This is a genomic window from Microcoleus sp. B3-A4, from assembly GCF_036705385.1.
GTDB lineage: Bacteria > Cyanobacteriota > Cyanobacteriia > Cyanobacteriales > Microcoleaceae > Microcoleus.
In genome coordinates this window covers 1-115,343 of sequence record NZ_JAUBUI010000005.1, presented here as the reverse complement: position 1 = coordinate 115,343, position 115,343 = coordinate 1, and the positions used below count along the sequence as shown (strand labels likewise).

Sequence of the window (115,343 nt, the reverse complement as noted above, 5' to 3'; positions counted from 1 at the left end):
TCGACTTTTTGCTATATATATGGTGGTCGGTACAGCTAGCAACCCGGCTGCAACCAACCCAATCGCCCACCGCTGCGGTTTGCGCGCGGGTTTCTTCGGAGACTGCTTTTGGGCCGTTTTTTTATCTGCAATTTTGGTCTCTGCGGCTTTGGTGTCTACAGTCTGAGTATCTTCCACCTTGACCTGAGCAGTTTCCTTTTTGGGGCTAACGATCATACCGACTCACCTAATTTAATCTCAGGATTACCTTTAAAGGTAAAATTTTTTCTGATGCTCGGCATCGTCTTTCAGACTCATCCGATCGGGTGAATTTAAAAAAGTTCCCCAACCAGCACCTGTAAGCAATTATAGCTAATCGTTGCAAATTATTAAATAATGTTAAGTTTTTTCAGCCTAAAGAGGTGGGTTCAAACTGAATCGCTGCCGGCTGCGGGCAAATAAAAATATATTTTAGCAGATAATATTGTTTTTGGGAGCTAGGCGCGCGCTTCTCACCAGCAACCAAGGCGCATTTGACAGTGGGCGATCGACCGTCACGAGGTTATTGTGGACTCGTGACGGTCGATCGCAGCGCGATCGGCCAGTGCGAATCTCGCAGCGACACAGTATGGACACATTTATTCTCATAAACCCGCTTTCACGGGTAGCAGTGCGTAAGTCCTGAATACATATCCGCCCTGTGCCCACAACAGGTTAAAATATTTTTCAAATCCGTTAAAAATGGAAAATCAAAACAATGAATCGTCCTCAAAGCGTTACAGTTCTGGCAATATTGCAGCTAATTAGCTGCATTTTCAGTCTGCTTGAGGGCTTGTTAATCTTACTTTTACCAGGCTTTTTTGGCGGTCTCGGTGCGGCTGTAGGCGGGGCGAACGTTGGCACTGTAATAGGCAGCTTCATTGCAATTTTTGCGGCGCTAAGTTTTATTTTAGGCTTCCTCTCCTTACTCTTAACTTGGGGTTTGTTTCACCTCAAAAATTGGGCTTGGACGGGAACCTTAATTGTCCATATCATCGCCACCCTCGCGCAAATTGTCAAAATGTTTGGCAGCGGCGGTACAGCAGTCAATTTTTTAACTCTGGGTTTTGCCGTGGCTAGCATTTACTACCTGCAGCAGCCGGATGTTAAACAAGCATTTCGTGTCTGATTTCCTTTTCATTAACGGTACTGAATTCTCGGATCGAAAAAAGCATAGGAAATATCAACCGCCAGATTAATCAGTACAAAAGTTACAGCCACAAAAATTACTCCTCCTTGGACAATTGGGTAATCCCGCGTCAGAATACCCGTATAAATCCAAGAACCAATTCCCGGCCACGAGAAAATCGTTTCAGTCAGAATAGCGCCACCTAAAAGAGTGCCGAACTGCAAACCGATAGTTGTGACGATCGGCAAAAACGCATTTTTCAAAGCGTGTTTCAAAATCACCCAATATTCCGGCAATCCCTTCGCCCTCGCAGTGCGGATGTAATCTTGAGAAAGCACTTCCAGCATCGCAGAACGAGTAATGCGAGCTATAATAGCCAGAGGAATAGTTCCTAAAGTCAAAGCTGGAAGGATTATATGGGCGATCGCATCCCGCAAAGCCGCCAAATCCCACCTCAGCAAAGAATCCAAAACATAAATACCCGTAATCGACTTAAAACCAAACCCCAAATCTACACTAATCCGCCCGCTGGGAGGCAGCCATTTCAGATAAACAGCAAACAAATAAATCAACATCAATCCCAACCAATACACCGGCAAAGATACGCCAATTAACGAACCACTCATCGCGAGATTGTCTAGCCAACTATTTTTCCGAACAGCAGCCAAAATCCCCGCCGGAATTCCGATAAAAAGTGCCACCAACATCGCCACCACAGACAGTTCAAAAGTAGCAGGCCAGCGACTTGTAATTTCATCAATTATCGGAATACCGCTAATAATGCTATTTCCCAAATCAAAGCGGAGCAAACTCCATAAAAAAGCCAAATATTGCAAAGGTAAAGGCTGATTCAGACCCAACCTGGCTCTCAAAACTTCTACTTGTTCGGGAGTTCCTCGTTCTCCCAAAAGCACTGTAGCTGGGTCTCCTGGTATCAAATGCAAAAATATAAATACGAGTAGAGTGATTCCGAAAAGGACTGGCAATAGTCCCAGCAAACGTTTAGCAATATATTGAAACATCAGTTGATCTCATTCACCTTGCAAATTTGCCAAAATCCGATCGACCGTTTCTTCTACCGTTAGATTGGTTGAATCCAGCCAGTAGCCAAGGCGAGGAGTTTCGGTACGGAGAATGCGATCGAAGGCATAAACCATTGTTTCGTTGGCATATCCGGTCTTCGATCTTGCTGCATCCCGTGCCGCTACAACTTCTGCCCTCGGACACAGAACGATCGCGGACAAGAGCACATCATGGAAAGTGGCAAGTACCTCAGCCAGTGCCGAACCAATGATGATGTCTTGATAAACCACCGTAAAACCAGCCTGGAGATAGTGTCGCGCTGCCATTGCTGCCAGGTGATACCGCAGTTGAAGCTGCTGATATGCCTCTGCTGACAAATTTAACGCCATTTCCGCCTGTCCGTTCACAATCATGCGACGAAAGATATCGCCGCGAAGGTGGACACTTTTGGGCAACCGTTCGGCAAGTGATTGGGCCACACTTGATTTTCCGGCAGCCATGTTCCCGGTAATCAAAATAATTTGTGGCTGATGATTTACAGGTTGCTGATTGCTCTCCATACTGTTTGTTAAGGTAAATTCATCAAAAGTATGATAACCCCGGAGAGGTGTCTCGATCTAAACTCTCAATTTTTGCTCACTTCCTCAAAAGACTCAGACCCCAAAGGACTCGGAATCCAACCTTGAATATTCTTGCGTTTCCCTAAAAGCGGCTGCGAATGTACGATCGGCAAACGCACAGCTTCCCCATGCAAAATCTCGCTAACTTCCGCATAAATTTTCGCCCTAGCTGCTTTATCCCCACTCGCCCTCCCCCGATCCAAAAGTTCCAGAACTTTCGGATTTTTCCAATTTCCCAAATCCGCCGTCGAACCCGGTCCGAAGTGAGGATAATAAAAATTGTCTGGATCGCCATAATCTCCTGTCCAACCCATCATAAAAGCTTGAAAGCCGGGAGATTTTAGCCGATCGGCTAAATAAGCAGACCAATCCTTTGTCAGCAATTTTACCCGAATCCCGATCGCGCTCAAATCCGCCGCCAAAGCCTCAGCAATCGGCTTCGGCGTGGGAAAATAGGGACGGCTAACGGGCATATACCACAAATCCAAATCAAAACCGTTTGGATAACCAGCTTTCGCTAGCATTGCTTTAGCTTGCTGCGGGTTAAATTCATAATCTTTAACTTTATCAGACGCCGCCCACTTCAGCGCCGGCGGGATAAATTGCGAATCATGTTTTCCCAGTTCTCCCCAGAAAGCTTGGACTATTGCTGGCTTGTTAATTGTTTGGGCGATCGCCCGCCTGACTTCCGGTTTTGACAAAGGTTCGTAACTCGGATTTAAGGCTAAATAACCGACATTAAAAGAAGGTCGCACAACAGCTTCTAAATTAGGATCTGCTTGAACCTCTTTCAATTGATCCGGCGTTAAATCCACCGTAAAATCAAGTTGTCCCGAACGCAACTGAGCCAGTCTCGCCGCCGGGTCGTCAACAAAACGAATTACCAATTGATTGACTTTTGGGGCGCCAGTTTTCCAATAATTCGGATTTTTCTCCAAAACAATGCGATCGCCCGATCGCCATTCCTGAAACACAAAAGGCCCCGTACCCACCGCCAGCGACCCCGGAGTGCCATACTTAGCACCCGCTTTTTTCACCGCCGCCGGACTCGCCATCCCGAAATAACCCGACCCAATCGCCGACGGAAAAGCAGCAAAAGGTTTATTTAAAACAAATTTAATTGTAGATTTATCGACAACTGCCACATTTTTTACTAAAGAATCTTTTTCTCCCTTAAACCCGCCAAAAAAGTTTTTCCAAATCGGATAATTCTTGCCCGCTTCTCGAAAACCGTTAGGATTTTTGGCATCCCACCAGCGCTCTACATTAAACTTAACAGCTTCCGCATCAAAATCCGTGCCGTCGTGAAACTTTACCCCGGAACGCAACTTAAAAGTCCAAGTTTTACCATCTTTAGAACTTGACCATTCAGTAGCCAGACTCGGTTCAAGTTCCACAGTTCCCGGCTTGAAATCAGTCAAGCGATTGTAAATTTGGTCGATAACAACCACCGAATTGCCATCAGTAATATTTCCCGGTTCCAGATTGACCGGCGGCCCGCCCGCACCGTAAACTAAAGCCCCAGCCGGAACCGCAGCAGGAGTTGTCGGAGTTGGAGAATTATTGCTAACCGTGTTTGAGGGCGTGTCGCAATTTGATAAAATTACAGCCATCCCAAAAACTAGACTTAATAAAACTAAACGCCAGGATTTTAACAATCTCATTTAAATAGCTCCGGTTTAATAAAAAATTGTACTCATATAAATTTATAATTGGCTCATTCTCCCCCCTCTCCCGCCTCTGCGTTCTCTGCGGTTCATTTAATAAATTCTATATTAAAATACAATAAAATGAACACACCAAATAAAATGTGATGATGATATCATAATCGATGGAAAAATCTCAACTTACACCTTTACATTAGGCTACGCAACCAGCAGGAAAGCCAACGTTTGTTGCCAAGCTATAGGGGTCATTCCATTGTAGATTGTAGATTTTAGATTTACTCCACAGATGAATTTGGGAGCTTGAACAAAAGTCTAAAATTTTAATCTCTCCACCACGTCGGGGGCTTGTCTCCGTTTTTGGGCGGGTCACAAATGACAAAGCGATCGATTAATTCGATTCTTTCAAATGTGATCTACCTGTGGAGCATAACCATTCCTTTTCACACCCCAAATATCTTTGAATATCTGCATATAACAACCCGATTCGGGATTCGCAAACATCAATATTTCTCTCTTTTCTCTTTGTCTGCGCCAAGAGCGCCCTCTACGGTTCGTTGAAAAAAATCTACTTTACATCAAGCAATAGGATGGCTATATGCGATCGCACCCACCCTACAAATCCAAACTCTCTTCACCAATACTTCCCAGTTCCCCGCTACCGAGAAACTCTTCCTCCTCTACTTCCTCAATCTCAGAGTCGAAACTTTCCACCACAAACGGCAAACCAGCAGCCATCAAACCCCGTTGAATCAGTTCCGGCGTTTCGTCAAACAAAACAAATAGCGGATGAACAGCCTCAGCTTCATCGCTGTAAATATGGCTGTAGCGGTACGGCATCACCCATTCGTAACCTTTATCCAGCCAAACCTGAGACTGTCGCCAGCGGCCGAGCAACTCAGAAAACTCTTCGCCCGGACGATGAATGAAAATCAAAATTTCCACTCCAATTTTAACTTTCCATTCAGGATCGCACATCAAAATGGCTAAATCGCAGGGCAAACAAACTGCCTGTCCGGGCGATATGCTAGTACCGCTGCTTCCGGCATAGGAAACCCCGTCCCGCAAGCGGGCAATTGGCAAAGGAATTGTGATTAAACTATCATGGGCGCGGCGGATACTCGGAATCATTTCCATGTAAACCCGATATTTTTTCAGCAGGGCGATCGCGGCGGAAGATTCGCTGTACTCTGCTAGTAAAGCCTCGTAATGTGATTGTTTAACAGACATTTTCAAACAAAAGAATAAGTAATTACTAATTGTTGCTAATTCCTGAGCGATCGCTTCTCGTTACCAGGAAGACCCTGGTAATTAAGATTTGGAGGCTGAGCCTCCAAATTATTTTCTCCTTTTAATCGAGGCTGTGCCTCCTCCAAAGGCATTCCCAGGCTGAGCCTGGGAACGAGTAAAATAGTCATTGGTCAGGCGTTAATTGCTACTAACTAATAACTAATAACTAATTAACCCTTTTTTACAGCTTCTGGAACACTGCGAACATCGGCAGATACATCGACAGCAAAATCGAACCCACGATACCACCGACGACCACAATCATCAGAGGTTCTAGCATACTGGTAAGTCCTTTTACTGCTTCTTCAACTTCCGTTTCGTAGAAAGCGCCAACTTTCATCAGCATCTTGTCAAGTTCCCCTGTCTCCTCGCCAATTGCCATCATTTGAATGGCCAAAGAGGGAAAAACAGCTTGTTCTTGCAAAGCAATACTGATCATGCCGCCGCTTTGAATTTCCTGTCTCGCATATTCGATCGCATTAGATATCGCCTGATTCCCCGCCACATCTCGCACAATTTCCAAAGAATTAAGAATCGGCACGCCCGATCGCGTCAGCGACCCAAATATCACGCAAAACCGAGCCACAGCAGATTTTTCAATCAAATCTCCAAAAATCGGCAATTTCATCGCAATTCTATCAATTTGTAGGCGACCTATTGGAGTTTTGTAGTACAGATCGAACGCAATTTTGAGCGCTATAATTACCCCAATAACTGTTATCTGTTGGATCGGAGGCCAAGCCGTACAAAATGCACTAATTGCCAACATAAACACCGTAAAAGCTGGCAAATCTGCACCAATATCCTTAAAGATTTTAGCGAAAGTTGGCAGCAAGAATATAGTCATTGCGAAAAAAATCACGATCGCAATAAAGAACACAGTCTTCGGATAAGACATTGCCGAATTAATTTCAGCCTCTGTCTTGTGATTTTTTTCCATCATCACCGCTAGACGGTCTAGAGTTTCATCTAGCACGCCCCCGACTTCTCCCGCCGCCACCATACTGATAAACAGTTGGTCAAAAACATCAGGAAACTTAGCCATCGCCTCTGCCAAGTTTATCCCCTCCTGCACGTCAGCATTCATGCTCCTGAGCGCTCGCTTCAGCTTAGCATTAGAACACTGCTCGTGCAGCACGGAAAGGCATCTAACGATCGCCACCCCTGCATTAAACATAGCCGCAAACTGACGAGCAAAAATAGCCATATCCTTAACAGTAAGACTGGTAAGGTTATACTCAATTTGCTCCTGAATCTTACTGAAATCAAAGCCACCTTTCGGTTTTTCGCGAATAACGTTGGTAGCCACAGCTCACCTCTGAAAATTTATTAAAAGTTATGACTCATCAGTCATTAGTCATCAGTCATTAATTCAGTCGGCAGACTCCTGACTAATGGCTGCTGACGGAATTAATGAGCTTTTACCGGGCCGCCACCAACAGGTGCAGGGCCGATCAAGCGTTCGAGTTCGTCAGCCTTAGAAGCCTTGGCCATTGCCGATTCCCAAGTGACTTTACCGCTCTTGTAAAGTTCAGCGAGGGCCATTTCCATCGTCCTCATACCCAATTTTGCCCCCATTTGGATTTGGGAGTAAATCATGGGAGTTTTGCCCTCCCGGATCAAGTTAGCCATAGCTGGAGTATTTACCATGATTTCCATAGCGCAGCAGCGGCCGCCCCCAACCTTTATTACCAAATTTTGGCTGCAAATTCCCACCAAAGAGTTAGATACTTGGGCGCGAACTTGGGGTTGTTGAATGGGTGGGAACACGTCCAAAATCCGATCGATCGTTGCAGCCGCCGAATTAGTGTGCAGCGTTCCCATCACCATGTGACCCGTTTCTGCCGCCGAAATTGCCAGACCGATCGTTTCTAAGTCCCGCATTTCCCCCACCAGAATCACATCAGGATCTTCGCGCAAAGCAGCTTTCAGCGCATTAGCAAAGCTCTTAGTATCTTCCCCCTTTTGGCGCTGGTGAAACAAACTCTTGATATTAGGAAACACATATTCGATCGGATCTTCAACTGTTAGAATATGTTCCGCCCGCGTCCGGTTGACCAGATCCAACAACGCCGCCATCGTAGTAGTTTTCCCGGAACCCGTTTGTCCCGTTACCAACAGCATACCCCTGGGTCTTTCCGTCAGATCCCGCAAAATCTGCGGCACGCCTAAAGCATCTGCGTTAGGAATCTTAGAAGCCAGAGCCCGCATACAAGCAGCCCAAGCACCCCGCTCCCGGTAGACATTGACGCGGAACCGAGCCAATCCCCGAACGCCGTAAGCGCAGTCGAGTTCCCACTCCATTTCCAACTGCTTGCGCTGCATATTGTTGAGCATTTGGAAAATTAGGATCTGCACTTCCTCAGCAGACAGAATGTCGCCGTATTGCGTCTGAGGAGTTAGTTTACCGCTGACTCGGAAGAATATAGGCGCGCCCGCTTGGATGTGTATGTCCGAACCCCCTTGCTCTACCAGGGACTCCAGTACGTCTTCAATCATCAGACCCATAGATACCTCTCCTCGATCGAATTGATAGTTATTGACCAATCTAGCTCAGTTAACAGTCAACAGTTAATAGTCAACAGTTAACTGCTGAATCAATCCACAAAGCGTGGCGTCAAGCAGTACGGACAATCCAGCATCTCCGGCTTCAATTCCGCCCGACAACTTTTGCAGGTAAGTCCCTGCTTGCGTTTGGCTTTCAGTTCAGCCTCCAGGCCCGAGTCAGTAAACGTCACCCGCTCGACTTCTTCAAAAGTAGTCGCGCCTTCCCGCACTAACTGCAAGCTGTAAGCCAACAACGTTTTCATCCCTTCTTCTACTGCTGCTTCCTTAATTTGCTCTGTGGGAGCTCCTTGAGTGATCAGAGTTTGAAGCCGCTCAGTATTTTTCAGGAACTCGTAAACCCCTACCCGTCCTTTGTAGCCTAGGCCGGCGCACTTGGTACAAAGTTGCTCGCGTTCTGCCAGTTCCTTCCTTTCCTCCACCGGTACAGTGTTGGCTTTGTAAACAGTTAGATCAATTTCTTGAGAAGCCGACAGACCGTACTTGCCGAGTTCTGCGGCAGTAGGCTGGTAAGGAATGCAGCATTTGTCGCAAACGCGCCGCATCAGACGCTGAGCCAACACGCCCAACAGAGCGGCCGAAACCATGAACGGTTCTACGCCCATTTCGGCCAAACGCGCGACTGCCCCGGCCGCGTCGTTGGTGTGCAGCGTCGTCAGGACCAAGTGTCCCGTCAAAGCAGCTTCCAGAGCCGTTTTTGCCGTTTCCTTGTCCCGCGTTTCCCCCACCAGCATCACGTCAGGGTCTTGCCGCAAAAATGCCCGCAGAATGTTGGAAAAAGTCAAGTCTTTTTCCCGAATTACTTGACATTGAGTAATTCCTGGCAAAGCATATTCGATCGGGTCTTCCGCCGTACTGATATTAACCCCCGGATCGTTCCGTTCCGCCAGAATCGAGTAGAGAGTAGTTGACTTGCCCGAACCCGTCGGCCCCGTCACCAAAATCAGTCCGAACGGACGGCTAGCACTCTCTCGCACTAAAGCCAGAGTTTCCTGGTCGGAGATTAACAAACCTAAGCCCAACTGAGTGCTGGAACTGTCCAAAATCCGCAGCACGATTTTTTCCCCGTACCGCGAAGGCAAGCTGTTCACCCGGAAATCGACCGTGCGTCCCTCAAATACCCGGCGGATGCGGCCGTCTTGAGCTTGTCGGCGTTCGGCAATATCTAGGTTGGCAATAATCTTGAAACGAGCGGTAATCGATGCGACTACCTGCTTGGGAAACCGGAAATACTCTTGCAGCACCCCGTCTTTCCGCATCCGAATCCGCATGAACTCTTCTTGAGGTTCTACGTGGATGTCAGACACCTTTTCCGACAGAGCTTTAGCCAAAATGATATTGACCGCCTTAATTACCGGAGCGGCCTCAGCATCGTCCAAGGTGTTAGCTAGGTCTTCTTGGTCGGCACTCTCCTCTTCTAGCGAGAGTTCGCCAAAATCTCCCTCCCCTAAATCCATCTTTCTCTGCTTTTCGGCTGCTGCCATTTTGGCTGCTACCTTAACTTGGTCCTCTTGATAGGCAGAAGTTATGTCCTGGTAGTCGTCTGGCGTAATCACCCGTCGCTGCAAAGCCAAGCCGTGAGGCTGTAAAATCCGCCGCAAATCTTCTATAGCGTTGAGGTTGTCGGGATCTACCATTGCCACTAAAACCGCCGCCGGCTCAGTTTCAGTCTTCGCTACGGGTAAAAACCGACCTTGGTGACAAATGTCGATCGAAATCTTCAATGCGTCGAGCATAACTCCGAGTTGCTCGTTAGACATTTCGCTCATCTCCGGGTCAAATGCTTCAACCCCGTAGACTATCTTCCGTTCAAACATCTGCTGCTTCTTGTAAAGTCGCAGCAATTCTGGGGGTAACGGCTGCCCGGTAAGTGCTTCTAATACCTCCGTCAAACGCTTGCCCGACTTCTGGCTTTCAATTTGAGCTTGCTTTACTTGCTCGCCGTTGACATAACCCGACAGAATCATCTTGGTGAGAGCCGGAGGAAATTGGCTCACAGAAACTATGGATGTGGAGGAGCGAAGCGGGGATGTGCTAGTCATAAAAAACACTCAATAGGTGGGAAACTCAGTCACAAAGAGTGCTGAGAGGAAAACCAAGGCGGGGTTTTAACCCCCATATTCTTTGCTTGTGGATCAGCTATCATTTTCTTGCTCAATCCCTATCTCTCAAGTGTAAGCTCGCAGTCCCCTCTAAGCTTCGTCCACAAATTGACGAGATGTTGGAGGGATTTGCCGGTGCTTGCAATCAAATCTTGTTCGTTGAGTGCTAAGTTGCTTACTTACCTGATTAACTTGCGGGATACTCTCGTTATAGCGTCAGGGCAGATCACTTCGGGATTCCCCCTACCGGGAGATAACAGTGTGGGGCGGGGTGTGTCCCCTTCCCACGCTGTTATATTTTCCCAAATTGTTTGGTCAAATTACAGCGCCCGTGGTGGCGCGGTTAGCTCTACTCAATTAAAGATGAGCTATGTTCTGTGATGATAGCTTTTACGAAAGCTTCTACCGCCCTTTTGAAACATATTTTGATTAATTATCTGCGATCGGTCACTGCCCGATCGTCCGCTGCATGAGCCCCCAGGGCAAATTTTGAGCAACTCTAGTTTTCGCTCACTAAATATTACTTTAATTCTACCCTGGTGTCCGAACCTTTGTGACGTAAGGTTGAGGGTTCACAAATCTTGGGAAGAGGCAAATTAGATATCAACCGTATTTACAGATGAGCACCTCAGCGAGACCAACTAATCTCTCTCATTTGGCTGGCAAAAATCCGAGACTTCAAGCGACTTCGGCGGTATTGAATCCGGAAAACCACAGCCCCAATTCGCATCAAGATTAACAACCTAGTATCTGAGTTACACAAGCACACAGCTAACTACTTAGTCACTCAATACAAATTCCTTTTTCTCCCAACTTGGGAAACTCAGCAAATGGTAAAAAATGCCAGCCTCACCTTGCGATCAAAACAGCATGACCGATGATAAATCTAAGTCACTATCGTTTTAAGTAAACCTTGAAAAATTAAGGCTCCTAGGTGGGAAATCTTGTAGTAGAGTTAACAGCAAAATATACTTATAAAAATTGTTGTAAATGCGATCGGGTTAATTAAAAATGAGGAACCAACAAACGTTGGGTTGCCGCCCTTGCTGCCATATTATACGTAAATCTCTAAACGGGCATTTGAATATTTTATGGAAAGCTTTGGGCAATGTCTCCAGAGCTGGCGATTTGTCCTATTTTCAGATTGTGCCATACACAGTCAATTCGAGTCCTCTAGATTTACCCGGTTAACTGTATCTGCTAGAATTGATAGGGTTCTGTCGCGCAGCTTTTATGATTGACGAGGAAAAACAGCAAGATCAAGATCCTAGCTCAACTGGGGAAACCACCCCAGAGGGTTCGCCAATGGCAAGCGAAAATCCGGCGGCATCAGGAAACTCGAACGGAGCGGCCGATTGGGAGCTCGAACTTGCTCGAGCTTATCAAAGTGCTCAGGGCGATCGCACCCCAGCCAACGCATCGGGGCCTACCGTCACAGGCAGTTCAACCAACAGTCCGACTGCAGACGCGGCGGAGCCTTGGAAGAAGGAACTGGCGCAGGTAACCGAGGAAAAAGACGCTTTAAAAACTCAGTTGCAAGCCGCATCCGCTCAACTAGAAGAACTGAAAAATCAAAATCTCCGCCTAGCAGCAGATTTTGAAAACTTCCGCAGGCGTACCCAAAAGGAAAAAGAAGAGCTAGATTTACAGGCAAGGTGTCTCACGATCAAACCCCTGTTGCCGGTAATTGACAATTTCGAGCGCGCTCGATCGCACATCAAGCCGCAAACCGATGGCGAAATGAACATTCACAAAAGCTACCAAAGCGTTTACAAGCAAATGGTAGACGGCCTCAAGCAAATCGGGGTTTCTCCGATGCGCCCCGAAGGCGAACAGTTTGACCCCAACCTCCACGAAGCTCTACTGAGCGAGCCAACTGACGAACACGAGGAAGGAACAATTATCCAAGAACTAGAACGCGGCTACATTCTGGGCGATCGCGTCTTGCGGCACGCCAAAGTGAAAGTTGCAGCGGCTGGGCTATCTGTGGTAGCCTCAGATGAAAATCCCGATAGTTCAGAAGGTTAATCGGGATACAAGCTACTGCATTCCTCAAAGTCACTGACCCCCGAATAGAATTCGGGGGTTCCAAGGTGGCAGACTCACCAGCTTCTTAATTAAAGATGACTAAAAGCAGGTCAGCGCTTGATCCAAAAATTCTGAAAAATGTTTTTACCAGTCTTTGATATTGCTTGAGGACATCAAGTTTATTTCCTACAAATCTAGTCTGGGAATGCTTGTTTAAACAAGCTGAGTCGTTTTTCATCTCCCAACCTGTAGTTGGAGATTTCCAAACATCCCACAAAGTTTTATGAGGCGCTATGGGAAAAATTATTGGAATTGACTTAGGCACGACTAACAGTTGCGTAGCTGTGTTAGAGGGCGGTAAACCGGTCGTGATCGCCAATTCCGAGGGCGGGCGCACAACTCCGAGTATAGTAGGATTTGGCAAGGCGGGCGATCGCTTAGTAGGTCAATTGGCCAAGCGGCAAGCTGTAACTAATGCTGTAAATACTGTCTACAGTATCAAACGATTTATCGGACGGCGGTGGGACGACACGGAAGAAGAACGAGCCCGAACTCCCTATACCTGCATAAAAGGCAAAGACGATACCGTTAACGTCCAAATTCGGAACAAGGTTCACACTCCCCAAGAAATCTCGGCAATGGTACTCCAAAAGCTCAAGCAAGATGCTGAAGCTTATTTGGGACAAACTGTTACCCAAGCCGTGATTACAGTGCCCGCCTACTTCACAGACGCCCAACGGCAAGCTACTAAAGACGCCGGTACGATCGCGGGCCTAGAAGTCCTGCGGATCGTCAACGAACCGACGGCGGCAGCCCTTTCCTACGGGCTGGACAAGCAAAATATAGAACAGAAAATCTTGGTCTTTGACCTGGGCGGCGGTACTTTCGACGTTTCGATCCTGCAACTGGGAGACGGAATTTTTGAAGTCAACGCTACCTCCGGTAACAACCATCTCGGAGGAGATGACTTTGACGACTGCATAGTCCAGTGGCTGGTAGAAGCTTTCCGCACTCAAGAAGGCAGTGACCTTTCACAAGACAAAATGGCCTTGCAGCGCCTCCGAGAAGCTGCGGAAAAAGCAAAAATCGAACTCTCCAACCGCGAATCCACCTCAATCAATTTGCCCTTCATCTCCTCTGACGAGAAAGGGCCGAAGCATTTGGAAATGGAACTCTCCAAAGCTCAGTTTGAAAAACTGGTGGCTCATTTGGTGCAAGCGACGATCGATCCGGTGACTCAAGCCCTCAAAGACGCAAGTTTGACCCCCAAAGACATAGACAGGATTATTTTAGTGGGAGGCTCAACCCGGATTCCGGCAGTTCAAAAGGCAATTAGCAAGTATTTTGGGGGCGTTTCTCCCGATAAATCCGTCAATCCCGACGAAGCTGTAGCGGTAGGCGCAGCAATTCAAGCCGGGGTGTTGGGTGGTGAAGTCAAAGACTTGCTGCTGCTAGATGTGACGCCGCTCTCCCTGGGACTCGAAACCTTGGGCGGGGTATTTACCAAAGTAATAGAGCGCAATACAACTATTCCCACCAGCCGATCGCAAATGTACAGCACGGCGGCAGACGGGCAAACCTCGGTAGAAATTCACGTCCTCCAAGGCGAGCGGGCATTGGTTAAAGACAATAAAAGTCTCGGCAAGTTCCTGCTCAAAGGCATTCCCCCAGCCCCCCGCGGCGTACCTCAAATTGAAGTTACCTTTGAAATCGATGCCAACGGGATTCTCAAAGTGGCTGCTGAAGACAAGGGAACCGGAAAAGAACAAAGCATCCAAATTTCCAATACAGGGGGATTGAGCGAAACCGAAGTCGAGCGGATGCGACAAGAAGCCGAACTTTACGCCGACGAGGACATCAAGCGCGCTCTACTCGTAGAACTCAAAAATCAAGCTGACTCCCTCGTCTATAATTGTGGTGTAACTTTAAAAACCAACGCGCAACTGCTGAGCGACGAGCTCAAGGCCGAAGCGGAAACAGCCGCAGCAGCCTTGCGGGCAGCGATGACTAACCCCGACATCACAGTCGAGGAACTCACCCCCGCAATCGAATCTTTCAAGCAACTGCTATACTCGCTGGGGACAGCAGTCTACGACCAAGCCCGCAGCGGGGTAGCCCCGTCAGGAGCTGTTGTTGAAAGCGAGATGATGTCAGAAGTAGAATCATCAGAACCAGAAGAGGTGAAAGCGGACGACGACAGTATTTTGCTGGAAGAAGAGCTGCTGGTGGCGCCCCAAGCTCCGCCGGAACCAAAGCCGGAACCAAAGCCGGAACCAAAGCCGGAACCAAGGCCGGAAGCAAAGCCGGAATCAAAGGCGGAATCAAAGCCGGAGCGACAGTCAAAACGACAGTCAAATCCACAGTCAAGTCCACAGTCAAATCCACAGTCAAAACAAAAACAGAAGGTTCCCGAACCAGAAGTTGATGATATGAATCCTTTCCTTTAAAACTGAAAAGTTAAAAATTAAAAGTTAAAAATTAACAATGAGAATTTTTGATTTTTAATCGGTAATTTCAGGAAAGGTCGCCCGTTTCTTTTTCGTACACTTTTTGTTATTTACCTCCAGGCAAGCAGCTCTATGGCCGGTGATTACTATGAAATATTAGGCGTTTCTCGCAGCGCAGACAAAGAAGAAATTAAGCGTGCTTACCGCCGCCTAGCTCGCAAGTACCATCCAGATGTCAACAAAGAACCCGGTGCCGAGGAGCGGTTTAAAGAAATTAACCGCGCCTACGAGGTACTCTCAGAACCAGAAACCCGCGCCCGTTTCGACCGGTTCGGCGAAGCAGGGGTCAGCGGTGCAGGCGCACCTGGGTTCCAAGACTTTGGTGACAGCTTTGCCGATATTTTTGAAAGCTTCTTTCAGGGCTTTCAGGGAGGCGTAGGTGGCCAACAACAGCAAGGTCGCAGGCGCAGCGGGCCGGTGCGCGGAGACGATTTGCGCCTTGATTTGCGGCTGGATTTTCGGGAAGCAGTGTTTGGTGGGGAAAAAGAACTCCGCATCAAGCATCTAGAAACCTGCGAAACTTGCACCGGGACTGGCGCGAAACCGGGAACCAGACCCCAAACTTGCTCGACTTGTACCGGCAGTGGTCAAGTCCGACGCGCTACCCGCACTCCTTTCGGCAGCTTTACTCAAGTTTCAGTTTGTCCCACCTGCAACGGCACCGGGCAAGTGATTGAGGATAAGTGCGAAACTTGCGGGGGCCGGGGTCAGAAAGAAGTGATGAAAAAGCTGAAAATCACAATTCCGGCTGGGGTTGACAACGGTACTCGCTTGCGCGTTTCCAATGAAGGGGATGCCGGCAAACTGGGCGGGCCGCCCGGGGATCTTTACGTGTTTTTGGCCGTAAATGAAGACCCGCTATTTAAGCGCGAGGGTACTAACGTTAGCTCGGAAGTTAAGATTAGTTATTTGCAAGCAATTTTAGGGTGCCGGTTGGAAGTGGAAACCGTAGACGGGCCGACGGAATTGTTGATTCCTAGCGGAACTCAGGCGAATACTGTTCTGACTTTGGAGAAAAAAGGGGTGCCTCGGTTGGGAAATCCAGTCAGTCGCGGCGATCATTTGATTACGGTGTCTATTGACATTCCGACTAAGGTGACGGCTGAAGAACGGGAATTGCTGATGCAGCTTGCTAAGCTGAAGGGCGATCGTACCGGTAAAGGCGGCTTGGAAGGGTTTCTGGGTAATTTGTTTCAGAAATAAGCAATTTTTGACACCAATTGGTGTCAAATTTTCCTGTTTGAGGATTCCCCGGGAATTTGTTTTAGTATCTGTCAAAAAATTGTGTGCAACAATTGCTCACAAAAATCTCAGGTGGGACGCTTCCTAAGCATTCGGTTTCAGCAGCGCTCAAAAAAGTGAGCGCAATTGCGCTCACTTTTTTCAGAAAGAAAAATAGTCTGTGTCCAATTGGACACAAAATTTTAGATTCTCCAGTGTCCATGCAACTTATTTAAAAAACTAAGGCTTTCAGGATTAGAGATTGCAAAAAGCATTATGAATTCAACATCGAAAATTGAAACTCCCAAATCCCCAGATGCCAAAATCGATCTGCGGGGTACCCCGTGTCCTTTGAATTTTGTTCGCACTAAACTGCGCTTGGAGCAAATGGCACCGGGTGCTGTTTTGGAAGTGTGGCTGGATGCTGGGGAGCCGATCGAACAAGTGCCCGATAGTCTCAAAATGGAAGGCTACCACATTCTGGAAACGCAATTTGTCGCGGATGAACCGGAGTCGGGCTTTTTTTCCATGAAAGTGCAGCGCCCAGAAGACAAGGAAGCAGGATGAGCCTGAATTCGTCCTCGACGATCGTCGGTACTGTAATTGCTGTTCAGGCTAACTTCTACCAAGTGAGGTTAGATCCCGAAGTCTCAATTGAGGGGGAAAATGCTCCCCTCGCTGATTCTCCGACTCTCCTGTGCACTCGTCGCACTAGACTCAAAAAAATTGGTCAACAGGTGATGGTGGGCGATCGCGTGGTGGTAGACGAACCCGACTGGACTGACCGCCGGGGTGCAATTTCTGAAGTATTCCCGCGCCAAACAGAACTCAACCGCCCGCCTGTAGCTAATGCCGATCGCATTCTCCTTGTTTTTGCCCTTGCTGAACCAGACTTAGATCCCGCATCATTAACTCGGTTTTTAGTCAAGGCCGAATCTACAGGTTTAGAAGTGAGTTTGTGTCTGAACAAATGCGATTTGGTCACGCCCTATGAGTTGGAACAGTGGCGCGATCGACTTTCAGGCTGGGGGTACGAACCAATGTTTATTAGCGTCCGCAGCGGTGCCGGAGTTCAGGAAGCCCCCGTTAACGATCCAAATGAAGTTTTTGCATCGGAGCCGCCTTTCCATGACTTAGTGGAGAAAATAGAGCCATCTAGGCTGAGTTATGAGAATAACCCCCAAGTCCCAAATTCGGTCAAGCCGTTACATCCGTTAAACCCCGTACATAGCCCGTTGCCGAACTTGCTTCTAGACCACCTGCAAGGAAAAATAACGGTAATTTGTGGCCCTTCTGGGGTTGGCAAGTCCAGCTTGATCAACCAACTGATTCCGGCGCTGAACCTACGAGTGAACGCTGTTTCCGGCAAACTCGGCCGCGGGCGCCATACGACTCGCCACGTCGAACTATTTGAACTCCCCGGCGGCGGACTTTTAGCCGATACTCCGGGCTTCAATCAGCCGGCTCTCGAATGCGATCCATCAGAGCTAGCGGAATATTTCCCAGAAGCGCGCCAGAGGCTGGCTTTGGGTAGCTGCCAGTTTAGCGACTGTTCGCACCGAGACGAGCCTAACTGTGTAGTGCGGGGCGGTTGGGAGCGCTATGAGTATTACTTGCAGTTTCTCGAAGAGGCGATCGTCCGCCAACAAGCTCTGCAAAACTCCAGCAGCGCCGAATCGAGTTTGAAGCAGCAAACCAAGTCTGATGGTACGCAGCATTACGAACCGAAGCTGCAAACTAAAAAATATCGCCGCTCTTCCCGCCGCCTTCAACACCAGTCACTCCAAGATATGTGTCAAGATTTAGACGAGTTGTGAGGAAGTCCCCGCCCATCGCCCGCAGGCACTAGAAAACAGTACCAAGACTTACCCAGAAACCCGGTTTCCTCGACGAAAATACTTCGTTGCACCCCGATGCCCATTTCCCAAAACCGGCTTTTTTTAGTCGCGAGTGGGTAAGTCCTGAGTACATTAATAGCTAAAATTAAATGGCCTTAGATTTGTTAAAAAAAGTAGAACAGAAGCAAAAGTTAGCGGGTACTGCAGGAGCAAAAATATTGTGAATATTCAAGAACTGTTTGAAAAAGGCGGCCCCGCCATGTGGCCCCTGTTGCTGTTATCGATTTTATCTTTGAGTACAATTATCGAGCGCTTGTGGTTTTGGGCAAGCCTCCTGAGCAAAGAAAAGCAGATAGTTAACCGCATTCTGGAAGCGGCTCGCAGCGATTGGGGAGCGGCTAGCGAGATGGCCAGACAAGCTAACCGACAGCCGATCGGGCGGTTTCTATCTGCACCTCTGCGCCTGTACAATCCTGAACCAGATTTATTTCGACTCGCACTCGAAGCCGCAGCCGATGAAGAGTTGGCTTCGATGCGGCGCGGCGACAAAATCTTAGAAGCTACGATCGCTCTGGCACCTTTGCTGGGCTTGCTGGGAACAGTTTTGGGCTTGATTAACTCGCTCAGTTCTATCCGTCTGGGCGACATCGGCACGTCGGCAACTACTGGCGTAACTTTGGGGATTAGCGAGGCGCTGATCACCACTGCTACTGGGATGGTAGTAGCAATTTTTAGCTTGGCGTTTTATCGGATATTCCAAGCTTTTTTGTTCAACCAGGCAAAAATATTTCGCAAAGCTGGAAATGAACTGGAATTGCTTTACAGGCAATACTGGCCGGCAGCTAATGCTAAGGGTCGAACACCAGGTGCAGAATACAGCAATTCTTCTTTTGGTGCAGATGGTTTGAACAGGCGTTCTCTCAATTCTCAAGAATCGGCAGAACGGAACCGGGAGCCGAAATTGAAAGGTTCCGATCCGGCTGAAGATTCCCCTTCTAATAATTAAAACTCCTGAGAACTGATGAAGATTAATCTAGATACTCCTGCTGAAGAGGCTCGGATTGAACTGGTGCCTTTAATTGACGTGATATTTTGCATTCTGACGTTTTTTCTGCTGGCTGCTTTGCAACTGACTCGCCAGCAAGCAATTAATGTCGATTTGCCTAAGGCGAAGACCGGACAAGTACAGATGCGAGAGATGCTGATTGTCAGCATTGACGACTTTGGGCAAACTTATCTGGATCAATTGCCTGTTAATTACCAACAGCTCGATCGAGTTTTAAAGAGTTTCCAAAGCCAAAATCCTACGGGGTTGATGGTGCTGTACGCTCCTCAAAATGCGAGATATGCCAAAGTTGTCGAGGTTTTAGACAAATTGAGAGAGGTAGGGGGCGATCGAGTTGCCCTGGCAACTCTTCCTAGTTCGGCTTCCTCCCCATTGCCCAATCCCTCGGTTCCCAATTCTGGCATTCCTACGACACCTGCGATCGGCAATTCCGGTCAACCTCTGCCGTCTCCTGTGCCTCCGGGGCAGCAACAGTTCAACCCCAATCAGTTCCAATCCCCTCTCCCGGCTCCGGGGCAGCAGCAGCTCAATCCCAATCAGTTTCAATCTCCTCTCCCCGCTCCACAGCAGCCTAGCAACTTTGGGGCAAATCAGGGCATTCCTCCTGTTTCCCCTGCACCCGCTGCTCCCAATTTCAGACCCGGAGCGGCGACTCCACCCCAGGATGGCGGGCCCTCGAATTAGTTAGAAGGAAGAAGGGAGAAGGGAGAAGGAAGAAGGGAGAACAGAGAAATAAAAATGCTCCGACTCCCCTCATCTTCCACTCTCCACATCTTCCGCTCTCCACATCTTCCGCTCTCCTCATCTCCTCATCTTCCCATCTCCCCATCTTCCACTCTCCTCATCTCCCCCTCTCGTCCTCGCAGAGAGAAGCTCAGCCCGATTTGGTATAAAGGGCTGCAATTCTTTTGGTTCGTACTGAGCCTTTTTCCTCTTGACAAGTAGATACAGTTGTATATGCCTGCAGAAGGAACTTTTGCAGACATCTCGCCATCTCTCTCCCTAGGTAAGTTATTTCCTGGGACAGATGGTAACTTTGTCAAATGATTGTTACCTTTTGTAATATAGACTAAAGCCAGATGGGCTATCGGGCATCCCGAAACCAACGGTCGAGCGCTGAAACAACTTACAAATCTGGTTAATCCAGGTGTTCACTTTTAAGTCACTTTTACTTACAGAGGAGTCAAAGTCATGAGCCAACCAGCAGAATTGTCTTTGGAACAGCAATTTAGCCTGTGTTCCTTCAAAACACAGGTAAGTGACATGAGCCGCGAACAAGCTCAAGAGTTTTTGGTCAAGCTTTACGAGCAAATGATGCTTCGGGAAACCATGTACCGCCATTTTTTGAAACACCACTGGGGTTTAGAACCTAACCCAGGCGTTGAGTAACAAAGAGTCGCAGTCGGCGACCTCCGTCTCTTACTCTCTTCCCTCAGGCGGAAAGGAGTTGGGGGTGATGGGGCGTCACTCGAAGCCAGAAGGTAGAAGACCTGTATAGAGACTTGAGGAAAATTGGACAGTTGCTTTGTGAATTTCACTCGAATTGCGGAGTCGAGCTAAGCAGTTTGTCGATCGACCACAGGAGAGCGCAAAAATAATTTATGGCGCCTAGACTCGAAAATTGAATAACTATTAATAATAAGTGTTAATTTTTTAACAAATTCAATATATTTGTCTTTAGTGGCAGCGGATGAGGTTTGACAACAATGGTGCTAGTCGGACATCTGAGCGCGACCTCCGACTAGCCAAACCTTCTATTTGCACATCAAACCCTAGAACTCGCAAATGTGGACTCTAGAAAGAGTTATTCCCCCTGACGTTCCAGAGTCGCCTCCATTGTACTCGTCAAGTAATGACCAGACATGATGCCGCTAGATTGGTAGTAGCGGTTGTCATCAACCCGGTGAAGGGTGTCAAAACCCGTCCGCCGCTGGCGTTCGTCTCCCAATACCCAATAACGCTGGACGATCGACTGGGGAGCAATCCAACCTTCGCCCTCGACGCGGCCGAGTTCGCTGTGTTGGAGTACAAAAGTATACTGCCGTTCATCACTGTTGAGGTGTCCTCGGTACTGCAAAATAATCTCTTCGCGATCGCCTCCAGGAAATACGAGCTTTGTCACCATACTGAACCAATCTGTTCGGTTCCAGCTCACTAAAGTTTTGCCTTTAACCGTAATTGGCACGCCATTGCGCTCAATCCAGCTTCCTTCGAGCGTCCATTGGCCAGATTCCATTAAAAACGTGTGAGCCACAGTGCTGTTCCTATGCTTTTCCTGCTGGCTACAATGCTGGTGCAACAACGCACAGCCGTTGTCCCTCAGACTCTATGCTATCACGCCCAACTGTGCCAACAAGAGTTAATTTCTCCTAAAAGTACCGGTGTCCGGGCACCAGTAACTTGAGGCAGATTGCCGGGAATGCCCCGAACCCGCCATGCGGCTAAAACCGCGAAAGCTATCGCCTCTTTAAAATCTACATTCAAGCCTGCCTCAGAAGTAGTCAACACTTGCACTGGATGCAATTGAGATTGCAATCGGCGCTTTAAGTAGAGATTGTGGCTGCCGCCCCCGCATAGTAAAACTCGATCGGGCATAGCCGGTAAAAAAGTTTGGTAACTGTGAACGATCGAGGCAACAGTCAGTTCTGTCAGAGTAGCCAGCACGTCAGCAGGACTGAGGTTGTAACCTTGGGCCTCGACCAAACACCTGTCAAAATAGTCTACACCAAATAACTCTCGCCCCGTTGATTTCGGCGGTGCTTGGCGGAAGAACTCTGATTCGAGCCAATGCTCGACTAAAGCTTGACAGGGAGTACCCGATGCCGCCCAAGCTCCACCTGCATCGATCGTCTTAGTGCCGCCTGAGAAGTGCTTTACTGCCAAATCTAACAGAGAATTCGCCGGGCCTGTATCCCAGCCTGATATGCCATCCCCAAGACTGAAAATCTCAGACTCGTCATTGTTTCCCTCTTTTCCTCTGGCCGGGAGATAGGTAACATTGCCAATTCCCCCCAGATTTTGGATGCAGAGGCTGATGTTGGGTTCCGCCAGCAGGCAGGCATCAACTCTTGACACTAAGGGTGCTCCTTGACCCCCAGCAGCAATGTCTGCCGATCGAAAGTTACTCACAGTAGTAATTCCAGTCAATTCCGCAATTAGCGCGCCCCGCCCAAGTTGCAAGCTGTAGCCCATTAACGCACCGGCGCTGTCTTTCTGGGCTTTCCCAGCAGGTCGGTGGTAGACGGTTTGACCGTGAGAGCCGATTAATTCGGCTTTCTCATATTCTGCTTGAATTGTCAATGCCGCCGTGGCAAATTCTTGGGCGATGGCATCATCTAATTGGGCTAGTTCAGCCATTGACAAAGCTGAGCCACCGCAAACTGACAGAATTTGCGATCGCAAATTAGCAGGATAAGGGAAAGTCTTGCCTGCCACCAATTGCACTTTCAAGTCTGTTTGGGAACCGACCACATCCACCAAAGCAGCATCAATGCCATCCACCGACGTGCCGCTGATCAAACCGATAACGCGGGTCATTCAATTTTAGATTTTAGATTTTAGATTTTAGATTTTTCGATTTTAGATAGTCGGGTGCGATCGGGCGAGCGAATATTATTTGAGGTCGATCGTCACGATCACCACAGTAATATTATCGCGTCCACCTTTATCCTTAGCTGCTTGAATTAAAGCATTTGCAGCGCCCTCGCAGGCGCGAATCGACTTCAGAGGCGAAGCTATCAAAGGATCGGAAAGTTCTTCAGTCAAGCCATCGCTGCAGAGCAGCAAGCGATCCCCAGGCTGCACCTCCACCGGCAAAATATCTATCTCCCGCAAATCATCGCGGCCCAAACACTGGGACAAAACGTGACGCCAAGGATGAGTGCGAGCCTGATCGGGAGTTAGAGCCTTTCTTTTGACAGCCTGAGCCACCCAAGTCTGGTCTTCAGTAATCTGCTCCAAACGAGAGCCGTGCAGTCGGTACAACCGAGAGTCCCCGATATTAGCGCACCAGGGTCGGCCCTCATCCCTAAACATTAGAACCACAGCCGTAGTTCCCATATCAGCACGCTCGGGGTGGTCGAGCTGATCCGTCAAAATAGCTTGATTGGCAATTAAAAAAGCCTTTTCCAACAACAGCGGAGAATCCTCAGGCCCTTCCCAATGTTCGAGCAAATAAGATTGAATCGCCTGAGTCGCAATCCGGCTGGCTTCTTGACCTCCGGCGTGTCCTCCCATTCCATCGGCCACTATGAAAAATCGCCCATCAGAGTCTATGTAGTACGAATCCTGATTTACGGAACGAACTAGCCCTGTGTCTGTCTTACCTGCGAAAGAGCGTTTCATAGATTGGGTGATTGGACTCATCGAACTTGAAAGCTTGATTTAATTGGGTGAGATGTTTTCTTCCAAAACTTAAATCCCGAACGGCAGTAGAAATTTCTGCACCCCACGATCGCGAGTTTTGGAAAAATAGCACTTCCTTGACCTCATATTGTAGATCGTATGATGGTAATCCCATCTTAAAATTTTGCTAAATCCAGTAAATTCAGCAGCACCTGCAAAACAAGACTGGATTTATACCCAAAATCCGAGGTTTGGCTGGCGAAAAATCTAGGTAGCAACTGGGTTTTCAGCCTCACAGCGCGTAAATATTGTAAATTTCAGCAATCTGTGGTCAGCCAGCAAAAACTTAACATTCGATGTCAAATTTTTGCTGGCGAGAAATCTCAAACCTGAAATTTCCCATCTCAAATTGCACAATTATGACATCCTGTCTAAACGATCGATCCGCTTGAACAAACGCAGCATAGCAAACCCTGCACCCGCCGCCAGCACTGCCACAGCCACAGCCGCCCAGACTTGATTGCTGACAAACAAAATTGTCGCCGACAAAGTAAAAGCACTCATCAGCAAAGCATAATTCGTGCCCATTTGAGCGCTGCTCATGCGGCGAAGCAAGCGCTCTGTTTCAGCAGAACGGACGCGAATCCGCAAATCTCCCTGTTCGAGTTTATCAATAGTCTCCTCAATCCGGCGGGGCAAACCCAAAGCACTCGAACTCACCTGAGCCGCCTGACGGCCGATTTCGTTAAAAATGCTGCTACTTGTATCATGGCCATTTCCATTAGTCATAAGCTGCATGGCAAAAGGTTGTGCCACCTCCATAAAGTTGAACTCGGGATCTAAACCTCGGCCCACCCCTTCGATTGTGGAAAAAGCTCGCATTACAAAAGTAAAAGTAGCTGGGAAGCGAAAAGGTTGGTTGTAGGCAATATCGTAAAGGTCGTCGGTAATCGCGCTCACCGACTGATTTTCAAAAGGCTTGTCCATGAAATTGTCCAGCATATACTGGATGCTGCGGCGCACCGGACTCATATCACCCGTAGGCACCAAAGCTCCCAAATTGATCAGAGAATCCATAATCCGCTGTCCATCCTTGGAAGCAATGCCGTAGAGCGTCTCCATCAGTCCTTCGCGGACGTTCGACTGGATTTGCCCCATCATGCCAAAATCGTAGAAAATCAGACAACCGTCAGCACTAACAGCGATGTTGCCGGGGTGTGGGTCAGCGTGGAAAAAGCCGTCGTTGAGCAACTGGCGCAAATAAGCTTTTGCGCCCAACTGAGCGATTAATTTACGATCTATACCCGCCGCTTCCAAAGCTTCATAGTGGCTGATTTTAATCCCGGGCAGGTATTCCAAAGTCAGCACTCGCGGAGCCGCGTACCGCCAATAAACCCTTGGCACCCGCACCCAGTCACAGTTGCTAAAATTGCGGCGAAAAGTATCAGCATTGCGGCCTTCATGGAGATAGTCAATTTCCAGCCACAGAATGCGACAGCATTCCTCATAAATCCCCATCCAATCTCGGCCGTGGCCCCACTTAGGATGGTTTTGAAAGTAGCGGGCAATTCCCTTAAGAATTTGCAAATCTATCTCGAACAGCTTCCGCAGTCCCGGTCGCTGCACCTTGACCACCACTTCCGGGCCCGAATGCAGTTGAGCTTTGTGTACCTGACCCAGACTTGCAGCAGCCAGGGGCACCGGGTCAAAGCTGCGGTAGAGTTCTTGAACTGTCTTGCCCAAATCTTGCTCGACAATTACCTCTAACTGCTCGTAGCTGAAAGCAGGCACTTTATCTTGCAGCTTAGAAAGTTCCTCGACAAACTCTGCCGGGAACAAATCAGCGCGGGTGGAAAATAACTGCCCAACTTTAATGAAAGTCGGCCCCAACTCCAAGAGTGTTTCTCGAACCCAGATAGCTTGAAAGCGGCGCCTGGCAACTTTCTTTTCTTCAGTCACGCCTCCCCAGTAGCTCCAATTTTTGCTGTCGAGCCAAAGGGAAGCCAGCCAGAGCAAGACAAAGGCCCAAATGTCGAAGAAGCGCCGCTTCCGGGAATATTTTTCGCGATTCCAGCGATAAGCTTTACTTTTGTAAGATTTACTAGCAGTTTTTAGCTCATCGGCTTCGCCAGTGTGCTTGGGGGAGCGCTGGCGATTAACAGAGTCATCAAGGAGAGCAGACACTTGGGTTCCCAAATTGCTTATTTTATGTTGTTGCTTTGATTGAAAGTAGGAGCGCAGGAGCGCAAAGCAATGCGCTCACGTAGTAAATAATAGTTGTGGTCGAATCGAGCGCTAGGGCAAACTGCTGCGGTAGCGCTGCAATTCCGATCGCACCAGAGCCACTTCGGCACGCAGCTCGTCAATAGTCGCTTGCAAATCAGCGGGATGGATGTCTTGAATGGTGGTGGTGCTTGTAGTCCCTGTTCGGGTCTGCATCGCCTCATCCGAAGCTCTATTTGCCCGTTCCACAACTCGATCAGTGAACTGCCGCAAGCGTTCTCTTTGTTCTGCGTCAAATTTGCCGAGTTCAGAGAAAGCGTTGGTTGCGGCGCTTTCTAATTGCTCGTACAGTGCTTCGGCAAGTGCTCTGCCTACAAAAAAAGCATGAACTGGGGGTTTACTCATAAAAAATCTCTGTGCGCTTCCGCAACAAATTATAACTTGCTTGTCCCCGATGATGCTTGCTCCCAAAGGAAGGAAGTTTGGGGGAATTGACACTCCCACCCCTTTGTCGGGGATGGGATTGTTGAGAGTTAGAATAGTCTAACGCGCCACGCCTTAGCCCAAAAGCCTCGCTTAGACTGGCTCAAATTCGATGTTGGGGTTGCTTTCTACCAAAATGTTTGCAGCTTGGCAGTATTAATACGCGACCTCACACCACCTCAGCGCCGCGTACATATTCTAACATAATTTAAATCAAAATAGGAAACCTTTCTGCATTTTTTTGCGGGCATTTGGATGGTAGAGGGAATAGGAAATAGTCGATAAACTCAGACGGCGACTGTTGAGATTTTCCGATTCGACCGAAGTTTTTGGAAGATCGTCGTTGGCTAGGTAGGGCGTTATTATCTCAACTACTGAGCAGATATTTGCTGACTCATAAAACCAAGTATTTGTCCGCACTTTGAACCAACAAAAACCATACTAATTTGTCGCAGGTTCGGGAAAAGGCATCGTGGGATCTGCTACAGGGGGTGGTGAATCAGGTGCGATCGAACTATCTGAATTGCTGCCACTGCTGCTGGGTATCGCAGGCTCAGGCGATCGCTCGATGGGCGAAGCTATTACTGGCGGCGCGGATTCCGACGGCGGCAAGGTTTCAGCGCTAGCACTCTCAGGGGCAGGCGGGGCGGGCGCGGCGGGCGGTTCTGCAGGCAGGGGCGCAACTTCTGGTACAGGTGCGGCTTCTGGTTGGGGAGCTGGCTCGATTTCGGTTTGAGGCTCTGGAATGGGGGACTCAGAAGGCTCCTCTGCGGGTTCGGGCGTCGGCGATGGCTCAGGTTCCGCTTCGGGTTCTGGGGCGGGAGTTTCCTGGCTTGGAGACTCAGAAGGTTGTGCGCTCGTTTCTGAGGGATCGTCGATCTGTTCGGGAATGTTGGTGCTGTCTAAGGAGGGTTTGGGGCGCTTGTTGAGTTCGATCGGGTAGAGAGGGCTGCTTTCGACAGACGGCTGCCCGAACATCGGCCCTGACAAATCGCGGGATTTGAGCAAATCTTCGAGAGATGGGAAGGACTCACTTTTGGGCCCATTACTGAGAGTCGTGCTGTTGTAGTGCGATGCTAGGTCAAAACCCATCCAGCCTGCAATTGCAGCCGTTACGAGAAACGCCAGAAAAGTCAACTGCGGCGGGGGAGGTGCGGGCAATCTTAGATTTTGCTTGCCTTTTCTTTTTACTGATACTCGCTCTGTTTCTTGCAGCATGGTGAGCCAATTTTCCACTGTCTGAGGGCGGTTGTGGGGGTCGATTTCGAGTCCCTGAAGGATGGCTCGCTCGATTCTTGGGTTGAGGTTGGGCTGAAATTGCCGTAACTCAGTCAAGGGAATGCGATCGCGCAGGGGTGCTGCTACGGGCGCCACGCCGGATAGTAAGTAGTAGAGGGTGGCTGCGATCGCGTAGATGTCAGTGGCCGGTGTACATTTACCGTCATAGAGGTATTGTTCGATCGGCGCGTACCCGGGGGAGAGCAAGTTAGTGTGGGTTTGTTTGGTGCCGGCGGTAAAGCCGCGGGCAATTCCGAAATCTATTAACATTACTACGTGAGAATCGGCTCGCCGGATAATATTTTCTGGATTGATATTTCCGTGCAGCAATCCGCTGTGGTGCACTGTACTTACGGCTGAGGCTATTTGCCGAATATAGTGAAGGGCCTGGGCTTCTGGCAGCGGCCGATCGGTTGCGACTATTTGGGCGAGAGTTTGGCCCGGAATGTAGTCCATTGCAATAAAAGACTGTCCGGCTTCTTCAAAAAAGTCGATTACCCTGACTATGTTGAAATGCTGACACCGCGATCGGCGTTGGGCTTCGGCAATAAACTGCTGCTGAAATTGGGCAGATTCTGGGTGTTGGCGCAGACTTTCGTTGAGGGTTTTGAGTACGACTGTTTGGTTTAAATGGGTGTGGGTAGCTCGGTAAGTGATGCCGAACCCTCCTATCCCTAAAGTCGCGTGAATTTTGTATTTGCCCTGTTGCAGGACTGTTGCTGGCGCTAAGTTCATCTTCAGTTGATGCCGTTTCCCAAACTATGCTACCGCCTTTGGGTTATTTCGCAGAGTTAGGGGTGAGGTTAGATCGGCGCCCTAGTTTGAGCTTTAGCTCTGCGCTATAGCAATCCTATATGATTTGTGAGAATTTACCATAACTATGAAGCTTGACGAAATAAAATTTCTGATAATGACTAACTAACTTAAATATATATTTGACGAGAGCAAATGTCTGATACAGATGATAGCACTCCCTAATCAATTGTTTAGCTTGTAACCAAATATTTTCAATTGGATGCTGACTTGGAGCGTAGCAGTGCGAATCTCAAACAAGTGATTTTCCAATCAGATTCATCTTGCATCATTATTCACCCCTGACAAAAAGTCTTTAACCTAGAAAAGAAGAATGATATTTAGCGCCACCCCAAATTAATGCTATCTGCTTGTCGTTACATTGACTTATCACATACTTTAAATATTGACGGGGTGACAACCCCGTCAACTATCAAGTGCTTTTCACTTAATTGTACCTCTTAACATCGGAAAGTGCTGTAAATCTTTTTTGCGAATGTTTTCTCCCCAGACCCCAGAGATGATTGACAGGCTCATAGCAGTTGCCCTTAATTTTATGAATCCGAACCATTTAAGACATTGGTTCACTCATTGCTGCTAATGTACCTCATAGAATCGCAAACTGCTGTAAATTGTGCAGAATTACCGCTCGACTACTAAAAACACAATTCCCAATTCCCCAATTTCATCGCATTTCCGCAACTCTCACAGTCTCTGTAGGCGGCATCATGGCTTCTTTAGCATTCAACTTTTGATTCAACTCACGAATCCGGCGCGACAGCAAGCGAATAATATTCACAGCAATTCCCGGCGTTTCATCAATCGCATCGTATAGCTGCATTTGAGTCAGCATCAAACACTCGGATTGTTCGAGAGTAGAAATAGAAGCCGATCGAGGTTCTGCGTCAAAAAGCGACATTTCCCCGAAACAAGCCCCCGCTTTCAACTGTGCTAAATCCCGATCGCCTATATGCACCCGCACCGTTCCCGATACCAAAATATAGAGAGACCGACCTTCTTGTCCTTCCGTAAAAATCCTGTGCTTAGAAGGAAACGAAAGTTCATCCATTACCGATGCTAGACGCACGAGAAAATCATCCCGTAGTTCCTTAAAAATCGGAACCTCCCTCACAAACAATAGGCGTTCTACGCTGGTTAACATAATGAGATGCAATGATTAATTTAAACTTAAAAAAGGGAAGAAGAAGGACAATAAAAACTGTTGACGGTTGACGGTTAACTGTTGACTGACAATAATAACTGCCAACTGACAACTGACTAATGTTACCTTTTCCCCCCAGCACCGAACTCTGCCATCATCTCTTCCACTTGAGCGGATACCAAATTATCGGGGTCATTTTGCAGCCTGGGCAACAATTCGACCAAAGCCCGCGGCGATGCTATTTTCAAATAGGCTAACACTGCTTCGCGGACAAAACCCGTCGGGTGCTGCAGACAGACGAGAGTTTGTTGAGCCGTAAGACTCCAGCGCGCTTCTCTCGCCAAGTGAAAGCAGCAGGCCAAGGCCCAATCCGAAAGGAAGTGGCGCAATTCTAGCAAGCGGCGCAAACGATCGCTAGGGGCTAGAGGTTTGTAAACCATCAATTCCGAGAGGTTGCTCAATTTTTCTCTTTCCGAGTTTTGGTCTAACAAATTGATGAGCGATCGCTTCCTAGCTATATCCACAGTATTATCGAGAATTTCCAATCCCCTAGCAACCAAAGAAGGTTGGCCGGAAGCGATGTTGAAAGCAGCGGCTTGTACCGTGTCAAGCGGATAAAGAAACTTCATCAGCAAAAAACACCGCTCCCTAGCATCAGCTTCCAACCCCGCCAGAGCACGCTGCAACAATTGAGCCGTATCGTTCCCCTGTTCCCGGGCACCCTTGGCATCTCGCTCTGAGAAATTGCCGTAGCTTGTTACCCCTGACAAATCTACCAGACCTGCATAAATTTGACCGATAAACATTAACTCCTGTTCGATAAGAGTTTCCAAGCCGCTACGGCCGATGCGGTCTAGAACCCCTTCTATCCCCGCTTCTGAAGGCATTTTCAACAGGATGCGGAGGATATTGCGCCTCGTCGTTCCCCAAGCCGTCATCAAATTGCTGACCAAAATGTCGATCGCCTCCGGAGTCCCTATTTGACCCAGAGCCGTCCAAGCTTGCAACCTGACCAAATCCGGCTTGTGGATGTCCTCAGCCAAATACACGAGCAAAGGAATGGCGTCGTTGTGAAGTTTGACTATAGCCTGCAAAGCCGCTTCCCTAGTTGATTTGTAACCAAGTCCGCGCAGCAGCGAAGGATAATATTCTTCCGAATGAGTAGACGAAATCACGTCTAACAGAGCGCAGCGCACTCGCAGAGATTCATCTTGCAACAGATTGGGGATATGCAGCCGCAGTCCTTGCAAATAATCCGCTTCTCCCAGAGCCCGCGTCCCCATAACACGTTCCCGCTCTTGCTTGTGTGTCAGCATTTGCCGCAGCGTATTAGTAGCCTCTGCCTTTTGCTGGCGATCGCCCCTTCTCATAATTAAAGCAGCCGCCGTACCCCGCACCACCGGATCGACCGTCGGCTGCAAGTAAGGCCGCAAGCTCTCAATATTCGGTTCAGCTTCCGTCAGCCAGATGTAGCGCAAAGCCAAGGCCAGAACCTCCGGTGGCAAGGATTGCTGCGAGAGTGCGCGGACAGATTCTAAATATGCGGGGTTCGGATGTTGCAGCATCGTTTCCAAGCTCTGGCGCTGCAAACCAGGGGACAGCGAATCGAGGATGGGAGCCAGAACTTCTCCGACATTTTTGGGGTCAATTTGCGTCAGGAGTTCTATACAAGAGCGCTTTTCATCTTCGCCCCCCGGCTTTTGTAGAGTTTCCACCACTGCGCGCTTGAGAGCTTTGAGGTCAACGTCTGTGACGCCCAAGCGCCCCCGCTCCGCACTTTTGACCAACAAACCGACGTATTGAGAGCGGATCATCCATACGACAAACACCCACAACAGTGCCAATATTACGATCGCGCCAATAAATATCAAGCTTTGCTGGTCGTGAAATACATTTTCGTCTTGCTGGGGGAGTATCTTGCCTGTCACCCACAGCATAATCAGGATGCCTACTCCTGTAGCTCCGCAGGACAAAGGTTCGCCCACACCGTTGACCAAAGTTTGAATTCCCGATCGAATATTGTCGGGAATCGGTTGAAATAAAACCGGGCTAACGGTTTCCAAAAGGGTGTAGTGAAGCAGTTCGTCTAAAAATCTCAGCAATATTAGCCCGATAAACACAGATACTAGCTGGCCGAGGGATGCTCCTATGGTCAGCACCCCGAGTATAGCGATGCCCGCCGGCAAAATCATTGCCGTCACGAACACACCGATTCTTTCCACCAACCTGCTCGAAGCGAACCACTGAGTCGCCACTTGAAACAGGCCTTGTATGCCTTCATAAATGCCCAGGAAGCTAGCGATCCAGCTAGCTCCGTCTTCCGGGTTTTGGTATTCTAACTGGCTGTAGAATTGGAAATCTACCAGCACGTAGACGACTTCTGCGAGGATAAAGAAACTGACTAGAGGTACGGCGTATTTTTGTAGCGGGCCTGTAACTTTGCGGGCGGTAAATTCTTCTTGGTCGTCGTCTTCGTCGTCATCCGTCCAGTGAGCCGTTTCCGGAAATGCTTGGCTGTATTTTTCCGTGAGGTAGTAGAGCAACACCGAGCCTGTCGCCACCATCAACCCCGATATGAGGGTAACGTTTTTGAGTCCAACTACGTACAGCAAAACAGGCAAAGAAAAACCGCTGACTACTCCAGCCACTAGATAGCCGCTGCTGACTAGCGGATAGGTGCGCTTGATTTCTCTAATGTTAAACAGTTGGTTGGAGGTGATGGAAGTGTTGAGGTCGTTGAGGACATAGCAAGCTTCCACCCACAGCCACATCAAAAAAATAGTAATAAAAGCGATGCTGATGCCAGCTATCTTAGTATTTTCGTAGCCGATGCCGAATCGAAACAAAAATAGCGGTACTGACATCATGCCCAGAACCACTACGACGGTGCGCCTCAGCGGCAGGATTTTTTGCAGCCACGAGTAGACAAATCCCAAGCCAGAACCGATAAATGCGCTGGCTATGTAGATAAAAGGCATTTTGTCGGCACCGTACTCGTCTAAAAACAGACCTACTGTGCTCAGTTCCAGCCAGATCAGCCCGACGGAGGTTAGAGTGTAGACGAGGAACATCAGTACGGTTCGCTCTACTTCTTCCGATCGCAGGTTGAGCGATCGCAGCACTCCTTGTCTTACTCCCGCCGAACCTCTGATTTGAAAATTTTCCATGCAGTCTTGATTTCCCTGTGTGGTAGCTTATTCCTGACTGACTAACTTCGGAAGTCATCAGCTATCAGTCACCAGTTTATGACTGATGACTGCTTACTAATGACTATCTATTTATACTTTCTTCGGCGACAGCAGCATCATCATACTGCGTCCTTCTTTTTTCGGGGCTTGCTGCACTTCTGCGATTTCCTGCAAATCTGTGGCCATGCGCTTGAGCAAGTCCTCTGCTAGGTTGCTGTGTTGGATTTCCCGACCTCTGAACATGATCGTGGCTTTTACTTTGTCCCCAGATTTGATAAAGCGGTCTGCTAGTTTGAGGCGCACTTGGTAGTCGTGTTCTTCAATTTTGTAGCGCATCTTCACTTCTTTAACATCGGCAGTGTGCTGCTTCCGCTTTGCTTCTCGCGCTTTCTTTTCCTGCTCGAATTTGTACTTCCCATAGTCCATTACCCGGCATACGGGCGGGTCAGCTTTGTCGCTGACAAGTACAAGATCCAGTTCTTTTTCTTCGGCGAGGCGCAGCGCTTCAGCAGGCGTCAATATCCCTAGTTGCGCGCCGTCGGTATCGATTACCCGGATTTTGGGGTATCGAATATTTTCGTTGATCTGGGGTAGGTTGCGATTTTGTCTTCTTTCAATCACAGGCATGAATGGTTTTACAAGCAGTAGTTTAATAGCGAAGCTTCTTGATAGTTACAGGTTTGATCGGTCAATATTTCACTTGGACGATCGAACTGTTTTATAAGGTGTTACCCTTACCGGACGTACTACCGCGCCCTGTCTCCCCTCCGCTAAAGCCTTGGGGACTATTTGGACGATCGTAAATGAATTCTTACAATACTTGCTATTCTACTCAGTCTGGCTGAGTTTCTGCCTAGTTTTATTTTAACTTCACACAGGATCGCCTGTCCCCGTGCCTGATTGATGACAAAACCGTCAAAAATTCAGGCAAAAAGGTTAAAGATGAGGTAAAACAGCTTTTCCAACCTCATCTCGCGCAGTCTGGCAAGTCCCCCAAGTCGCCGGATTTGCCTTGTAGAATAGGTATAAGCAAGTGTAAATTTATGTTGCGAGCTGAGGCAAAATTGACAAATTCTCTGCTGTGGCACCAACGGGTGGGAACTCAACGAGACTGGATGTGGCGGGGTTGGCAAACTCGCTACACTTATTTGCGGCCGACTTTCGGGCGAAATCAAGGCGCGCTCGAATCTCTCGATTCTGGGGCCCAGGTAATTGCCCCGCACGCATCGGGAACGCCGATTATTTTACTGCACGGGTTTGGAGCTTCGATCGGTCACTGGCGACAAAATCTCGCCCAACTCGCCGAAAACCAAACGGTTTACGCCTTGGATTTGTTGGGGTTTGGCGCTTCCCAAAAAGCTCCGATCGACTACTCTGTGTCTTTGTGGGTCGATCAAGTCTATGATTTTTGGCTAACTTTTATCAGAGAGCCAGTAATATTGGCAGGAAACTCGATCGGCTCGCTGATTTGTCTGGCCGTCGCCGCAGCTCACCCGGACATGGTGGCCGGCACGGTGATGATTAGTCTCCCAGACCCCTCTGTACGAGCGGAGGCGGTGCCCGGATGGCTGCTTCCGGCGATCGAAGCGGTTGAAAGTTTGTTTGTTTCTCCGATCGTACTCAGACCTTTATTTTATTTTGCCCGCAAGCCTTCCTTTGTCCGTCGCTGGGTTGGCTTTGCCTACTCCAACCCCGAAGCTGTTACCGACGAATTAGTGGAAATTCTAGCAGGGCCAGCAGGCGATCGGGGAGCAGCCCGTGCCTTCTGCGCTTTATTTAAAGCAGTAGGCAGTTCAAAATTTTGCCCCAGTGTCAAGATGGTGATGCGAAATTTAACAATTCCCATGCTGTTAATTTGGGGCAAACAAGATCGCATGATTCCCCCTCGGTTTGCCCGACCCCACCAATTTGTCGAATGTAATCCCAATTATGTAGAGCTAGTTGAATTAGACAATGCGGGCCACTGTCCCCAGGATGAATGCCCGGAACAAGTAAATCAAGCCATTTTGAACTGGATGGGCCGGAATTTTGCACCTATGGGCGAGAGCGAATTGCAGCACTGTTGATTAGACATGGGGCCGTGGATTATTAAGGGAAAAAAATCACTTACGGGTATCGATCCCGCTCAAAAATAAATTTGCCAGAACTCGATCGCACCCGGTGGTATGGTATAGGAGATGTTGAAGGCTATAGCGACGAAGCTGACTGGGTAAAAAGAAGTTCGAGGGAAGGTCCAATCGACCGCTTAGGTTTCAGATATTAAGAACGTCATAACCGTCAGGGCTGTTGCTAAATTACAAAACTTCCCTATCTTGAGAGTCAGTCGATTTGAGGTTCGATACTGGCTCGCCAGCGGCTATCTAGAGGCTTGAACTAACCTAAACCACTTGTTTGCTGTGGGCGACTCCTGCTGGAAATTAAGTCTCCGTCTTTCTGTGATGTCATGTATCTACTGTTATTGATTGCCCTTTTTTTAAAAGGTCAGAGATTGACACAATCACCAAGATAGTGTATCTTCTCTAACTGGTAGTACACATCCAAGTTATGCAGTTAGTCGAAAGGCAAGTCATTAAACCAAATCACAGGTTTTACCCAGAAGCCGATCGATTGTCTTTGCTGTCCAAAAAACTTTACAACTGCGATAACTATATCATCTACGGTCAAAACTTTTTCTCAGGTCAACAAACCAATGCTCTGGCTGTCGATCGTGCACTCAAAAAGAGTCTAAAGGACAAAGCATTGCCCGCCCAAGTAACACACAAAACTCTCCCGTTACTGATGAAAACATGGACTAGCTATCATAGTGTCAAATTGGCGGGCGCGATCGCGATCGCCCCACTAAGTTTCAAGCAGCACCGAAACTCCCTGACTAAAAAATTCAGAAAAAAAGAGAGCAGGGGCGATATGGAGTTGTATTTAACTGTGAATCTGTTAGCAAAAAATTAGCAAAAAAGATTTTTCCAAAGAATATGTCAGTTTGTCTGGGACTAACATTTGGCGCCCTTGAAAAGTTACCTAAATCTGGGAAATCCGGATAGTTCCCGAGGTAAGTTGTTAAGTTATTGAGGTAGTTTAGGAAAAGTTAGAACAAAACGCAAGTGTAAAGCGGATTATAACCCTTGCCGTAACGAGCTTCGCCAACATTAAAGAGCTATGAAACCCCTCCCTGGAAGAACGGTAAAATTCTACCTTCTAACTTGTACCTTCTAACTTCAAGAAACACCTTGTTTCTTGCTCCTAAAAATAAATACCTTCCCTTGTGCCCACAATCTTTCAGTCTGCTTATAACCGATCGCCCCCAAGTATACGGGAAAGTTCAAAAATGCCGGGATCTGGCATTTGGGAGCCTGTTAACGCATAAAAAAGTCAATTTAGCCAACAACTGACGGCCCCCGTGCCCCCGGTCTGCTGGCGGCTAACTGCTGAAAGCCGATCGGGCAAGCAGCGCCCTTCCAGCTTTTGGCAGTAACGCAAACGAGGAAAAAACTGTCGTGAAATTCCACTGGCTACTACCGAGTTTCTTAAGTGTATTTTTGCTCGCCGGAGCCGCCGAAGCAGCTAGACTGCAATCTTGGCGGTTTGATGCTTCAGAGAACCGGCTTTACATTACAACAGACGGGGGAGTACAACCCAAGGCTCAACTGATTTTCAACCCGATGCGGTTGGTAATCGACTTGCCGGGGACGAGTCTGGGTCGTCCCTCGGTCAGCAAACCGCTCTCAGGGGCGATCGAATCGGTGCGGGTAGGGCAGTTTGACAACGATACGACCAGAATTGTGGTCGAGATCAAAGACGGGTTTACTATAGACCCTCAGCAAGTCAAATTCCGGGGGATTTCTCCGAGCGAGTGGACAGTGGATTTGCCAACGCCGGTGCGGGGAGAAACTCAAAATCCGATTTCAGAGCCAGGGGGAGAAAGGTTATCGGTTGAACCCTCAGCATCCCAAGCCCAGTCGGCCGAGACAACTGTAGTTCAGAACGTTCAGGTGACGGCGGACGGTTTTTTAGTCCGCACTGCGGGCGGTCGCCCCCAAATTAATTTTCAACAAAGTCGGGCTGGGGACATCGCCACCCTCGATATAGAAGGAGCTAGTGTAGCGCCGGGCCTAAGCAGCCAACAGCCTCAAACGAACGGTCAGCACGGGGTTGAAAAGATTGAAGTCCGGCAACTGCCAACAGACCCGCCCGTTACCCGCGTGACTTTGCGGATGAAGAATTCTAATAATCAGTGGCGGGCATCTGTGAGCAATTTGGGCGGGGTTGTGCTATCGCCTGGAAGTGTAAGACAGCCCTCGGTTTCCCGCGGCCTGACTGTAGATCCTCCGGCTAGACAAGCTCAAGGAAATTTAGCGAGGGTTCAGTCAATTGATTTAGCCAGTAACGGCACGCAACTGGTGGTGAGAACTGACCGCCAAGTCTCCTATACCAGCGGGTGGGACCAGGGGTCGAGAGCTTACTGGATCAGGATCGCCTCTAGTGTCCTGACGGGAGAAATTCCTCAGCTCGATGCCAACAGTCCTGTATCGTTTAGTGCCAGTCAAGAAGATGCGGAGACTGTGGTGATTTGGGTGCAGCCGCGATCGGGGGTAGAGGTAGGCAGGGTGACGAGACCGAACCCGCAGTTGCTGTCTTTGCAGTTGCGATCGAATGCTAGCGCGCAGCAGCCTTTTACTCGCACTCCGAATTTGCAGCCTTTGCCGAGAAGGACTTTCGGAAGCGACGATTTGCCCCAAGCTTCTAACCGCCGCGCCGTAGTAGCGATCGATCCTGGTCACGGTGGCCGCGATCCTGGGGCAGTGGGGATTCAGGGCATTCAGGAGAAGGAGATTGTTTTGGATATCTCGTTTCAGGTGGCGAGGCTGCTGGAACAGCAGGGCGTGCAGGTGGTGATGACTCGGACTGACGACAGCGAAATCGACCTGGAACCGAGAGTTTCTTTGGCGGAACGGGTGAATGCTAGTTTATTTGTCAGCATTCACGCTAATGCGATTAATATGAGTCGGCCGGATATTAGCGGGGTTGAGACTTATTATTTCAATAACGGCCAAGATTTGGCGAGGGTGATTCACGCCAGTATTTTGGAGGGTACGGGGGCGACTGACCGCCGAGTGCGGCAGGCGAGATTTTACGTTTTGAGGAAGACTTCTATGCCTTCTGTTTTGCTGGAGGTAGGTTTTGTCACGGGTGCTGAAGATGCTGCTAGGCTTTCTGACCCAGCTTACCGCAGTCAAATGGCGGCTTCGATCGCTCGCGGCATTTTAGTTTATCTTCAACAAAGATAATATATTGCCGGAGGGATTGGTAATTGGTAATTGGTAATTCGGCATTGGTAATTGGTAATTGGTAATTGGTAATTTTTCCTGATGACTGATGACTGATGACTGAGGGCTGATGGCTGGTGCCTGCTGACTATTGACAACCGACTATTGACAATTAACAAATGACAACAGACTCTGGACAACAAAGAATCGGTATTTTTGACAGCGGCGTGGGCGGTTTGACTGTTTTGACCCAGTTGTACCGACAATTGCCTAACGAATCGATACTTTATTTTGGAGATACGGCGAGGCTGCCTTACGGCACTCGCACGCCGTCAGAAATTGTGGAGTTTGTCCGCGAAATTATGGCCTGGTTGGTGGAACAGGATGTGAAAATGGTCATTATGGCCTGCAACACCAGTTCTGCTTTGGCGATGGAGATGGTGCAGGCTGAATTTGATATCCCGGTGCTGGGAGTAATTCTGCCGGGGGCGCAGGCTGCGGTGCAGCAAGGCAAGCGGATCGGGGTCATCGCAACCCCTGCTACGGCTGCTAGCAATGCTTATCGAAATGCGATTTTGGAGATGGACGATTCTTGCCTGGTGTGGCAGGTTAGCTGTCCGGCTTTTGTGCCGCTGGTGGAGCAAAACCGGATTCACGACCCTTATACTTGTGAGGTGGCTCGGGAATATTTGGCTCCTTTAATTCAGCAGCGCATCGATACGCTGATTTACGGCTGCACTCATTATCCGCTGTTGGCTCCTGTGCTGCGCTCGCTTTTGCCTGCTGGGGTGACATTGATCGATCCTGCGGTACGGGTGGTGGCTGCAGCAGCCAGAGAATTGGAGCTTTTAGGGCTGCGGAATCCTGGTACTGCGCTACCGACTCGTTTTTGCGTGAGCGGCCCCCCGCAGCAGTTTGCGGAGTTGTCGGTGCAGTGGCTAGGTTGTACTCCTGCTGTTGAGAAAATATCCCTGCCGACAGTTGTAAGATCGCCCGTATCGCTGGAATCTGGCGAATAAGCTGGAAAATTTATTGGTTAATCTAACCCCCCAAAACTCAGGTAAAGCTGGCTCTGGGGGGTTTAATTATTGCGATGTAACCTAGCAATTACACATCAATAGGTAATATTATTGAACAAAAGCTTTGATGAACAATGCAAATAATGTCCTATACGTGCTGGATCTCTTCAGCCTTGAACCATGTCACCCTATGTATCACAAGCAGTTTTACTTGTAGACGGCTATAACATAATTGGACTTTGGCCTCGACTTCGAGAGAAGCGCGATCGCGACGAACTCGAAACAGCTCGCCGCGAGTTAATAGAGGTTTTAGTTAACTACAGCGCCGTTCAAGATTTTGAGGCTCGACTGGTGTTTGACGCGCACTATCGAGATACTCCCGGCGTTAAAGAAATTATTACTAAAAATTTATCGGTGCACTACACTGACTTCGGTCAGACAGCAGATACTTATATTGAAAAATCTTGTGCTAGTTTGCGCTACGAGTTGCGATCGGTCAAAGGCAAAGGCCGCATGATTGTCGCCACCTCAGACCGAGCGCAGCAATTGACCGTAGTTGGCTACGGTGCCGAATGGATGTCCGCCGAACAACTAGCGGCTGACGTAGAATCCACCGCCCGCCGCAGCGAGCGCCGGCACAAATCCCGCAAACAAAATTCCAGTCGCTTTCTCGCCAGTTCCCTCGATCCAGAATCCCAGCAGCGCCTCGCCAAGTTGAGAATGGGGCTGCATTAGCTGCTGAAACCCGCTCTCTGTATGACAAAAAAAAAGTTTATCAAAGGCCTTGCCAAATCGAGTAAGTTCAGCTATTGTTAGTAATTGTGGGTAACAAAAAACCCCAATCCTCGGTAGCTCAGTGGCAGAGCGGTCGGCTGTAATGAATGCAAGCCTTTGGCACCAACCAAAAGCCCTAGTGACATAGCAGCTCTATCCGGTAACGGATACTGAAAAATCGGGTGAATTCAAGGAAACCGCAGCACTTCGGGTGGCGGCAATCTTGAGCCAAGTCTGGCGAAAGGCAGCGGTTGCGATCGCAAGTAGCCGGAAAGGTGCAGAGACTAGAGATGAGGAGCCTAACCAATAAATCTCATAGCGCCTGACATCCGACGACAGATCACAAACATGATTTGTAGGGATGATGAAATAGTCCGCGCCCTTCGGAAACGTTGGGATAAGTGTAACCGATTGGTCGTAGGTTCAAATCCTACCCGGGGAGTTAGTGAAAGTCTGAAGTTGGAATTTTCCAGCTTCAGACTTTTTGTTTTTACTTTTTGACGTTTTTACTTTTTGACTTAGGTGAAGTATTTGGCTGAGGCACTATACCGAATATTAAACATGGCGTTTTGTCCGCACCAGTTTATTCAATATGGTCCCGAAACGAGATTTTAGAGTTCGTCAAGTATCTGAATGACTCACTCTACAAATACTAAACATCGCGTTCTGTCCGCACCCATTTAGTTTGCCGCTTTAGAAGAAAACCCAGATACAAAGGTATTTTCCAGAGGATGTAAAAAGGTACGGATAAAAGAGTTGCGCCGGAAATATTGGCACGCCCGAATTTTGCCCAAGCGCTGACAATTGAAACTAAAATTAGCAGTCCTTGTACAGCTAACAATATCGCAGGAATCGGGGATGTTCCCAAGGTTGCTGCTACTAAAGAGGCGGCAAAAGCAGCTAGCCAGATAGCAACTAAAAGCGATAGGGGAGGGACGGATAAGTCGAGGGCGATCGCCAATAAGTCAAAACGTTTTTGCTCGACTGAAGCTGCTGTCAGCCGGGGAGTTTGAGTTAACAATGTCTGTATGTGACCGTGTTCCCATCTGGTTCTTTGACTTTTAGCTGCTTGCTGCTGCTGTGGCAAACACCCGGTGACGTTGGCTTCCGGGCAGAATACTGTTGGGTGTCCGGCGATCGCCAAATCCAAACTCATCTGCATATCTTCAACAATATTGCCGCTAGCTAGGGAAACCGATCGAATTATCGACCAGGGAAAAGCCATGCCAGTACCCGTTAGTAATGATGGGAATCCTAACTTTTTTAATCCGCTGGGACGGACTAAGTTTTTCACAAGAAATGCTAAAGCAGAAATGGAATCTTTAGGAGTAGGATTTGGTGGCTGTTCCATGAGATAAGTTGCTTGCACTGGTCTTTGTTCGGCAACTGCAACCCGGGCTAATTTTTCTATAGCGTCGGGCTGACAGATGCAGTCTGCGTCAACCATGATGACTACTTCGGGGGGGTCTGATTCGATCGACTGCAAGCCAAAATCCAGTGCGTATCCTTTGCCCTTGCGTTGTGTGTCTTGGCGCTCGATCGCACTTGCACCGCAGTTACGGGCGATTTCTGCCGTGGCGTCCGTGCAGTTGTCAGCAATCACTAACAGGCGGTCTTGAGGTGTTAACTGTGGCAATATGGTGGAGATTGTCGCGGCAATTCCTGCTGCTTCGTTGTAAGCGGGAATTAAAACTGCTACTTTGGGGCGGGGCGCTTTAGTTTCCGCTGTGGGGCCGAAGCCGGAGAAGAAAGCTGCACTGCATTCTAGAAATAGAACTGCAACGGGAATGAGGAGGCTCAGGGCGATCGCCAATAGCACAACATCAATCAATAGGAACAGTAGCTGATTAATTTCCACAATTCTAGTACCTTAATTTAATTTTATTGGTTGGGTTCATTGAGTTTATTTGATCTAATTGCACCTTTGTTAACTCACAGCGCCACTCTATCTAAAGTATCATCGTATCATGCTTGCAAAAAATCACCGTTATCGCATTTGTTGTGATGACTTAAGTCCTCCTAAAACTACTAGGACGATCGTCCTCACTACAAATTAATTTGATTGCGGTTGTGCAGTCGCAGATAATATCATATCATGTCTATTCTGACAATGTTAAGTCACTCAATTTAATTAAACCTCAAACAAGCCCCGACTGGAGAAACCAGGTTTCTCAAAGAAACCTGGTTTCTGGGTGTGATATTTTTAATCAACTAAACACTTCGTCGATGTTTAACATCAAATCCGGTTGCATCGGAATCATAAAATCGAGTCAACAGTTAACACTCAACCATTTAGTTTTTCGACCCGCGCGCCAACAGTTAACAATCATTTAGCTCGTGCAACGGGAATTGATATAACTCATTCATCCCCTGTGGGTGGGCACTGAGGAAGCCATCTCCCAACTCAAAACTATGTTCAAGCTACGCTGCATCGGGGATAGCCACAGGTTCAGATTTTTTGATGGTGAACTGTGCGGGGGGTGCAAATTCTCTGAGATATCTCGACAGCGATCGCAAATATCCCACTTCTGCTTGAATCAGATCCAGGGTAGAAAGACTCTCAACTAAGTCATCAAACTCATCTGCCGTAACTCCAGCACTGTACAAGACTTCTTGGCTAAGCCGCCCGCAGATTCCTTGCAGGAGGAGTTGGATAATCTCGCTATAGTCAGTGATTTCTGTTCCGTAACCTTGCAATTTCTTGGGATTGATTCCCCATTGCAAAATCTTCAACAACTCTTCAGGGGCACTCCACGCAAAAGAGGAAGCAATCACTTCTTTTTCCGCTGCGACAAGAGCGTGCTTGATTTGCACTTCGGGGAAATCTGGATCGATGATTAAGCTTTCCAGCTTCGACACTTGTTTATCTAAGACGGGCAAAGAAAAAGGAGCTAATTCAACACTCACCACGTCGCCCGTATCGTTAACACTTCTAAAAGGATCTTCCAAAACATTAATTAAGAGGTGAATGTCTGTAGGCTTTTTCCAGTCAAATTGTCCAAGGAAAAAGGGTTCTTCGTATCCCGGCAAAAGTCCTTGAAAATAAATCGGCAGATTTTTGCCTGATTCAAGAATTTTATAAAGAGCTACTTCCAAAGTTTCTGTCGGCCACCCGAGATTACTTACGGCAACAAATTTCAGTTTTCCAGGAACGGACACAACCAGAGAATTCAGCAATAAATGTACGGCTTCAAAAAGATTTTGAGCAGTTACGTAGCGGTGGGGAGCGTGAACGTTGACAGTTTTACCTTGCTCTACTTTTTTGGACATTTGCTCGCAGAACAAGCTATTTTCCAACATATGAGTAAAGCGAACCATCCCGTAAGTCACATCTCCTTCTTGAGCTGCTTTGGCAAATTGCCATTCGGCAAACTTCTTCGAGGCGGCGTAAACTTCGGTTGTAAAATATCGAGATGTTTTGCCTGTGGAAGAGAAGATGCAGTGTTCTACCCCGTATTCTTCGCACAGTTGGATGACGTGTTTACATCCTAACAGGCTGGTTGTAACTGTTTCTCGGATTTTGATTTCAGCGAGTCCGGGTTGGCGTTGGGCTGCTAGGTGAAAAACAATTTCTGGTTTTTCTACCTCAAATATGTGTTTGAGCGCCTCGAAGTTGCGAATGTCAACGGCATAGAATGTTACTGCACCTTCTCTGTTAAAAAGCGGGAGATTTTCTTCGGAGTTTTGACATCGGGCGTTGTCTGCGGAAATGATTTTAGTTGCGCCTAATTCGAGGAGTTTTTCGATTAAGAAACGACCGACACATCCTTCTCCGCCGGTGATGAGGATGGTTTTTCCTTGGATTTGGCTGCTGACTGCGGATGCGTATAGGTGAATGGTGCGATCGCGCACGTCGCTAAATGGTTCGCTTTCTAATTGTCCGTCGGCTTGATAGGCCCTGATTAGCTGTGCGGTGAGAGTTTGTAAGGCCGCTAGGATTTCAGGATCTTGCGGTTCCGGGGAACCCGGGGGAACTAGCTGCTGGATGCGCTCAATTATTTCCGCTTTGCTGGCGCCTTCAAAAACTTCTCTTTGGTTAAATGCACTCTTCACTTTTTTTGCTCCTTTAAATTCTAGAAATACTCTTGCTGATAAGCGACTTGTTAAACAAATTTTCTAGGGACAGAATCTTTAAAAGTCTGCTTGGTTTTAGAAATTTTTAGACTGAAAGCTACTTAATCGGAAAGAGACGCGATCTGCTCTGATTGTAGTTTTATTAAGCGCTTTTTTAACCTGCTTACTTCTGCCATCGGCAAATATCGGCAAAGTCCGAATGTTCTGTCCAAAATTTGTCACTACAACTATATACTTAAATTGCTTATTGTTGGCAATACTCGGAACATATCTTTACTATTTCTTTGCAATTACCTGCGAGTTTTCACGCAATTTTAAAGTTTATGTAAAGTAGGGTCTACGTTTAAAAAATTTAACAATATACTCGATATTGATTATAGCATTTTACTCTTTAATTATAATGTATTCTTTGTTACTAAATATATTTAAGTTTTAAGTAAAAATACGCAGAAAAGCCTTCATCAAATATTTCCGTCTGCTAAAAATCTTGTTACTTGAGGGGTGGGGTAGTGCTGCGGTGCCTACCCCTGTATGGGTGCTGCTACTAGGCGCGAACAATGCGTTCTTTTTTGCTGCCTTCAAAGCCACGAGCGTCCCCAACATCGTAGCCTCCTGTTCGCAAGCGACGGTCTAAATCGCTGGCTTCGGGAGAAGTTTTGGCCGCTTCTTCGATCGTCACTCTGCCTTCAAGCACCAGTTTGTAAAGACCCTGGTTGATAATCTGCATTCCTTCATAAGTATCATGTTCCATTAATCGGAAAGCTTCATCGTCAGCACCTTTCATCAAGTAATCGTGCATGGCAGGTGTATTCACCAAAATATCGTGAACTGCTACCCGACGGTTGTCAACAGTTGGCAGCAAAAGTTGAGCAATTACCGCTACTAAAGAATCGCAAATTTGAATCCGCATCGCCTGTTGTTCCTCGGGCGGGTAGAGGTTCAACAATCGGTTAATAGCGTTAATGGCACTGCGAGTGTGGAGAGTTCCCAATACTAAGTGACCTGTTTGAGCTGCTTGCAACGCTGTATTGATGGTCACGCGATCGCGCATTTCCCCGATTAGAATTACATCCGGATCTTCACGCAATACGGCCCGCAAAGCCTGCTGAAACTCGTGGGTATGCAAGCCGACTTCCCGCTGGCTGACCAAGCATTTTTTAGAAGGGTGAATGAATTCGATCGGGTCTTCAATTGTAACTACGTGCTTTTGCTCCATCTGATTGAGGTGGTCGATCATCGCAGCTACGGTTGTCGATTTCCCCGAACCTGTAGGCCCGGTAACTAATATTAATCCCTGCGATCGCAAAATGATACTTTTGAAAACTTCTGGCAACCTCAAGGAATCGATAGTAGGTATTTCCAAACTAATCAACCGCAATACTATGGCACCGCCGCTGAGGGACTCAAAACAGTTTAGCCGACACCGCACGAAGCCAGGGTAAAAAATTGCTGAATCTAATTCCTTGGTAGTTGCAAACTGTTTTCGCTGTTCGGGGGTGAGAATTTCGGCTAGGTACTGTTCAAAAATTTCTGGCGTTACTTTGGGGTGGGCGGTTGCTACTTGCATCGTGCCACGAATCCGAAATCGAGGTACTTGGCCGACTCGAATGTGAATGTCGGAAGCCGAGACGCTATGGGCATCTCTGACCATTTGTTCGATCGTACTGACGGGTGTCTCAACAGGCCGCTGCTGCTGGGCTGCGGGGGGCGCACTCGGCGCGGGTGGAGGAGGCGCGGGTGTTGCAGCCAAGGGCGGAGGCGGCGGAGGTGTTCGTCGGCGGGCTTGAGCCTCTGGTTGAAGGGGTGTAGGATTGTTTAATGGGTTCATTTTTTTGTCTCCAGTCAGTCTATTTTAGATTTTAGATTTTAGATTTTAGATTTTCTCCACAGATTAATCTGGGAGCAGGAACTAGAGTCTAAAATTTGGGGCTCGACCCTGACGGAGTGTCGGGGGCTTGTATCCATTTTTGGGCGGGGTCTATGTGATTTATTGCGAAAAAATGCCCGGTTTCTAATCTTATCGCTCGCAGCTAATTCGGTGTTAAATGCTGAGAATATTTTACAATTAGGCTTGATAGGGCGATCGAGTAATTAACAATTTAAACTCCTATGAACATCGGTCATAAAATCGCCGACTGGCTCGAAAATCGTGCTGTTACCCCTGCCTACGCGGGTTGGCTGCTGTCGGGGATGACGGTTTTCTTTTTTGGGTCGGCGACTAATACAATGTCTGGGTGGCTGTACGTGCTCAGCGGTGGGGGTTTGGCGCTGTTGGGAGTAGCGGCGGTTCTGCCTGGAAAATCGCTCCGTTCCTTGGAAGTCCGTCGCCGCCCGATCGAACCGGTGAGTGCGGGCGATCAAATCACCGTCGAACTAGAAATCGAAAATCGCGCCCGCCAACCTAAGACTCTGTTGCAAGTGCTAGACATCTTGCCGTTTGTATTGGGAGAACCCGTGGTCCGCCCGATCGAAGTCATAGAGCCTAACAGTATATACAGGGATACATACTATCTGGAAGTCCGGCAGCGCGGGGTCTATCGGTGGCAAGAGGTAAACTTGAGGACGGCGGCACCTTTAGGGTTGTTTTGGTGCCGACGCAGCCGCCCAGTCAAAGCGGTGGCGGTTGTGTATCCACAAGTTTTGCCGTTGAGCACTTGTCCTTTGATCGATCGCATCGGTCAAGAAGACAGCCCGCAATTTTACAATCGCAGTCGATCGCAAACTGCTACCGAAGGCCTCACCCGCAACCTGAGACCTTACCGCCACGGAGACCCCACCCGCCTGATTCACTGGCGCACCAGCGCCCGCTACGGAGAACTGCGGGTGAGAGAGTTAGAAGTTGCAGCCGGCGGTCAACAAATTATTATTGCTCTCGACAGCGCTGCAGCGTGGCAGCCAGAAGAATTTGAACGAGCCGTGACAGTAGCTGCGTCTCTTTACTTCTATGCTAGCAAGCGCCTGTTAAACGTCAAACTTTGGACTGCCGGGACTGGACTCGTATCGGGGAACCGGGTAGTTTTGGAAACTTTAGCGGCGGTTAATGCTGGGGAAGATGCGATCGATAATCGGTCGAAACTGCCGATAATTTGGCTGACTCAAAACTCTGCAACTTTAAGCACTCTTTCCCCTGGCAGCCGCTGGGTACTCTGGCCGTCTGCAACTGCTGAAACAGGCGACAAAACGTTAGTCAAACACGATTTACCTGGTTTGAAAATTCGCTCTGACCGACCGTTAGAACTTCAGTTACAAGATACTCTGGAAAGAGCGATTAATTATTAAGTAAGATAGACCACGAAAAAACCTGTGAAAGAGCGATTAGTTATGAAGATAGACTTGATTAATCTAAAAACTCAAGAACCATGATACACTACAGGAGTGTAATTGACAAAGTTATGGGTCTTACAGGACCTGGCAATTGCTTGGCAAGTTAAGAGCAGCTTAGATTACTGTGACTCTGGTCATAAACATCATATCTCATTCACCAAACAGGATAAAAAATGACTTTCTGGGAGAAATTAAAGCAGAACGTATCACAAATCAATGATTCTCTGCAAACCAATATTTCCAAGTTTAAGAATAATGATTTTGCTGATGCCTCAATGGCAATATGTGCATTGATTGCTGCTGCTGATGGCACTATCAATACCGAGGAAAGACAAAAAACGGCGGCTCTAATAATTTCCAATCAAACACTCCAAATTTTTCCGGCGTCGGAGTTGAAGCAAAAATTTGATTTTTATTGTGAGAAGCTATCACAAGACTTCGATTTTGGTAAAATTGAGGCTATCCAAGCGATAGGGAAACTTAATAAAAAACTAGACCAAGGTCGTGCAGTTATCCAAATTGGCATTATTATCGGTGGTGCGGATGGTAATTTTGACAAAGATGAAAAGAAGGTTGTCAAAGAAGCTTGCCATGCTGTAGGCATTAATCCTGGGGAATTCGATCTCTAAATTCAGCTATTTTATGGTTCGAGCCAATCAATTATTCAAGGCTTTATATCTGCGAATAGCATTGTTCATTGAGTTTATTTGCTCTGCGTGAAATGAGGGAGGCATTAAGCTATGAACAGTATGAACGAGTCCATTGTGCATGACATCGGTCGGAAGTGCAGAATGATCGAGTCCTAGTGTATGTCCTATTTCATGGGCAATGGTATTTGCAATTAAGTTAGATAGTTGATTGAGACTAAGGCTGGCATTGTAAGAAGCATAAAATACTTGATCAATCCGAATAATCGCCCGATCTGTAACCATTCCCGATTGGAAGCTAGCCACGCCGAGATAGTCAACCGGCTGGCTATCAACGAATATATAAACATGAGTAAAATCTTCCCCCCACTCTTTGCGATCGGGGGTATCAGATGTCAAAAATACCTTGACGCTTCTAAATGCGCCGTAGAGTTTGGAGAAAGCGTCCATCAGTAAGGAAAATATCGCTTCTTTATTTTCGGGTGCGACATCCATTCCTGATAAATCTACCCAAATGCAACGGCGAAAATCGCTATCATTATCAATTAGAACTCTTCCACAGGAAGGGCAAAACTCCCACTGAGGCTGGATACGGGAACGACAGCTCTGACAGCGGAGTTTGGGGGGTTTAGTCAGGTTTAGCCGTTGAGAAAGGGGGAGTTTTAGCTTGCGATTGTGTTTGGTTAGGTCTAGGCGATCGTACAGCGACATTGACTGAGTGTAGGAATTTTTTCTCGTAACATAACGTATTTTTCATCTCATGTAAATTACGCTGATTACTTCAGGTATTTAAACAAAACAAAGGGTATTCATCGTTGTAGTCCACTTCTGATTCTAGGAAGTAAGGAGCATCTATGTACCGAAGGAGTTGTTAAGCATAGGTTTTCACAAGTTCCTGTAACCCATTAACCTTAACACCGTTACCGGTGGCCGCCATTTTCCACTCATCATTATGCTTGTATATTTCTGCCATGAGCATTCCCGTCATGCCTTTGTATTCAGAACCTGATAGGTTATATTTTGCGAGTTCTTGATTATTAGACGTATTAACCAAACGCACAAACGCATTTTGAACTTGTCCGAAGTCTTGCTTGCGTGCAATGCAATCGTAAATGTTAACTGTAAAAACCAGTTTGACAATTTGCGAGGGCATTCGAGATAAATCGACGAGAATTTGCTCGTCATCTCCCTCTCCCGCTCCAGTCAGATTATCACCTAGATGCGTAATAGCTCCTGAACGGTGGGAGAGATTGCTAAAATAAATGATGTTGGCATTATTATTCACTTTGCCATTTTGATCTAAACAAATCACTGAGGCATCCAAGTCATAATCTGGAGCACTGCTAAAAGCCCCAAACAAACCTCCACCGGAGCGTTTCGCCACATCCCACCCTAATCCGCACATCAGTTTTGTTAGCCCTGGCGCTTCTTTGGAAAGCGAGATGCGCTGTCCTTTTTGTAGGTTAATTCCCATGTGTTTTACCTTTTAGCTATAGCGATCGAGTAATGCTTGTAAACCACCTTGATAACCTGATCCCACTGCATTGAGACGCCACTCGCCGTCTTTCCGGTAGAGTTCAGCCATGATCAGCGCTGTCTCTATGGAATAATCTTCTACCAGGTCATAGCGAACAGCTTCCTGTTGTGTTTGGGCATTAACGAGCCGCACGAAGGCATTTTGCACCTGACCAAAATTTTGATGGCGTTGCTGTGCTTCATGGATGGTTACAGTTACAAGAATTTTTTGGACATCATTAGGCACTTTTTTGAGGTTTATTTTGATAACTTCATCATCCCCCTCGCCGGCCCCCGTGAGATTATCTCCCAGGTGCTGCACTGATTTGTCGGGATCTGGACTTGTGAGATTGTTATAAAAAATGAAGTGGTTGTCAGAAATTAATTTTTCGTTAGCACCTAAGAGGAACAATGATGAGTCTAGGTCAAAGTCAGAACCCGTGTCTGTAGCTTTAACGTCCCATCCCAGTCCTACGAATACTTCTGAGAGACCGGGTGAAATTTTCTCAAGCGATACCCGTTGTCCTTTTGTCAGAGATACTGCCATGATTCAATCTTCCTCTTTATTAGAATTAGAAGTGGTTATGGAGGGAGGCGCGGACTGGAAAACTTTATTAAGTTTTTGCTGGAAATAGTTGGAGAATTTTAAATCTTAAATAATAAGAATATTAGCTAACTGTGCCGATGTCAATAGGGGTTACAACTCTTAATTATTTTTTTTGTCTGAGTACAAAGCAATCATGCCCTGCTTCCCACAGTTGTGTAATCTCAGCTTGGGTTATTATGCTTGTGTATTTTGACAAACTCTCGGAACTTCGCCGTGTTTTGTGATGCCAGTGACCATTACCAGGCCGTTTCCACAAGGCCTGGTAATGGGAAGTCTCCTGTGATGCAATACCATCGACTTGTGGCGTCGATGGTGTTGCGAGGGATTCCCAACTCTTGAGCAACTTCGATTTTCTTCATGCCATTTAACTCGATCGCTCGGATGACCTGATGAAGGAGGTATAAATGTACAGTTTGGGCCCAAAAGTCGGCGCGATCGCTCTGCAAAAATGGCTACTAATTGTAGTCTATTTTCTAACCGACGAAAGCGGTTGCTATAGTTTAATTTAAATGCCGATCGGCTCTAATCGAACTCTTTGCCTGACAATAAAATCTCAACCCCTATCACTCTGTAGTGTCGGGGAGAATTTCGACTACATACTCCGGTACATATTCGGGTCGATTCTCTGGCCGATTCGGGGGCACATTCTCCGGTGGATGTTCGAGGCGGACTCGCCGGATCGGGAGATTTGCAATTAGTGCTGTGGCTCGCTGGTCGCTCTCCAGCGAGAACTCAGACCCGGTGGTATCGATTTCCACGTAGCGAGATACCACCTCTAGAATTTCTCGGCGCATCGACTCAACCATTTCGGGGCTGAGTTCTGAGCGATCGTGGGCTAGAACCAGTTTGAGGCGCCGTTTTACCTCGTCGCGGCTGTTGTCAGGGGTGCGCGGGAAAAGTCGTTCGAGAAGTGTGTGTATCATGGGTCGGGCTGGTTTGTCAAGGGTTAGGCATAGAAAAGGTCATACCATTTTCGATTTTCGATTTTCGATTTTCGATGGGGGAATCAGTGATTCCCGTCAGGTTGGGAGCTGGTCTACAGTTTCATTCTTTTTGGGAACTGGTGCCACTGGGGGAAATTTTGGGCTAGTTTTGGTGATGCGGTCGCTGCTGTTAAAGATCGATCGCCAATAACCACATCACATAATTTTAGTATTTAAGAACTTGCGGAGGCGAGTAAAGAAGTTTTCGGGACGGGGATTTAGATCGAGAAATTCAACTTTTTCGCCTTCTAAGCGGCGGGCAATATTGTCGAAGGCTGTTCCAGCTAAAGAGGCCGTTTCCGACAATACTAATGGTTCGCCTCGGTTGGTGGAAACGATGACGCGCTCGTCGTCGGGAACGACGCCTAACAGCGAAATGGCGAGGATTTCCCGCACGTCTTGCACCGACATCATATCATTTGCCAGCACCATTGCGGGTCTGATCCGGTTGACGATCAGGTTGATTTTCTTGACGTTGTTGGCTTCCAGCAGCCCGATGACTCGATCGGCATCGCGGACAGCAGCGATTTCGGGAGTGGTGACAATGATGCCTTCTTGAGCCGGGGCGATCGCATTTTGAAAGCCTTGTTCAATTCCAGCAGGAGAGTCGATCAAAATATAGTCGTATTTTGGTCCCAACATCCCCACAAGCTGCTTCATCTGCTCGGCGCTGATGGCATCTTTCATCCGAGTTTGGGCCGCCGGCAACAGCACCAAGCGCGGCTGCCGCTTATCTTTCACCAAAGCTTGCTCTAATCGGCACTCTCCAGCGAGAACTTCTAATGCCGTGTAAACAATGCGATTTTCTAAGCCCAGCAGCAAGTCTAAATTTCTGAGACCGAAATCGGCATCAATTACAGCAACGGTGCGTCCCCGCTTAGCTAAAGCCATGCCGAGATTGGCTGTGGAGGTGGTTTTTCCTACCCCGCCTTTCCCTGATGTAACAACAATAATGCGAGCCATAAGCGATTTTAGATTTATTGGGAATTGGTGATTGGGAATTGGTAATTGGGGATTGGTAATTGGGAATTGGTAATTGGGAATTGATTTTATTATTGGTTGATAATTAGCAATTATTTTTTGGTAATTTTGCAGTAATCTGTTATTCAGTGAATTAACTCAACACTCACAACTCTCCGTGTAATACTAATTTTCTCTGAATTTGCACTTAATTTTTAAATCGTCCTTTAGTGGCTGATTTAGCCAAGGAAAAAATTATCAAGTGCAGGCTTAAAGAGAAATAGTATTACAAATTACCCATTACCAATTCCCAATTACCAATCACCAATTCCCAATTACCGATTACTCATTACCCCCGACTAACTGCGATTTGTCAAAATCAGAGGCTCTACCGATCCGAATCCCTTGAGGAGTCACATAGGCGACTTCCGGGAAAAACTGAGCGGGTGAGGTTTCTGGGCCTCTGGCAACATACTTAGCAATCCTAATCACCATCGGTTCCATCTGCAAGGTCATAATCACGCTTTTGGTGTTGCCACCGGCACCGGCGTGTACGACTCCCCGCAAACGGCCCCAAACTAGGATATCGCCTCCGGCGATGACTGAGCCGCCTGGATTTACGTCTCCCAAAAGTACGATCGTGCCTGGATGACGAATTTCTACGCCCGATCGCACTGTCATCTGCAAATATAAAGGTTCCGCCAGCGATTGCGGTTTTTCGGCAGTGGCTTTATTGAGGGAAGAAACCGGAGGCTGCTGTTCTACACAATAGCCTGCTGTAGCTGCGGCAACGGCGGTTTGACGGCGACTGGTGTGGACTCGTTTGAGTTGCAGTTCCACTTCGGAGAGGGCATCAGCGATTTCTTGCAGTTGGCGGATATCTAAAAGTCGATCGCTCCCCATCAATTGTACTTCTGCATTTGGCTGCCAAAAGCGTTCTCCTGCATTCAGCCTGACTTTTAGCTGCTGCCAAAGTTCAGTCCAAGTCGAGGCCGAGGCTGTTGCGGGTTCGTTATTGGTTTCGGGGGGGAGTAGCAACAGTAGCTGTCCATCTTCGGTTTTGAGTCGGACTTGCAGATCCAAGCTGACTTCGGGTGTTGATTGAGGGGCGGCAGCAGCGGCTGCGGCGGAGGCATCGGGTGTCATGGGACAGTTTGATATCGGGTAGGGACAGGTTAACATCAATATTAGCCTGACTCGTCTTTTGCCTCAGCATTTGGGAGGAAAACTCTTGTTTTTTTATTTTTAACGACAGCTAAGGCAATTCTCTTTCGTTAGTGAACAAGATTTTGTTTTAATGAACCGCAGAGGGCGCAGAGGGTACAGAGAAAGAGAATTAAGAGTTCTGAATAGAGAATGAGAGAAGTTCACAAATTTGGTATCTATTGTGAACGAGATTTTGTTTTAATGAACTGCAGAGGGCGTTCTTGACACAGAGAAAGAAAATTAAGAGAAGAGATAAAGAGAGAACTTGACAAGTTGGGCATCGATTGTTATACACGCAGATAAGATGCAGATAGAAATAATTTTGAAGGCTCTAGCGCTTACTAATTATTAATTGTCAATTACGTTATGCAGCAAATAGAACGTTATCGCGGCAGTCTTCTCGGTTTAGCAGTGGGCGATGCTCTCGGAACAACTTTAGAGTTCCATCGCCCTGGAACGTTTGCGCCTATTAACGATATGGTTGGCGGCGGCCCGTTTCGATTGCAACCGGGCGAGTGGACGGACGATACTTCGATGGCGCTTTGTTTGGCTGAAAGTTTGATTGAGAAAGAAGGTTTCGATCCAGTCCATCAGTTAGAAACATATTTGCGGTGGAAGCGAGAGGGACATTTGAGCAGCACTGGTGAATGTTTTGATATTGGCAATACGGTTCAACAAGCACTTTGGAAGTTTGAAGATACAAGAAAACCTTACTGCGGTTCTACCGATGCTGGGACTGCTGGAAATGGTTCGATTATGCGCTTGGCTCCGGTGCCTTTGTTTTATGCTACAAATCCTTTGGAAGTCATAGAAAAATCTGGAGAAAGTTCGACAACTACTCACGCTGCTGCTACTTGTGTGGATGCTTGCCGTTATTTTGGTGCTTTAATTGCGGGGGCTGTGAATGGAGTTGCTAAAGATGTGTTGCTTTCGGAAAGATATTGTCCGATTTCGGGATATTGGGCAGAAAATCCCCTGGTAGCAGAGATTGATGAGATTGCGGCGGGTTCTTTTAAACGGCGACAACCTCCTGAAATCAAAGGTACTGGTTATGTTGTCAAGTCTTTGGAGGCGGCGCTTTGGGCATTTTACAACAGTTCTTCTTTTGCTGAAGGCTGTTTGTTGGCTGTGAATTTGGGCGACGACGCGGATACAACTGGTGCGGTTTACGGACAGTTGGCGGGGGCTTTTTACGGAGAATCTGGTATACCGGAAAAATGGCGATCGCAATTAGCGTATCTCCCTTTAATTGAAGCTTTTGCCGAACAACTCTTGACTTTATCTCGATCTGAATGTTTACCACAGTTTGGCACTGCATGACAACCGGGTAAGCGGTCATCGGTAATTGTCAACCGCTAAGCAGCAACTAAGGACTAAATAATTGAAAAACTTCTTGACTTTTGCAGCAAATTGTGTGTAGCTGATGTACTCCCCATCTTTCTAAAAAAAAGATTAATTTACAAATCTTAATTTTTGATTAAATTTAGTATTATAATCTTGGTAACTTCCAACTAAGTATTTTTTCTCACTATCATGATAGCGGATCAATTTCCTTGGCTGACCGCAATTGTCATCCTACCCCTCGTAGCTTCCCTCGCCATCCCTTTTCTGCCCGATACAGACGGCAAAACAGTGCGCTGGTATGCCCTAGGCGTAGGCATTGCAGATTTTGTATTAATGTGCTGGGTGTTTTGGACACATTACGATCCAAGCATCTCTAGTTTTCAAATCGTAGAACAATATTCCTGGATACCTTCTTTAGGTCTCAACTGGTCTGTTTCCGTTGACGGACTGTCAGTTCCGCTGGTACTGTTGGCGGGATTGGTGACGACTCTATCTATTTTTGCTGCCTGGGAAGTCGATCGCAAGCCACGACTCTTTTACTTTCTGATGCTGGTGATGTACTCGGCACAAATAGGAGTTTTCGTCGCCCAAGACATCATGCTGCTGTTCATAGTATGGGAACTGGAACTAATTCCGGTGTACCTGCTAATCTCGATTTGGGGCGGACAAAACCGTCGCTACGCAGCTACCAAATTCTTGATTTACACCGCAGGCGCTTCCATCTTTATTTTGATAGCGGCCTTAGCAATGGCATTCTACGGCGGAGGCACCCCCACCTTCGACATGGTAGAACTAGGCTTGAAGGACTACCCACTGGGTTTAGAATTACTGCTTTATGCGGGATTGCTGATTGCCTTCGGCGTGAAACTGGCGATTTTCCCCTTCCACACTTGGCTACCTGATGCCCACGGTGAAGCATCTTCTCCCGTGTCGATGATTCTGGCAGGTGTGTTGCTGAAAATGGGCGGATACGGACTGATTCGCCTGAATTTGGAACTTCTTCCCCAAGCACACGTTTACTTTGCACCGATTATGGCGGTGCTCGGCGTGGTCAACATTATCTACGGCGCGCTGAATTCCTTCGGCCAATCGAACATGAAGCGCCGCCTAGCGAATTCGTCGATTTCTCACATGGGATTCGTGTTGTTGGGTATTGCTTCCTTCACGGATTTGGGAATCAACGGGGCGCTGTTGCAAATGATTTCCCACGGTTTAATCGCCTCAGTATTGTTTTTCCTGGCTGGCGTTACTTACGACCGCACCCATACAATGATCATGGACGAGATGGGCGAGATTGGGAAAGTCATGCCGAAAGTGTTTGCCTTGTTTACCGCAGGCGCCATGGCATCTTTAGCACTCCCCGGAATGAGCGGTTTTGCTAGCGAATTGTCTGTGTTTGTGGGCGTCGCAACTAGCGATATGTACAGCAGTTCTTTCCGCGCGGTGACAGTGTTCCTGGCGGCAGTTGGACTGATTTTGACGCCGATTTATTTGCTCTCGATGCTGCGGCAGTTATTTTACAACTGTGGGACACTAGCGGCTTGCGACCTTGAGGATCTAAATTTGCAGAATCAGAGAAACAATCTGGATGAAGCGGTTTGTTTCGGTAATAGTTGCGTTTTGCCGGGTGATGCACCGTTTATTGATGCTAAACCTCGGGAAGTGGCGATCGCATTTTGCTTTTTGATACCGATTGTCGGCATTGGTTTTTATCCCAACATGGCGATGCAAGTCTACGACGCGAAGACTGTGGCGGTGAACGCAGAAGTCCGCCAATCTTACATCCAAATCGCTCAAGACAATCCTGAGATTTATGCGAAGGGATTTTTGCTCCCCAAATTTGCCCAAGCTCCAAAAGTGCCGACTTTGGGCAAAATTACCGGGTCTGAATCTGCATCGGTTTTTGGCATTGTCAAATAATTTTATCGAATTCTGTTTGTGTTGAAAATTGGGCGATCGCTTTTGTCAAAGGGCGATCGCTTTTTTCTTATTGCTGAATTTCTGAAATAATTTGTGCCAGATTCTCCCTAGCATATCCCACCTCAAAAATCGATTTCTCCTCCAGATCGGAGGCAACTTTATTCAAGATATTTAGCGGTTCTTCAGAGCCTGTCGTCTTCAAAAACAACGGTTGCAAGCGATTTTTTAATAATGCGAAAATAGAGCTACTTGGTTCGCCTTTATCCCCTTTCCGTTTAGGAATGTTGATGCTCAATTTGTGAGTTTTCAACAGCCGCATTCTTTGTATTCCTTGGGTCTTAACCGTCTCCAAAACCTCCGCTCGAATCTGCTCGACTAATCTTTCTGTCACATATTGCACGATCAAAGGCTGAAGCATAAAAACAGTTTCCCCGCCCTCACTAATTTTTTCAATCAGCGAGCGACGACCCAGAGAATCGAGATTTTTTAGCAAATCGGAAAGCGATGAATTGGCCAACATCTGCTCCCGTAAAGTTACCAGTGAAATCTGGCTTTGAGCAATAGCAATCCAGTAGGCAATATCTTGTTCGGAACTCGACATTCGATCGAACTGCTGCGCCAGCAAATTGCTGATATGTTCTTCAATAAATAACGCCGTTGCTTCCAAAAGCTTTAAAACATTTCCCTCGAAAAACTCGTTAATTGTTGTCGCTACAATCTTTAGTGCTAACAGATTGCCTCCGTACCGGGACAACAAAATTTCCAACTCTCGATCTTGAGCCGACAAACCTTTTTCTTGGAAAATTTTCCGCGCTATTTCCGAGGAAATAGCAGGTTTTAAAGACCGCACTTTTTCTCCCGCCAGCAAAGCCAGTTCCGTAGGTTCTTCCGAACTAACTAGCAGTAAACAGCTATTGTGATTGACCTCACACAGCCGCACAATTAAATCTCGATATCCTTCGTAGCCTTCCCGGTAGTGTCCCGCTAATTCTTCGGGTCTGAGAACCGCTTCAAAATCGTCTAAAATTACCAGACAGCGGTGTTTCCGCAGATACTCGACCAAGCGGGAAATTTTGCTGTTGAGGTCGATGGGTAGATCGGGTTTTTGTTGGTTAGAAAAAAGTTGAATTAAGCTGCCTAGGAAGTCGGATGGTGCTGGTGCCGATCGCAGCGATCGCCAAATCACAAAATCAAACTCATTTTGTACCTGTTTTGCCAACTGCACCGACAGAGTTGTTTTGCCGCTACCAGCCAAACCCAGCAGCGCTACCAGGCGACAATTATCTGATACTATCGACTGCTTTAAAGTAGTTAATTCTTCAGTCCGTCCGTAAAAAACCGAAACATCCGGTGCTTGGCCCCAATCTTCCTGTCGGTGTCCGTTAGCGAAGCCCTCGGAGAGGCTCGCCATCTTCAATAGAGAGCCTTTACTTCGACTAAAATCGCTCGTTCCCTGATCGGTGTGGTATGAAAACAGCAACTGATGCCTCAATTCCGAAAGCTTTCCAGGGCCGTTCCCCCCGATCTGAAACTTTTTGTAAACTTCGCCGAGTCTTTTGCGAACGGCGATGTCGCTAATGCCAAGCTTTGTGGCGATCGTCGCCGTAGATTGACCGTCGAGAGCCATCAACACAGTTTCTAACTCGGCATCTGTGACGCCGCGCTGTTTGGCGATCGTTTGCACAAAGTTTTGAGGAATCGGAGTAGTCAAGGTAGGAATCTCGCCTATACTAAAAAAATCTATCTTCTATTATATTGTGTGAGTTCTCGCGGGCGAGCAATTGAATCGAATCTACCAACGTTCAGCTTGCTTTTTGTTGTTTGGGCAGTTTTAGATATTTATACCCAATTATCAATTGTGAGACCCGTAAAAAAAAATGCAACTGTAGGCAAGCTCCAAACCAATACGCAATTAGTCATTCCCAATTATTCAATTTTTTAATTCTTCTATTCTTCAATTCTTTAATCTAAGATGGTATGAGGAACGGGGAGTTGAGCGGCATTAATTGTTGCTATTTCCCACCCATAAAACCTATTGTAGAGTGGAGGCGCGGCGCTTAATTTATTATAGCACCCAACCATAAATCTCCAACCGCACAACAACCCACCGCGAACCAAAAACCGGGTAAATTTACAATTTTTGAAAGCAGCGCTGTATCAGCCAAAAATTGTCGCACTAGCCCGGTATTCTTGGGCAGAAAGCAGCCGCCAACTCCCATCACCCACCAGTTCCAAAACCTGCTGGTGATATTTCACTAAACTCACTCGGTGACCGACACTCACAAACGTAGTTTTAGTGGCTTGCAACTGCTCGTATAAATGTTGCTCGTTCTTCAAATCTAAAGCACTTGTCGCCTCATCCAAAATAGCGTATCTAGGTTCCGTCAATAACAATCTAGCAAAAGCTAAACGTTGCTGTTCTCCCAGCGACAAAATCTCACTCCAATCTAAATCCGCATCAAAACCGCCCAATCTGTCTGGCAAATCTGCTAAATTTACTGATGCCAAAACGCGACGCAATTTTTCCTCATCAACCTCGCTGCTGGTATTGGGATACAAAAGTTGCGATCGCAAACTACCCAAAATCATATAAGGACGCTGCGGCAAAAACAGCATTTCTCCGAGTTCCGGCCGCGCCAAACGACCCGTTCCCGAGTCCCACAAACCCGCAATTGCCCGCAGCAAAGAACTCTTCCCAGCACCGCTTTGACCGACAATTAATAGTCCTTCTCCAGGCGACACGGCTACCGATAAATCCCTAATTAAAGTCTTTTGATGTTTCGGAGTATCTAAAGTAACGTGTTCCAGCGTCAACTGCGAATCTATAACTGTATCGATTGTCCTGACTTCGAGTTCAACAGCATTTTTTTCCTCTCTTAAAGACTCATTAAACGTAGCTAGACGATTAATCCCCGCTGCAAATAAACTCAAGCTTTCAATCCTATATACAACCAAAGAAAATGCTTCTGAAACCTGACGAAAAGCAAATTCAGCTTGAGTAATATCGCCGTATCTGATCTCACCTGCAAAGTAGATAGAAGCCAGGAATAAAGAGGGAATAATATAAGTTGCATATCTATAGCCCACTCTAAAATATCCCAGATTCCGCTGCCAACCAATTAGTAAATTAAAGTTCCGAACTGCTTCTAAAAATCGGTGTTTTACCTGAGCAGATTCCTGTGCTTCTCCCCGGTAAAAAGCAATTGATTCTGCATGGTCCCGAATGTGAACCAATCCATAGCGAAAGTCAGCCTCTTTGGAGAGCTGATTGAAGTTCAAAAATATCAACTTTTTGCCAAAAAATACCATGACTGTCGTGCCAAAGACAGCATAAATAATTAGTCCGATCGAAAGACCTTTGGAAATAGACCACAGAATGCCTGTAAAAGAAATAATATCGATAACTGCCCCCAATATCAGCAGCAAAAACTCTAAACTTGTGCTAGTGAAAGATTTGATATCTTCAGCAATCCGCTGGTCGGGATTGTCGATTTCCTTCTGAGAATTGATTTCGTAATAAGCGCGGTTTTGAAAATAACTACCCAGGAAACTATCAGTCATCCACTCTCGCCAGTACAATCCCAGTTGATCTTGGGTATAGCCGTAAATAACAACTATCGGGGTACCGATAATAAAAACTCCAGCATAAACCCACATAAACCGCCAAAAAGTAATCTGATCTTTTTCAGCCAGTGCTGTCGTGAAAAAATTACTAATATAGCTAATGACTACGTTAATTCCGCTAACTGACAGGGACAAAAATAGCAGCAGAGCTAACATTATCCACTGCTTCCTGCGCGGTATCAACTTGCTTCTGAAAAAGACAAAAGCAGCCAGCGGGAGGATTAGCATTAAACCAACGAGCGCAATTGTCGGTGAGTAGATAATTCCTTTGATCAAAGTAGCTAAGCCAGCCGCAACCCCGTTAAAAGCCTCTGGAAAAAAGACTTGAGCACCCAAACTGACAACACTGACAGCCACAAACATAGCAGCGAACAGAAATATCAACAACATCGCTACTAATCCTAAAAAGATTCTGCCACCCCCAGGCTCTAAAGGATAAAAGTAAGGTTGAGCGATCGCAATAAATCTCTGCCACAACTGACGGTCAAATCGATTCATCTTTGCTGTTTACAAAACTACTTTGACTGTTCTAACATATCAAGTCTTGTGACAAACTGCAGCAGTAATTTATTTTGGAGTTTAGCGAAAAAATTTGTCTCAGCCAGAGACGGAAACTTGTTTTCCGAGTTAACTGGTGGAGAGAAAAAATTGGGAGCTTAGTTCAAGCTCTTAGATTCATCTGTGGAGTCAATCCTTTAATCTCAAATCTAAAATCTCAAATCGATGGGATCAGAAGCAGTGGCGCTTTCGCCGGACAACTCCGACTGCAATTTGCTGCTGTAAAATCGCTGGCTAATTCCTAAAATTACTTGTTTCATTACCCAATACAAAACAGTAATTACTACAAAAGTTACAACCATTACTAAAACCGGACGCTTGCCTATCAAATCATTCATTACTGTGTTAACTAGCGCATCGGGGTTAGTAAGAATGTCCCAAGTGTTGAAGCGGATAAATCGCCCTAAATAAATGCCGATCGCCGAAAGTGCGTGTATAGTTATCTCCGTTGCCAGGATAAATCTACTCCAACCCTGTTGCTTCAAATAGTAACCCAAATTCATCACCGACAGCACGTAAGCCCCAAACCCAACCAGCATAAACGCCAGATACTGCGGGATCAAAGCTAGAGTCACAGTCCACACCGAGTTCCCCTCTTTAATCTGCTCAATCAGGTGAATGATATCAGTTAAAACGTAGGGCGCATTAGGCAAAAATGCGATAAACCAGAAAAAACCGCCCCACCAGCGGAGAGAACGAACTCCGCGCTGCCGCAGTACCCAGATGTCTAAAGCCATCAGTGCTAGCGTAATCGCGATCGCCCCCAAAACGTAAGTTTTGCCCACATCTTGCACAATATGCTTCAAATAGCCTAAAACAGAGCGCGTACTGGGTAAAAAAGTAGCGCCCAGGAGAAAAGCCGTACCCCACAGCAGCCAGCGCGATCGAGGTTTGCGAAACAGCAAAAAACTCAGGCCCAGCGGTACTAAAGCCAAAAACAAATTCCAAGACATCCAGCGGACATTGTGTCCCATTGCTTGCAGTGCTTCCAGGATTAATCCCATCATGTCAATTTTTATACAATTAAAGGTTTGATGCAACACCGCTTCATTCGCAGCTTCCGTCTATTTTAGTCTTTAAGTTGTAGGGTGAGTCAGCTTATCGCCGCGCGCCTGAAAATCAACAACTGCTGACGCATACTAGCACTGTGGAGTCACTCTCAAATCTCACATAGACGGGTGCATCCTACCACTGTGGAGTCAATCTAAAATCTCAAATCTCAAATCGACTGGTGCACCCTACTGTTTATACACTTTGTCGATCGGAATCTCAATCTTAAAAGTCGTTCCGCATCCTATGGAAGAAATGCACTCAATCTTGCCCTTGTGCTTTTCCACCACAATCGAGTGCGCGATAGACATTCCCAACCCCGTACCTTTCCCCACAGCTTTGGTAGTAAAAAACGGGTTAAAAATTCGATCGACTATCCCCTCGGGAATGCCCGTACCGTTGTCCGAAATTTCTACCCTAACAGTGTTCTGGGGGGTTACACTCGTGGAAATAGCAATCCGTCCACTCTTTGTCTCTGATTGTGGAAGCGATAACTGGTGATATCGTTCTTCAATAGCATCAATTCCATTAGCAATAATATTCATAAACACCTGATTCAGTTGGCTCGCATAGCACTCCACCAGTGGCAGTTTTCCAAACTCCTTAATTACTTCAATTTCCGGGCGGCTGTCCCGACTCTTCAAGCGGTGCTGCAAAATTAACAAAGTGCTTTCAATCCCCACGTGAATATCGACCGGCTTCATTGCGGATTCATCCAGCCGGGAGAAATTTCTGAGGGACAACACAATTTGCCGGATGCGCTCGGTTCCTACCTGCATTGAACCCACAAGTTTTCTTAAATCCTCTGCCATGAAGTCCAAATCAATCTCTTGAATGCGATCGACAATTTTTGAATTTGGTTCGGGATACTCCTGTTCGTAAAGAGTGACCAGATCCAGCAACTGTTGTGTATACTGGTTGAGATAATCAATGTTAGCGTGAATGAAATTAACGGGATTATTAATTTCGTGAGCGATGCCTGCAACTAATTGCCCTAAAGAAGACATTTTTTCAGTTTGGATGAGCTGAGTTTGAGTAGAGCGCAATTCCAGCAGCGCTGACTCTAAATCTCGAGCTTTTTCTCTTTCTCGCGCCTCGCTTTGCCGCAGTGCTTCCTCTGCTTGCTTGCGAGTCGTAATATCCTGGCAAAATCCAATTATTACCTTAGCCTGACCGTCAGGATTCCTGCTAAAAATAGTATCCCGACTTTGCAGCCACAAAAATTGACCATCTCCGGCCCGCACCCGGTACTCAATTTCCCTAATTTCGCCATCTTTAATTCCTGCAAAGCTGGCGTGATGTTTCACAATTTTAGGCAAATCTTCGGGGTGTGTTAACTGAGGCATGAGTGACGCATCCATCGCTCTAATTTCGCCGCTGGTATAGCCCAAAAGCGCGAATATTGAAGTATTAGTGTAGATATTTCGCTGTTCTTCTAAGTCGTAGAGATACAAAATACCGGGAGTAGCTGATGCTACTTTTTGAATGAACTCCTGGCTTTCTTGCAAAGCTAACTCCGCTTGTTTGCGATTGGTAACATCAACGGCGATGCCGTCCCAAAGAATATCGCCGTTTTCTTTAGCTTCAGGACGCGAAATTATCTGAAACCATCGAATTTTGCCCGAAGGTAGCACGAACCGTCCTTCCCAATGCCAAGGTTGCAGATTTAGGGCTGAAATAGCACCAGATTCCTCATAACTTTGGCTGTCTTCGGGATGAATTAAATCTGTTACCAAAGCCGCATTTTTTAGAACATTTTCTGGTTCTAACTCAAAAATTTCTCGGCAAGCAGCACTTATGTAAGGAAAACAGAAAGAGCCATCTGGACACAACAAAAATTGATAAATGATTCCCGGCAAATTAGCAGACAGCTTTTGGAATCTTGCCTCGCTTTCCCGCAGCGCTTCCTCTGCTTGTTTGCGCTCCGTAATGTCAGTAATTGAACCAACCATGCGGACTGCTTTTCCAGATGCGTCCCACAAAGCTTGTCCCCGACTGAGTATCCATTTGTAGGCGCTGTTGTAGCACCAGCAGCGGTATTCGATGATGTAATGCGGCGTTTTCTTGTTTAAATGGTCTTGGAGAGCTTGCATTACTAAGGCTAAATCGTCGGGATGCGTGTCCCTGTTCAATTCGTCAAAGTAATCGAGAATCTGGCTGTGTTCGTCGTATCCGGTGATTTCCTTAAATCTATCGGACAGGAATAGTTCCCCTGTTTGCAAGTTCCAGTCCCAAATGCCGTCGTTGTTGCCTTTGAGTGCTAACTGCCAGCGTTCTTCAGTTTGCATCAATTGAGCTGTTCTCTGTTTGACTCTATTTTCTAGTTCTTGATTGAGTTGTTTGAGACTTTCTTCTGCCTGGTTGCGTTCGATCGCAATTCCTGCTAAGTTTACGATCGCCTCTATCAATTGCAGCTCAAAAAAATGGGGGTGGCGCGGTTGGGAATAATACATTCCAAACGTTCCCAAAACTTGACCCTGAGATGAGAAAATAGGAGTAGACAAGCAAGCTCTCAGTCCAAAACTCAAGGCTAAATCTCGAAAATTTTTCCACAAAGGATCGCTGGCAATATCTGTAACGAGCACCTGTTGGCGACTAAAGGCAGCAGTGCCGCAGGAACCGACATCCGGGCCGAGGGCTATGCCATGAATAGCAGCATTGTAACTGTTGGGCAAACTGGGCGCGGCTCCGTGCAGTAAATGTTCGCCATCTGGAGCTAGAAGCAATATCGAACCGATGACATCTCTAGATTGCTGCTCGATAATTTTAACTAAAGTATTTAAAGTCTCGCCAAGAGTTGCGCCCTTAGCAATCATTTCTAAAATTTGTTTCTGACCGCTTAACCAATTTTCAGCTTGCTTGCGCTCTGTAATGTCGCGGGCTACCCACAGAACCGTTTTTTCTTTCATTGGCGAAATGGTAGCAGCAAACCACTTTTGTACGCTGGTAATTTCCAGGTTATATTCAAAAGTAGAGGTTTGATTTGTAGCGAGGGCGGTGCGGATTTGCTCCAGAAAAAAGTCTCCCTTTTCTGGAGCGAATAAATCGCTAATTTTTTGACCGACAAGTTCAGCAGGTGGTTTATATAAAAGTCCGGGATTTGTCGGGGCAATTTTCAGGTAGCGTCCTTCAATATCAATCACCAAAATTACATCGTTCATTGCAGCAAACAAAGCTCGAAGTTCGGATTCAGAAGCTTGCAGGGCGATTTCAGCTTGTTTGCGATCGCTAATGTCGCGCCCCACTCCTTGACACTCAATCAAGCTGCCCGTACTGTCAAAAATCCCCCGATTCGTCCACTGGTGCCAGCGAGTTTCCCCTGTTTCGAGAACGACGCGGTGTTCACAGGTAACGACGGGGTTTTCTAGGCTTAGAGAACTGAAACTGCGGCTGAGAATTTCTTGGTCTTCGGCCGGCATTAAGGGCATAAAAGTATGGCCCTCCAAATCCGATCGCGATTTATTGAAATAGCGGCAGTAGGCATCGTTGACAAAAGTCAAAACTCCGCTCGGCAAGAAACGGCAAATCAGTTCGGTTTGGTCTTCAATAATTGCCCGATAGCGAGATTCGCTCTCAAGCAGCGCGGCTTCTGCTAAGACGCGATCGCTAATATCCGTCCCGATACAAAGCAGTCCTGCCAAATTTCCCTTCGCATCTAGTAAAGGTTTATTTGTCCACGCTATCCACACCCTTTCTCCATTGCTGCGGATATTTTCATTTTCGTTTTGGAAGTATTTTTCTGGCTGTGCCAAAAAGTCTCTAATGATTGCCGCGAGGTCACTTTTTGATAAATCTGTTTTCGGTATAATAGTGCCGATCGCACTTTTGCCGATGATTTCTGCTTCTGAATACCCGAAAAAAGCTTCAGCAAACTCGTTAAAAAAAGTAATCTTGCCTTCACTGTCTAACTGCACAATAATGCTGTTAGCATTCTCAACCAATTGCCGGTACTTAGCTTCGCTTGCCCGCAGCTTCGCAGGGCCATACACCCAGCTAAAAACCGCCACCCCGCTAAAAACAGCCAGCAAGCCGCCTCCAAAGAGCAGCCACCCCCGAAACGGGGAATTCGCAGGCCATCCCCCCGCCGGAATTGCTGCCAACTGCCAGGAACCGTTGGGCAAAGTGACTTCCAGCAGCACGGGACTGTTCTGAAAAATTGACCCGTCACCGAAAAACACTGCGCCGGATGCCCCCTTCCCGTCTTTGCCCCGCAGAGAGTATTGCAGGTTCGCTGAGGAGTCGTTGAGTCCTGCTTCCTGCATCAGGGTATTTTTATCGACGATCAGGCCTGTCAAGCCCCAGTAAACTGCTGTTTCGGGAGCGGCGCCGGAGGGTGTGAGAAAAATGGGCGATCGGCTGATGAACGTCATGTCCCCCTCCAATAATTTCACCGGCCCTGCAAGCAAACTTTTTTTGGTGTTGATGACATCTTTGACCATTTGTCGGTGTTCGGGTAGCGCCGTCAAGTCAACCCCGAGCACCCCTTCATTTCCGTCCTGCGGATAAATGTAAGCGATCGTCGTGCCTTTAACTAAAGTTATGGCCCGAATGCCGGTTTGCTGTGCCACCAGAATTCTCGCCGTCGCTGCAAACTCGGCTTCGGTGATGTTTGGGTTGTTGGAAACGTAAGCCACCAAACCCCGGATCAGAAATAGCCGCGAATTTAAAGAGCTTTCGAGCTTAGAACGGACTGTGCTGAGCCGATCGAGCGTGGTAGCGCGGTTGTACTGCAAAAATCGCTGTTGTTCCGATCGATCTAAAATGCTAACTCCGACCAAAATTGCTATTGATGCCGAAATTGCTGCTAAATACGGTGAAATTTGGAATTTTTTCACCTTAAAGTATTCCATCTGCCGGCGGTTAAGGTATATTTTTTAGATATTTTAGATAGATTTAGTTTAGTTTGATTTCTCTAGGCAAATGCAAGATTTTCGGCATACCCGGCTTTTCGCAAGCGGGCGCGAGTTTGTTGTGTTTTAGGGCGCCCGCCGAACGTAGGCGATCGCCAAGCCTCTCATCATCAATTCTATGGAAAAAGTTTTAAATCTACAATCGACTGACAGAAAGTAATGTGGTCATAAGCCCCCGGATTCATTCCTTCGCAGACTCAGGAGGGATCAATCTAAAATCTAAAATCTAAAGTTGGTTGACTCGCCCTTACTCGGGTAGGGTGCGCCATGCTCCCGCACCACACCGATGAGGGAGCGCACACCCGAAAGACGGGAGTTATTAGCTAAAATAGGTTTAGCAATAATTTTTTTCAGCGCTACGGCTAATCATTCATAGGGGCAATTTGATGCAAGAACAGTTGATGGAAGCGATCGCACCTTACCGCGATCGCGTAGATTATTTAGAAGTTCGCCTCGAACAAAGCGAGTCAACTGCGATTAGTTTTCGCGGCCCTCAGTTAGATGCTGTCAACCGCAGTTTTAGTCTCGCCGGCGGCATCCGCGCCTGTCACAAAGGCGGCTGGAGTTTTGTAACTTTTAACGGTTTAGATGAGTTACAAAACCGCATTGAAGAAGCTGTAGTGCAGTCTCGTTTGGTTGGCAGCGAAAAAACTCTACTAGCAGATGTCACTCCGATTCAAGATTATGTAGCGGTGGAATTGGGCCGCGACCCGCGCTCTATTACTCTAGCCGAAAAGCGGAAATTGCTCGAATCTTACAACCAGTTGCTGTTAGATTATGACCCGCGGATTCAGACGACAATGGCAGGTTACAGCGACAGATTTGGGATTACTTATTTTGTGAATTCTCAAGGCACTTGCATCGCTCAAGAGCGCTTGGACGTGACCGGCCGTTTCGGAGCGATCGCCCGAGGGGAGGGCGGTGTCGTCCGCCAAGGGTTTGAGTCGATTCACTCGCGATCGGATTACGGTGTGTTGACAAATATTGAAGATCGTGTTAAGAGTGCGGCCGTTCGAGCTGTGGGTCAACTAGAGGCAAAATCGGTGAAAGGCGGTCAGTATCCGGTGATTTTAGACCCTTATTTGTCGGGGGTTTTTATTCACGAAGCTTTCGGGCATTTGTCGGAAGCAGACGGCATTTACGAAAACCCGAAAATGCAGGAATTGTTGACTTTGGGCAAGCCTGTGGCGATCGAACAATTGAATGTAATTGACGATGCAACTGTGCCGGGATTGCCGGGAACTTTGAAATACGACGACGAAGGTGTGCCGGCTCAGTGCAAGCATTTAATTAAAAATGGAGTTTTAGCCGCTCGGATGCACAATCGCGAGACTGCGGGCAAAATGGGCGAAAGTCCGACGGGAAATGCCCGGGCTCTGAGCGCTACTTTTATGCCTTTGGTGCGGATGACTAATACTGCGATCGAGTCTGGCGAACATTCTTTTGACGAAATGGTTGCTGACATTGACGAAGGAGTGTATGCAGTGCGGATGTTGGGAGGACAAACCAACGGCGAAATGTTTACCTTTGCGGCGGCTCAAGGGTTCATGATTCGCGACGGCAAATTGGCCGAACCGGTCAGCGATGTCACTTTAAGCGGCAATGTATTTCAGACGTTAAAGGATATTGAGTCGATAGGAAACGACTCGGTTTATGCCTACGGCGGTTGCGGTAAAAATGGCCAGAGTGGTTTGCCCGTAAGTGTCGGCGGCCCCCATTTGCGGATTAAAAATGTCGTCGTCGGAGGAAGATAATCATTAGTCATTAGTCATTAATTATTAGTTCAAAACTTACGCAACTGGCAGAGGGTGAAGGCGTGCTCGCGCCCTCACGCCTCACCTTAACCAGTCCGGGATACTGACAAGTGGACAAACCACTGAAAATCTATTATTGAGGGCTTCACTGAGGTCGTTCGGTGTTTGGAGACTTCAGAAATTACAGAGAAATTGGGAAGTGCGATCGGCATATAAACTGCACCAGTCTTTACCCTGATTTTTTGTTTAATTCCCCTTAAGTGGCCTCGATGTGTAACCGCTCGGGTTGCCTAATGGGAATCTCAATCACAAATTCTGCACCTTGATCTGGCTGCGAAAAACACTTCAAATCTCCGCCGTGCTTCTCCACCACAATCTGATAGCTGATCGATAATCCCAAGCCCGTGCCATCACCCAGAGGTTTAGTTGTAAAAAAAGGATTAAACAGCCGATTTATTACATCGCTTGTCATCCCCGGACCATTATCTTTAAAACAGATTCTTACCCACTCGCGCTTCAGAATAGAAGTAGCAATCGTAATCGTCCTAGGCTCGTTTTTTATTGGCTCAGGGCTGCGTTCTTTCTCATAGTGATTCAAGGCATAAATGGCATTGCTTAGCAAATTCATAAATACCTGATTCAACTGACAGGCATAACATTCTATTTGTGGCAAATCTCCGTATTCTTTAATAACTTCAATAGACGAAGAATTCGGCTTAGCCTTGAGCTGACTATGCAAAATTACTAGAGAGCTGTCGATTCCCTCGTGAATATTAACGGGTTTCATCTCAGCTTCGTCTAGGCGCGAGAAGTTCCGCAACGTCAGCACAATCTGACGGATACGTTCTGCCCCCAATTTCATCGAAGACAGCATTTTAGGCATATCCTCTTTGATAAATTCCAGCTCTATTTGCTCAATTAAAGCTTCGATTTCCGGGTAGTTATGGGGATCGTGCTGCTGGTAAAGCGTGATTAAACTCAATAGCTGATGAGTGTAATCCGTGACATAAGTTAAGTTGCCATAGATGAAGTTAACAGGATTATTAATTTCGTGGGCAATACCGGAAATTAGTTGTCCTAAGCTAGACATTTTCTCAGTCTGAATAAGCTGAGATTGGGTGCGCTGTAAATTTTGCAGTGCCAGTTCTAGTTGGATGGCTTTTTCTCGCTCTCGCGCTTCCGATTGCCGCAATTTCTCCTCTCTTTCCTGGCGGGCGCGCTCGTTTTCCTTTAGCTGCTGCACATGGCATAAAGTTTTGTTAATGGTAATTTCTAAATCCTGAAAATTTAAAGGCTTAATCAAAAAGTCAAATGCCCCGCCATTCATTGCCTTTCTGATATTCCCCAAGTCGCCATAAGCAGATATAACTACTGTTTTGACCAGAGTAACTAGCTCGTTAAGTTTCGCTAGCAAAGCCATACCATCCATGACTGGCATATTAATGTCTGTCAGGATAATATCTATATCCGGCTGCTCTCGCAACGTTGAAAGGGCTTCTACGCCATTGTGTGCAAAAAAAACTTGGTATTCTCCTGTGCGGATCTTTTGTCTAAATTTCTGGCAAATTAAAGATTCTAAATCAGGCTCGTCATCCACAAATAATATTTTAGCTGGCATATTGCGAGCCAGTGCGGTCGTAGGTGACATTTTTTGAACTCCTGGGGTTCATTAACTTATCCGCCGAGTAATTTTTATCTACTTTACGTCCTATTATAGATTATTTGATGAGTAATGAAAAGGCTGATTTCTACAATGGCCAACCAGATGGCTGGAATAGGCTCTGAGTTTGGTAAAAGTCGATGGATTAGCTAAGGTCGAGTGCCGCCCTAGTTTGTCTGATTGGAATTTCAATCCTGAACTCTGTTCCCTGCCCCACGTCTGAAAAACAGTTCAATGCGCCCCCATGCTTCTCATGTACAATTTGGTAGCTTATATAGAGACCCAAACCAGTACCCTCACCTACAGGCTTAGTAGTAAAAAATGGTTCAAAAATACGATCTTTCACCTCTGCCGTTATTCCCGGCCCATTGTCCCGAATTTGAATGACGACACGGGATTTTTCCTCTAGCAGAAAAGTGCGAATAGTAATGGCGAGAGGGGAAGCGGGGGGGTTATCTAGTGACCGTTGTTTGTTGTACTCATTCAAAGCATCAATCGCATTAGAAAGGATGTTGATAAACACCTGGTTGAGTTCTCCGGCATAGCATTCCACTAAAGGCAGATTGCTGTACTCCTCCATCACTTGAATCTCTGGACGCGCTGCCCTTGCTTGAAATCGATTATGCAAAATCAGCAGGCTGCTTTTTATCCCTTCGTGAATGTCAACCGACTTTATGTTAGCTTCATCTAACCTTGAGAAGTTACGCAAAGACAAAATAATCTTCTGAATGCGGTTAACACCCCCTTTCATCGAAACCAAAATTTGGGGTAAATCTGCTATCAAAAATTCCAAATCTATGGCTTCGATTTCAGCTTGAATCTCAGAACTGGGAGGGGTGTACTGTTGATAGAGATGCAGCAGATGCAGTAGGTCTTGAATATAATCATTGACGTGGCTGATATTGCCATAGATAAAGTTGACGGGGTTATTGATTTCATGGGCAATCCCCGCAACCACTTGACCCAAAGAAGACATTTTTGCGGTCTGAATCAGTTGAGCTTGGGTCTTTTTTAGGTCTTGCATACAGTTCTGTAAATGCTGAGCTTCTTCTCTAGCGCGAGCTTCTGACTCCCGCAAGCGCAGATTTTCTTTTAACTGTTGCACCTCGCGCAGCGTTTTGTTGAGGGTAATTTCTAAATCCTGAAAATCTATCGGCTTGGTTAGAAAGTCAAAAGCACCGAAGTTCATCGCATTTCTTATATTTTTCAGGTCGCTATAGGCTGATATAACTATTGTTTTGAGGGGGACGTTTATATGATTAAGTTTAGAGAGTAAAGTCAGACCATCCATTTCAGGCATATTAAGGTCGGTCACTACTATATCTATATCCGGGTGTTCTTTCAATTTTTCCAGCGCTTGTACGCCATTATGGGCAAAAAAAAGCTGCCATTTTTCTGCGCGGATCTTTTTTCTAAATCTCTGGGAAATTAGAGATTCTAAATCTAGTTCATCATCCACAAACAGTATTTTTGCTGACATATTAATTTTAAATTAGTAGGAAAATCTATTATAAAATTTTAGCGCTTTATAAGACATAAAAAGGTAAAATGAGGCGTTTTTGTTCGAGTGAGGAACTGCTTTTAATTAGCAATTACCACTTACCTAATAGGTTTCCTTGTGAGTTTACTCCAAATTAATTATTTTATTTTTGAGTGTATCAAAATTAACAGGCTTAGTAATATAGTCATCAGCTCCATAAGCCATTGCGGTTTGGTAATTTCTCTCATCTCCATAAGCGGTAATCATAAAAACTTTTAGAGCGGGAAACTTTTCTTTGAGAATCCTGAGCAGTTCTAGCCCATTCATTCCTGGCATATTAATATCCGATAAAATCAAGACAATAGACGCTTCATCCTGGTTTTCTAAATAGTTCAAAGCTGCCTCTGCGGACAGGGAAAAATGAAATTGAATTTGCCCTGATTTAATTTCTTTCCTAAATTTCTGCTTGAACAGTGACTGAATATCTTCCTCGTCGTCTACCACCATTACTTTCATTTTTTTAAATCCTTAATTTCTGCTACTTTTTTTTGGGCAATATGATTATAAACTCTGTATAATTTCCTACTTCTGTTTCGACTTTTAGTTCTCCTCGGTGTTGCTGGACGATAACATCCTGACTGATAGAAAGACCTAGACCAGTACCTTCGGCTGGTGGCTTGGTAGTAAAAAAGGGATTGAAAATTTTATCGAGTATCTCGGGTTTTATACCTGAGCCATTATCGCGAATGCGGATTTCAATCACGTCACCAAGATTTCGAGTTCTCACGTCAAGCAGCGGTGAAAATACTTCTCCCATTTCTTGTTTCTTTTTATAGGCTGCATAGCAAGCATTGCTAATAATGTTAAGAAAAACCCTGCCGATGTCTTGTGGCACGACCTCTACTTCGCCAATGTCATTGTCATAGTCAGTTTCTATGGTAATGTTAAAAGCAGCTTCCTTCGCTCGCATCCCGTGATAAGCTAGATTGATATATTCAGCCAATAAACTATTGATATCTGTAGCTTCCCAGTGACCGCTTTGTCCGCGAGAATGCAAAAGCATATTACCAACGATTCTATCGGCTCTTTGACCGTGTTGATTGATTTTTTTAAGATTTTCTTTAAGATCGGTTAGTAGCTCGGCAATATCCTCACTGGTTTCGGGATCTAAACGTTCTGCTTGATTTTCAATTTTTTCAAACAGTTCTTCGGTTAATTCAGCAGAAAGTTCTGAGAAATTGTTGACAAAGTTTAAGGGGTTTCTGATTTCGTGGGCAATCCCTGCGGTTAAACTGCCCAGAGAAGCTAGTTTTTCTTGCACGACAATTTGATTTTGCATAGCTCTGAGATTTGCTTCAATCCGCTGCCGCTCTTCAATCTCATTCTGCAATTGCTGCACAGTATGGGTGAGTTCAGATGTACGATCCTCAACTTTGATTTCTAATTCCTCATTAGCTTTTTGTAGAGATTCTTGGGCTTGCTTGCGATCGGTGATATCGCGCACGATCGCCACATATTCTTGCATACCTTGATTTGAAAGCGAAGCATTTTGAGAAAATCGATCGGAGATGGCAACTTCCAGAATGCGCGAGTCGCGATTGGGTAGGTTAAGAGTTTGTTCGCTGCGGCTGGGCCACCGATCGGGATCAAAAGCTAATCCGGGCAGTAGTTTGTTCAGGTGATGCCCTATTAGCCGAGTGGTGTCGATTCCGAAAACGCTTTCAGCAGCGGGATTAGTCTGACGAATCACTCCGGTTTCATCCAGCACCACGATCGCATCTAGGGCAATGGTAAAGAGTTGTTCTGCTCCCTCTCGTGCTTCGTTCATGGAGACGACTTGGGGTAAGCTCGTCCAGCAGGCAACTGCCACTCCGACAAAGCCTATGGTCATCACCAGAACAATCAAGAGATTATCGGCAGCATCGCCTGGAAGTCCATCTAACGTGGCTCTAATCACCCAGGCGATCGCGGCAGTGCTACAGATCAAAAAGATCAGGATGCCTACCTGAAGCGCCACAAAATCCTTAGTTATCCTGTAGGACTGACCTCGATAAAGCTTAATCCACCACCCAGGATGGAAGGGGGGAAATGCAATGCGACGTATCGCAGCATCCACTGCCAAAATAGCGATCGGCACAAGCAGTCCGATCAGCAAGTCTTGCCAGTTCCCAGCCAAGCCCCCAACGATCAGGACAACTGTTTCCACCAGGAAAAAGCCTCCCGACCACCAAGGCCATAGCACTTCTGGCCTATCCCGACGCACCCATAGCCCCAAATGGGCTATTGTAAAGGCGCTCAGCCCACCAATAGTGCCCACCATTACTAAACGCGCTATATCTCCCCAAGCTAGACAGATGAGACTGAGCAAGAACGTCAGCAACAGGGCTGGACCGAGCACGCCCCGTGGGGAGACAACACCGAATACTGGCGATATGTGCCCGTCCAAGGCAAGTTGGTACAAAACGCGGGGAGTGTTGGAAACCGCTGTGGCTGAACTTAGGAGGCAGCCCGCGACGATCAAAAGCGTCACCATAAATGAGGCCCACGGCCCCCAGAAGAGTTTAGCTGCGGATAATAGGTTTAAGAAGGTGTCGTCTTTTAATCCCGGTTCTGTTGCCAAGCGCATCAGTACCCAGGAACCGGCTAGATAGGGAATAGGAATCAGCCAAGCCACAAAGCTCAGAAACCGCAAAGTCTCCCCCGGTCGTTGGCTATCAGCGACAAATGAGGCAGCAGTTTCACAGCCGTAAGTAGCGTAGACGGCGAAAAAGTACCATTTTGCCCATTCAACAAAGGACAAGCTAGGCCAAGTGTCGGGAAAAAAGCCGGGGCTAGCTGGGGATAGTAATAACCAGCCGATGCCTTGAGTGCAAAAAACTAAGAGGAATCCCACAGCGGGTAGAACGAAACATAAATGCAGGATACTCAAGGCGCGGGTGCCACTAAACGCCACAATAAAGGCGAGTACCGTAAAGCCAATTTGGAGGAGTATCTCAGGACATGAAATCCCTAATGGTTTCAGGTTGGCTTGGATCAGGGCTGTGATGATCAGGGCGTTGATCGTTGGCACCGATACCCAACTAAAAAAGTATCCGATCGCCCCATACCTACCCAACCAGGGATAGTTGTTCAGCAGCCGCGCCGTATAGTTGGGCGTTCCCCCTGCCATCTCTGGCCACTTCCTGCCCAAGCTTTGCATCTGAAAGTTCAGCAGCATCCCCACAATTGTTGCTGGTATCCAGACGAAGATAGCTTGAGGCCCAAGAGCGGCGTGTATGGCGGGTGCACCGCTAATCCATAGCAGAGGACCCGTAAGGCCAAACCCCCAAGTTTCCAGTGTCGTTAGGGTGGGCTGAAGGCGCATGAGCGATCGCCTATTCAGATTTTCTGTTGGGGAAGGCTGAGTTGGTTCTGAATGGTAGCCGTTGGCTGGCTGGTGTCGGATGTCTGTCGCCATCAATTTTACCTAATTACATTTTATTTCCGACTTCTGACTTAAGCTAATTTCGCGTTTTTTAGCCATATTGAATTTCCTCTGGTTTGATTTATTTCCTAAATTTCTGCTTGAACAGTGACTGAATATCTTCCTCGTCGTCTACCACCATTACTTTCATTTTTTTACTCCTTAATTTTGACTACTTTTTTGGCAATGTGATTATAAACTCTGTGTATTTTCCTACTTCTGTTTCGACTTTTAGTTCTCCGCGATGTTGCTGGACTATAACATCCTGACTGATAGACAGACCTAGACCAGTACCTTCGGCTGGTGGCTTGGTAGTAAAAAAGGGATTGAAAATTTTATCGAGTACCTCTGGTTTTATACCTGAGCCATTATCGCGAATGCGGATTTCAATCGCGTCACCAAGATTTCGAGTTCTCACCTCAAGCAGTGATGAAAATTCTTCTCCCATTTCTTGTTTCTTTTTATAGGTTGCATAGCAAGCATTGCTAATAATGTTAAGAAAAACCCTGCCGATGTCTTGTGGCACGACCTCTACTTCGCCAATGTCATTGTCATAGTCGGTTTCTATGGTAATGTTAAAAGCAGCTTCCTTCGCTCGCATCCCGTGATAAGCTAGATTGATATATTCGGCGAGTAAACTATTGATATCTGTAGCTTCCCACTGGCCGCTTTGTCCGCGAGAATGCAATAGCATATTGCCAACAATTTTATCTGCTCTTTGACCGTGTTGATTAATTTTTTTAAGGTTTTCTTTGAGATCCGTTAACAGCTCGGCAATATATTCCTTTGTTTCGGGCGCTAACCGTTCTGCTTGATTTCCCAGTTCTTCAAACAGTTCTTCGGTTAATTCAGCAGAAAGTTCTGAGAAATTGTTGACAAAGTTTAAGGGGTTTCTGATTTCGTGGGCAATGCCTGCGGTTAAATTGCCCAGAGAAGCTAGTTTTTCTTGCACAACAATTTGATTTTGCATAGCTCTGAGATTTGCTTCAATCCGCTGGCGCTCTTCAATCTCATTTTGTAATTGCTGCACAGTATGGGTGAGTTCAGATGTACGATTCTCAACTTTGATTTCTAGTTCCTCATTAGCTTTTTGTAGAGATTCTTGGGCTTGCTTGCGATCGGTGATATCGCGCAGAATCACCACATATTCTTGTAGCTCCTGATTGAAAAGCGAAGCGTCTTGGGAAAATCGATCGGAGATGGCAACTTCCAGAATGCGCGAGTCTTCAGCGGGCAGGTTCAGGGTTTGTTCGCTCCGGCTGGGCCACCGATCTGGCCCAAAAGCCAATCCGGGGAGTAATTTGTTCAGGTGACGCCCGATTAATTGACCCGTGCTTAACTCAAATAGACGCTCAGATGCTGGGTTAGCCTGACGAATCATCCCTTTTTCATCGAGAACGACAATGGCGTCTATGGCAATTACAAACAGTTGTTCCGCCGCCTCTCGTGCCTCGTCCATCGAGACGACTTGGGGTAAGCTAGTCCAGCAGGCGACGGCCACCCCGACAAAAGTGACTGTCAAGATCAGCACTGCCAAGAGATTAGAGCCAACGCTAGAGTTGGTATCTAATTGGGATCTAAAAACCCAGCCAATACCGACGGCGCTACAGACTAGCAAAATCAGGACTACAACCTGAAATGCCACAAAATCTTCGATCTGGCTCTTGCGCCGAGCCCTGTAATGCCTAATCCACCAGGCCCGATGGAACGGCGCAAAGGAAATGCGACGGATAGCCGCATCCACTGCCAAAATCGTCACAGGAAACAGCAAGCCGATCGTCACGTCTTGCCAACTCCAGTTCAAGCCTCCGACCACCATAACAACTCCATCGAAGACGAAGAAGCAAGCCGCCCACCAAGGCCATCGCACTTCTGGCGACCCTCGCTGCAGCCACAGTCCCAGATATAGTGCCATCATCATAATCAGGTAACTGGCACAACTGACCACTACTATCCTGGTGACATCTCCCCAAAGCAGACCGATCAAACCGAGTAAAAGGGAAAATACCAGGGCCGGTTCCAGGACGCCCCGTCTGGAGATAAAAGCGAAGACGGGTGAAACGTGTCCGTCTAGAGCGAGTTGATATAAGACGCGCGGAGAGTTGGAAACGCAGGTGGCGGAAGAAAGAAGACTGCTTGAGGCCAGCAGGAGTGTGACGATCAATGAAGCGGACGGGCCCCAGAATGGTGATGCCGCAGCTAAGAGGTTCTTAAACGAGTCATCGCCCAATCCTGGAGAGGTTGCTAAGCGCATCAGTATCCAGGAACTCCCCAGATACACCGGTGGAATCAGCCAAGCGGTTAAGCTCAGAACCCTCAAACTTTCCCCGGGACGACGGCTGTCGGCGACAAACGAGGAAGCCGTTTCACAGGCGCAGGGGCCGTAGACCGCAAAAAATGACCACTTGGCCCAGTCAATAAAGGTTAAAGTTGGCCAACTGCTGGGGAAAAGTCCGGGGCTATCTGGGGAGAAAGCTAACCATCCCATGCCTTGAATGCTAAACACCAGTAGGAATCCAACTGCCGGGATAATGAAAAATGAGTGCAGGATCGCTAAGGCGCGGCTGCCGCTAAATGCCAAAATGTAAGGGATTAGTGTGAATCCAATTCTGAGCACCGTTTCCGGACAGGCAATGCCCAAGGGTTCAAGGTTAGCTTGGATCAGCGCCGTAAGGACGATCGCGTTTACTGACGGATATACTGCCCAGCCCGCGAAGTAGGCGATCGCCGCATACCGACCCAGAAACGGATAGTTGCTCAGCAGCCCGGTTGTATAGTTGGGCGTTCCGCCTGACATTTCTGGCCACTTTTCCCCTAAGCGTTTCACTTGCAGGTTCAGCATCACCCCCATCAATACGGTGGGCAGCCAGACGAAAATGGCATTTGGCCCGAGGGCCGCGTGCATTGCCGGTGCAAGGGTAACCCATGCGATATGACTACTCATACCGAAGCCCAGCGTTTCAAGGGGACTCAGGGTTCTTGGCAGGCGCATGAGCGAGCGCCTACTAAGATTTTCTGTTGGGGAAGGCTGAGTTGGTTCTGAGTAGTAGCCGTTTTCCGGCTGGTGTCGGATGTCTGTCGCCATCAATTTTACCTATTATTTTGGGGATTTTGCTGTCGCGACCCTGAATTTCAGCTTTATAGCTTTTAACTTATTTCTGTTAAGCATTTTTGCTAATTTTAAATTTTGGTAAAGCTGCCTTTCCCAATCCACCATGAAAATCTATCTCAATGGATATTCAATATTACCAGGGCTTACGCAACTGTCACAGCTCGGTGTACCAGCACAAAAAAATTATACAATAAACATCGAATAATAAGTTTTAGTGGCTCAATTAAATAACTTAATAGCAGCCCGGGTTTAATTTAATCTATTGTTTTACCATTTTTATCGGCTAAACTTTTGAGCGCCTAAGCCACACAAGTTGATGACAAGCAATATGATTTGTTTGAATTCTAGCTTGACGGAAGTGGCAAGATTCTCTCCCGGTTAATATGCTTGAGTTCCCTAGGAAATTGCTCAATTTTCCCACCAATAGCACACACATGAGTGTACGTTATTCGTGCGCTTATTGAGTTGGGTCGTTAGTCGCGGCAGTCAAGTTGTCATTGCTCCGGACTGGTTAAGGTGATGGGTGAGGCCGTAAGCACGCCCTCACCATGTGTCAGAGGCTTTAGTCCTGTAGTTATTAGTAGGGTGCGCCTCAGCGCAACTTACTACTACAGATAGTTTAAAAATAGAAGGAATGCAGCGTAAATCTTGTTCTTTCCTCTTCCTTCTTCGTTCTGACTTCAGAACATACGCAAAAAATGGTTCAATCGGCTATTGGTAGAGGCTCTGTGCGCCGAGGCGCACCCTACAAATAAAGTTTGTGCGTTTAGGAGTGTTTTTTCTTCCTTCTTTTTTCTTCCTTCTCAATAAAAAACCCCGGTTTCTTCAAGAAACCGGGGTTTTTCCTACCAACTAAGAGAGGATTCAAAACTTCACAGGTAGCGGTTGCCGGAATTCTGCATTTCTCGCACAACCCTCTAAACCAAACTACGGGCAAATTCTAGTTGCAGCTTCTTTAAAGCTGTCTCATTTCCTCTTCAAGCACCCGAACCAAATCTTGATTGCCACTGGATCTCGCTACTTCTATGCGGTGCATCAGTTGCTTGTGAATGTTAGCGCGGTGGGTTTCTGCTACTTTTTTTACGTTTTGACGATTTGTGTTCATGGTGGACGTTCCTTATATTAAATTTGGTGTACCTGCTACTTCTCTAATATAGCGCTAAATTCCAAAAAGTATCTAAATTTACAAAAAATTTACAGTTGTTGACCGAGCGACCAAACTCCTGTATAAGATTGGCCATAAGTCAATAGCGAGATCTTGACAATCAAAAGTCAGTAGTCATTAGTCATTAGGCCGATGCCCGATGTCCAATGTCCAATGCCCGATGCCCGATGCCCGATGCCCAACATTTACATTTAGTCAAGCGGTGCGCGGTGTCCACCCAACATTTACTCAAAACTCAAAACTTGCTTCAGCGCCTCTACCAACTGCTGAATGTGTGCGAGCTCGTGAGTTGCCATCAGCGAAATCCGAATTCGACTGACACTTACAGTCGGAGGCCTAATCGCCGGAGCAAAAATACCCATGTCCTTGAGTTTGCTCCCTACTGTTAAAGCTGCCGCTGCATTTTTTAACGGAAGACTGAAAATTGGGGAGAGGGAATTGCTAATTGGTAATTGGTGATTGGTAAGCGCGCAATATTTGAAAGTTTCGATATTTTGTCGCAACCGAACTCGGCGTTCTGGTTCTTGCTGTACAATCCTCACAGCTTCCAAAGCAGCCGCCGCATCAGCAGGCGTCAATGCTGTAGTATAAGTCCAAGTCGCAGCTCGATTACGCAGAAAATCAATTAAAGCAGCAGAGCCGGCAACGTAACCACCTAAACTTCCCAAAGCTTTGCTGAGTGTCCCCACTTGAATCAGCGGTGTTCCCGTACACCCGAAATGTTCTGCACAACCGGCACCGCTAGCACCGAAAACTCCTGTAGCGTGAGCTTCATCTACTAATACCATGCAGTTAAAGGTGTCGGCCACAGCCAACAACTGCGGTAGCGGACACAAGTCCCCATCCATACTAAAGACGCTATCGGTAATAATTAAACACTTGCGGTATCTTGCGCGATTTTGCTCTAGCTTGGCCTTTAAATCCTCAAGATTGCAGTGATTGTACTCTAGGGCAGTTGCACCGCTGAGTGTGGCTCCGTTTTTCAGGCTCGAATGGTTGTACTTGTCAGATAATATCAAATCGCGCTTGCCGACAACGGATGCGATCGCCCCTAGATTCGCCAAATATCCCGAACTGAATACTAAAGCATCTTCAGTTTGTTTTAAATTAGCAATAGCTTGTTCTAGCTGTCGGTGCAAATCCCGGTGTCCGCTGACCAACCTCGAACCCGTCGCACCCGTACCAAATTCCTTAGTGGCAGCCATAGCAGCTTGAATTAACCTGTCATGGCCGGCAAGTCCCAGATAATCGTTGCTGGCAAAGTTAATCAGCCTGTGGCTTGCTAACTTTACCACAGGCCCAGGGCAACTATCGATCGATAGTGGCGATCTATACCAATCGGCACGGCGAACTGTGTCAAGGGCCTTCTCTATCCAAGCGTAAGGGTCTGCGTTCATATTGGAAAGCGATCGGGTAATACGTTATATTAGCTGGTGATCAGTTCCTCCCTATCACAGAAGCATATGCCACTCACTAAAAAATACAGATTAGTCACCCGCAGCGATTTTGACGGTCTTGTCTGTGCCGTTTTGCTCAAAGAACTCGATATGATCGACGAGATTAAATTCGTGCATCCTAAAGATATGCAGGATGGAAAAATCGCAATAACAAATAACGATATTAGCACCAATTTACCCTATGTTGAAGGAGTTCATCTAGCTTTCGATCACCATTTCAGCGAAACTCTCAGACACGAGAAAATCAAAATTAACCACATCATCGATCCCTATGCAGCTTCTGCCGCTAGGGTACTGTACCAATATTATGGAGGCAAAGCAAAGTTTCCTGATATTTCTGAGGCGATGATGGCGGCCGTTGACAAATCAGATTCCGCTCAATTTGCCCAAGAAGAGGTTCTGCATCCGCAAGAATGGGTGCTGTTAAACTTCATTATGGACGCCAGAACCGGGTTGGGAAGGTTTAAAGACTTTACAGTTTCCAATTATCAGTTAATGATGCAGTTAATCGATTACTGCAAAAATCATACCATCGATGAAATATTGCAGCTTCCTGATGTGAAAGAAAGAGTAGACCTCTACTTCGAGCAAGAAGAAAAATTTAAAGAGCAAATACAGCGCTGCGCCCAAGTTTATAATAATTTAGTTGTTTTGGATTTGCGTAACGAAGAGGTGATTTATGCGGGGAATCGTTTTGTAATTTATGCTTTGTTCCCCGAATGTAATATATCGATTCACGTACTTTGGGGACTGAAACAACAAAATACTGTTTTTGCAGTTGGCAAATCAATCTTTAACAAAACTTCTAAAACTAATATTGGGGAGTTAATGTTAAGATATGGCGGCGGCGGACACCAGAATGCCGGAACTTGTCAGATTGAGAATGATAAAGCTAGCAAAGTTTTGACAGAGTTAATTGCCCAGATAGAGCAAAATGGTTAAATTGGGTTTATCTTTTTTGCAGTCAGGACTTGAGTCTTTGATTATTTTATTTTTCACGACTGAAGTCCTTACTACAAACGGAGATTTTCAGGACTGAAGTCCTTTCTGCAAACGGGAGTTTAGTCCTCAAGGTTTTGATCTGGTGGGTTCTGGGCATTGAGATTTTCTGAACTGTTGCTTTTGACGGGCGGCAAATGGTCTACCAAACCCATATCAAAAGCGATATCCGGCAACTCATCAGCGTTATATTTTCCTGGCTCAAACAATCGCCCGGGAGTAAAACAAGGCTGTTTCAATCGTACCATTTCCCCCGGTGCAAACATTCCCCTAAACATTTTGCGTTCGAGTCCCATAATTTCTGCTCCTAAAACAACTTTCGCATTAATCTTAGCAATTTTTGAGCGGCAGCTTCCCAATTAAACAAATCCGCCGTCTCTCTAGCTTTTTGAGCTACCTGAAAACGCATCGGGTCTTCAACAATTTTTCGTAACTGTTGGCGAACAGACTGAACATTTGGCTCGGCCCAATGAGGAGCATTTGTAATTTTTAGATACTGAGTATCGTAACACTTTCCGACGGGAATTAGATCGTAAGCAATGGGATAGCAGTTATCAGAATTGGCGTACTCAGTCGGGCCGCCATACATAGTCATAGCGACGGGTAAACCCGCAGCAAAGGCATCCAAAATTTTAATCGCAAAACCCTCGCCGCGAAAGGGAGCTAAAAAAGCATCGGCTGACAAGTATAAATCAGCTAGTTCTGCTTTATTACAAAATTTAGGCATTATCCGAATTCTTGACTTGAACTTACCGAATTGTTTTTCGATATTTACGAGATGTTCCACTATAAGATCTGGATGTTTGCCGCCATCTTTGATTATTAACTCTACCTTAGAATCATCTCTAAACTCTTCCCAAAAAGCTTGGATGGCGAGATCCGTGCCAAATCTATACAAATCAAAAGAATTGGTCATGTGTAGAATATACTTTACATCTTTTTTGTTTTTTTGCGGTCTAGGAAAATAGAGTTGCGATATTAAAGGATTGAAACCTAGAGGCATGACTGATACTTGGTCAGGCGGACATCCAGCTTTTATTAAGACGTTTTTAGAATATTGGCTGACGGCTAGTTTGTGGGATAAGTTATTGACAGCATCGTAAATCCAGTAATCATAATCATCAGTGTTTTTAGTGAATTCGTAGTTGATAGCAAAAAGTTCAAAATTGAGATGTCCCTTGAGTTCTTTTAAAAAATAAGGTTTCCAGTAATGAGACCATTTTATCTGAAATAAGTCTGATGGGGCGGTGTTCATCCACTTTTCTAGCAGGTGGTTTTCTTCAGTTGTGGAATTGTCGGTGATCTGAGAGGCAATTGTTGAAGGTTCGACAGAAATGGGAATTCCCATTTTGTCTAAAGTTTGCGCCAGGGATAGCGTAATATCAGCGAAGGAGTTAAAGTGTTGAAAACCAACGTTAAAGTGAACCATATTTATTGTTATTACTTATTATTTATTGGAGACAAAGCCTCCGGGTATGTATTTCCAGGCTCTGCCTGGGGACAAAACTAGAACACTAAAAGACCACCATAAAAATTAATAAATAAAAAATAACAACTAACTAATGACTAATTGGCCGATCGCACTAAAATGACTGTACAGTCGCACCCGCGCGCGACAGCTTCCGGGATGTTCCCGTGAATCACCTGCTTCAACAACCCTTCGCGGCTCGCTCCCAAGACGATCGCATCGCACTGATCGTTCTGAGCCAAATCAATTAAAGCATCAGAAACCGATTTAGCGCAAACCGAAGTCGCTATTATCGAACAGCTAACCCTGCGCTTGATAAACTCCGCCGCTTGCTTTAATTCACCGCGATCGGGTTCTGCACCAGAAGGCTGGTGAACCTGACACAATTTAATCTCCGGTACAGCACTCGCAGCCACTAAAGCAGGTAGCAGCCGCAAAGCCGCAGCTTGCTTGTAACCGCCGCGAATAGGCACCAACCAGCGGTGCAAACCCATCAGTGTATGCAGTCCCAATTCTGGGGCTGGAATGTCTGAATTCGGCGGGGAAATTTCAGTCTCAGGAGTCGCTGATGAATCTGAGGATCTCGCCGTGGGATGATCTGCGCCGTCAACTCCTTCGGCATTTAAGTCCCATTCTATAGACGCATATTTCCGCTCGCTAAGAGCGGCGGAAAACTCATTTTTCTTGCGGGTTGCTAATATTTTTTCGCTCCATTTAACCAAAATAACCTCGCAGCCGGCTTGCCGAATAACGGTATCGACCACATCACCAAAAATGCGTCCCGTGGTGGATCTTTCGCCTTGCCATCCCATCAAAATTAAATCGATATGTCGATCCTTAATTGTCTCTAAAATCGCGTGAGGCACGTCATGAGCTACCCGTATTTGAGTGTGTACTGGCAAGTTCCAATTGCGAATAATTCGTTCGGCTTGTTGCAGCAGGCGGCGGCTTTTTGTTGTCCGGACTGCGGTTTCTGAGGGGGAACTGTTGCGCGGTACTAAGATGATTTGCAGGCATTCTAATTCGTAATTGCGATCGCGCGCGATCGCGGCCGCCAGCCGCAGCAAAGCAGGTGCTGTTTGGGGGTTGGAAAGCGGCACTAATAAGCGGCCGTTTCCGACTTGCGGAGCTCTGGTTTGATAGACAACATAGGAAGGTTCTGGATGCGGGCCCTGGGTTGTTTCTCCGCTGAGGCGATCTGATTCAACTCGGATAATGTCGCTGCGGGTAATAATTCCGACCAAACGCCGACCTTCTACGACTGGCAAGCGGCTGATATTGTAGTTGTTGAGCCTGTACAATACCTCGCTTAAAGTATCCTTTGCTTTGACTGCGATCGGCTGTACAGTCATAAATTCTTTGAGCAGCGAGTTTCCCGAAAAATTGCGCTCGCGGGCATTTGCCAAATCGGTTTGACTGACAATTCCGACTAATTTGCCATCTTCAACGACTGGAAATCCTCGGTGGTGCGATCGCGAAAAAGCCTGGATCACTTCATCGAAACTCAGCAAACTCGAAAGAGTTTCAACTCGGCGCTGCATCACGTCATCTGCGTACAAGTCGCTCAAAGTATTGCTCGCAGCTTTTGCCTTTGTCAGGTGAATGCCGTTAAACTCCAAAAGGCGAGTGTACAGCGAGCCACTTTCTACCTTTTCTGCGACTAAATAAGCAACTACACAACAGATCATCAAAGGCAGCACTAATTTGAAATCCGCCGTAATTTCAAAGACAATTACTACCGCAGTAATCGGCGCTCTAGTAACCGCGCAAAAAAACGCTCCCATTCCCGCCAAAGCGTAAGTTACCGGCAAACCTATGCCCAGGGAATCTGCCTGCACAATGCCCACCATGTGACCTAGTGCAGAACCCATAACTAGCGAAGGGGAAAACAATCCTCCCGGAGCCCCAGAAGCCGAGGAAATAATTGTTAGAAAAAAGTGAGCTATAAAAGCAATTAAACTCGTTATCCCGCTTGCTTCACCGGTCAGCATAAACTCCCGTAAACCCGTATTATCGCGGAAAGTTTCTGGGAGAAAACCTATTACTAAACCGCAGATTACGCCAGCTATAGCAATTCGCATTGGTAAGGCTAATTTGAGCGATCGCCTGTTAAATTGCAAGCTAGCAATAATCCCTTTGGTGAACAAAGCTCCCAGCAATCCCGCTAAAACTCCTAATAGTATGTAGAACGGGATTTCCTGAGCATCAAAACTGGTTTGGTACTCGCGAAGGTTCAAACTTAAACTATCGCCGCCCAAAAGCTGCGAGACAACTGCACCAATAAATGAAGCGATAATGGCAGTCCCTAAAGTCAATCCCGAAACGTCATACAGCAGTTCTTCAACTACAAAAAGAACTCCGGCAATGGGAGCATTGAAACCAGCAGCCAATCCCGCAGCAGCACCGCAAGCAATCAATTGTCGGCGGTAGTCTGGGGAAGTAGGCATCAAGTGACCTATCCAGCCGGCCAAAGATGCTCCTATTTGGACAGTCGGGCCTTGCCTGCCTAAAGTTAAACCGGAACCAACGGCTAAAATAGTGGTCAGAAGTTTGGCGACAGCTACTCGCAAATCTAAGGCAAGATTGACGCCGCCCAGAGCAGCTTTGACGTGAGGAATGCCACTGCCGGCAGTTTCAGGAGCAAAACGCTCAACCAAGAAACCTGTCAGCAACCCGCCAAATAAACCAACAGCCGGAAGCAAGATCCAAGCTGGAATTAATGTCGAGGTAGCAACTCGCCAACTGCCGAGCCATCCGACTCCTGATTTGAGCAAAACGCCAGCCAGTCCTGAAACTAACCCGATCAGACAAGCTTCAAAAATAGCGAGGCGTTTCGGCCGTAAAAAAAGTTGAGATTTGATGACCCTGGAAGGTTCCCTAAGTTGTTTAGGGATAGTTATATACGGCATAAATAGCGTAGATGGCCTGATAATTGTCTGCTCGATCGCACTTTAGCGAAAAATCGTTCGACTTGGCAAAATATAACTAATTTTTAACCGGAGGTGTACCAAAATTAACCCAGATGAATTTTACTAATCTGCGTTACTCTGCGGTTGTTTACCCTATCATTTCCACCAATGTTTTTAAATTCGGCACTTCCAAGTCTGGCTGACCGCTGGCCGGCAGTGTCGCCCCAAATCCTGCTTTGTCGTGTCTGCGATTTACCCAAACCGTTGAGATTCCCATTGATGTGGCTGGTACAATGTCATGATAGGTGCTCTGAGCAACGTGCAGGAGTTTGTCAGTAGAAATTCCCATTGTTTCTAGGGCTATTTCAAAGTTGCGAGTTGACGGTTTGTACGATCGCACTTGTTCCGCAGTAATCAACCAGTCGAATTCAACTTTTAAGTGTTTGGCTGTCTCAGCAAACAAGTCATCGTCAATATTGGAAATTACTGCCAGTTTGTATTTCTGCTTGAGTGCTTCCAAGGCTGCAACGGTATCGGGAAATGGTTGCCAATTTTTGACGGAATCAACCAAACATTTTATTTCTGTTTCTGTCGGTGCAAAATTAATTTTTTTTCCGAATTTTTTAACTATTTTTTGCAAAATATCCCGATATTTTATATAAGGATGATTCTGGTTTTCTAGTTCGGATTCCCATTCAGCAAAAAGCTCTAAAATGCCGTCATTGCTGAAATGAATGTCCCGATTTGACAGCAATTGTTTCAAGGCTGGCAATATCCCTCTTTCCCAATCTATCAGAGTACCGTAGCAGTCAAAACTCACAACTTCAAATTGATTGAATTCCAGCATACTTCGCTCCTAGTTTAGGGTTGATATTCAGCAAAAATTTCAATTTTTCCAACTATATTGCGATTAAATTCGCTCAATTCTTCTGCGGGAATCCAATATTCTTGGTGACTAGAACTGCCCACAGTTTGTACGGGATATTTTTCCAAGAATTCTGCCGCCACTCGAAAGCAGGTAACATAGCCGAAATATCCCGATGCTGCATCTTTTGTATTCCAATCTCGCGCGATTTGTATGGCATAGGCTTTTTGAAGCACGGGATAAAAAGTAGGCTGAAAAGATAAGCGCGGCGGAAATTCCATAAAATCGCTTTCTTTAATCAGTTCCATTTCTTTTTTTCCGACTGCTCGGAACAGCGTTACTGTTTCTTGGTCTGATATATTGATATTTTTAAACCAAGCCTTCCAACCGCTCCAATTGTGAACTATTTTAGCCAATTCAGCGTAACCGGCGGCGCCGGGATGGGAGCCATCGTTTTCGGTAAGTTCTTTTTGCCAAATTTCCGATTTTTGCAGCGGGGTGCAAACATCTAGATAAGGCACGTTTAACTCGCTGCAAACTTGAGAAAACTGTTCGGATAAGTTGGCAATCCGGCTTGTGCGATCGGCATCGATAACTGGCGGTGGCCCTACCATTAATACGGGAAATATTTCTTTAGCTGACGTGAGAATAGCTCGGGCATTTTCAATTGATTTCTCAACTTCTATGCGAGTTTTTTGTTTTTCTAGGTGAGTGTCATTGACGCCAAAGGAAAATACGATTCGGCCGTCGCTGTAGTGAGGTAAGCGGCAAGAAACTTCGCTGAACCAGCGAGTTTCTATATCGGCACTGGTTTCTCCCCTTATTCCTAAATTGTAGTAGGTAATATCGTGTCCTTGTCCGCAAGCGGCAGCGCAAATCCGTCCTGTCCAACCGAGACATTTTGGATCGCAAGTACCGTTTACAAAAGAATCGCCGATAAAACAGATACGCATATTATGTGTGGGAATTAGGAATTGGTGACTGTTGACTGTTGACTGTTGACTGATGATTGATGATTGATGATTACTAACAATTGACTACTAACAACTGGCAATTGCCTTTAATTCTTGCCTATGACGGACAATCCCTCTACAATTAGAGACGGTGTGTGGCAAGAACCGTTCCACTCGGAGTCTCCTCCCAATTCTACTAATTGTTTGAGGACGCTGTAAACGTTGCCAGCTACCATCGTGTCTTTGATTCTGCCGACTATTTGACCTTTTTTGACTCGGTAGCCGAGATCGACGTTAATTGAAAAATCGCCGGAAATTCCAGCACTGCCCCCAAGCATTTGATCGACTACAATTCCGTCGTCTAATTGAGCGATTAAATCGATTAGCGAAAGCGAACCTGGTTTAATCAAAACATTGAACAAACTCGGTGTCGGATAGCTGCCTAAACCCGGGCGAAATCCGTTGCCGGTGGTGCCGCTACCCAAGGCTCGACCGGTGGTGCGATCGGTATAAAATAGCTGCAACACTCCGCTGTTGATAAAGACGATCGCCCGAGTGGGAGTACCTTCGTCGTCAAAGGGACAGCTATAGGGCCCGATATCCGGCTGCTGCGAGAGGGTGACAAGCGGCGATGTCACTTGTTGGCCCAATCGATCGTTCCAAGGCGAAGCGCCTTCGAGTACCTGTTTGCCGTTCAACGCCGCACACACCGTCCCCCACAGCAAATCGGCGGCTTTGGCTGTAAATAGCACCGGCACGCGGCCCGTGGCGGGGGCTACATTGTCTTTCGCCCATTCCAAACGTTGCAAAACTCGTCTGGCGCTGGTGTTTAAGTCGAGAGTACCGCGTTCGGTTTCGCCTTCCCAAATGTTGAGGAAATCTTCGCCCCGCACTAATTCTGCTGATAAGTAACCGCTGAGAGTGGTGTCGGTGTGACTGGAATCCAAGCCTCTGGTGTTCACCAAGCGGGTGCTCTCGATTTCGCAGTCGAGTTCGGCGGTGCAGAGGCTTTCTGGATAGGCTTCGCGGACGATCGCGATCGCCTCTTTTCCCCAGTTTACTAGCTGTTCTGCCGGCACCGACACTCCGCGATCGGGATAAACAACTTTCTCACCGGTGCCGAGTTCGATGGTTTCCGGTTCGTTGAGTTGCGAAAGTGCGATCGCCCTGTCCACCAAAATTTGCAGTTCCACGGGCCCGTAGGCCACCGCCAAACCCGGCCGCCCATCCCGCCACAGCCGCAGTGCAATGCCTTCTGCTTGGGCGGTTTCTAGCTGTTTGAGGCGGTTTGCTTCAAAAAAGACCGGCCTTGACAGCGATTGCGATTCCAATACCTCAGCAGCTTCTGCACCTGCTTTGGTGGCTAGTTCTAACAGTTGTTCTGCTGATTGCTGGTTGGTCATTGTTCTCGGTGGTTGGTAATGGGCGATCGGTAATACTATTTTCGATTTTCGATTTTCGATTTTCGATTAAAGAATTGGCAATGATTTACTGGGTATGGGTTTGGATCGCGGGCATACATTTAGATTCTTTAGGGAAACTGGTGGAATGCACGATCGCAAGATTGTACGCATTTGTGATTGTTTGCATCTTGCCAACCGCTTAGCGTCGATTTTAGCTTTTAGATTTTAGGTTTTAGATTTACTCCACAGATAAATCTGGGAACTTGAACTAGAATCTAAAATTTTAATATCTCCACCACAGGAGTACGTGGGACGGTATCTGTTTTTGGCTGCGGTCAGAAACCGACTTTTTTGCTGCGGTTCAGCTCTAAAAGCCGAGATTTTTCCTGAAAAAACCCGGTTGCTTAAATCTGATTGAGAATGCTGCCCGATATCAGTTATTGCCCAGCGAGCGACTAAATATTTAGTTCGTGCAGCAACCAGAATCCTGCAAAAGATTCCGATTCGGGATTCGACTGAATTGCTAAGAAATGTACTTGTTTTGCTTGTTTTTTCGCGGCTTCAAATCCTTTCGCTTCTCTCTCAGTTGCTGCGTCTCTGAGATTAGCTAAAATCCAGCGATCGTTAGCTCCCGTATCTAATACCAGCCTAGCGGGTGGGCCACTCTCAAATTTCAGAAAAGCCAACTCCAAGCCCGACATCCAACCTGCCAGGGCTGTTGCTCTCGACGAGTAGATAATTAGTCCCGGAATTTGCGTTTCAGGGGCGAGGCGTGTCATCGGCAGTCCGAAAGCTTCGCCAAATCCGATATCCCACTCGGACATTTCGTCAAAAGCGGCCATCGGCAAACTCACAAACGCCCATTTTTCGCCTATTAAAGCATCCGGCAGCGCAACTGGCGTTTCGGGTATAAATTGAACGCTCGGGTTCACAACCGCTTGATAGCCCGGTTCGCCGGGATAAACGTCTTGCATCCGTTCTTCCAGCCACAGGCTAAGGGCGAGGGTGCGGCGGCTGCAGGCGGCGGGAATGTCCAAGTCATCGCAGGCTTTAGTAATCATGTTCGCCATTTGGCGGCGGAAAAAGCGGATTTTTTCGGGTCGTTTCGGTGCTGCGGCGATCGCCTCTTTAATTGCACCCGCCAGCCACAGGGAATTCACGGTAGAACTGGAGCAGAATTGCGAGTAACGAAACAGAGATTCGGCCTTGTCGCTTACATTCAGCGGGCTTTCGCAGATCAACACTTCCCATTTTTTTTTCTCTCGCTCGTCTAGGATTGGACGGCTGTAAAAGTCGAGTTCCCAAATAGTAGCCATGCCGCGCTGTTAAAAATTAATCCTTTCTCATGTTACCGGACAGCGGGCAAGTTTCTGATTCTGACAATATAAGGCTGATTTTCAATCGCGGGCGATCGCACTATCCCAAAGATTGCCACTATCCCTTGCAGCTTAGCGTGTAATTTTTGGCAGCAGTTCACAACCGGAAGCATTAGCAACTCCTCGGACAACTGTCGCGGAGCAATCTCAACACGCGATCGTTTGTTAAACTTGTGCAAGCCAGGGAAAACAAACAGTATAGCTTGATTCCATGAGACAAATCATTCTCGAAAAGATTGTTTCTACCTTACAACCTTTAGATTTTGTTCTCGCTTTGTGGCAAGGAGGTTCAGCAGCCCACGGATACACCGACGAGTGGTCAGACCTCGATATTGCCGTTGTGGTTGAAGATAACTGCGTGGAAGAAACCTTTGAGATTGTTGAAAAAGCCCTCGCCGAAATTGCCGAAATCGAACTCAAATATCGAGTTCCCGAACCCGCTTGGCACGGTCAATCGCAGTGCTTCTGGCGGCTCAAAGAAACCCCGCCGTTTTTGCTAATTGATTTTGCCGTTTTTCGGCGCAGCAGCCGCAACGATTTTCTGGAAATAGAGAGGCACGGACAAGTCCCGATCGCCTTTGACAAAGCTAATCTAGCTGTACCCCATCTTTTGGATAAAAACCATCATTTATCCCAAATGCAAACCCGATTCAACGAAATTAAAATCCGTTTCGATTTGCTGCAACCTCTGGTTAAAAAAGAGATTTATCGCGAACATTTAGTAGATGCGATCGGCAACTATCACAATTGGACGCTTCTACCCTTAGTCGAACTGTTGGGCATGATTTACCGTCCCCACAGATACGACTTTGAACTAAAATATTTCACCCGAGATTTTCCGCCTCAAATAGTCCATCGCATCGCACCGCTTTTCTGCATTGCCAACCTTGAAGATTTGGCAGCCAAACAGCAAATAGCTGAAGCTTTTTTTGCAGAAAGTTTACCGCTTGCAGAAGCTAATTTTTACTTTGATAACACCCCAACACGAACGCAATAGGCTCAAGGTTTCGTACCGAAAGCGATTAACATAGTAGCATCAACCTTAAAGAGTAACATCCCATGACTAAACTCAGCGTTAACATCAACAGAATCGCCCTCCTCAGAAACTCTCGAAACATCGGTATCCCCAGCGTTACGGAAGCCGCAAAAACAGTAATTGCCGCCGGAGCTCATGGCGTTACAGTCCATCCCCGCCCCGACGAAAGGCACATCAAAGCTGCCGATGTTTACGAATTAGCTAAAATGCTAACGGTTGAGTTTAACATAGAAGGAAATCCGTTTCAGCCGCCATTTATGGATATAGTTTGCGACGTAAAACCGGCTCAGTGTACCTTAGTCCCTGACGCTCCAGACGTGCTAACATCGGATAGCGGTTGGAATATTCCCGAAAATCGCGATCGGCTCTTACCAATTATTGAAAAATTAAAAAACCACGGCATCAGAGTCAGCTTGTTTATGGACGCAGATGCTGCTCTCATGCCGCTAGCAAAAGAAGTTGGAGCAGATAGAGTAGAATTGTACACGGAACCCTACGCGACTGCTTTTCGCGAAGGTAGAGTAGAATTTGTTTTTCAACAATATGTCTTAGCAGCTAAAGCCGCTCAATCAGCAGGTTTGGGAGTGAATGCCGGACATGATTTAAATTTGCAAAACTTAGCTAAATTTTGCTCTATTCCTGATATACTAGAAGTATCGATCGGTCATGCTTTAATTGCGGAAGCCCTAGAAATGGGCTTGTCCAAAACAGTACAAGCTTATCTGCAAATCCTGGCAGGTTCGTAATACGAATTAACCTCGTAGGTGAGGGCGAATTTGGCAGTTAAAAACTCGTTTGTATGAGAGTTTCTGACTAAATCTGCCCTAGAAAAATACAGTATCAAAACTTACGAAAGCAAGGGTTGCACGCGCTACAAATATGGTAATGTGCGGTTGGCAGCGCCCTACATAATTAGACGATCATCAAAAATGAAGTAACACTACGGGCTCTCACCCCGTGGGGGTGCTTACCGTTTTCTAGTAGCAGGGTACAGCCAGAATCCCAGACACCGCGTTTTTTGGGTGGGGGCATTTCTTTAGCAAGATCCTGGGAAAAAGCTTTAATTCTCCTCCACAAAATTACTAATATTCTGTGATGATATTATGCGTAAGGAGTATCATTAAAATGTCCCGACAAACTGAGGCTACTACTTAGCTCCCGCACTGCCAATTTGCTACCAGCAGGTTTTGTGCCAGTACGGGATATTTACGTGTATCCTAGATGCTCCTGTAGCCGCTGTGCGATCGCCAGATATAATCCGGTGAAAACAGGCAAACACAAGTAACCATATACAACTCTTTACCCCCCTTCGGAAGTGCGACATGAAAAAACTAATTTTACTGACTGGAATGCTACTCATGATGACGGCAAAATCAGTATTTGCCAGCCCAGTAGCCCCCAAAATTGCGCCGAGCGAGCTGATGGCTGCCTCGGAAATTAGAGAAACCCTTAACAAACCCGTTACCTCTGAATCAGTTCCCAACCTCGAACCGATCGAGCGAATGTCAACCTCGGAAATCCGAGAAACCATCAACCAACCCACCACCTATATTTTTGAAGGCGTCAAAGGGCGAGAACTCACTCTCTCCCTGTGGGCGGGACAACTGACAGCCGAACTGTACAGTCCCAATGGTGAAAATATGGGGGTTATTGAAAAAACAGACAATCAGTGGATGGGCCAGTTGCCAGAGTCCGGCATCTACCGCGTGCGAGTTACCCCGAAAGGTGAAACCACCAGCTTCGTACTCGGACGCGATTTTAACGCCAAGTGGACTTATAGGCCCGATCGCGCAATTCCCATAGCATTCAAGGAAACACAAGCCACAGTCAAACTCAAAATGTCCGGCTACCAAATCCAGCCCATCACGCTTCAAGGCAAGCAGGGACAGACAATTAGGGCGAGATCTAGCAACAAAAATCTAGATCTGGCGATCCAATCTCCGTCGGGAGCACTCCTGGATCAAGGCGAAGGTCAAACTTTTGCTCAACTCCCCGAGTCCGGAACTTACCGGGTAATCGTAGTTGCCAAGAGGCCGGTCAAGTCCTCAATCCGAGTTTCTGTGCAATAGCAAAGATTGCACAAATACTGTCGGGCGATCGAATTTGCGCCGCCCAAAAAAACAGCTCGCCAATTGGGCGAGCTGTTTTTTGCGTAATATCAACCTTGGATCAGCGCTTCAAAACGTTCTTGTTTCCAAATGCAGCTTAAATCCGAGTCAGCTAAAGCTAGCTCTCGGTATAAACTAGGGATAAACTCAACAGCCCGCTGCAAATTGTCAAGGGCCAAATCAGCAAATCCCAGTAGCGCATAACAGCAAGCTTTATTGTAAAAAGCGTTAGCAAAATCAGGATTTATTTCTAAGACTGTTTCGTAGCAAGCAATCGCCTCAGAGTAGGAGCGTTTTCGCGCCAATTCCACACCCCGGTTGTACCAAATCAAATAATCTTCAAAGGGACGCTCAGATGTGGGAGTAAACTTGACATTTCTCTGATTTAAACCTATTAATTTCTCCAAAGCAACTCTCCGTTCGCCCACAGCATCGGCTCTACCCGGTTGTAGAGCGATCGAGCGGCTAAAACTAGCCACTGCTTGTTTGTAAAGTCCCATATAGTTCGCAGCTATACCGCGATTGTACCAAGCCTTTGCGTCGTCAGGCTTAAACTCGATCGCCCGTTCAAAACTGTTGAGCGCCTGATAGTAAAGCTTGAGTTCCAACAAGGCATTACCTCGGTTGTACCACGCCCAAGCAGCGTCCGGGTGCAAAGTTAAAGAGCGATCGAAACTCAGAACCGCCTTCTCGTACAGCCCCATATCGATCAGCGTCAGTCCCCGGTTGTGCCAAATACTCGCCGCGCACGGACTGAATTCCAGAGCCCGGTCAAAACTGTTGAGAGCCTCCAACCAGCGGCCCAACTTTCCTAAAGCAATAGCCCGGTTGTGCCAGCCAAAGCTCGCATTCGGCTCCACCGCCAAGGCCTCATCAAAACTCTTCAGCGCCTCTAAGTGCCGTTCTAATTTCCCCAGAGCCATACCTCGGCCGAACCAAGCCTTATAATGATCTGATTGCAACTTCAAAGCTCTGTTAAAGTTCGCCAGAGCACCATGATCATCGTTAGCTTCGAGGTGGCGCGAACCCAGATGGTAATACCAAGCCGCTTCCAAGTTTTGAATTAAGTTCATAATATTTCGTATCTATCTTAAGGATGATTCTAGCTGAAATCCTACTGGGAGTAAAACTGTAATTCCACTAAAAATCGGAAACTTTTGATACAGGGCGATCGCCCGTACACACTACCTGTAACAACCTCAACAATTTGCGGTCGAAACTAACTATTTTCCTCTGGTAAAATGCTCTTTTATCTAACCGCACTCATCTTTTTTTAGAGCTGCTGCGAATGTTAACTCTACGTGAATCGCGCAAATCTAACCACCGCATCCCGAATTAGGTTTGCAGTTACACAAAGAGTCCTAGGGCGCGCCAAGTCTAACTGCAAATCTCACAGTGCGATCGAACTTATGCTTGCCCTATTCAAGCAACCACAACCGCTGTTTTAGCATTCTCACTCAACAGCAACTGGCCTGTTGCGTCAATACTAAAATCTTTGCCCAGCACAAAACCCTTGCCCATCAACCGCTGGCAAACAACCAACGCAGTAATCCGGCGAATTTCTTCCATCACGTCAGCAGGAATCAAATAACTCAAACTCCAGAGTACGGACTCGCAGTCATACCAAATCAAACGCTCAATACTGACAATCATCAAAGCAGCTACACTGTCAACAGACAGCCGCCCTCTGAGATCCGCAATCAAATCCTTACCAATTAAGCTATTGCGAGTCATCATCGCTCTAGCCATCTTCCCAATTTCTTGTTCGAGTTCTAAATGATTCATGCTTGGCACTGGCTTTTATTTTTTTAAAGCACTACTAAAAGTAAAAACAGTAGCCGCTACCAGGCTCTGCCCTAGCGTAGCTGACGCAGGCTCTACCGCAACTCTTTTAACAAAGTATACCTAAAGAAAGATCAAAAATATATCTAAAGGGAGATACCAAAATATTTTTTTGACATAAATTAGTCAACCAATCCCCACAAGAGTTTTTACGAGCAGCAAATTGAGTATTTATACTTGCTAACATCCCGAGTAAAGTCGATCGATTTTAGATTTTAGATTCAAGAAGTGGAGAATTGGAGAAAGCGACCTCACGGAGGAATGCGGGGGGTTGTACCCGGGCTGCTTTCGGTCGAAGATTTGGTAAATTCGCTACATAATAAGGAAGTAATTACTTCGGAGAAAAAACAGCAATGGCTGCAAACCAGGCAGACATCGATATTGCCCCCTTGATCGACTACGGCCTGATCGACCCCACCGCTACGCCAGAGCAAGTAGAACACTGTTGCCAACAAGCAGAGAGATTTGGCTTTGTCACAGTTTGCGTGTATCCCGCCTACGTCCGACAAGCAGTTGAGCTGCTGCACGGCAAACGTCCCAAAGTCTGTACAGTTATAGGTTTTCCCACCGGTGCTTCGACTTCAACGGTGAAAGTTTACGAAGCTCTAGAAGCTGCAGATAATGGAGCCGTAGAGTTAGATGTCTCCGTTAACTTAGGATTGTTGAAAGCTGGAAGAATCGACGAATTTCACCGGGAATTAGCCCAAATTTGCGAAGAAACTAATCTCACCATTAAAGCAATTATCGAAAGTTCGCTCCTTTCCGATGCCGAAAAACAATTAGCGGCTGAGATTTGTATGGAAGCCGGCGCCGCCTACATCAAAACCAACACAGGCTTTTTTGGCCCGGCCAAAGTTGACGATGTGCGACTGCTGAAGGAAGTTACGAAGGGACGGATTGGGATTAAAGCCGCCGGCGGAATTCGTACTCATGAACAAGCTCTAGATTTGGTAGTAGCTGGGGCAACTCGTTTGGGGACTTCTCGTGGTCCGGAATTAATCCGCCAGCGCGATAATCTAGATAAAAGTCATTAGTCATTAGTGATTAGCAATGGCTAATTGGTAATGGCTCATTGGGAATTGGTTCGCCCTTACGCACCCTACAACTAAAAGTTCTGCCTATTGGACTGTTTTTGCTACTGTCTAATAACAATACTTCGGACAGTTTTTGATTGCCAACGGCAGAATGACTCTTCCAGGTCTATCTACCAACGAGGACAATGAAACTGTCGGAAGTAATGTAGTAAATCTAAAATCTAAAATCTAAAATCTAAAATCGAGTGACTCGAACTTACAAAGCAACTGGAATCAATCTCAAGAGTGCGCCCATCGGCGAATCCGATCGAGTGCTGACAATTTTGACGCGGGAATTCGGCTTAATTCGAGCCGTAGCACCGGGTGTTCGCAAACACAGATCGACCATTGGCGGTAGAAGCGAATTATTTGTTGTCAACGAATTGCTAATTGCCCAAGGCCGATCGCTCGACAAAATTACCCAAGCCAACACCGTAGAATCCCATCCGGGTTTGAGCCGCAATCTCGGGAAACTCGCAGCCGCGCAATATCTGGCCGAATTGGCGATCGCCAGCGCCCTTTCCGACGAGCCCCAAGAAGAACTCTTTTGGTTGCTGGGCGAACATTTGAGCCGTTTGGAGCGTTTGTCCGATCGCACAGAAATCCAATCCGCCGCCGTGCTTGTCGCCCACCTCACCCACGGCATTTTTCACCTGCTAGCCTTAGCCGGCCTCGCACCCCAAGTCCAAGTTTGCTGCGCCACCAGACACCCGCTCATCCCAAATTTCACCGATCCGAACTGGCAAACCGGGTTTAGTATACCCTCTGGGGGAACCTTCAGCTTGTCCGAGCTAGCTAACCTAGAGGCAGAACTCTCTTTAGAAACCGGTAGCTTGTCCAGATCCGCCTCCCGTTCCCGGCAAACGAATGGCAGCAAACACTTGACAAATTTCCATATAAATGCTAAGGAATTAGCAGCGCTGCAAGAGTTGGCTAGTCCAGAACTAGGAGAGGGGATTGCCGATCGAACAACTTGGGTATCAGTAGAAAATATTTTGCGACAATATGCCCAGTATCATTTAGGTTGCACGATTAGATCGGGAAGCTCGATCGATACCTACTTAGAGAGTTTTGAGTTTTAAATTTTGAGTGTTTAGTTAAATAAGCGAACGGGTGATGGTACATCGCACCCCCAGCCTGCGGGATACCCGAACCTGCCGGCCATTTCAGGTAAATTCTCAAGGTTGTTGCGACATCAGATAATAGATAGAGATAAAGTTACGAGATTATTAATAAACTTAGGGGTTAACCCCTCAATTTGAAATTTCCATCCCCCCAACCTCCACCATCCCAGGCAAGCCACCCCAAATCCTATGATGCGACTGTCCGATTCTGATTTGACAATATCTGTTTTAGCTGTGACCCATCACAAAATGGAAGAACGAGAAAATTTTCCCGATTTTCGCTCTGAACCCGCCTTGGCCGATCGACAATGGAGCAACGTCCAAGACCCAGAAATGGATAAATATCCCACAACTCCCGAAACAGAGTCAAGCAACGGCAAAAGCCAAGAACCCGAAGCAATCCCACCGCTGGCAACAGCAGGCGCAGCAGCAGAACTCTCCGAAGCAGTAGCCGAAACTCCCGAAAAAGAAACTGGATTTCTGCCAGTTCTGAAAAACCGAAATTTTCTAGCTTTGTGGAGTGGGCAAGTTTTTTCCCAACTAGCAGATAAAGTTTATCTCGTACTGACGATCGCCCTCGTAGCCAGCCGCTTTCAAGCGCCAGATCAAACCATCAGCAGGTGGGTATCAGCAATCATGATCGCCTTTACCATTCCCGCAGTGCTGTTCGGGGCGGCAGCAGGCGTGTATGTCGATCGCTGGTCGAAAAAAGCAGTGCTCGTAGCCACAAACCTGCTGCGGGGAGGCTTTGTTTTAACATTGCCCGTACTGCTGTGGCTCTCTGACGGGTGGGAACTCGGCCAACTGCCGCTCGGATTCTGCTTGCTGCTGCTAGTAACATTCCTCGTTTCGACCCTAACTCAATTTTTCGCCCCAGCAGAACAGTCAGTGATTCCCCTAATTGTGGAACGCCGCCACCTGCTATCGGCAAACTCCCTCTACACCACAACCATGATGGGTTCGGTGATTATTGGCTTTGCAGTCGGAGAACCCTTACTCGCTTTAGCCGACACCCTATTTTCCAACATCGGCGGCGGACTCGGCATCGGCAAAGAATTAGTAGTAGGCGGAAGTTACGCCTTCGCTGGAGTGCTATTGCTGTCGATGAAAACAGGCGAAAAAAACGATGCCGAACACGAACCGCCACACCCCTTAGCAGATTTGAAAGACGGCCTGCGTTACATCAACGATCAACCGAAAGTCCGCAATGCTTTAATTCAACTAATTATTCTCTTTTCCATTTTTGCAGCCTTGGCAGTTCTAGCGGTGCGGCTGGCAGAAATCCTCCCCGGTATGAAAGCGTCGCAATTTGGCTTTTTGCTGGCTGCGGTGGGCGTCGGCATGGCTGGTGGGGCGGCGACAGTCGGCTATCTCGGCCACAAATTTTCTCACACCCAACTGAGTTTAATCGGATCGATCGGCATGGCAGTTGCTCTGATGGGCCTTTCTGCATTTACACACCATTTGTGGCTCTCGGTGCTGTTCATTACCCTGTTGGGTTTATTTGCCTCATTGGTGGGAGTGCCGATGCAGACAACAATTCAAGCAGAAACCCCAGAAGAAATGCGGGGAAAAGTCTTCGGGCTGCAAAACAATGCCACTAATATCGCTTTGAGTTTACCCTTGGCTTTGGCCGGGGTAGCCGAAACATTTCTGGGTTTACCGACAGTATTTTTGGCTTTAGCAGGATTAGCGATCGCTGGCGGTGTCTTAACCTGGTATATTTCCCGTAGCAGTAATAGCAAAGTCGATCGAAGCTAAAAAATAACAAACCTTGATTTACTCGAATGCACATCGCTTGGCTAGGAAAAAAATCACCTTTTTGCGGTAACGTCACTTACTCCAGGGAAGTCACCAACGCACTACTAGACCGGGGATACCAGGTCAGTTTCCTGCACTTTGCCCAAGAAGCGGGCCCACTGGACAGGAACACTACGGGGTGGAACATGGCAAATGGTTCATGGGGAAAGGGAATTGCTCAAACCTCATATACCAATTCGCTTTCGCCCGCTAGTTGCAACGAAGTCTCTTTGCCCTGTCACTACAAATCGCAAATTTATACGATTCCCACTCTCAAGTCCCGCACAGTGCTGATGAAATCTCTGCGGCGGCTGAAACCCGATGTTGTTCACGCTTCCCTGACGCTTTCGCCTCTAGACTTTCTGTTGCCGGAAATTTGTCAAGAATTGAATTTGCCTCTGGTGGCGACTTTTCACCCGCCGTTCGATCGCAAATTGCGGAATTTGACATCGGGAACCCAACACCTGATGTATCAACTTTACGCTCCGTTTCTGGCTAACTACGACTCGACGATCGTATTTTCTTACATTCAGCGAGATATTTTGGTGCGCTTGGGAGTGCCGGAAGAACGGGTAGCCGTGATTCCCAACGGAGTAGACGCGGTGAAGTATTCGCCCGGGCCTTCGGGGTTGAAGTCGCGATTAAAAGCCGATCGAATTTTTGTTTACCAAGGCCGCATTGCCCCGGAGAAAAATGTCGAGGCGCTGCTCAAGGCATGGAAACAGTGCAATTTTGGCCGGGGGAACGTGTTGGCGATCGTAGGCGACGGGCCCCTAGCCGCCTCGCTGCAACTGTCTTACGGCGAAGAGGAGGGCATTGTGTGGCTCGGATTTGTCGCCGAGGAGGAACGCCGGATCGAAATTCTCCGGGGTGCAGACGTATTTATTTTGCCTTCTTTGGTGGAGGGACTGTCCCTGTCACTGCTGGAAGCGATGGCCTGCGGTTTAGCTTGTTTGGCAACCGATGCCGGTGCTGACGGCGAGGCCTTGGAGGAAGGCGCGGGGATTGTTTTGAACACTCAGCGGGTGCGGAGTCAATTGCAAACCTTGCTGCCGCTGTTTTGTGACCATCCTGAGTTCGGAGCCCTGCTTGGTCAAAAAGCACGCCAACGGGCGATGGAGCGATACACTCTCAGTCAGAATATTACTGAGTTGGAAAAGCTTTATGCAGAGGTTTTGCAAAAGCAGCGCGTACTGATTCGCGGTTTAGCATGATTCAGCAGGAAGAAGGAACTCCGAACCAGTTGAAATTAATCCGTGTATCCGTGTCAAAATCCGTGTCGTGCCTTCCTTCTTCCTTCGCATATGACTTATAGAAATCCCGCTCCTACTGTTGATATTATCATCGAATTAGCCGATCGCCCCCATCGCCCGATCATACTCATCGAACGCCGCAATATTCCCTACGGCTGGGCAATTCCCGGCGGCTTTGTTGATTACGGGGAATCGGTAGAAACGGCGGCAAAACGCGAAGCTTTAGAAGAAACGAGCTTGAATGTAGAATTAATCGAGCAATTTTACGTTTATTCTGATCCCAATCGCGACGCCCGCAAACACACTATTAGTATTGTATTCTTGGCTTCTGCAACGGGCGAACCTCAAGCCGCCGACGATGCTAAAAATTTACAATTTTTTGAACCTTGGCAGATTCCTCGTGAATTGTGTTTCGATCACGATCGCATTTTACGAGATTATTGGCGTTACCGTCATTATGGATTGCGTCCGCATTTGTAGGCTGATGATTTTTTAACCGCAGATGCACGCGGATTAACGCAGATTGATTGCTATGATTTATCTGTGATTTATCTGTGTTAATCTGCGGTTAAATTCATAAAACTAAATTCTATGCCAAGCTTGACAATATTAGGCGGAGGTGCTTGGGGTTCGGCACTGGCAAATCTGGGAGACAAAAAAGGCGATCAAGTTAATTTGTGGTCGCGCAGCAGTTCTGTTAATCTAGAATCAGTTATAACAGGTGCGGATGTTGTTGTTTCCGCAGTTTCCATGAAAGGGGTGGGAGCAACTGTCGATCGACTTTTGGCTTTACAGTTAAGCCCCAGTACAATTATAGTTACTGTCACCAAAGGTTTAGACCCCGCCACTACGCGCACTCCATCTCAAATTTGGCAAAATGCGTTTCCTAACAATTCAATAGTGGTACTTTCCGGCCCAAATCTTTCGGAAGAAATTCAGCAGGGCTTGCCGGCCGCTACGGTTGCAGCGAGTTTGGATTTAGCGGCGGCCAAGCAAGTGCAAAATATTTACAGTTCCGATATTTTTCGGGTTTATGTGAATGAAGACCCGCTGGGAACTGAGTTAGGTGGAACTTTGAAAAATGTATTCGCGATCGCCGCTGGTGTTTGCGACGGTTTACAATTAGGAACTAATGCTAAATCTGCTTTGCTGACTCGCGCTTTGCCGGAAATGATTCGGGTGGGAGTTCGTTTGGGAGCTCGCGCAGAAACTTTTTACGGTTTGTCTGGTTTGGGAGATTTGCTCGCTACTTGCAACAGTCCTTTATCGCGCAATTATCGGGTTGGTTTCGGATTGGCTGAAGGCAAATCTTTAGAGCAAATTTTGCACGAATTGCAGAGCACGGCTGAGGGAGTCAATACTACTAATGTGTTGATTGATTTGGCTAATCAACGCGGCATTGAAGTGCCTGTTTCTCGTCAAGTTTATCGCTTATTAAATGGTGAAATTACTGCCGAACACGCCGTTTTATCCTTGATGGAACGAGCTTTGAAACCGGAGATTTTATAACCTGTACAACTAGATAGGTAAGGACTTAAGCAAAGCCTAAGTCCCTACCCGTAGCTGAAGTTTCAAGAAGTGGTGTCACCAGTTGCTAGTTATGAATTAAGAGTTGTAAGCGACATTGGTTGAGCGGGCAAATTGATGTTTTGAGCGCTCGGTAGAGAGAGTTTAAGGAATTGAAGATGAGTCGTGCATCCAAAACTCTTTAACTCATAGCTGCTACTTAACTCATCACTCATAACTTGCAGAGCGAGTTGCACCAGCTTTACATCTTGCCGTGCTGCATTACCTGTTGAAGGTGCTGCCGAATTTCCTGCGCGTGCTCCATGTCAGCTTGCTGCAATTTTTGAAACAGTTCAGCACAAGGCTGAGAACCGGTTTCCTGAGCATCTTTCATGTAAGTATCGTAGGCTTTCAAAGCTTCAGACTTGTTTTGCAAAACTGTTAACAAATCATACTCGAGGTTGCTGATGACGCTATTTCCGTTAGTGCTCATAAACTGACCTTCTGCTAGGATTTGTTCCAAGTTTCACCGATCCGGGGATGACTGTTCATCTATCTAGAAGCGTAGATAATTTTTACTTTCCACCGTAATAAAACGCAACTTCTTTATCTTTCAGTGGTGCGAAGTCAGCAGCAACTAGCATTTTATCGAGCTCGTTTTGAGGCAGATGTTTGACACCGATTCGGACAATGCGCGATCGCATTGTATTTGACACGCCACTGCGCTGTCTGCCGGCTTCTAATCCCATCACTTGCTTGTAGAGGTCTAATTTTGCTTGCGGAATCGGAGTACCGTCAAAGTCGATTCCCGAGGCGATCGCAACATCGATCGCATCTGCACCAGTTGTAGATTGAGCCGCTGAGTTTGTTTCTGAAGACATTGTGCAAATTAAAGAAAAAGGACGATCGTCATAAAAAGTAGTTTAGTCCTAAAAGTGCCCTAGTTGAGCACCAAACTCTAGTACAGCTCAAAATAACGTAAACTCGTGAAACAAGCTAAACAGTCCGCCCCAGAGTGTTCGATTAGTGTTCGATTAAGGACTGTTTGGCACAAGGGCGATCGCATTGAGCATTTCTTCAAACAACGGATTGCCAAAACTCATCAATTGCAGTGAAGCATTTTCGTCAAAGATATCCGGGTAAAATGTTACAGCATAATCGCGACTTTTATAGTTAAGATGCCAAGTGCGATTTTCCGAGCGATCAAAGATAGCCCCCATCTGCTTTAAAATCAAAGAATTGACAAACAAATTTTCGATTGTTTCAGGAAACAGAGAAGTCGGCGGCAGAGGTTGACGGATTTCTTGCAAGTCTGATTCTACATCCATCTCTACCATTTCATCGAGGGCAGGGCCGCGAGGCGGCGCGTCTAAAATTCGATCGAACTCTCCCAACAAAACGCCCTCTTCTTCGGGATCTGCACTCATGACAGCCTGTTCGATAAAAGTGGGAACTGTTGCCAGAATCGGTTGCAAATTGCCGACTACGGTTTGAAAAGCATCGATGCGATCGCGCAATTTCTTGTAAACCTTCGCCTCAACTGTTCCGTCATAGTAAAAATTGTGTATTCTGACGGTATCATAAATCTGCCCGATGCGATCGAGTCTGCCGATACGTTGTTCGACTCGCATGGGATTCCAAGGCATATCGTAGTTAATTAAAACGCCGCAAGTTTGCAAATTTAGCCCTTCTGATGCGGATTCGGTACAAAGTAAAATTTTGATGATTCCTTCTCGGAATTTGGTTTTGATTTGTTCTTTCGGAAAAATTCGCCATTGACCATTTTGATACAATTCTCCGCCGCGCCCGGAATAGCAAGCAATCTGAGCACCATATAATTGTTGTAAAGCGCTGCGGATATAATCCATTGTGTCGGTGTACTGCGTGAAGACGATCGCACTTTCGCGCTGGATTAGTTCTTGACGCAAAATTGTGATAAAATGCGAAAGCTTGCTATCTTCGCCTGTATTCTCGAACTTATAAAGTAAATCTTCTAAATATTTAATTTCTTCAGGATCGGCTGGTTCAAAATAAGATTCCATTCCTTCCAAAATCACATCATCCGCCTCATCTAAATCCTGAAAATCATCCTCAGTAATGCTAATTCCATCGAGGCGGCGCTGTAAGGATTCGCGGATGGCATAAAACGAACTTGTCAGGCGTTTGCGGTAAAGAGTCATCAAAAAACCTAACGCTTTGCGGTTGTCTTTTTGCGCTAGATTGTAAAAGTGGCGCACGTAATTGCTGACGGCGAGATAAAGCGGCACTTCTCGGTTATTTTCTAAAGTAATCGCATTGTCTGTGACTGCGCGGTGGGGAATATCGCGATCCAACAATCCCCGCTGATAGTATTGGCGCAAGGTGTCGCGGGTGTGGCGGAACATCAAATCTTTGAGGGGAGTATTAACTGTCAAATATTGGCGGGAAGCGGCGATAAAATCCGTGTCTTCAGCAACTTGTTTTGGGTTGACTCGCTGGTTTTTTTCCCAGACATCGCGCAACTTATAATATAGTAGCCGATCGCTCTTTTGGAGATATTGCTGCAACCGAGCACAGGGCGAACCCCCTTGCTGGAAGTAATCCACAGACATCAGTTGCCAAAAATTCAAGGTTTGGCGATCGGGTTTGTCGGACAGCGTGCTAAAATAATTGCAGAAATACTCACCATAAGACCAATGTCCTCGCAGTCCGAGAAGGTCCAATAAATCGAAAACTTCGATCGCATCAATCTGCATCGGCGTGGCGGATAATAATAACAGCGATCGGCTTTTTTCTTTCAATTGCTGCATTAACTGTAACAACCGATTCGGAGTTTCCTTGCGGTTTTGCGGGCTTTGGCGGCGGGCGTGATGCGCTTCATCCAGAATCACCAAATCCCACGGTTGCGCGTCTAAAAGCTGTTTTGTGCGATCGCTCCGACGGACTAAATGAGATGATGCTAAAATTAGATTTTGGGAATTCCAAATATTCTCTTCCCCTGACAGGCTCCTCTCCCCATACGCATTTTTTAATTCACCTTTGCTATAACTCCAAAAGTGCAGATTAAATTTTTCGCGTAATTCTTCGTGCCATTGCGGCTGAATGCTGGCTGGTGCTAAAATTAACACGCGCTTAACTTTTTGGCTGACGAGTAAGTAACGCAGAATTAACCCAGTTTCGATGGTTTTTCCCAATCCGACTTCATCCGCAATTAAGAAACTTTTCGGAAAATTTGCCGCCACTCTACGCAATATCTTAATCTGATGCGGCCAAGGTGCGATCGGAATTGATTTTAAACAATAATCGAGACAAGTTGGTGAAGCGTACAAGTTGAGAAGCGGTTCAAATTTAGCAGAATCTTGAGATAGTTCAGCATTCCCAATAACTCCTCCTAACTCCTGACTCCTGAATTCTGACTCCTTCCCTCCTGACTCCTGACTCCTGACTCCTTCCCTCCTGAATTCTGACTCCCGATTCCACACAGGTTTACTGCTGGGCGCGTAGTTTAACAGCTTATTTTTCACCGCTTCCGGCACTTCAAAAACGCGCACATTCGGCGATAAATTGTTCCATAACTGTTCAAACCGAAAAATCTCTTCAGAAACTCGTTCTGCATCTCGGCCGCCTTCCCAAGCACAATAAACGTGGAAAGATTCAACGTTGCTTTCCCAACCGCTGAGAGATTCGTTATTGGAACCGCTAAAGGCTAATTGTGCGCCGTTACAGTCGGTGAAAATGCCGACTTTTTCGTGAAAAATATGCTGGCGATCGAGTAAACTTTCAGAATCTATTGGTAACCCGTTAGATTTGAGGGGGACGGCGATTTTAATATCGAGATAACTGTTTTGAATCAGCCAACTGAGGATTTCAAAATGTTTGAGTTGGGCGAAGGTTTTGGGCGGCTGTAAATCGGTATCGAGGCGGATGGTAACTGCATCTCGGAGGGCGTAACCTTGTTGGATAGCTTGCAAGTCTTGCGGGCTGAATTGACAGCCCATGATTAACCGCATCCGCCCTTGATTGTGCAGCATGGCGCCCAATCCCTGCGCTACTTTACTGAGGATGGCGCTGTTGAAAAAGCCGGATTTGCGATCGTACTGTAGGGCACATTCTAGCGCGGGAATGTAGAAATCGGCGATCGGGTTATTTTCGTTGCTAGAATAACTAATCCGCCAGGGATAATCTGTTAAATTCATGTTATTATTTATTCTTTAAGGTTCGTAGTTGCGCTTCAGCGCCGGCCGGATCATAGCGTGGGCAACTACAAACTTATTTTAATCACGACTTAGGCAAAGGTGGAATCTCATCAGCAGAAAGTGTCACCACTTTTCCATCTTGCCAAATACTAATTGATTGTCCGAGTCGGCGGTGTTTCTCGATCGCCTGTGCGATCGCCTTTTTAACACCAGCATCGATTCGATCGGACAATTTTTGATTTGTTTGAGTCATCGGATTAATCCTCCTGAGTAATTGTTATTAGTAATTTCTTATGGGTTATTGGTTATGTCCCACCATCCTCGATCCCCCTAAATCCCCCTTAAGAAGGGGGACTTTGAATTAAACTCTTGTCCCCCCCTTCTTAAGGGGGGCTAGGGGGGATCTCTTCTCTCATTCTTTCAACCACCTACATTCAAATCTAAACTCAACTGTCCCTCAAACTGAATTTCCATCTGTTGATAAACAACCTTGGCCTTAATCTCATCCATCGCCAACCACAAATCTAACAAAGCCTTCTCCTCCGGGATGCGTTTCTTCTCATCCCCAATACGCGGAATCACTTTCAGCGCCACTTCTATCGCCCGCATGAAATTATCGTTATCAGTCAAAGCCGTTTTTTTCATAAACTCGCGGACGATTTGAATATCTCCGTCCTCCTGATACAAACCGATAATCGCGTGCAATCCATCGACTAAATAGGTAATCGTAAAATCTTGCGGATTGACCGAAAAAGCTCCTTTTTTCAGCCGCTGTTTCGGTGTCAAAAATTTGCAAGTGCCGCTAGTGGAGTCAATTAATTTGTAGACTTTTGCTAAATCAACGACGTTGAAACCGCCGACGGCGAGGGCGAGTTGTCGCGCTTCATCGAAGGGGAACTCGACAGCGCCAAAGGCATCCCAGGCGAGGAAATACCATTGAGTCAGGGCGTCAAATCCGGCGGTATCGGTTTGTGCAAGTTTGCGGAAGCGATAGTTTGCTATGGCTTTTCTGGCTTCAGCAAAAGCAACTTCCGGGCGCACTTCTTCGCCGCTGCTGTCGAGGATGGGATAGGAACGGCTGAACACATTTAAAGCCGGGCCAAAGGCGCTTAAATAAAGGTTGATTCCTTTGATTTTGTTGGCTTCAAATTCTGGGGCGCGTTGTTCGACGAGATTGGCGACTTCCGGGCGCAAATCATCCCACCAAGCTTGGGCGGCGTTAGGATCACGTTTGCGACAGACGAGGAGCACTGTACTAGAAACCGAGTTTTTATGCGCTTGGTGCAAGTTTTGCGGGTTTTCGGTACTGACGGCCCAGGATGCGGTAATCTCGAAACCGGCATCGATGAGGGATTTTGTGAGCACGTCCCACGCGCCGGATTCTTTGTGGTTGAATTGGACTGTCATCACGCCGTCATCGCGCAAAACTCGGTAATATTCGCTAAAAGCTAGGGCCATTTTTGCTTCGTAATCTTGTTTAGCGAGTTCGTCGGGGGATGTACCCATGTTGCGGAAGCGCGACGGGTTGGCTACCGCTTCTCTATCTCTCTCGCAAATTTCATTAACAAATAGTTCGGGAAAAATATCGCCTAAAGTTCGTTTTTGGAAGACATAAAAAAAGTCGGCTAAATCTGCATAAGGAACGGTTCCATAATAAGGCGGGTCGGTGACAATGGCATCGACCGATTTGTCGGGAATGTGGTAAAGGCTATCGGCGGATGCGGAATCGATTTGGATGCTTTTTGGGTCGTATTGTTCGATTCCTGGGAGACCGATTGAGTTGGGTTTTGTGCCGAACAAAGCACAAAGGTTAGGATAATCCGATAAAACTTTTTCAGCACACCAATGCCATAGCCGAATACTTCCATTAACTTCTGGATAATTCCAAATTAAATTTAATGCGTGTTGACCAGACGCTCCTTCAATTTTAGGCCCCATTGTATTGACATGAGCTAATTTACAATTTACATCAACACATCTATCTAATACTAAAGCTAAATAAGTAATAATCGCCTCTACTTTCTCGGATTCGTAATCAGCCTGTAGCAGCGTCTTAGCTTCGTTAATAATTTCTATATAAGTAACAAGTGTTAGCAACTGACGAGGATTAAAGAGTTGAAACCATTGCTGACAATAGTTAAGGATTTGACCGTGATCGTTGATAATATATTCGAGAGGTATTAAATTTTTTATTTGCAACTCATCGGAGTTATTTGTTAAATATTGTTTGCTTAAATCCCATGCTTGCAAATCAATTTTTTCGGGAATTCTAAATTCTAAACTTCCTTTACCTTTTTTATAAGCGACTGCATACAACTGATGTTCTAAAAGTCCTGAGTTAACTTGATTCTTTATAATTTCATCTTCAATTACAGTATCGCAATTCGGACATTTCCCCACACCTCTGCTAATCGTGTTATGAACACTCGGATCGTACTCACCCGCATCCGTTTTAATCGTCGATTCCTTGCCTTTCTTCCCCTTCACTAACTCAAAATCAACCCGCTTCTGTGCCAAGTTAGGAAGGGGTTTCACCGCATACCAATCACTTGTAACTTTTCGGATTTCTCCCTTTCCTGCATAATTACTTGTTTTACTCAACCACCAATTCGGACTCAACGGCACAACCGACTGACAACTCGGACAAACCACCGTATGAGCCCACAAATAATTCTGCACAGTTTCCCCCGGTAAAGATGGGAAAAACTCTGCTAATCTTTTCTCGGCTTCATCCCCCACCCATTTCACCCATTTATCAATATCCTCCTGCAAATCCGGGCCAAATTTCAGCGGATATTCCATCGCCGCCTTCATCGTCACCACCGCCACCGAATTGAGATCCGACGCCAACACATTCAACCCGTACCGCGCCGCCTCAAACGGAATGCTTCCCCCACCCGCAAACGCATCTAAAATCGTCGGCGTGCGATTCCCCCACACTTTCTCACAATAGTCATGAACCTTTTTAATTCGCACCGAAGACGGGGGAGTTTTGTAGAGTTTAATTTCCTTCCCCGGTTCCAATCCCAGCAAATATTCAAACTCTTCTAAAGAGATATCTGCGGGTAAAATCGACCCCAACACCGAAGCGCGAGAAAACGATAAAGGTTTGCGCGAATACCAGCGATGCAATCCTTTAAATGGATTGCCGCCGTGTTCGTAATAAACCTGCTCGTTGAGCAGATTTACGGGCATGATTTTCTCGATGAAGAGGTGAGGGCGCATGATTGGTTGGTTGTTGGTTATTTGTTATTTGTGAAGTACCACCATCTTCGATCCCCCTAAATCCCCCTTAATAAGGGGGACTTTGACTTGAAATCTTGTCCCCCCCTTATTAAGGGGGGCTAGGGGGATCTCCGGGTTGTGGCTGCTAGCCAGCCCCTAAAAGGATTAATTCCAAACTGCAATGTGCATTGGTATTATCCCCAAAATTTATAGATTAATCTTCAAATACCTCTGCTTTTTCAATGATAAACCATTCGTGGTACAATACTGCTAAGAAAAACTCTTCTCCTTTTGGGCGATCGCACACAGCCATATATCCCGATACAAACATATCATCATCAAAAGTTGTATCCTTAAGAAACAGAGTCAGCGAGTTGCCATCCGCACTCCAAATTGTCCGCAAAATCGTGATATTTTGGTGACGAGATGCTTCAACGGGCAATAACACCCACCGCCCCTCAATCTCGATAAATTCTGGTTCGCGGTATCTAAACTCCGACTCCCATCTTGCGGGCCCTTCGTGCTTCTCAATAATTCGATCCCACCGCACTGTTTTAATCTTAGCTAAAGTTTCATTAGACAAATTAGCAACTTTCATCAGATTAATCTCCCAATAAAATTCGCAAAGCTTTCAAAGCATTTGAACGATTGCCATTGGCAATTTTACCAAACCAATAATGTGCCTCTTCATTACTCATCGCCATAATTCCCTCGGCAATATTCGCAATTCGTTCGGTTTTCGATAGCGGTTGCAGCGATTGAAATAAAATCGCCAAACTCACCCCCGATTCTTCTGATAATATATAAGGAGTTTGTCGCTGCTGAGATAAAGTTCTAGGGTCGTAATTATTCGCTTTGAGAGTTGCATAAATTGTTTGTCTGGCTAAAACCAGAGCATTTCCTTTGAGTCGCCCCAATTTTTTAGCAGCAGGACGTTTTTTCTCTCCTGCTTTCTTGTAAGCACATTGGTAGAGTTCCAAGGCGAAGTTGTTATTATCTATCGGTAAAACTCGTAATTGAAATTCTTGCATAAAATAATCTAAATTATAGCATATTTCCGGTTTTTAGGGGCGTGCCACTGCTTATTGATGTCAACTTAAGTTCAAAGGTAGTTACAGATTGTTGGTAATAGAATTAAACTTAGATCCCCCCTAGCCCCCCTTAAGAAGGGGGGGACAAGAGTCTTCTCAAAGTCCCCCTTCTTAAGGGGGATTTAGGGGGATCTAGACTCAGATAAATACGAACTGTTTCAATATACTACTCTTGCCGTTAAATTTAAACGCTCTACTGGATTGCGATCGAGCGTTTGTTTTATACTATTAATATCCGAAGCATTTGCTGGCAAAGCTGGCTTGAATTCTAAGGTAATTTTCAAACTAACCTCTGCTTGCGCGTCGGGACTGTTCAACAAACTGTTGATAGTCGAGAAAAAGCTCTGAAATCCCCGCAACGCCCCTTGATATTCCAACCGCACAAATTGGTCGCCGGTTTGAATGGTTGCGGTTTGGTCGATTTGCGGTTGCCACCGCTGTAATAGGGCAATTGCCGTTCCCAATTTACGATAATCCATTACTTGATCCACAGACAATTCTAGCACTTCGATGCCTTGCACTTTGTAGTCGCTAATGCGATCGCCCAATCCCGTAAATACCGCACTTATCGTGCCGTCAATTTCGATAACCGTCGGTTTCGCCTCCCACAAAGTCCCCGGTAGCGTTTCCACAACATAAGGAGGATTTGTGATCTCTCCCACGGTAGGAACTTGAGGATTTAGATTGACATTGGTTGTTTTTTCTGCTGTCTCACCGTTACCGTAATCGGCCACCACACGAAACATAGTGTTATTAACAATGGTGGCGTCATACTCATCGGAAGGGAAGAAATTTCCCGGCACTAAAGTATTATCTTGATACAAACTAACCGTCAATGCTCCTTTCGCTTTCCACCTCACCCGCACGGGTTTTGCCGCTTCTGCACTGGGCATCAATTGAGCGCTGAGTTCCAGTTCTTTGGGCGCTGGAGGTTCGAGAATGCCGCGCTTGTATAGGGAGGCGCGATCGCTAAATTCGATCGTCTCCGGCAGTGTCAACACGCTATCATCAGTTTTGATAAATAGTCGATCGCCCACCTTCATATCCCAATTGCCCATTTTCAATCCTTCGCGAATCGTCTCCCGCAGCATCGAAACTTCCGCATCGAGGAGAATATTCAAACTCAAATCCTTAGCAAAAGCATCGCGCAGCGCCTTCGTCGTCCAACTATCCAACCCCGCAGGCCACACTTTTTGCAGGATAAAAGCCGGGGCGAAAGGTTTAGCTTCTTCCGCGCGAATCTTGCCGCAATCTTTAAGGGCTTTAAGAATCACATCTTGCTGGTTGTTTTTGCCTTTCACCATACTCGCATCCTGCGCGGTAAGAGTATAGTGCATCAATCCTTTCGGTGCTTTTACTTGGTCATTTGAAGGATAAAATAAATGGCGGTAAGCATTAGTCAAAGATACTCTCACAGCTATATCTTTTGCGCCTTCCCGTTCCTTCAATTGCTTCTGCTGGCTTCCCGATAAATCTGCCAGCCTATTCTGACTTTTGAGAATATTTTGAATAGCTTTATATTCTCTGGCATTGTCGATCGCCGTTTCTAATTCTAGCCGATTTGCCACCAAAAATAACAACCGATTCCGGTAGGTGCGAAACTTCCCCGATTCGCCGCTATTGTTAAAAATTCTCTCGATTAATTCCGGGGCTGCGTCGGTAGAAGCATTCACCGTCGCATCGTCAAAGTCGATCGCGCACAACGCCACATCATCCGGGTTGTCGTCTACATCTCCGGGACTTTCGATATTAGAAACTAAGGTAAAGAATTTCTTGGCAAAAATGCTATCCCGGCGAGTTCGCAAATCATCTTTCGCGCATCCCCTCCCAACTTGTTCCTTCTCCTCGGTGATAATTTTGTTGATCGAAGGTTCTTCTTTAAACCTGGCTAAAGATGTGATCGGATCGGAGTCTAAATACCAAGCTACCTTCGTCAATCTTTCTAAAGCGCGATCGACAAAACCGCTGTCAACCCCCGGAGTCAGCAGCGACAAATTCAACTCAGCCAGCCGAATACCCGAAGAATTTCCCTGAGTCAGAGAATGCAAAAAGATCGATCGGGCTACCCAAGTAGAAAACGGCGGTTTTCCCGCTGCTATCCATTCCCCATCTTGCAATTGTGCGTAAGCCGGCCTACCATCGGGATTGTAGATATCAGCGCCGATCGCATTCCGCAGGGGCGATCGTTGCAACCGAGAAGTCAGATCGTTAGTAATTTCGCCATCCATCCCTATAGGAATGTGATGCGTGTGAATCATCGGCATCCAACCGTCGCGATTTTCCCACAAATGCCGCACCACTTGCGCGAACAATCGCAAAGCGCCCCGCGTCTTCTGGAATTCGGGAATAGAAGCAATTTTTTTAGTAAGAAGATTGAACAATTCCGGGTGAAACGGATAACTTTGGGCGATCGCTTTTGAGTATGACGCATCTTTGCACCCATCGGGCAAATTAACGCGGCAATTGCGATAAGCCGCCAAATATTCCGATGCCGCTTTTTGCGCCGCTTCCTCGCTAACTCTGGCAAACACGCGCTGTTTGACGATGTTGTAAATTTCGATATCTGTAGAAGGACTCAACACCCTTTCTTGTCTTGCAGAAGCGCGCATCGTTTCTTGCAATTCTGCGGTTTCTTCAGCAAAAGTATCTGCTGTCGAGGCGAGGGAATAAACCAATACTAAATTATCGCAGGCTGCCGCCAAATCCATCAGCGAAAATAGAAAAGCTACCACTTGTTTGGCTAAATCGCTTCTGCCAATTTGTTTCGCTTTTGCCGAGCGCAAATACCGCGCAATTTCATCTAAAATAATCACAGTCGGCTGTCCCCCCGTCAACCGTTCTAACACCGAAGTACCGGGGCTGACACCGCTTTTATCGCTGCCTTGCAGTAACTGATAGCCAGAAATCCCGCCAATTTGGTAAGCAATTTCGCCCCACAGAGTGTAGGTTGTCAAGCCGCTGTCCGAGTGATAAACTCCTTGTTCTGGGTCTAAATCTCGACCGTCGATCGCTGCAACGGCGATCGGGCGATCGGGAATAACGCTAATATCTGTAAAGCGTTCCAATCCGTGAATTTCTCGCCCTTGCTTGCAGATATGCCAGAGTGCAATTTCATCGTGAGTTTTGCCGCCCCCAAAACTCGTTTCCAAACGAACCACCCCCGCCCCGGCGCTTTGCTTCATCAAGCGGCTGAAAACTTCCCGGATTAGGGTTTTAATACCATCAGTTGCGAAGGTATTGGCAAAGAATTTATTGGCATCTTGATAAACTTGAGGTGCAGTTCCTTCGACTACCAGCCGCAATTTTGCAGCAAATAAATCTAGAGACAAGTCTCCCGATAAAATCTCATCTCTAGGCACGCAGGTATCAAAGATTAATGGCAGCATCTCACGATCCTTTGGTGTTGAGTAAATGATTAAAATCTACATTTCCGCCGCTAACAATCACGCCAATCCTCGCATTTTCAGCCTGCACCACACCTGACAACAAAGCCGCCGCCGCTAACACTCCTGTCGGTTCAACAACTATCTTCATGCGTTCCCACATAAAAAACATTGTGCTGCGAATTGCCTCTTCGGAAACTGTTGCCATATCATCAACATAATGCAGAACCAAAGGAAAGGTTAATTTCCCCAAAGATGGCGTGCGCGCACCATCAGCAATCGTATCCGGGTTAGTAACAGTTTGCAGCGTTTTCGTGCGGAACGATCGCGCCGCATCGTCTGCTTGCTCGGGTTCTACTCCTATTACTTTACACTGCGGAGACAAAGTTTTTGCCGCGATCGCGCATCCCGACAGCAAACCCCCGCCACCGCAACAAACTAACAGCAAATCCAACTCCCCAACTTCGGCGATTAATTCCAGCGCCGCCGTACCTTGTCCCGCAATCACCCACGCATGATCGTAAGGAGGAATAATTGTCAAGTGCCTTTCTGCGCCAATTTTAGCGGCTAACTCTTCGCGGGAAACTTGAGTGCGATCGTACAAAATAATCTCTGCGCCATAGCCGCGAGTCGCCTCTTGCTTGACTTTGGGCGCATCTGCCGGCATGACAACAGTAGCAGGAATTTCTAGCAACCGTGCCGCAAGGGCGATCGCCTGCGCGTGATTTCCCGAAGAAAAAGTCAGCACTCCCCGTTGTTTTTCGGCTTCAGATAGCTGCATCAAAGCATTGCAAGCACCCCGAAATTTAAACGAACCCGTGCGCTGAAAGTTCTCGCACTTGAAAAATACCTGAGAATTTGTCCGTTTGTTGAAAGTTTCCGAAGTCAGCACCGGCGTCTTGAAAGCTTTGCCCTGCAAGCGCTTTGCCGCCTCCTCCACATCGGCGAAAGTGACTGACAAGGGATTTTGGGCACTCATAGATTTTAGATTTGGGCGATCGAGGACTCTATTTGTAGGGTGGGCATTGCCCGCTTCACTCCTACCATTAAATTATAAATTTGTATCATAAGCTTATTAATAATTATCATTAGCGGTTGCGCTTAATAGTTAAAAAAGCTGTTGACTAAAATCAAAGTTATGACAATTTGCTATCAAAAAGTAAAGGGGCGTTTGTATTGGCACAGGAGAGGGATTAATTAATACAAATTTAACCACAGCGCGATTAATTTTCGGGAAACGGCACGGCGCCGTGTCCTGATTTTGGGTAATACAGCACTTCCGGGTGTTATGAGGTACAATAAGAATAGATTAAAAAATACACCAATGAAAGCATATTCAGTAGATT

Annotated in this window: 87 protein-coding genes (1 of these 87 running past the window's edge); 29 read left to right on the top strand and 58 right to left on the bottom strand. The window is 46.8% G+C overall.

Annotation, left to right across the window (positions count from 1 at the left end; genetic code table 11):
* Window positions 1-216, bottom strand: partial view of an efflux RND transporter periplasmic adaptor subunit gene (locus tag QUB33_RS04385; protein WP_333347753.1) — the start only. 1,653 nt of this gene lie to the left of the window's left edge; the window shows 216 of its 1,869 coding nt (coding positions 1-216); its start codon is at window positions 214-216; its stop codon lies off the left edge, out of view.
* 234 nt (window positions 217-450) lie between these two features.
* Complete coding sequence (locus tag QUB33_RS04380) at window positions 451-627, bottom strand: hypothetical protein (protein WP_333347751.1); 177 nt, start codon at window positions 625-627, stop codon at window positions 451-453.
* 109 nt (window positions 628-736) lie between these two features.
* Between QUB33_RS04380 and QUB33_RS04375 the strand changes: the two genes are divergently transcribed.
* The gene (locus tag QUB33_RS04375) at window positions 737-1,147 is read left to right on the top strand and encodes a hypothetical protein (RefSeq protein ID WP_333347747.1); all 411 of its coding nucleotides are present in this window, start codon (window positions 737-739) and stop codon (window positions 1,145-1,147) included.
* 11 nt (window positions 1,148-1,158) lie between these two features.
* Here QUB33_RS04375 and QUB33_RS04370 read toward each other — a convergent pair whose 3' ends face one another.
* The 8 genes from QUB33_RS04370 to QUB33_RS04335 all read right to left on the bottom strand — a co-directional run bounded on the left by QUB33_RS04370 (window position 1,159) and on the right by QUB33_RS04335 (window position 10,351).
* Window positions 1,159-2,169, bottom strand: a complete 1,011-nt coding sequence (locus QUB33_RS04370) for an ABC transporter permease (RefSeq protein ID WP_333347744.1) — start codon at window positions 2,167-2,169, stop codon at window positions 1,159-1,161.
* Window positions 2,170-2,178: 9 nt separating this feature from the next.
* Window positions 2,179-2,730, bottom strand: coding sequence for an AAA family ATPase (locus tag QUB33_RS04365; protein WP_333347742.1), 552 nt, complete (start codon window positions 2,728-2,730; stop codon window positions 2,179-2,181).
* 65 nt (window positions 2,731-2,795) lie between these two features.
* Window positions 2,796-4,454 (bottom strand): ABC transporter substrate-binding protein, encoded by a 1,659-nt coding sequence (locus QUB33_RS04360; protein WP_333347739.1) that lies wholly within the window; start codon window positions 4,452-4,454, stop codon window positions 2,796-2,798.
* A 615-nt stretch (window positions 4,455-5,069) separates the two neighbouring features.
* On the bottom strand, window positions 5,070-5,684 hold the full coding sequence (locus tag QUB33_RS04355) for a hypothetical protein (RefSeq protein ID WP_333347736.1): 615 nt from the start codon (window positions 5,682-5,684) through the stop codon (window positions 5,070-5,072).
* Between the two features lie 35 nt (window positions 5,685-5,719).
* Window positions 5,720-5,872 (bottom strand): hypothetical protein, encoded by a 153-nt coding sequence (locus QUB33_RS04350; RefSeq protein ID WP_333347733.1) that lies wholly within the window; start codon window positions 5,870-5,872, stop codon window positions 5,720-5,722.
* A gap of 53 nt (window positions 5,873-5,925) precedes the next feature.
* Complete coding sequence (locus QUB33_RS04345) at window positions 5,926-7,053, bottom strand: type II secretion system F family protein (protein WP_333347731.1); 1,128 nt, start codon at window positions 7,051-7,053, stop codon at window positions 5,926-5,928.
* A gap of 101 nt (window positions 7,054-7,154) precedes the next feature.
* Window positions 7,155-8,252, bottom strand: a complete 1,098-nt coding sequence (locus QUB33_RS04340; protein WP_333347728.1) for a type IV pilus twitching motility protein PilT — start codon at window positions 8,250-8,252, stop codon at window positions 7,155-7,157.
* A gap of 89 nt (window positions 8,253-8,341) precedes the next feature.
* The gene (locus QUB33_RS04335; protein WP_333347724.1) at window positions 8,342-10,351 is read right to left on the bottom strand and encodes a GspE/PulE family protein; all 2,010 of its coding nucleotides are present in this window, start codon (window positions 10,349-10,351) and stop codon (window positions 8,342-8,344) included.
* A 1,293-nt stretch (window positions 10,352-11,644) separates the two neighbouring features.
* Between QUB33_RS04335 and grpE the strand changes: the two genes are divergently transcribed.
* The 8 genes from grpE to QUB33_RS04295 all read left to right on the top strand — a co-directional run bounded on the left by grpE (window position 11,645) and on the right by QUB33_RS04295 (window position 20,460).
* The gene (gene grpE, locus QUB33_RS04330; RefSeq protein ID WP_333347721.1) at window positions 11,645-12,439 is read left to right on the top strand and encodes a nucleotide exchange factor GrpE; all 795 of its coding nucleotides are present in this window, start codon (window positions 11,645-11,647) and stop codon (window positions 12,437-12,439) included.
* 293 nt (window positions 12,440-12,732) lie between these two features.
* Complete coding sequence (gene dnaK / locus QUB33_RS04325) at window positions 12,733-14,886, top strand: molecular chaperone DnaK (protein ID WP_333347718.1); 2,154 nt, start codon at window positions 12,733-12,735, stop codon at window positions 14,884-14,886.
* A 132-nt stretch (window positions 14,887-15,018) separates the two neighbouring features.
* The gene (gene dnaJ / locus QUB33_RS04320) at window positions 15,019-16,149 is read left to right on the top strand and encodes a molecular chaperone DnaJ (protein WP_006635247.1); all 1,131 of its coding nucleotides are present in this window, start codon (window positions 15,019-15,021) and stop codon (window positions 16,147-16,149) included.
* Between the two features lie 294 nt (window positions 16,150-16,443).
* Window positions 16,444-16,734 (top strand): sulfurtransferase TusA family protein, encoded by a 291-nt coding sequence (locus tag QUB33_RS04315; RefSeq protein WP_333347714.1) that lies wholly within the window; start codon window positions 16,444-16,446, stop codon window positions 16,732-16,734.
* Window positions 16,731-17,984, top strand: a complete 1,254-nt coding sequence (rsgA, locus tag QUB33_RS04310) for a ribosome small subunit-dependent GTPase A (RefSeq protein WP_333347711.1) — start codon at window positions 16,731-16,733, stop codon at window positions 17,982-17,984. Before QUB33_RS04315 ends, rsgA begins: the two co-directional genes overlap by 4 nt.
* A gap of 241 nt (window positions 17,985-18,225) precedes the next feature.
* Complete coding sequence (locus QUB33_RS04305; protein ID WP_333347707.1) at window positions 18,226-19,011, top strand: MotA/TolQ/ExbB proton channel family protein; 786 nt, start codon at window positions 18,226-18,228, stop codon at window positions 19,009-19,011.
* Between the two features lie 15 nt (window positions 19,012-19,026).
* Window positions 19,027-19,755, top strand: a complete 729-nt coding sequence (locus QUB33_RS04300; RefSeq protein ID WP_333347704.1) for a biopolymer transporter ExbD — start codon at window positions 19,027-19,029, stop codon at window positions 19,753-19,755.
* 507 nt (window positions 19,756-20,262) lie between these two features.
* Window positions 20,263-20,460 (top strand): NblA/ycf18 family protein, encoded by a 198-nt coding sequence (locus tag QUB33_RS04295; protein ID WP_006635253.1) that lies wholly within the window; start codon window positions 20,263-20,265, stop codon window positions 20,458-20,460.
* A 415-nt stretch (window positions 20,461-20,875) separates the two neighbouring features.
* Here QUB33_RS04295 and QUB33_RS04290 read toward each other — a convergent pair whose 3' ends face one another.
* The 9 genes from QUB33_RS04290 to infC all read right to left on the bottom strand — a co-directional run bounded on the left by QUB33_RS04290 (window position 20,876) and on the right by infC (window position 33,168).
* Window positions 20,876-21,325, bottom strand: a complete 450-nt coding sequence (locus QUB33_RS04290) for a hypothetical protein (RefSeq protein ID WP_333230409.1) — start codon at window positions 21,323-21,325, stop codon at window positions 20,876-20,878.
* Between the two features lie 80 nt (window positions 21,326-21,405).
* Window positions 21,406-22,608, bottom strand: a complete 1,203-nt coding sequence (locus QUB33_RS04285) for an anhydro-N-acetylmuramic acid kinase (protein WP_333347700.1) — start codon at window positions 22,606-22,608, stop codon at window positions 21,406-21,408.
* A 75-nt stretch (window positions 22,609-22,683) separates the two neighbouring features.
* Window positions 22,684-23,415, bottom strand: coding sequence for a PP2C family protein-serine/threonine phosphatase (locus QUB33_RS04280; RefSeq protein ID WP_192808480.1), 732 nt, complete (start codon window positions 23,413-23,415; stop codon window positions 22,684-22,686).
* 417 nt (window positions 23,416-23,832) lie between these two features.
* Window positions 23,833-25,599: an AarF/ABC1/UbiB kinase family protein gene (locus QUB33_RS04275; protein WP_333347698.1), complete on the bottom strand. Its 1,767-nt coding sequence runs from the start codon at window positions 25,597-25,599 to the stop codon at window positions 23,833-23,835.
* Between the two features lie 111 nt (window positions 25,600-25,710).
* Entirely contained in the window at window positions 25,711-26,043 is a 333-nt protein-coding gene (locus QUB33_RS04270) for a DUF6825 family protein (protein WP_333347694.1), read from the bottom strand.
* A 519-nt stretch (window positions 26,044-26,562) separates the two neighbouring features.
* Entirely contained in the window at window positions 26,563-28,134 is a 1,572-nt protein-coding gene (locus QUB33_RS04265) for a serine/threonine-protein kinase (protein WP_333347691.1), read from the bottom strand.
* A gap of 742 nt (window positions 28,135-28,876) precedes the next feature.
* The gene (locus QUB33_RS04260) at window positions 28,877-29,353 is read right to left on the bottom strand and encodes a Crp/Fnr family transcriptional regulator (RefSeq protein ID WP_333128001.1); all 477 of its coding nucleotides are present in this window, start codon (window positions 29,351-29,353) and stop codon (window positions 28,877-28,879) included.
* A gap of 122 nt (window positions 29,354-29,475) precedes the next feature.
* On the bottom strand, window positions 29,476-32,520 hold the full coding sequence (locus QUB33_RS04255; RefSeq protein ID WP_333347688.1) for a HEAT repeat domain-containing protein: 3,045 nt from the start codon (window positions 32,518-32,520) through the stop codon (window positions 29,476-29,478).
* A 111-nt stretch (window positions 32,521-32,631) separates the two neighbouring features.
* Window positions 32,632-33,168 (bottom strand): translation initiation factor IF-3, encoded by a 537-nt coding sequence (gene infC / locus QUB33_RS04250; RefSeq protein ID WP_006635262.1) that lies wholly within the window; start codon window positions 33,166-33,168, stop codon window positions 32,632-32,634.
* 416 nt (window positions 33,169-33,584) lie between these two features.
* On the opposite strand from infC, the gene QUB33_RS04245 reads away from it, so the two are divergent.
* The 5 genes from QUB33_RS04245 (at window position 33,585) to QUB33_RS04225 (ending at window position 39,556) form a co-directional block, all read left to right on the top strand.
* Window positions 33,585-34,607 carry an alpha/beta fold hydrolase gene (locus QUB33_RS04245; protein WP_333347685.1) on the top strand — a complete coding sequence of 341 codons (1,023 nt, stop codon included), beginning with the start codon at window positions 33,585-33,587 and terminating at the stop codon, window positions 34,605-34,607.
* 478 nt (window positions 34,608-35,085) lie between these two features.
* A complete protein-coding gene (locus tag QUB33_RS04240; RefSeq protein ID WP_333347682.1) occupies window positions 35,086-35,487 on the top strand; it encodes a hypothetical protein in 402 nt (133 codons plus the stop codon).
* Between the two features lie 545 nt (window positions 35,488-36,032).
* Complete coding sequence (locus QUB33_RS04235) at window positions 36,033-37,823, top strand: N-acetylmuramoyl-L-alanine amidase (protein ID WP_333347679.1); 1,791 nt, start codon at window positions 36,033-36,035, stop codon at window positions 37,821-37,823.
* A gap of 158 nt (window positions 37,824-37,981) precedes the next feature.
* Window positions 37,982-38,821, top strand: coding sequence for a glutamate racemase (murI, locus tag QUB33_RS04230; RefSeq protein WP_190660417.1), 840 nt, complete (start codon window positions 37,982-37,984; stop codon window positions 38,819-38,821).
* Window positions 38,822-39,001: 180 nt separating this feature from the next.
* Entirely contained in the window at window positions 39,002-39,556 is a 555-nt protein-coding gene (locus QUB33_RS04225; RefSeq protein ID WP_006635267.1) for an NYN domain-containing protein, read from the top strand.
* Between the two features lie 691 nt (window positions 39,557-40,247).
* On the opposite strand, the gene QUB33_RS04220 is transcribed toward QUB33_RS04225, so the two are convergent.
* The 3 genes from QUB33_RS04220 to QUB33_RS04210 all read right to left on the bottom strand — a co-directional run bounded on the left by QUB33_RS04220 (window position 40,248) and on the right by QUB33_RS04210 (window position 45,497).
* Complete coding sequence (locus tag QUB33_RS04220) at window positions 40,248-41,453, bottom strand: glycosyltransferase (protein WP_333347675.1); 1,206 nt, start codon at window positions 41,451-41,453, stop codon at window positions 40,248-40,250.
* Window positions 41,454-42,016: 563 nt separating this feature from the next.
* Window positions 42,017-43,648: a polysaccharide biosynthesis protein gene (locus tag QUB33_RS04215; protein WP_333347672.1), complete on the bottom strand. Its 1,632-nt coding sequence runs from the start codon at window positions 43,646-43,648 to the stop codon at window positions 42,017-42,019.
* Window positions 43,649-44,213: 565 nt separating this feature from the next.
* Window positions 44,214-45,497 (bottom strand): PilT/PilU family type 4a pilus ATPase, encoded by a 1,284-nt coding sequence (locus QUB33_RS04210; RefSeq protein WP_333347669.1) that lies wholly within the window; start codon window positions 45,495-45,497, stop codon window positions 44,214-44,216.
* Window positions 45,498-45,778: 281 nt separating this feature from the next.
* Here QUB33_RS04210 and QUB33_RS04205 point away from each other — a divergent pair, with 281 nt between their 5' ends.
* Window positions 45,779-46,948, top strand: a complete 1,170-nt coding sequence (locus QUB33_RS04205) for a DUF58 domain-containing protein (protein ID WP_333347666.1) — start codon at window positions 45,779-45,781, stop codon at window positions 46,946-46,948.
* Between the two features lie 218 nt (window positions 46,949-47,166).
* Window positions 47,167-47,622 carry a TerB family tellurite resistance protein gene (locus tag QUB33_RS04200; RefSeq protein WP_333103443.1) on the top strand — a complete coding sequence of 152 codons (456 nt, stop codon included), beginning with the start codon at window positions 47,167-47,169 and terminating at the stop codon, window positions 47,620-47,622.
* A gap of 27 nt (window positions 47,623-47,649) precedes the next feature.
* On the opposite strand, the gene QUB33_RS04195 is transcribed toward QUB33_RS04200, so the two are convergent.
* The 6 genes from QUB33_RS04195 to minC form a co-directional block, all read right to left on the bottom strand.
* Entirely contained in the window at window positions 47,650-48,351 is a 702-nt protein-coding gene (locus QUB33_RS04195) for a zinc-dependent metalloprotease family protein (RefSeq protein WP_333347663.1), read from the bottom strand.
* 160 nt (window positions 48,352-48,511) lie between these two features.
* Complete coding sequence (locus QUB33_RS04190; RefSeq protein ID WP_333347660.1) at window positions 48,512-49,114, bottom strand: TerD family protein; 603 nt, start codon at window positions 49,112-49,114, stop codon at window positions 48,512-48,514.
* Window positions 49,115-49,126: 12 nt separating this feature from the next.
* Window positions 49,127-49,702 (bottom strand): TerD family protein, encoded by a 576-nt coding sequence (locus QUB33_RS04185; protein ID WP_333347657.1) that lies wholly within the window; start codon window positions 49,700-49,702, stop codon window positions 49,127-49,129.
* A gap of 623 nt (window positions 49,703-50,325) precedes the next feature.
* Window positions 50,326-50,685 carry a cell division topological specificity factor MinE gene (gene minE, locus QUB33_RS04180; protein ID WP_333347654.1) on the bottom strand — a complete coding sequence of 120 codons (360 nt, stop codon included), beginning with the start codon at window positions 50,683-50,685 and terminating at the stop codon, window positions 50,326-50,328.
* A gap of 216 nt (window positions 50,686-50,901) precedes the next feature.
* The gene (gene minD / locus QUB33_RS04175; RefSeq protein WP_333347651.1) at window positions 50,902-51,708 is read right to left on the bottom strand and encodes a septum site-determining protein MinD; all 807 of its coding nucleotides are present in this window, start codon (window positions 51,706-51,708) and stop codon (window positions 50,902-50,904) included.
* Between the two features lie 339 nt (window positions 51,709-52,047).
* Window positions 52,048-52,851: a septum site-determining protein MinC gene (minC, locus tag QUB33_RS04170; protein WP_333347648.1), complete on the bottom strand. Its 804-nt coding sequence runs from the start codon at window positions 52,849-52,851 to the stop codon at window positions 52,048-52,050.
* 426 nt (window positions 52,852-53,277) lie between these two features.
* On the opposite strand from minC, the gene QUB33_RS04165 reads away from it, so the two are divergent.
* On the top strand, window positions 53,278-54,231 hold the full coding sequence (locus tag QUB33_RS04165) for an ADP-ribosylglycohydrolase family protein (RefSeq protein ID WP_333347645.1): 954 nt from the start codon (window positions 53,278-53,280) through the stop codon (window positions 54,229-54,231).
* 213 nt (window positions 54,232-54,444) lie between these two features.
* Window positions 54,445-56,175, top strand: a complete 1,731-nt coding sequence (locus tag QUB33_RS04160) for an NAD(P)H-quinone oxidoreductase subunit 4 (RefSeq protein WP_333347642.1) — start codon at window positions 54,445-54,447, stop codon at window positions 56,173-56,175.
* Window positions 56,176-56,242: 67 nt separating this feature from the next.
* Here QUB33_RS04160 and QUB33_RS04155 read toward each other — a convergent pair whose 3' ends face one another.
* The 4 genes from QUB33_RS04155 to QUB33_RS04140 all read right to left on the bottom strand — a co-directional run bounded on the left by QUB33_RS04155 (window position 56,243) and on the right by QUB33_RS04140 (window position 66,242).
* Complete coding sequence (locus QUB33_RS04155) at window positions 56,243-57,886, bottom strand: NB-ARC domain-containing protein (RefSeq protein ID WP_333347639.1); 1,644 nt, start codon at window positions 57,884-57,886, stop codon at window positions 56,243-56,245.
* Window positions 57,887-58,332: 446 nt separating this feature from the next.
* Window positions 58,333-60,297, bottom strand: coding sequence for an ABC transporter ATP-binding protein/permease (locus QUB33_RS04150; protein WP_333347637.1), 1,965 nt, complete (start codon window positions 60,295-60,297; stop codon window positions 58,333-58,335).
* A 209-nt stretch (window positions 60,298-60,506) separates the two neighbouring features.
* Window positions 60,507-61,364, bottom strand: a complete 858-nt coding sequence (locus QUB33_RS04145) for a DUF1361 domain-containing protein (RefSeq protein WP_333347634.1) — start codon at window positions 61,362-61,364, stop codon at window positions 60,507-60,509.
* Window positions 61,365-61,595: 231 nt separating this feature from the next.
* Window positions 61,596-66,242, bottom strand: a complete 4,647-nt coding sequence (locus QUB33_RS04140; RefSeq protein ID WP_333347631.1) for a PAS domain S-box protein — start codon at window positions 66,240-66,242, stop codon at window positions 61,596-61,598.
* Between the two features lie 461 nt (window positions 66,243-66,703).
* Here QUB33_RS04140 and QUB33_RS04135 point away from each other — a divergent pair, with 461 nt between their 5' ends.
* Window positions 66,704-68,071 (top strand): TldD/PmbA family protein, encoded by a 1,368-nt coding sequence (locus QUB33_RS04135; RefSeq protein ID WP_333347628.1) that lies wholly within the window; start codon window positions 66,704-66,706, stop codon window positions 68,069-68,071.
* Window positions 68,072-68,327: 256 nt separating this feature from the next.
* Here QUB33_RS04135 and QUB33_RS04130 read toward each other — a convergent pair whose 3' ends face one another.
* From QUB33_RS04130 to bioF, 7 genes are all read right to left on the bottom strand, one after another.
* Window positions 68,328-69,719, bottom strand: coding sequence for an ATP-binding protein (locus tag QUB33_RS04130; protein ID WP_333347625.1), 1,392 nt, complete (start codon window positions 69,717-69,719; stop codon window positions 68,328-68,330).
* Window positions 69,720-69,876: 157 nt separating this feature from the next.
* Window positions 69,877-71,211: an ATP-binding protein gene (locus QUB33_RS04125; protein WP_333347622.1), complete on the bottom strand. Its 1,335-nt coding sequence runs from the start codon at window positions 71,209-71,211 to the stop codon at window positions 69,877-69,879.
* Between the two features lie 144 nt (window positions 71,212-71,355).
* Entirely contained in the window at window positions 71,356-71,727 is a 372-nt protein-coding gene (locus QUB33_RS04120; RefSeq protein ID WP_333347619.1) for a response regulator, read from the bottom strand.
* Between the two features lie 22 nt (window positions 71,728-71,749).
* Complete coding sequence (locus QUB33_RS04115; protein WP_333347616.1) at window positions 71,750-74,668, bottom strand: ATP-binding protein; 2,919 nt, start codon at window positions 74,666-74,668, stop codon at window positions 71,750-71,752.
* A gap of 178 nt (window positions 74,669-74,846) precedes the next feature.
* Complete coding sequence (locus tag QUB33_RS04110; RefSeq protein ID WP_333347613.1) at window positions 74,847-77,759, bottom strand: ATP-binding protein; 2,913 nt, start codon at window positions 77,757-77,759, stop codon at window positions 74,847-74,849.
* A 982-nt stretch (window positions 77,760-78,741) separates the two neighbouring features.
* Entirely contained in the window at window positions 78,742-78,891 is a 150-nt protein-coding gene (pirA, locus tag QUB33_RS04105; RefSeq protein WP_172185012.1) for an arginine synthesis PII-interacting regulator PirA, read from the bottom strand.
* A 284-nt stretch (window positions 78,892-79,175) separates the two neighbouring features.
* Window positions 79,176-80,348, bottom strand: coding sequence for an 8-amino-7-oxononanoate synthase (gene bioF / locus QUB33_RS04100; protein ID WP_333347610.1), 1,173 nt, complete (start codon window positions 80,346-80,348; stop codon window positions 79,176-79,178).
* A 66-nt stretch (window positions 80,349-80,414) separates the two neighbouring features.
* On the opposite strand from bioF, the gene QUB33_RS04095 reads away from it, so the two are divergent.
* On the top strand, window positions 80,415-81,350 hold the full coding sequence (locus QUB33_RS04095) for an exopolyphosphatase (protein WP_333217283.1): 936 nt from the start codon (window positions 80,415-80,417) through the stop codon (window positions 81,348-81,350).
* 119 nt (window positions 81,351-81,469) lie between these two features.
* Here the strand turns inward: QUB33_RS04095 and QUB33_RS04090 are convergent, their stop codons facing one another.
* The 8 genes from QUB33_RS04090 to QUB33_RS04055 form a co-directional block, all read right to left on the bottom strand.
* The gene (locus QUB33_RS04090; RefSeq protein WP_333347608.1) at window positions 81,470-81,703 is read right to left on the bottom strand and encodes a hypothetical protein; all 234 of its coding nucleotides are present in this window, start codon (window positions 81,701-81,703) and stop codon (window positions 81,470-81,472) included.
* Window positions 81,704-81,714: 11 nt separating this feature from the next.
* The gene (locus QUB33_RS04085) at window positions 81,715-82,836 is read right to left on the bottom strand and encodes a glycosyltransferase family 4 protein (RefSeq protein WP_333347606.1); all 1,122 of its coding nucleotides are present in this window, start codon (window positions 82,834-82,836) and stop codon (window positions 81,715-81,717) included.
* A gap of 137 nt (window positions 82,837-82,973) precedes the next feature.
* The gene (locus tag QUB33_RS04080) at window positions 82,974-85,784 is read right to left on the bottom strand and encodes a chloride channel protein (RefSeq protein ID WP_333347604.1); all 2,811 of its coding nucleotides are present in this window, start codon (window positions 85,782-85,784) and stop codon (window positions 82,974-82,976) included.
* A gap of 148 nt (window positions 85,785-85,932) precedes the next feature.
* Complete coding sequence (locus QUB33_RS04075; protein WP_333347602.1) at window positions 85,933-86,631, bottom strand: haloacid dehalogenase type II; 699 nt, start codon at window positions 86,629-86,631, stop codon at window positions 85,933-85,935.
* 14 nt (window positions 86,632-86,645) lie between these two features.
* Window positions 86,646-87,602, bottom strand: a complete 957-nt coding sequence (locus QUB33_RS04070) for a GDSL-type esterase/lipase family protein (protein WP_333347600.1) — start codon at window positions 87,600-87,602, stop codon at window positions 86,646-86,648.
* Window positions 87,603-87,709: 107 nt separating this feature from the next.
* Window positions 87,710-89,005, bottom strand: a complete 1,296-nt coding sequence (locus QUB33_RS04065; protein WP_333347597.1) for a TldD/PmbA family protein — start codon at window positions 89,003-89,005, stop codon at window positions 87,710-87,712.
* Between the two features lie 455 nt (window positions 89,006-89,460).
* Window positions 89,461-90,321 (bottom strand): Tab2/Atab2 family RNA-binding protein, encoded by an 861-nt coding sequence (locus QUB33_RS04060; protein ID WP_333347594.1) that lies wholly within the window; start codon window positions 90,319-90,321, stop codon window positions 89,461-89,463.
* A 32-nt stretch (window positions 90,322-90,353) separates the two neighbouring features.
* On the bottom strand, window positions 90,354-90,494 hold the full coding sequence (locus tag QUB33_RS04055; protein WP_333347591.1) for a hypothetical protein: 141 nt from the start codon (window positions 90,492-90,494) through the stop codon (window positions 90,354-90,356).
* 98 nt (window positions 90,495-90,592) lie between these two features.
* Here QUB33_RS04055 and QUB33_RS04050 point away from each other — a divergent pair, with 98 nt between their 5' ends.
* The 3 genes from QUB33_RS04050 to QUB33_RS04040 all read left to right on the top strand — a co-directional run bounded on the left by QUB33_RS04050 (window position 90,593) and on the right by QUB33_RS04040 (window position 93,486).
* Window positions 90,593-91,378 (top strand): nucleotidyltransferase domain-containing protein, encoded by a 786-nt coding sequence (locus QUB33_RS04050; RefSeq protein ID WP_333347589.1) that lies wholly within the window; start codon window positions 90,593-90,595, stop codon window positions 91,376-91,378.
* A 62-nt stretch (window positions 91,379-91,440) separates the two neighbouring features.
* Complete coding sequence (locus QUB33_RS04045; RefSeq protein WP_333289006.1) at window positions 91,441-92,163, top strand: pyridoxine 5'-phosphate synthase; 723 nt, start codon at window positions 91,441-91,443, stop codon at window positions 92,161-92,163.
* 576 nt (window positions 92,164-92,739) lie between these two features.
* Window positions 92,740-93,486: a hypothetical protein gene (locus tag QUB33_RS04040; protein ID WP_333347586.1), complete on the top strand. Its 747-nt coding sequence runs from the start codon at window positions 92,740-92,742 to the stop codon at window positions 93,484-93,486.
* Window positions 93,487-93,575: 89 nt separating this feature from the next.
* On the opposite strand, the gene QUB33_RS04035 is transcribed toward QUB33_RS04040, so the two are convergent.
* Both QUB33_RS04035 and QUB33_RS04030 read right to left on the bottom strand, forming a co-directional pair.
* The gene (locus QUB33_RS04035) at window positions 93,576-94,598 is read right to left on the bottom strand and encodes a tetratricopeptide repeat protein (RefSeq protein WP_333347583.1); all 1,023 of its coding nucleotides are present in this window, start codon (window positions 94,596-94,598) and stop codon (window positions 93,576-93,578) included.
* A gap of 349 nt (window positions 94,599-94,947) precedes the next feature.
* Window positions 94,948-95,310, bottom strand: a complete 363-nt coding sequence (locus tag QUB33_RS04030) for a hypothetical protein (protein WP_333347579.1) — start codon at window positions 95,308-95,310, stop codon at window positions 94,948-94,950.
* Between the two features lie 410 nt (window positions 95,311-95,720).
* On the opposite strand from QUB33_RS04030, the gene deoC reads away from it, so the two are divergent.
* The 6 genes from deoC (at window position 95,721) to QUB33_RS04000 (ending at window position 102,126) form a co-directional block, all read left to right on the top strand.
* Window positions 95,721-96,401, top strand: a complete 681-nt coding sequence (gene deoC, locus QUB33_RS04025) for a deoxyribose-phosphate aldolase (RefSeq protein WP_333035673.1) — start codon at window positions 95,721-95,723, stop codon at window positions 96,399-96,401.
* 245 nt (window positions 96,402-96,646) lie between these two features.
* The gene (recO, locus tag QUB33_RS04020; protein ID WP_333347575.1) at window positions 96,647-97,522 is read left to right on the top strand and encodes a DNA repair protein RecO; all 876 of its coding nucleotides are present in this window, start codon (window positions 96,647-96,649) and stop codon (window positions 97,520-97,522) included.
* Window positions 97,523-97,753: 231 nt separating this feature from the next.
* Window positions 97,754-99,325 (top strand): MFS transporter, encoded by a 1,572-nt coding sequence (locus QUB33_RS04015; RefSeq protein ID WP_333347572.1) that lies wholly within the window; start codon window positions 97,754-97,756, stop codon window positions 99,323-99,325.
* Between the two features lie 26 nt (window positions 99,326-99,351).
* On the top strand, window positions 99,352-100,578 hold the full coding sequence (locus QUB33_RS04010) for a glycosyltransferase family 4 protein (RefSeq protein WP_333347569.1): 1,227 nt from the start codon (window positions 99,352-99,354) through the stop codon (window positions 100,576-100,578).
* A 90-nt stretch (window positions 100,579-100,668) separates the two neighbouring features.
* Entirely contained in the window at window positions 100,669-101,097 is a 429-nt protein-coding gene (locus QUB33_RS04005) for an NUDIX hydrolase (RefSeq protein ID WP_333347566.1), read from the top strand.
* 111 nt (window positions 101,098-101,208) lie between these two features.
* Window positions 101,209-102,126, top strand: coding sequence for an NAD(P)H-dependent glycerol-3-phosphate dehydrogenase (locus QUB33_RS04000; protein WP_333347564.1), 918 nt, complete (start codon window positions 101,209-101,211; stop codon window positions 102,124-102,126).
* Between the two features lie 259 nt (window positions 102,127-102,385).
* On the opposite strand, the gene QUB33_RS03995 is transcribed toward QUB33_RS04000, so the two are convergent.
* The 9 genes from QUB33_RS03995 to QUB33_RS03955 all read right to left on the bottom strand — a co-directional run bounded on the left by QUB33_RS03995 (window position 102,386) and on the right by QUB33_RS03955 (window position 114,976).
* Window positions 102,386-102,646, bottom strand: a complete 261-nt coding sequence (locus tag QUB33_RS03995) for a hypothetical protein (RefSeq protein ID WP_333142165.1) — start codon at window positions 102,644-102,646, stop codon at window positions 102,386-102,388.
* A 52-nt stretch (window positions 102,647-102,698) separates the two neighbouring features.
* Window positions 102,699-103,004 carry a small RNA NsiR4-regulated ssr1528 family protein gene (locus tag QUB33_RS03990; protein ID WP_006635311.1) on the bottom strand — a complete coding sequence of 102 codons (306 nt, stop codon included), beginning with the start codon at window positions 103,002-103,004 and terminating at the stop codon, window positions 102,699-102,701.
* A 153-nt stretch (window positions 103,005-103,157) separates the two neighbouring features.
* Entirely contained in the window at window positions 103,158-106,298 is a 3,141-nt protein-coding gene (locus QUB33_RS03985) for an SNF2-related protein (protein ID WP_333347559.1), read from the bottom strand.
* Between the two features lie 82 nt (window positions 106,299-106,380).
* Window positions 106,381-106,551 carry a hypothetical protein gene (locus QUB33_RS03980; protein WP_333347555.1) on the bottom strand — a complete coding sequence of 57 codons (171 nt, stop codon included), beginning with the start codon at window positions 106,549-106,551 and terminating at the stop codon, window positions 106,381-106,383.
* A 167-nt stretch (window positions 106,552-106,718) separates the two neighbouring features.
* Window positions 106,719-109,493 carry a DUF1156 domain-containing protein gene (locus QUB33_RS03975; protein WP_333347553.1) on the bottom strand — a complete coding sequence of 925 codons (2,775 nt, stop codon included), beginning with the start codon at window positions 109,491-109,493 and terminating at the stop codon, window positions 106,719-106,721.
* Between the two features lie 244 nt (window positions 109,494-109,737).
* Entirely contained in the window at window positions 109,738-110,121 is a 384-nt protein-coding gene (locus tag QUB33_RS03970) for a hypothetical protein (RefSeq protein ID WP_333347551.1), read from the bottom strand.
* A 4-nt stretch (window positions 110,122-110,125) separates the two neighbouring features.
* On the bottom strand, window positions 110,126-110,554 hold the full coding sequence (locus QUB33_RS03965) for a DUF7680 family protein (protein ID WP_333347548.1): 429 nt from the start codon (window positions 110,552-110,554) through the stop codon (window positions 110,126-110,128).
* A 218-nt stretch (window positions 110,555-110,772) separates the two neighbouring features.
* On the bottom strand, window positions 110,773-114,000 hold the full coding sequence (locus QUB33_RS03960; RefSeq protein ID WP_333347545.1) for a DUF499 domain-containing protein: 3,228 nt from the start codon (window positions 113,998-114,000) through the stop codon (window positions 110,773-110,775).
* A gap of 1 nt (window position 114,001) precedes the next feature.
* Window positions 114,002-114,976: a threo-3-hydroxy-L-aspartate ammonia-lyase gene (locus tag QUB33_RS03955; RefSeq protein ID WP_333347542.1), complete on the bottom strand. Its 975-nt coding sequence runs from the start codon at window positions 114,974-114,976 to the stop codon at window positions 114,002-114,004.
* Between the last annotated feature and the right edge of the window lie 367 nt (window positions 114,977-115,343).

Bases quoted from the DNA above. Each gene is read 5' to 3' on its own strand.
- QUB33_RS04165 (WP_333347645.1), top strand. From the start codon at position 53,278: ATGCAGCAAATAGAACGTTATCGCGGCAGTCTTCTCGGTTTAGCAGTG.
- QUB33_RS04185 (WP_333347657.1), bottom strand. From the start codon at position 49,702: ATGGCAGTATCTCTGACAAAAGGACAACGGGTATCGCTTGAGAAAATT.
- QUB33_RS04280 (WP_192808480.1), bottom strand. From the start codon at position 23,415: ATGAAACGCTCTTTCGCAGGTAAGACAGACACAGGGCTAGTTCGTTCC.
- QUB33_RS04195 (WP_333347663.1), bottom strand. From the start codon at position 48,351: ATGTCGCTGTACGATCGCCTAGACCTAACCAAACACAATCGCAAGCTA.
- QUB33_RS04135 (WP_333347628.1), top strand. From the start codon at position 66,704: ATGCAAGAACAGTTGATGGAAGCGATCGCACCTTACCGCGATCGCGTA.
- QUB33_RS04225 (WP_006635267.1), top strand. From the start codon at position 39,002: ATGTCACCCTATGTATCACAAGCAGTTTTACTTGTAGACGGCTATAAC.
- QUB33_RS04015 (WP_333347572.1), top strand. From the start codon at position 97,754: ATGATGCGACTGTCCGATTCTGATTTGACAATATCTGTTTTAGCTGTG.
- QUB33_RS04365 (WP_333347742.1), bottom strand. From the start codon at position 2,730: ATGGAGAGCAATCAGCAACCTGTAAATCATCAGCCACAAATTATTTTG.
- dnaJ (WP_006635247.1), top strand. From the start codon at position 15,019: ATGGCCGGTGATTACTATGAAATATTAGGCGTTTCTCGCAGCGCAGAC.
- QUB33_RS04260 (WP_333128001.1), bottom strand. From the start codon at position 29,353: ATGTTAACCAGCGTAGAACGCCTATTGTTTGTGAGGGAGGTTCCGATT.
- murI (WP_190660417.1), top strand. From the start codon at position 37,982: ATGACAACAGACTCTGGACAACAAAGAATCGGTATTTTTGACAGCGGC.
- pirA (WP_172185012.1), bottom strand. From the start codon at position 78,891: ATGAACACAAATCGTCAAAACGTAAAAAAAGTAGCAGAAACCCACCGC.
- minC (WP_333347648.1), bottom strand. From the start codon at position 52,851: ATGACACCCGATGCCTCCGCCGCAGCCGCTGCTGCCGCCCCTCAATCA.
- QUB33_RS04055 (WP_333347591.1), bottom strand. From the start codon at position 90,494: ATGCTTCCGGTTGTGAACTGCTGCCAAAAATTACACGCTAAGCTGCAA.
- QUB33_RS04065 (WP_333347597.1), bottom strand. From the start codon at position 89,005: ATGACCAACCAGCAATCAGCAGAACAACTGTTAGAACTAGCCACCAAA.
- QUB33_RS03980 (WP_333347555.1), bottom strand. From the start codon at position 106,551: ATGACTCAAACAAATCAAAAATTGTCCGATCGAATCGATGCTGGTGTT.
- QUB33_RS03960 (WP_333347545.1), bottom strand. From the start codon at position 114,000: ATGCTGCCATTAATCTTTGATACCTGCGTGCCTAGAGATGAGATTTTA.
- QUB33_RS04090 (WP_333347608.1), bottom strand. From the start codon at position 81,703: ATGGGACTCGAACGCAAAATGTTTAGGGGAATGTTTGCACCGGGGGAA.
- QUB33_RS04295 (WP_006635253.1), top strand. From the start codon at position 20,263: ATGAGCCAACCAGCAGAATTGTCTTTGGAACAGCAATTTAGCCTGTGT.
- QUB33_RS04200 (WP_333103443.1), top strand. From the start codon at position 47,167: ATGACTTTCTGGGAGAAATTAAAGCAGAACGTATCACAAATCAATGAT.
- QUB33_RS04350 (WP_333347733.1), bottom strand. From the start codon at position 5,872: ATGACTATTTTACTCGTTCCCAGGCTCAGCCTGGGAATGCCTTTGGAG.
- QUB33_RS04375 (WP_333347747.1), top strand. From the start codon at position 737: ATGAATCGTCCTCAAAGCGTTACAGTTCTGGCAATATTGCAGCTAATT.
- QUB33_RS04255 (WP_333347688.1), bottom strand. From the start codon at position 32,520: ATGGAAAATTTTCAAATCAGAGGTTCGGCGGGAGTAAGACAAGGAGTG.
- QUB33_RS04130 (WP_333347625.1), bottom strand. From the start codon at position 69,719: ATGTCACCTACGACCGCACTGGCTCGCAATATGCCAGCTAAAATATTA.
- QUB33_RS04060 (WP_333347594.1), bottom strand. From the start codon at position 90,321: ATGGCTACTATTTGGGAACTCGACTTTTACAGCCGTCCAATCCTAGAC.
- QUB33_RS04120 (WP_333347619.1), bottom strand. From the start codon at position 71,727: ATGAAAGTAATGGTGGTAGACGACGAGGAAGATATTCAGTCACTGTTC.
- QUB33_RS03975 (WP_333347553.1), bottom strand. From the start codon at position 109,493: ATGCCCGTAAATCTGCTCAACGAGCAGGTTTATTACGAACACGGCGGC.
- QUB33_RS04370 (WP_333347744.1), bottom strand. From the start codon at position 2,169: ATGTTTCAATATATTGCTAAACGTTTGCTGGGACTATTGCCAGTCCTT.
- QUB33_RS04080 (WP_333347604.1), bottom strand. From the start codon at position 85,784: ATGCCGTATATAACTATCCCTAAACAACTTAGGGAACCTTCCAGGGTC.
- QUB33_RS04070 (WP_333347600.1), bottom strand. From the start codon at position 87,602: ATGCGTATCTGTTTTATCGGCGATTCTTTTGTAAACGGTACTTGCGAT.
- dnaK (WP_333347718.1), top strand. From the start codon at position 12,733: ATGGGAAAAATTATTGGAATTGACTTAGGCACGACTAACAGTTGCGTA.
- QUB33_RS04035 (WP_333347583.1), bottom strand. From the start codon at position 94,598: ATGAACTTAATTCAAAACTTGGAAGCGGCTTGGTATTACCATCTGGGT.
- QUB33_RS04315 (WP_333347714.1), top strand. From the start codon at position 16,444: ATGAATTCAACATCGAAAATTGAAACTCCCAAATCCCCAGATGCCAAA.
- QUB33_RS04050 (WP_333347589.1), top strand. From the start codon at position 90,593: ATGAGACAAATCATTCTCGAAAAGATTGTTTCTACCTTACAACCTTTA.
- QUB33_RS04340 (WP_333347728.1), bottom strand. From the start codon at position 8,252: ATGGGTCTGATGATTGAAGACGTACTGGAGTCCCTGGTAGAGCAAGGG.
- QUB33_RS04380 (WP_333347751.1), bottom strand. From the start codon at position 627: ATGAGAATAAATGTGTCCATACTGTGTCGCTGCGAGATTCGCACTGGC.
- QUB33_RS04240 (WP_333347682.1), top strand. From the start codon at position 35,086: ATGCAGTTAGTCGAAAGGCAAGTCATTAAACCAAATCACAGGTTTTAC.
- grpE (WP_333347721.1), top strand. From the start codon at position 11,645: ATGATTGACGAGGAAAAACAGCAAGATCAAGATCCTAGCTCAACTGGG.
- QUB33_RS03985 (WP_333347559.1), bottom strand. From the start codon at position 106,298: ATGAATTTAACAGATTATCCCTGGCGGATTAGTTATTCTAGCAACGAA.
- QUB33_RS04110 (WP_333347613.1), bottom strand. From the start codon at position 77,759: ATGGCGACAGACATCCGACACCAGCCGGAAAACGGCTACTACTCAGAA.
- QUB33_RS04265 (WP_333347691.1), bottom strand. From the start codon at position 28,134: ATGAACTTAGCGCCAGCAACAGTCCTGCAACAGGGCAAATACAAAATT.
- QUB33_RS04030 (WP_333347579.1), bottom strand. From the start codon at position 95,310: ATGAATCATTTAGAACTCGAACAAGAAATTGGGAAGATGGCTAGAGCG.
- minE (WP_333347654.1), bottom strand. From the start codon at position 50,685: ATGATACACACACTTCTCGAACGACTTTTCCCGCGCACCCCTGACAAC.
- QUB33_RS04115 (WP_333347616.1), bottom strand. From the start codon at position 74,668: ATGGCGACAGACATCCGACACCAGCCAGCCAACGGCTACCATTCAGAA.
- QUB33_RS04190 (WP_333347660.1), bottom strand. From the start codon at position 49,114: ATGGGAATTAACCTACAAAAAGGACAGCGCATCTCGCTTTCCAAAGAA.
- QUB33_RS04285 (WP_333347700.1), bottom strand. From the start codon at position 22,608: ATGACCCGCGTTATCGGTTTGATCAGCGGCACGTCGGTGGATGGCATT.
- QUB33_RS04270 (WP_333347694.1), bottom strand. From the start codon at position 26,043: ATGAGTAAACCCCCAGTTCATGCTTTTTTTGTAGGCAGAGCACTTGCC.
- QUB33_RS04245 (WP_333347685.1), top strand. From the start codon at position 33,585: ATGTTGCGAGCTGAGGCAAAATTGACAAATTCTCTGCTGTGGCACCAA.
- QUB33_RS04335 (WP_333347724.1), bottom strand. From the start codon at position 10,351: ATGACTAGCACATCCCCGCTTCGCTCCTCCACATCCATAGTTTCTGTG.
- QUB33_RS04145 (WP_333347634.1), bottom strand. From the start codon at position 61,364: ATGATGGGATTAATCCTGGAAGCACTGCAAGCAATGGGACACAATGTC.
- QUB33_RS03970 (WP_333347551.1), bottom strand. From the start codon at position 110,121: ATGAAAGTTGCTAATTTGTCTAATGAAACTTTAGCTAAGATTAAAACA.
- QUB33_RS04000 (WP_333347564.1), top strand. From the start codon at position 101,209: ATGCCAAGCTTGACAATATTAGGCGGAGGTGCTTGGGGTTCGGCACTG.
- QUB33_RS04005 (WP_333347566.1), top strand. From the start codon at position 100,669: ATGACTTATAGAAATCCCGCTCCTACTGTTGATATTATCATCGAATTA.
- QUB33_RS03955 (WP_333347542.1), bottom strand. From the start codon at position 114,976: ATGAGTGCCCAAAATCCCTTGTCAGTCACTTTCGCCGATGTGGAGGAG.
- QUB33_RS04040 (WP_333347586.1), top strand. From the start codon at position 92,740: ATGAAAAAACTAATTTTACTGACTGGAATGCTACTCATGATGACGGCA.
- deoC (WP_333035673.1), top strand. From the start codon at position 95,721: ATGGCTGCAAACCAGGCAGACATCGATATTGCCCCCTTGATCGACTAC.
- QUB33_RS04160 (WP_333347642.1), top strand. From the start codon at position 54,445: ATGATAGCGGATCAATTTCCTTGGCTGACCGCAATTGTCATCCTACCC.
- QUB33_RS04075 (WP_333347602.1), bottom strand. From the start codon at position 86,631: ATGCTGGAATTCAATCAATTTGAAGTTGTGAGTTTTGACTGCTACGGT.
- QUB33_RS03965 (WP_333347548.1), bottom strand. From the start codon at position 110,554: ATGCAAGAATTTCAATTACGAGTTTTACCGATAGATAATAACAACTTC.
- QUB33_RS04355 (WP_333347736.1), bottom strand. From the start codon at position 5,684: ATGTCTGTTAAACAATCACATTACGAGGCTTTACTAGCAGAGTACAGC.
- QUB33_RS04125 (WP_333347622.1), bottom strand. From the start codon at position 71,211: ATGTCAGCAAAAATACTGTTTGTGGATGATGAACTAGATTTAGAATCT.
- QUB33_RS04045 (WP_333289006.1), top strand. From the start codon at position 91,441: ATGACTAAACTCAGCGTTAACATCAACAGAATCGCCCTCCTCAGAAAC.
- QUB33_RS04150 (WP_333347637.1), bottom strand. From the start codon at position 60,297: ATGAATCGATTTGACCGTCAGTTGTGGCAGAGATTTATTGCGATCGCT.
- QUB33_RS04205 (WP_333347666.1), top strand. From the start codon at position 45,779: ATGAACATCGGTCATAAAATCGCCGACTGGCTCGAAAATCGTGCTGTT.
- QUB33_RS04360 (WP_333347739.1), bottom strand. From the start codon at position 4,454: ATGAGATTGTTAAAATCCTGGCGTTTAGTTTTATTAAGTCTAGTTTTT.
- QUB33_RS04210 (WP_333347669.1), bottom strand. From the start codon at position 45,497: ATGAACCCATTAAACAATCCTACACCCCTTCAACCAGAGGCTCAAGCC.
- bioF (WP_333347610.1), bottom strand. From the start codon at position 80,348: ATGAACGCAGACCCTTACGCTTGGATAGAGAAGGCCCTTGACACAGTT.
- infC (WP_006635262.1), bottom strand. From the start codon at position 33,168: ATGCCTGTGATTGAAAGAAGACAAAATCGCAACCTACCCCAGATCAAC.
- rsgA (WP_333347711.1), top strand. From the start codon at position 16,731: ATGAGCCTGAATTCGTCCTCGACGATCGTCGGTACTGTAATTGCTGTT.
- minD (WP_333347651.1), bottom strand. From the start codon at position 51,708: ATGGCTCGCATTATTGTTGTTACATCAGGGAAAGGCGGGGTAGGAAAA.
- QUB33_RS03990 (WP_006635311.1), bottom strand. From the start codon at position 103,004: ATGTCTTCAGAAACAAACTCAGCGGCTCAATCTACAACTGGTGCAGAT.
- QUB33_RS04010 (WP_333347569.1), top strand. From the start codon at position 99,352: ATGCACATCGCTTGGCTAGGAAAAAAATCACCTTTTTGCGGTAACGTC.
- QUB33_RS04095 (WP_333217283.1), top strand. From the start codon at position 80,415: ATGCCACTCACTAAAAAATACAGATTAGTCACCCGCAGCGATTTTGAC.
- QUB33_RS04300 (WP_333347704.1), top strand. From the start codon at position 19,027: ATGAAGATTAATCTAGATACTCCTGCTGAAGAGGCTCGGATTGAACTG.
- QUB33_RS04085 (WP_333347606.1), bottom strand. From the start codon at position 82,836: ATGGTTCACTTTAACGTTGGTTTTCAACACTTTAACTCCTTCGCTGAT.